The 115,343-nt window shown below is 40.3% G+C and carries 85 protein-coding genes, 4 tRNA genes and 1 pseudogene (2 of these 90 running past the window's edge); 31 read left to right on the forward strand and 59 right to left on the reverse strand.

Features of this window, described 5'->3' with window-relative positions; genetic code table 11:
- Positions 1 to 2,602, forward strand: the 3' portion of a protein-coding gene (locus ACRWQL_RS01740; protein WP_434926053.1) for an efflux RND transporter permease subunit. 575 nt of this gene lie to the left of the window's left edge; 2,602 of the gene's 3,177 nt are visible here — the last part of the coding sequence; the start codon falls outside the window, past its left edge; the stop codon is at positions 2,600 to 2,602.
- A 177-nt stretch (positions 2,603 to 2,779) separates the two neighbouring features.
- Here the strand turns inward: ACRWQL_RS01740 and ACRWQL_RS01745 are convergent, their stop codons facing one another.
- The gene (locus ACRWQL_RS01745) at positions 2,780 to 3,466 is read right to left on the reverse strand and encodes an IS4 family transposase (RefSeq protein WP_434953443.1); all 687 of its coding nucleotides are present in this window, start codon (positions 3,464 to 3,466) and stop codon (positions 2,780 to 2,782) included.
- A 434-nt stretch (positions 3,467 to 3,900) separates the two neighbouring features.
- Here ACRWQL_RS01745 and ACRWQL_RS01750 point away from each other — a divergent pair, with 434 nt between their 5' ends.
- From ACRWQL_RS01750 to ACRWQL_RS01760, 3 genes are all read left to right on the forward strand, one after another.
- On the forward strand, positions 3,901 to 6,615 hold the full coding sequence (locus tag ACRWQL_RS01750; RefSeq protein ID WP_434951975.1) for a bifunctional acetate--CoA ligase family protein/GNAT family N-acetyltransferase: 2,715 nt from the start codon (positions 3,901 to 3,903) through the stop codon (positions 6,613 to 6,615).
- Positions 6,608 to 7,207 (forward strand): pentapeptide repeat-containing protein, encoded by a 600-nt coding sequence (locus ACRWQL_RS01755; RefSeq protein WP_434951978.1) that lies wholly within the window; start codon positions 6,608 to 6,610, stop codon positions 7,205 to 7,207. The genes ACRWQL_RS01750 and ACRWQL_RS01755 overlap by 8 nt, the downstream gene beginning before the upstream one ends.
- A gap of 111 nt (positions 7,208 to 7,318) precedes the next feature.
- On the forward strand, positions 7,319 to 7,840 hold the full coding sequence (locus tag ACRWQL_RS01760; protein ID WP_434951980.1) for a DUF1993 domain-containing protein: 522 nt from the start codon (positions 7,319 to 7,321) through the stop codon (positions 7,838 to 7,840).
- A 77-nt stretch (positions 7,841 to 7,917) separates the two neighbouring features.
- On the opposite strand, the gene ACRWQL_RS01765 is transcribed toward ACRWQL_RS01760, so the two are convergent.
- The 5 genes from ACRWQL_RS01765 to ACRWQL_RS01785 all read right to left on the reverse strand — a co-directional run bounded on the left by ACRWQL_RS01765 (position 7,918) and on the right by ACRWQL_RS01785 (position 12,401).
- Positions 7,918 to 8,199: a YeaC family protein gene (locus tag ACRWQL_RS01765; RefSeq protein ID WP_226409982.1), complete on the reverse strand. Its 282-nt coding sequence runs from the start codon at positions 8,197 to 8,199 to the stop codon at positions 7,918 to 7,920.
- Positions 8,196 to 8,513, reverse strand: a complete 318-nt coding sequence (locus tag ACRWQL_RS01770; protein ID WP_226409983.1) for a zinc ribbon domain-containing protein — start codon at positions 8,511 to 8,513, stop codon at positions 8,196 to 8,198. Before ACRWQL_RS01770 ends, ACRWQL_RS01765 begins: the two co-directional genes overlap by 4 nt.
- Before the next feature lie 24 nt (positions 8,514 to 8,537).
- On the reverse strand, positions 8,538 to 9,662 hold the full coding sequence (locus ACRWQL_RS01775) for a M14 family metallopeptidase (RefSeq protein WP_434951982.1): 1,125 nt from the start codon (positions 9,660 to 9,662) through the stop codon (positions 8,538 to 8,540).
- Between the two features lie 118 nt (positions 9,663 to 9,780).
- Positions 9,781 to 10,428, reverse strand: a complete 648-nt coding sequence (locus ACRWQL_RS01780; RefSeq protein ID WP_434951983.1) for a response regulator transcription factor — start codon at positions 10,426 to 10,428, stop codon at positions 9,781 to 9,783.
- 182 nt (positions 10,429 to 10,610) lie between these two features.
- Positions 10,611 to 12,401 carry a DUF885 domain-containing protein gene (locus tag ACRWQL_RS01785; protein ID WP_434951985.1) on the reverse strand — a complete coding sequence of 597 codons (1,791 nt, stop codon included), beginning with the start codon at positions 12,399 to 12,401 and terminating at the stop codon, positions 10,611 to 10,613.
- Between the two features lie 414 nt (positions 12,402 to 12,815).
- Here ACRWQL_RS01785 and ACRWQL_RS01790 point away from each other — a divergent pair, with 414 nt between their 5' ends.
- Entirely contained in the window at positions 12,816 to 13,046 is a 231-nt protein-coding gene (locus tag ACRWQL_RS01790) for a hypothetical protein (RefSeq protein WP_434926045.1), read from the forward strand.
- Positions 13,047 to 13,120: 74 nt separating this feature from the next.
- On the opposite strand, the gene ACRWQL_RS01795 is transcribed toward ACRWQL_RS01790, so the two are convergent.
- The 5 genes from ACRWQL_RS01795 to ACRWQL_RS01815 all read right to left on the reverse strand — a co-directional run bounded on the left by ACRWQL_RS01795 (position 13,121) and on the right by ACRWQL_RS01815 (position 19,740).
- The gene (locus ACRWQL_RS01795) at positions 13,121 to 14,512 is read right to left on the reverse strand and encodes a DEAD/DEAH box helicase (protein ID WP_434951988.1); all 1,392 of its coding nucleotides are present in this window, start codon (positions 14,510 to 14,512) and stop codon (positions 13,121 to 13,123) included.
- 87 nt (positions 14,513 to 14,599) lie between these two features.
- Positions 14,600 to 14,687: transfer RNA gene (locus ACRWQL_RS01800), tRNA-Ser, on the reverse strand.
- Between the two features lie 121 nt (positions 14,688 to 14,808).
- The gene (locus tag ACRWQL_RS01805) at positions 14,809 to 15,432 is read right to left on the reverse strand and encodes a YchE family NAAT transporter (protein WP_434951990.1); all 624 of its coding nucleotides are present in this window, start codon (positions 15,430 to 15,432) and stop codon (positions 14,809 to 14,811) included.
- Positions 15,433 to 16,025: 593 nt separating this feature from the next.
- Positions 16,026 to 18,071: a prolyl oligopeptidase family serine peptidase gene (locus tag ACRWQL_RS01810; protein ID WP_434951993.1), complete on the reverse strand. Its 2,046-nt coding sequence runs from the start codon at positions 18,069 to 18,071 to the stop codon at positions 16,026 to 16,028.
- Between the two features lie 127 nt (positions 18,072 to 18,198).
- Positions 18,199 to 19,740, reverse strand: coding sequence for a fumarate hydratase (locus tag ACRWQL_RS01815; protein WP_434953444.1), 1,542 nt, complete (start codon positions 19,738 to 19,740; stop codon positions 18,199 to 18,201).
- Positions 19,741 to 19,909: 169 nt separating this feature from the next.
- On the opposite strand from ACRWQL_RS01815, the gene pabB reads away from it, so the two are divergent.
- Entirely contained in the window at positions 19,910 to 21,349 is a 1,440-nt protein-coding gene (gene pabB, locus ACRWQL_RS01820; RefSeq protein ID WP_434951996.1) for an aminodeoxychorismate synthase component I, read from the forward strand.
- A 79-nt stretch (positions 21,350 to 21,428) separates the two neighbouring features.
- On the opposite strand, the gene ACRWQL_RS01825 is transcribed toward pabB, so the two are convergent.
- The 4 genes from ACRWQL_RS01825 to zwf are packed head-to-tail and all read right to left on the reverse strand — an operon-like array spanning position 21,429 to position 26,105.
- Positions 21,429 to 22,070: a bifunctional 4-hydroxy-2-oxoglutarate aldolase/2-dehydro-3-deoxy-phosphogluconate aldolase gene (locus tag ACRWQL_RS01825; RefSeq protein ID WP_226409992.1), complete on the reverse strand. Its 642-nt coding sequence runs from the start codon at positions 22,068 to 22,070 to the stop codon at positions 21,429 to 21,431.
- A 17-nt stretch (positions 22,071 to 22,087) separates the two neighbouring features.
- Complete coding sequence (edd, locus tag ACRWQL_RS01830; RefSeq protein WP_434951998.1) at positions 22,088 to 23,914, reverse strand: phosphogluconate dehydratase; 1,827 nt, start codon at positions 23,912 to 23,914, stop codon at positions 22,088 to 22,090.
- 12 nt (positions 23,915 to 23,926) lie between these two features.
- A complete protein-coding gene (pgl, locus tag ACRWQL_RS01835; protein ID WP_434926038.1) occupies positions 23,927 to 24,625 on the reverse strand; it encodes a 6-phosphogluconolactonase in 699 nt (232 codons plus the stop codon).
- Positions 24,626 to 24,635: 10 nt separating this feature from the next.
- Positions 24,636 to 26,105: a glucose-6-phosphate dehydrogenase gene (gene zwf, locus ACRWQL_RS01840; protein WP_434926037.1), complete on the reverse strand. Its 1,470-nt coding sequence runs from the start codon at positions 26,103 to 26,105 to the stop codon at positions 24,636 to 24,638.
- 323 nt (positions 26,106 to 26,428) lie between these two features.
- On the opposite strand from zwf, the gene ACRWQL_RS01845 reads away from it, so the two are divergent.
- Both ACRWQL_RS01845 and pyk read left to right on the forward strand, forming a co-directional pair.
- A complete protein-coding gene (locus ACRWQL_RS01845) occupies positions 26,429 to 27,283 on the forward strand; it encodes a MurR/RpiR family transcriptional regulator (RefSeq protein WP_226415929.1) in 855 nt (284 codons plus the stop codon).
- Between the two features lie 320 nt (positions 27,284 to 27,603).
- Positions 27,604 to 29,043: a pyruvate kinase gene (gene pyk, locus ACRWQL_RS01850; protein WP_434952001.1), complete on the forward strand. Its 1,440-nt coding sequence runs from the start codon at positions 27,604 to 27,606 to the stop codon at positions 29,041 to 29,043.
- Between the two features lie 281 nt (positions 29,044 to 29,324).
- Here the strand turns inward: pyk and ACRWQL_RS01855 are convergent, their stop codons facing one another.
- The 3 genes from ACRWQL_RS01855 to ACRWQL_RS01865 form a co-directional block, all read right to left on the reverse strand.
- Positions 29,325 to 31,601, reverse strand: a complete 2,277-nt coding sequence (locus tag ACRWQL_RS01855; protein WP_434952004.1) for an acyl-CoA dehydrogenase — start codon at positions 31,599 to 31,601, stop codon at positions 29,325 to 29,327.
- A gap of 23 nt (positions 31,602 to 31,624) precedes the next feature.
- A complete protein-coding gene (locus tag ACRWQL_RS01860; RefSeq protein ID WP_226409998.1) occupies positions 31,625 to 32,266 on the reverse strand; it encodes a TetR/AcrR family transcriptional regulator in 642 nt (213 codons plus the stop codon).
- A gap of 419 nt (positions 32,267 to 32,685) precedes the next feature.
- Positions 32,686 to 33,285, reverse strand: coding sequence for a Smr/MutS family protein (locus ACRWQL_RS01865; protein ID WP_434952007.1), 600 nt, complete (start codon positions 33,283 to 33,285; stop codon positions 32,686 to 32,688).
- A gap of 261 nt (positions 33,286 to 33,546) precedes the next feature.
- Between ACRWQL_RS01865 and ACRWQL_RS01870 the strand changes: the two genes are divergently transcribed.
- Both ACRWQL_RS01870 and ACRWQL_RS01875 read left to right on the forward strand, forming a co-directional pair.
- Complete coding sequence (locus ACRWQL_RS01870; RefSeq protein WP_434929808.1) at positions 33,547 to 33,975, forward strand: YybH family protein; 429 nt, start codon at positions 33,547 to 33,549, stop codon at positions 33,973 to 33,975.
- On the forward strand, positions 33,975 to 34,490 hold the full coding sequence (locus ACRWQL_RS01875; RefSeq protein WP_434952009.1) for a YchJ family protein: 516 nt from the start codon (positions 33,975 to 33,977) through the stop codon (positions 34,488 to 34,490). Before ACRWQL_RS01870 ends, ACRWQL_RS01875 begins: the two co-directional genes overlap by 1 nt.
- 43 nt (positions 34,491 to 34,533) lie before the next feature.
- Here the strand turns inward: ACRWQL_RS01875 and ACRWQL_RS01880 are convergent, their stop codons facing one another.
- From ACRWQL_RS01880 to ACRWQL_RS01890, 3 genes are all read right to left on the reverse strand, one after another.
- Positions 34,534 to 36,750 carry a sensor domain-containing phosphodiesterase gene (locus tag ACRWQL_RS01880; RefSeq protein WP_434952012.1) on the reverse strand — a complete coding sequence of 739 codons (2,217 nt, stop codon included), beginning with the start codon at positions 36,748 to 36,750 and terminating at the stop codon, positions 34,534 to 34,536.
- A gap of 195 nt (positions 36,751 to 36,945) precedes the next feature.
- A complete protein-coding gene (locus ACRWQL_RS01885; protein WP_434952015.1) occupies positions 36,946 to 37,233 on the reverse strand; it encodes a DUF406 family protein in 288 nt (95 codons plus the stop codon).
- A gap of 144 nt (positions 37,234 to 37,377) precedes the next feature.
- A complete protein-coding gene (locus tag ACRWQL_RS01890; protein ID WP_434952018.1) occupies positions 37,378 to 37,875 on the reverse strand; it encodes a VC2046/SO_2500 family protein in 498 nt (165 codons plus the stop codon).
- A gap of 125 nt (positions 37,876 to 38,000) precedes the next feature.
- Between ACRWQL_RS01890 and ACRWQL_RS01895 the strand changes: the two genes are divergently transcribed.
- From ACRWQL_RS01895 to ACRWQL_RS01910, 4 genes are all read left to right on the forward strand, one after another.
- A tRNA-Tyr gene (locus tag ACRWQL_RS01895) sits at positions 38,001 to 38,085 on the forward strand.
- Positions 38,086 to 38,123: 38 nt separating this feature from the next.
- Positions 38,124 to 38,208 (forward strand) — tRNA-Tyr (locus ACRWQL_RS01900).
- Positions 38,209 to 38,237: 29 nt separating this feature from the next.
- Positions 38,238 to 38,322, forward strand: a tRNA-Tyr gene (locus ACRWQL_RS01905).
- Between the two features lie 171 nt (positions 38,323 to 38,493).
- Positions 38,494 to 39,567: a PLP-dependent cysteine synthase family protein gene (locus ACRWQL_RS01910; RefSeq protein WP_434952021.1), complete on the forward strand. Its 1,074-nt coding sequence runs from the start codon at positions 38,494 to 38,496 to the stop codon at positions 39,565 to 39,567.
- Between the two features lie 42 nt (positions 39,568 to 39,609).
- Here the strand turns inward: ACRWQL_RS01910 and queE are convergent, their stop codons facing one another.
- Positions 39,610 to 40,278: a 7-carboxy-7-deazaguanine synthase QueE gene (gene queE / locus ACRWQL_RS01915; RefSeq protein WP_434952024.1), complete on the reverse strand. Its 669-nt coding sequence runs from the start codon at positions 40,276 to 40,278 to the stop codon at positions 39,610 to 39,612.
- Between the two features lie 185 nt (positions 40,279 to 40,463).
- On the opposite strand from queE, the gene queC reads away from it, so the two are divergent.
- Both queC and rrtA read left to right on the forward strand, forming a co-directional pair.
- Positions 40,464 to 41,177, forward strand: coding sequence for a 7-cyano-7-deazaguanine synthase QueC (queC, locus tag ACRWQL_RS01920; protein ID WP_434926026.1), 714 nt, complete (start codon positions 40,464 to 40,466; stop codon positions 41,175 to 41,177).
- Between the two features lie 8 nt (positions 41,178 to 41,185).
- Positions 41,186 to 41,809, forward strand: coding sequence for a rhombosortase (gene rrtA / locus ACRWQL_RS01925; protein ID WP_434952026.1), 624 nt, complete (start codon positions 41,186 to 41,188; stop codon positions 41,807 to 41,809).
- Positions 41,810 to 41,861: 52 nt separating this feature from the next.
- Here rrtA and ACRWQL_RS01930 read toward each other — a convergent pair whose 3' ends face one another.
- Complete coding sequence (locus tag ACRWQL_RS01930) at positions 41,862 to 42,857, reverse strand: hypothetical protein (protein ID WP_434952029.1); 996 nt, start codon at positions 42,855 to 42,857, stop codon at positions 41,862 to 41,864.
- Positions 42,858 to 43,058: 201 nt separating this feature from the next.
- On the opposite strand from ACRWQL_RS01930, the gene trhA reads away from it, so the two are divergent.
- The 3 genes from trhA to ACRWQL_RS01945 all read left to right on the forward strand — a co-directional run bounded on the left by trhA (position 43,059) and on the right by ACRWQL_RS01945 (position 45,274).
- Positions 43,059 to 43,739, forward strand: a complete 681-nt coding sequence (gene trhA, locus ACRWQL_RS01935) for a PAQR family membrane homeostasis protein TrhA (protein WP_434952031.1) — start codon at positions 43,059 to 43,061, stop codon at positions 43,737 to 43,739.
- Between the two features lie 123 nt (positions 43,740 to 43,862).
- Complete coding sequence (locus ACRWQL_RS01940; protein WP_434952033.1) at positions 43,863 to 44,225, forward strand: MGMT family protein; 363 nt, start codon at positions 43,863 to 43,865, stop codon at positions 44,223 to 44,225.
- A gap of 92 nt (positions 44,226 to 44,317) precedes the next feature.
- Entirely contained in the window at positions 44,318 to 45,274 is a 957-nt protein-coding gene (locus ACRWQL_RS01945) for a DUF3108 domain-containing protein (RefSeq protein WP_434952036.1), read from the forward strand.
- An 83-nt stretch (positions 45,275 to 45,357) separates the two neighbouring features.
- On the opposite strand, the gene ACRWQL_RS01950 is transcribed toward ACRWQL_RS01945, so the two are convergent.
- Complete coding sequence (locus ACRWQL_RS01950) at positions 45,358 to 46,146, reverse strand: class II glutamine amidotransferase (protein ID WP_434952039.1); 789 nt, start codon at positions 46,144 to 46,146, stop codon at positions 45,358 to 45,360.
- Between the two features lie 247 nt (positions 46,147 to 46,393).
- Here ACRWQL_RS01950 and fadE point away from each other — a divergent pair, with 247 nt between their 5' ends.
- Together fadE and ACRWQL_RS01960 are read left to right on the forward strand one after the other, a co-directional pair.
- On the forward strand, positions 46,394 to 48,841 hold the full coding sequence (gene fadE / locus ACRWQL_RS01955) for an acyl-CoA dehydrogenase FadE (protein WP_434952042.1): 2,448 nt from the start codon (positions 46,394 to 46,396) through the stop codon (positions 48,839 to 48,841).
- Between the two features lie 69 nt (positions 48,842 to 48,910).
- The gene (locus ACRWQL_RS01960; RefSeq protein ID WP_434926018.1) at positions 48,911 to 49,342 is read left to right on the forward strand and encodes a PaaI family thioesterase; all 432 of its coding nucleotides are present in this window, start codon (positions 48,911 to 48,913) and stop codon (positions 49,340 to 49,342) included.
- A 102-nt stretch (positions 49,343 to 49,444) separates the two neighbouring features.
- Here the strand turns inward: ACRWQL_RS01960 and ACRWQL_RS01965 are convergent, their stop codons facing one another.
- The 4 genes from ACRWQL_RS01965 to dapA all read right to left on the reverse strand — a co-directional run bounded on the left by ACRWQL_RS01965 (position 49,445) and on the right by dapA (position 55,978).
- Positions 49,445 to 52,537: an efflux RND transporter permease subunit gene (locus ACRWQL_RS01965; RefSeq protein ID WP_434952045.1), complete on the reverse strand. Its 3,093-nt coding sequence runs from the start codon at positions 52,535 to 52,537 to the stop codon at positions 49,445 to 49,447.
- Positions 52,534 to 53,616: an efflux RND transporter periplasmic adaptor subunit gene (locus tag ACRWQL_RS01970; RefSeq protein WP_434952048.1), complete on the reverse strand. Its 1,083-nt coding sequence runs from the start codon at positions 53,614 to 53,616 to the stop codon at positions 52,534 to 52,536. The genes ACRWQL_RS01965 and ACRWQL_RS01970 overlap by 4 nt, the downstream gene beginning before the upstream one ends.
- Before the next feature lie 373 nt (positions 53,617 to 53,989).
- On the reverse strand, positions 53,990 to 55,090 hold the full coding sequence (gene bamC, locus ACRWQL_RS01975) for an outer membrane protein assembly factor BamC (RefSeq protein WP_434952051.1): 1,101 nt from the start codon (positions 55,088 to 55,090) through the stop codon (positions 53,990 to 53,992).
- A 3-nt stretch (positions 55,091 to 55,093) separates the two neighbouring features.
- The gene (dapA, locus tag ACRWQL_RS01980; RefSeq protein WP_434952054.1) at positions 55,094 to 55,978 is read right to left on the reverse strand and encodes a 4-hydroxy-tetrahydrodipicolinate synthase; all 885 of its coding nucleotides are present in this window, start codon (positions 55,976 to 55,978) and stop codon (positions 55,094 to 55,096) included.
- 349 nt (positions 55,979 to 56,327) lie between these two features.
- On the opposite strand from dapA, the gene ACRWQL_RS01985 reads away from it, so the two are divergent.
- Both ACRWQL_RS01985 and bcp read left to right on the forward strand, forming a co-directional pair.
- Positions 56,328 to 56,867, forward strand: a complete 540-nt coding sequence (locus tag ACRWQL_RS01985; protein ID WP_434926013.1) for a glycine cleavage system protein R — start codon at positions 56,328 to 56,330, stop codon at positions 56,865 to 56,867.
- Positions 56,868 to 56,959: 92 nt separating this feature from the next.
- On the forward strand, positions 56,960 to 57,424 hold the full coding sequence (gene bcp / locus ACRWQL_RS01990) for a thioredoxin-dependent thiol peroxidase (protein ID WP_434952057.1): 465 nt from the start codon (positions 56,960 to 56,962) through the stop codon (positions 57,422 to 57,424).
- A gap of 106 nt (positions 57,425 to 57,530) precedes the next feature.
- Here bcp and ACRWQL_RS01995 read toward each other — a convergent pair whose 3' ends face one another.
- The 6 genes from ACRWQL_RS01995 to ACRWQL_RS02020 form a co-directional block, all read right to left on the reverse strand.
- Positions 57,531 to 59,678 (reverse strand): cation:proton antiporter domain-containing protein, encoded by a 2,148-nt coding sequence (locus ACRWQL_RS01995; protein ID WP_434952060.1) that lies wholly within the window; start codon positions 59,676 to 59,678, stop codon positions 57,531 to 57,533.
- A gap of 443 nt (positions 59,679 to 60,121) precedes the next feature.
- Entirely contained in the window at positions 60,122 to 61,294 is a 1,173-nt protein-coding gene (prpF, locus tag ACRWQL_RS02000; protein ID WP_434952063.1) for a 2-methylaconitate cis-trans isomerase PrpF, read from the reverse strand.
- Between the two features lie 80 nt (positions 61,295 to 61,374).
- Positions 61,375 to 63,969 (reverse strand): Fe/S-dependent 2-methylisocitrate dehydratase AcnD, encoded by a 2,595-nt coding sequence (gene acnD, locus ACRWQL_RS02005; RefSeq protein ID WP_434952066.1) that lies wholly within the window; start codon positions 63,967 to 63,969, stop codon positions 61,375 to 61,377.
- A gap of 90 nt (positions 63,970 to 64,059) precedes the next feature.
- The gene (gene prpC, locus ACRWQL_RS02010) at positions 64,060 to 65,184 is read right to left on the reverse strand and encodes a bifunctional 2-methylcitrate synthase/citrate synthase (RefSeq protein ID WP_434952069.1); all 1,125 of its coding nucleotides are present in this window, start codon (positions 65,182 to 65,184) and stop codon (positions 64,060 to 64,062) included.
- A gap of 107 nt (positions 65,185 to 65,291) precedes the next feature.
- Positions 65,292 to 66,170 (reverse strand): methylisocitrate lyase, encoded by an 879-nt coding sequence (gene prpB, locus ACRWQL_RS02015; RefSeq protein ID WP_226410024.1) that lies wholly within the window; start codon positions 66,168 to 66,170, stop codon positions 65,292 to 65,294.
- Between the two features lie 62 nt (positions 66,171 to 66,232).
- Positions 66,233 to 66,889 carry a GntR family transcriptional regulator gene (locus ACRWQL_RS02020; RefSeq protein WP_434952072.1) on the reverse strand — a complete coding sequence of 219 codons (657 nt, stop codon included), beginning with the start codon at positions 66,887 to 66,889 and terminating at the stop codon, positions 66,233 to 66,235.
- 279 nt (positions 66,890 to 67,168) lie between these two features.
- Here ACRWQL_RS02020 and ACRWQL_RS02025 point away from each other — a divergent pair.
- Positions 67,169 to 67,916, forward strand: a pseudogene (locus tag ACRWQL_RS02025) ((Fe-S)-binding protein).
- Between the two features lie 168 nt (positions 67,917 to 68,084).
- Here ACRWQL_RS02025 and ACRWQL_RS02030 read toward each other — a convergent pair.
- On the reverse strand, positions 68,085 to 69,731 hold the full coding sequence (locus tag ACRWQL_RS02030; protein WP_434952074.1) for a methyl-accepting chemotaxis protein: 1,647 nt from the start codon (positions 69,729 to 69,731) through the stop codon (positions 68,085 to 68,087).
- Between the two features lie 287 nt (positions 69,732 to 70,018).
- Between ACRWQL_RS02030 and ACRWQL_RS02035 the strand changes: the two genes are divergently transcribed.
- Positions 70,019 to 70,768 carry an SDR family oxidoreductase gene (locus ACRWQL_RS02035; RefSeq protein WP_434952075.1) on the forward strand — a complete coding sequence of 250 codons (750 nt, stop codon included), beginning with the start codon at positions 70,019 to 70,021 and terminating at the stop codon, positions 70,766 to 70,768.
- 111 nt (positions 70,769 to 70,879) lie between these two features.
- Here ACRWQL_RS02035 and ACRWQL_RS02040 read toward each other — a convergent pair whose 3' ends face one another.
- The 13 genes from ACRWQL_RS02040 to ACRWQL_RS02100 all read right to left on the reverse strand — a co-directional run bounded on the left by ACRWQL_RS02040 (position 70,880) and on the right by ACRWQL_RS02100 (position 91,683).
- Positions 70,880 to 71,413 (reverse strand): cell division protein ZapC, encoded by a 534-nt coding sequence (locus tag ACRWQL_RS02040; protein WP_434952077.1) that lies wholly within the window; start codon positions 71,411 to 71,413, stop codon positions 70,880 to 70,882.
- Positions 71,414 to 71,583: 170 nt separating this feature from the next.
- Positions 71,584 to 72,603, reverse strand: coding sequence for a quinone-dependent dihydroorotate dehydrogenase (pyrD, locus tag ACRWQL_RS02045; protein ID WP_434952079.1), 1,020 nt, complete (start codon positions 72,601 to 72,603; stop codon positions 71,584 to 71,586).
- A gap of 62 nt (positions 72,604 to 72,665) precedes the next feature.
- Positions 72,666 to 77,510 (reverse strand): NAD-glutamate dehydrogenase, encoded by a 4,845-nt coding sequence (locus tag ACRWQL_RS02050; protein WP_434952081.1) that lies wholly within the window; start codon positions 77,508 to 77,510, stop codon positions 72,666 to 72,668.
- 270 nt (positions 77,511 to 77,780) lie between these two features.
- Positions 77,781 to 80,090, reverse strand: coding sequence for an efflux RND transporter permease subunit (locus ACRWQL_RS02055; RefSeq protein ID WP_434952082.1), 2,310 nt, complete (start codon positions 80,088 to 80,090; stop codon positions 77,781 to 77,783).
- 40 nt (positions 80,091 to 80,130) lie between these two features.
- Positions 80,131 to 81,138: a YCF48-related protein gene (locus tag ACRWQL_RS02060; protein ID WP_434952084.1), complete on the reverse strand. Its 1,008-nt coding sequence runs from the start codon at positions 81,136 to 81,138 to the stop codon at positions 80,131 to 80,133.
- A gap of 102 nt (positions 81,139 to 81,240) precedes the next feature.
- Entirely contained in the window at positions 81,241 to 82,605 is a 1,365-nt protein-coding gene (locus tag ACRWQL_RS02065) for a DUF1329 domain-containing protein (protein WP_434925999.1), read from the reverse strand.
- A gap of 13 nt (positions 82,606 to 82,618) precedes the next feature.
- Positions 82,619 to 84,655: a DUF1302 domain-containing protein gene (locus ACRWQL_RS02070; RefSeq protein WP_434952086.1), complete on the reverse strand. Its 2,037-nt coding sequence runs from the start codon at positions 84,653 to 84,655 to the stop codon at positions 82,619 to 82,621.
- Positions 84,656 to 84,966: 311 nt separating this feature from the next.
- Positions 84,967 to 85,185, reverse strand: a complete 219-nt coding sequence (locus ACRWQL_RS02075; protein ID WP_434952088.1) for a DUF2835 family protein — start codon at positions 85,183 to 85,185, stop codon at positions 84,967 to 84,969.
- A 73-nt stretch (positions 85,186 to 85,258) separates the two neighbouring features.
- Positions 85,259 to 87,817, reverse strand: a complete 2,559-nt coding sequence (pepN, locus tag ACRWQL_RS02080) for an aminopeptidase N (protein ID WP_434952089.1) — start codon at positions 87,815 to 87,817, stop codon at positions 85,259 to 85,261.
- A 73-nt stretch (positions 87,818 to 87,890) separates the two neighbouring features.
- Entirely contained in the window at positions 87,891 to 89,942 is a 2,052-nt protein-coding gene (prc, locus tag ACRWQL_RS02085; protein ID WP_434952091.1) for a carboxy terminal-processing peptidase, read from the reverse strand.
- A gap of 22 nt (positions 89,943 to 89,964) precedes the next feature.
- On the reverse strand, positions 89,965 to 90,588 hold the full coding sequence (proQ, locus tag ACRWQL_RS02090) for an RNA chaperone ProQ (RefSeq protein ID WP_434952093.1): 624 nt from the start codon (positions 90,586 to 90,588) through the stop codon (positions 89,965 to 89,967).
- 276 nt (positions 90,589 to 90,864) lie between these two features.
- Positions 90,865 to 91,323 (reverse strand): GAF domain-containing protein, encoded by a 459-nt coding sequence (locus ACRWQL_RS02095; protein ID WP_434925994.1) that lies wholly within the window; start codon positions 91,321 to 91,323, stop codon positions 90,865 to 90,867.
- A 75-nt stretch (positions 91,324 to 91,398) separates the two neighbouring features.
- Positions 91,399 to 91,683, reverse strand: a complete 285-nt coding sequence (locus ACRWQL_RS02100; protein WP_434937551.1) for a YebG family protein — start codon at positions 91,681 to 91,683, stop codon at positions 91,399 to 91,401.
- A gap of 183 nt (positions 91,684 to 91,866) precedes the next feature.
- Between ACRWQL_RS02100 and ACRWQL_RS02105 the strand changes: the two genes are divergently transcribed.
- From ACRWQL_RS02105 to can, 4 genes are all read left to right on the forward strand, one after another.
- Positions 91,867 to 92,493 carry a paraquat-inducible protein A gene (locus ACRWQL_RS02105; protein WP_434929837.1) on the forward strand — a complete coding sequence of 209 codons (627 nt, stop codon included), beginning with the start codon at positions 91,867 to 91,869 and terminating at the stop codon, positions 92,491 to 92,493.
- Positions 92,494 to 92,581: 88 nt separating this feature from the next.
- Positions 92,582 to 93,178 carry a paraquat-inducible protein A gene (locus ACRWQL_RS02110; protein ID WP_434953445.1) on the forward strand — a complete coding sequence of 199 codons (597 nt, stop codon included), beginning with the start codon at positions 92,582 to 92,584 and terminating at the stop codon, positions 93,176 to 93,178.
- Entirely contained in the window at positions 93,165 to 95,840 is a 2,676-nt protein-coding gene (locus ACRWQL_RS02115; RefSeq protein WP_434929838.1) for an MlaD family protein, read from the forward strand. The genes ACRWQL_RS02110 and ACRWQL_RS02115 overlap by 14 nt, the downstream gene beginning before the upstream one ends.
- A 195-nt stretch (positions 95,841 to 96,035) precedes the next feature.
- Positions 96,036 to 96,647, forward strand: coding sequence for a carbonate dehydratase (gene can / locus ACRWQL_RS02120; RefSeq protein ID WP_226410045.1), 612 nt, complete (start codon positions 96,036 to 96,038; stop codon positions 96,645 to 96,647).
- A gap of 240 nt (positions 96,648 to 96,887) precedes the next feature.
- Here can and ACRWQL_RS02125 read toward each other — a convergent pair whose 3' ends face one another.
- The 7 genes from ACRWQL_RS02125 to lrp form a co-directional block, all read right to left on the reverse strand.
- Positions 96,888 to 97,061, reverse strand: coding sequence for a hypothetical protein (locus ACRWQL_RS02125; protein WP_434952095.1), 174 nt, complete (start codon positions 97,059 to 97,061; stop codon positions 96,888 to 96,890).
- A 29-nt stretch (positions 97,062 to 97,090) separates the two neighbouring features.
- A complete protein-coding gene (gene serS, locus ACRWQL_RS02130; RefSeq protein ID WP_434937546.1) occupies positions 97,091 to 98,377 on the reverse strand; it encodes a serine--tRNA ligase in 1,287 nt (428 codons plus the stop codon).
- An 18-nt stretch (positions 98,378 to 98,395) separates the two neighbouring features.
- On the reverse strand, positions 98,396 to 98,770 hold the full coding sequence (gene crcB, locus ACRWQL_RS02135) for a fluoride efflux transporter CrcB (RefSeq protein ID WP_226410047.1): 375 nt from the start codon (positions 98,768 to 98,770) through the stop codon (positions 98,396 to 98,398).
- Positions 98,763 to 100,040 carry a replication-associated recombination protein A gene (locus ACRWQL_RS02140; protein WP_434953446.1) on the reverse strand — a complete coding sequence of 426 codons (1,278 nt, stop codon included), beginning with the start codon at positions 100,038 to 100,040 and terminating at the stop codon, positions 98,763 to 98,765. Before ACRWQL_RS02140 ends, crcB begins: the two co-directional genes overlap by 8 nt.
- A 60-nt stretch (positions 100,041 to 100,100) precedes the next feature.
- On the reverse strand, positions 100,101 to 100,733 hold the full coding sequence (gene lolA / locus ACRWQL_RS02145; protein WP_434953447.1) for an outer membrane lipoprotein chaperone LolA: 633 nt from the start codon (positions 100,731 to 100,733) through the stop codon (positions 100,101 to 100,103).
- 20 nt (positions 100,734 to 100,753) lie between these two features.
- Complete coding sequence (locus ACRWQL_RS02150; protein WP_434952097.1) at positions 100,754 to 103,492, reverse strand: DNA translocase FtsK 4TM domain-containing protein; 2,739 nt, start codon at positions 103,490 to 103,492, stop codon at positions 100,754 to 100,756.
- A gap of 258 nt (positions 103,493 to 103,750) precedes the next feature.
- A complete protein-coding gene (lrp, locus tag ACRWQL_RS02155; RefSeq protein ID WP_226410050.1) occupies positions 103,751 to 104,251 on the reverse strand; it encodes a leucine-responsive transcriptional regulator Lrp in 501 nt (166 codons plus the stop codon).
- A gap of 182 nt (positions 104,252 to 104,433) precedes the next feature.
- Between lrp and ald the strand changes: the two genes are divergently transcribed.
- Positions 104,434 to 105,549: an alanine dehydrogenase gene (ald, locus tag ACRWQL_RS02160; protein WP_434929840.1), complete on the forward strand. Its 1,116-nt coding sequence runs from the start codon at positions 104,434 to 104,436 to the stop codon at positions 105,547 to 105,549.
- Between the two features lie 161 nt (positions 105,550 to 105,710).
- Here the strand turns inward: ald and ACRWQL_RS02165 are convergent, their stop codons facing one another.
- The 4 genes from ACRWQL_RS02165 to ACRWQL_RS02180 all read right to left on the reverse strand — a co-directional run bounded on the left by ACRWQL_RS02165 (position 105,711) and on the right by ACRWQL_RS02180 (position 112,474).
- A complete protein-coding gene (locus tag ACRWQL_RS02165; RefSeq protein WP_434952099.1) occupies positions 105,711 to 107,954 on the reverse strand; it encodes a bifunctional diguanylate cyclase/phosphodiesterase in 2,244 nt (747 codons plus the stop codon).
- Positions 107,955 to 108,096: 142 nt separating this feature from the next.
- A complete protein-coding gene (locus tag ACRWQL_RS02170; protein ID WP_434952101.1) occupies positions 108,097 to 109,311 on the reverse strand; it encodes an RsmB/NOP family class I SAM-dependent RNA methyltransferase in 1,215 nt (404 codons plus the stop codon).
- Between the two features lie 146 nt (positions 109,312 to 109,457).
- Positions 109,458 to 110,726, reverse strand: coding sequence for a sugar MFS transporter (locus ACRWQL_RS02175; protein ID WP_434952103.1), 1,269 nt, complete (start codon positions 110,724 to 110,726; stop codon positions 109,458 to 109,460).
- Positions 110,727 to 110,833: 107 nt separating this feature from the next.
- The gene (locus ACRWQL_RS02180; protein WP_434952105.1) at positions 110,834 to 112,474 is read right to left on the reverse strand and encodes an alpha-glucosidase; all 1,641 of its coding nucleotides are present in this window, start codon (positions 112,472 to 112,474) and stop codon (positions 110,834 to 110,836) included.
- Between the two features lie 500 nt (positions 112,475 to 112,974).
- Here ACRWQL_RS02180 and ACRWQL_RS02185 point away from each other — a divergent pair, with 500 nt between their 5' ends.
- Positions 112,975 to 115,343, forward strand: the 5' portion of a protein-coding gene (locus tag ACRWQL_RS02185) for a TonB-dependent receptor (protein WP_434952107.1). Its footprint extends 355 nt past the window's final position; the window shows 2,369 of its 2,724 coding nt (coding positions 1-2,369); the start codon lies at positions 112,975 to 112,977; the stop codon falls past the right edge of the window.

A 115,343-nucleotide genomic window follows, 5' to 3' on the forward strand; every position in this document is an offset into this window, starting at 1 on the left:
TCGTTTGCGTGAATTCGGTCTAAGCTTTAATGATGTAGCAGAAGCGGTACGCGGCTATTCTCGCAATATGTCAGCGGGACAAATCAAAGCGGAAAACGGCTATATTAATCTACGAGTAGAAAACCAGGCGTATGTCGGTTATGAGTTTGAAGATTTACCACTGCTCACACTAGAGGATGGCACTACCGTATTAGTTGGTGATGTCGCAACCGTCACCGATGGTTTTGAAGATGGTATTCAGTACTCTAAGTTTAATGGTAAAAACTCAGTCACTTTCTTTATTGGTGCTGCGCGTAATCAAAGTATTACCGATGTCGCTGAAACTATCCGTACCTATGTAGAAAAGAAACAGAAATCTCTTCCCGCCGGTGTCAATTTTGAGCCTTGGGTAGATATGACCTATTACTTAGAAGGTCGTTTAGACTTGATGCTAGACAGCATGAAAACCGGTGCAGTGCTGGTGTTTTTAATGTTAGCGTTATTTTTACGTGTGCGTCTCGCCTTTTGGGTCATGATGGGCTTACCTGTTTGTTTCTTAGGTACGCTGCTCTTTATGCCGCTGTCGTTTATCGACGTCACCATTAACGTGATCAGCTTATTTGCCTTTATTTTAGTGCTAGGGATAGTCGTCGACGATGCCATTGTAATGGGTGAAAGTGCCCACACAGAGTGCCAAGAAAATGGTCAAAATGTAGAGAACGTTATTCGCGGTGTACAGCGTGTAGCTATGCCTGCCACATTTGGCGTATTAACCACAATTGCCGCATTTTTACCGATAACCTTAGACAATGGTCCTTCAAGTGCCTTTGGTCAAGCTATTGGTTATGTCGTAATTTTATGTTTGTTTTTCTCTCTGGTTGAATCAAAACTGATTTTACCTTCGCATTTAGCCCATATGAAAAAGCCTAAAGTGGTTCAGCCAGGGTCTAAAAATCCATTGGATTGGTTACGCAATGGGGTTAACTATGTGCAATCGCACGTTGATACTGGCCTAAGCTGGTTTATTGAAACCGTTTACCGCCCGAGCTTAGAAGTAGCGGTTAAGTACCGCTATACCGTGATAATGGTGTTTATTAGCTTAATCCTGATCTGTGTTGGCTTATATGCTGGTGGCTTAGTCCGCTTTATCGGTCAACCTAAAATTCCTCACGATTTTCCACGTGTTAAAGTGGAAATGAATGTCGATGCATCCGAAAAAGCCACTCTTGAAGCCGCATTAGCCATTGAATCTACCTTGTATAATGTCGATAAAGAACTGGTTAAAACCTATGGTCAAGGCATGATTGCAGAAATGCAGATAGATCTTCGCGGTCGTACTAGCGCAGAAATTATGACTAAATTAGTCGACCCAAGTATACGTCCTATCAATACCTTTGAAGTGGCTGAGCTATGGCGTCAAGCCATGCCGCTTATTCCTGGGGTCAAATCCTTCACTATACAAGACAGTTTATTTGGCGGTGGCCGAGAAGATGGCGATATTAGTTTCCGCCTAGAAGGTAAAGATGAATCACAACTAGTGGCAGCCTCCCTCGCACTAAGAGACAAGCTTGCCTCACTAAAAGGTGTAAGCGACATCAATGACAGCCGACAATCAAGTGCTAAAGAAGTGCAATTTGAACTAAAGCCACTGGCCCATAGTTTAGGACTGAGCTTAGCCAATATTGCGGGTCAGGTCGGTAACAGTTTTTATGGATTAGAAGCACAACGTATTATTCGCAACGGCGAAGAAATTAAAGTCATGCTTCGTTACCCTGAAGAGCAACGTAACTCTATTGCGTTAGTGCAGGATGTATTAATTAAAACCAGCCAAGGTGCAGAGCTTCCACTATCGGAAGTCGCTGAAATTTCAGTGGTACAAGGTGTGAACAGTATTCGACGTGAAAACGGTAACCGGACTATTAACGTTTGGGCTTCTGTGGACGCAGAGCAAGCTGAGCCATTCAAGTTAGCCAAAGATATACGGGATAATTTTATCCCTGAACTATTGGCTAAATATCCACGAGTAAAAAGTGAAGTCTCTGGCAGTATTCAAGAGCAATTAGACAGTGCAGACACGCAAACCCGTGACTTTATTATCTCTTTGCTGGTGATTTACAGCTTACTTGCTATTCCACTGCGCTCGTATTTACAACCTATCATGATCATGTCGGTGATCCCATTTGGTGTGATTGGCTCGGTTTTAGGACATATCATCTTAGATATAGACTTAAGTGCCCTGTCAGTATTTGGTATTATTGCCGCAGCAGGGGTTGTAGTTAACGACAGTCTGGTGATGGTGGATTATGTCAATAAATCGCGAATACAAGGGGTGCCAATGAAGTTGGCAGTATTAAATGCGGGCTGTAGACGCTTTAGAGCCATTATGCTGACATCATTGACCACTTTCATTGGCTTGGTGCCTATTATGGCTGAAACCAGTATGCAGGCTCAAATGGTAATACCAATGGCGGTGTCACTGGCATTTGGTGTCTTGTTTGCGACCGTGGTCACTTTATGTTTAATACCTTGTTTGTATATTGCGATTGAAGACAGTAAAAGCATGATGCGCAAACTAATTGGTATTTATGTACCGGAGAAAAACACTCATCAGGCATCCACATAACGTGTAGGTTTGAGTGGTTTATTAAAATAAAAATGCCAGCATATGCTTAACACCATTCAGTTAAGAGTTTCTTCTCTTAACTGGATAGCGGATTTTGTTAATTCGAACGGTCCTACTTTTGGGCCGTTTTCGTTTTTTGGGCAAGATAAATTGCTTAACGTTTTCCCTCATTTTCCCTCATAGCTTTGAGCTTTTTAGGAAGCGTGTAATACTTTTGAGTGGTGTAAGCCAATGGCTATTCTGGTTGGCTCCCCACCAACTTGTCATAAGATCTGCACTAAAGTAACAACTATCAAAAATAGTGAGAGAATTAGCTGGAACTGATCCAATTAGCTCTCGAGCATAACTAATTTCCCCTTTACTACACGGACCAAATTTTACATTTCTTATCATATGACTTCGTAATGACATGAGTGCGCATAAGCGGGCTATTGGGTATACGGACTGCTTCCTATGCTGATTACTGATATAGCCAAAATGCTCTGAATTCTCGGTATTTTGTGCACATCGAAATGTCGTTCCATCAACAGAAAATAACTGAAGACCATGCCATGTATCTTGGCTGTCTTCCCTATGACACCAGTGTTTAGAGGTGATATCAAAAAGGGCTTTAAGGGGAGCGGCTGTCAGTCGCTGTCTGGCTTGCGGGATAGCACTTGGTGCAACGGTTTCTCCCAACTTATCAACTAACGTTAAGTCGAGCTTGGAGACGACTTCAGCGATGGAACGATTTCGGTAGAGGCCAATTCCAACGATGAGCCAAACGACTAATTCTGCTGGAAGTTTTCTGCGCCTAATACTTGCTTTGTTGGTTAGCTCCAAAGCTTGTTCAATCCATTCCAACGGCAATTCTTTTTGAAAGATAGATAGTTCTTAGGGGGCGACAAGTAATTCAGTATCAATAAGCCAGTTAGACAACATAAAAAATGACTCCGTTCAAAAGAAGGAGCCATTTTCGTAGGATCATTTTTGCTGTCAACCGATCAGTTTCTTAACTGATCGGTGTTAAGCATATGCTGGCATTTTTATAGCTCAATGTTACGCCTATAATGATTAGCATAAAAATAACTACAAATAGAATATGATTTGTGCATGTTATAAGATTAACTCACATAATGACTGCGATTGAAGTGTTATTCTAGGTTGTGGGTTTTATACGACAAAACAACAAAGATTAATTAATGTCCCAGCCTATCTTAATATGGTAGATAGGTGGACATACATCACTAGTTAACAGCTTATCTCATCACGATATATGCTTACAAAGCTAACGCGTTGGATTTTAAAGGGAGCATTAAATGAGTCAACGAAGTATTCTTGCATTGTTCAAGCCAACATCAGTGGCTGTAATTGGCGCTTCAGATAATCCTAGCCGAGCAGGCAGAGCTGTAATGCGTAATTTATTATCCGGGGGCTTTTCTGGCCCAATAATGCCTGTCACCCCAAAATATACCGCCGTGATGGGTGTATTAGCTTACCCCAGTATTGAAGCCTTGCCAGTAAAACCCGATTTAGCGATCATCTGTACAGCGGCGCACCGTGTGCCAGCCATTGTTGAACGTTTAGCTCAATTTGGCTGTCAAGCCGCCATCATTATGGCCAGTGGCATGGCTGATACCTTTGATGAACAAGGCCAAAATTTATTACATCTTACCCTGCAACATGCAAAACGTTACGGCATGCGTATACTTGGCCCCAATAGTCTAGGTATGATCTTACCCACTATTGGCCTAAATGCCAGTTTAGCCCACGCCAGTGCCAAACAAGGTAAAGTGGCTTTTGTATCGCAATCATCGGCAATTTGTACCACAGTTTTAGACTGGGCAAATAACAAAGACATTGGATTTTCATCGTTTATTTCTCTCGGTGATGGCTCAGATATTGATTTTGATGAATTACTGGATTACCTCGGCCGAGACAGTAAAACCTCAGCGATCATGCTTTATATCGACTCCATTAATGATAAACGCCGATTCTTATCTGCCGCTCGGGCAGCATCACGTAATAAACCTATATTCGTGATTAAATCAGGCAGAACCCATGAAGGTTCAAAAGCCGCCATGATCCACACAGGTGGTGTACAGGGCAATGATGCTGTATTTGAAGCCGCATTTAAGCGTGCAGGTATGCTCCGTGTTAATGATCTTATAGAACTATTTGCCGCAGTGGAAAGTTTAGCGCATGCCAGTGTGTTAAAAGGCGAACGCCTTGCAATTATGAGTAATGGCGGCGGCCCTGCGGTACTTGCCGCTGATGAACTGATTATTAAAGGCGGTAAATTAGCACAACTGTCACCAGAGTTGATTAACGATTTGCATCAGCAACTGCCTAGCACCTGGTCGAAACAAAACCCTATTGATATGGTCGGTGACGCTAATGCAAATCGTTATGGTGATACCCTTAAACGGCTAATGGGTGAAGATAATATTGATGCTATTTTAATCCTGCATTCACCGTCGGTTTTACAACAAAGTGAATTAATTGCACAAAATGTTATTGATACTTATCAGCAGCATCCACGTAAAAATAGAGTCAACATTTTAACCAACTGGAGCGGTGAAGATTCAGCATATCTTGCGAGGAAAAAATTCAACAAAGCCAGTATTCCAACCTATCGCACACCTGAAGGTGCTGTGCGCGCCTTTATGCATATGGTGGAATATCGCCGTAATCAAAAATTACTCCAGGAAGTGCCACAATCTATCCCCGACAATATTCCAACCGACAGCGTAACAGCCAGAAAGCTATTACAAGCAGCACAACAGCGTAACCAGTTAGTGCTCGGTACCTATCAAGTCAGTAATATATTAAAAGCCTATGGCCTGAATACTATCGATACCTGGTTTGTCAGTGATATTGAAGATGCAGTTGCTACGGCAGATGCTGCTGGTTACCCGGTTGCCTTAAAAGTGCAATCACCTGATTTACAATATAAGTCAGATGTTCACGGGGTTATGCTTAATTTAACCAGCGCAGAGGAAGTGAGTCAGGCTGCTCATTCAATAATCGACCGGGTTCATCAGATTAATCCTAGCGCACATATTGAAGGATTAGTCATCCAGAAAATGGCCTTAACCTCAGGGGCACAGGAAATTCGCGTATCAGTGATCAACGACCCTGTATTTGGGCCAGCCATTTGCTTAGGAGAAAGTGGCACACTGTGGGACCCAACCCAAGATGCTGCGGTAGCATTACCACCGTTAAATATGGCGTTAGCCCGCTATATGGTGATCCAAGCGTTAAAAGCCAACAAACTACGCGATAGACACCTACCGCTTGGGCTGAATATGAATGCGCTATGTGTGATGCTAACCCAAATATCACACTTAATTATCGACTGCCCTGAAATTGCCGAACTGGATCTCAATCCTGTGCTAGCCGCGGGTGACAATATTACTTTACTCGATGTAGATATGCGTTTACATCCGCTGGGTTATGACACAAGTAATCGCCTGGCTATTTTGCCCTACCCTAAAGAATTAGAAGAAACCCTGATCCTAAAAAATGGTTTGAAAGTCATGTTGAGACCTATTCTACCTGAGGATGAACCTAAACATATGGACTTTGATAATTCATTATCTGAAGAAGATCGCTATAAACGCTACTTTGGTGTGCGCTCTAAAATGACCCATGAAGAAATGGCTGTACTCACTCAAATAGACTACTCCCGTGAAATGGCCTTTATTGCCACCACAATATTGGCCGATGGCCAGGAGTTAACCTTAGGCGCGGTAAGAGCCTCTACCGACCCCGACAACACAGAAGCTGAATTTGCTATGGCCGTTCGCAGTGACTACCAAGGTATTGGTTTAGGTAAGCGGTTATTGGAAAAATTAATCCACTATTATCGCAATAATAACACTCCGGTATTGACCGGGTTTACCATGTTTGAAAACCGTAACATGGCCAATTTAGCCAAATCTTTAGGCTTTCAAGTCTCGTTTGATATGGAAGAACATTTAATAAAAATGCATATGCCTTTCGAGCCAAAAAGTAGAGATAAAAGTGATTAAAATCCAGGATAATCAACAATACTATAATCAAGCTTTTAATGAGTTAGTTATCGGATCCCGACTTATCACTGGGGCAGAGTTTGAACAATGTAAATTTAGCGCTTGCGATTTTGCTTCTACCACCTTTGCCCATTGTAAATTTATTAACTGTCATTTTAATCACTGTAACTTCAGTTTGGCAAAAGTCGATTACTCGCAATTTCTAGAAGTGAGTTTTATAGAATGTAAAATGATCGGCATTAATTGGACAAAAGCCAATTGGCCCAAATTTACTGTTAATCCTGAGTTATCTTTTATTCGCTGTATTATCAATGACAGCTCCTTTTTTGGATTAACCCTACATGGCCTTAACTTAGAAGAATGTAAAGTCCATGACGTTGACTTTAGAGGGGGCGACTTTTCCCACGCATGCATGACCTATTGTGATTTTAACCACAGTTTATTTATGCGTACCAATCTACAAAAAGCTGACTTTGCTGAGTCTACCAACTTCAATATTAATGTACTTGAAAATACCCTTAAACAGGCCAAGTTTTCACGATATGAGGCCTTAAGTTTATTAGACAGTTTGGGAATTGAATTAGTCGACTAATGATTTGAAATATTGATTTTAAATGAAAAACTATAACGGCTTTACCTGCTTTTGTGTTATCACTAACAACCTATATGCTGCCAGTTTGCAGCTTTCATTGAGGATGCCTCCATGCTATACGATTTAACCGTTGTACAATTTAGTAAAATGCTTAACAACTTAAACCATGTTCTTGATAAAGGTGAAGCATTTGCCGCACTTAAACGTGTTGATATCGCGGTGTTACTAAACTCTCGTTTAGCTGCCGATCAGTTTAACTTGATCCGCCAAGTACAAATCGCCTGCGACACTGCTAAAATTGGCGTCGCTAGATTAACAGGTAAATTAGACTCTGCGCCAAAACATGACGACAGCGAAACGACACTATCAGAACTACGCTTACGCATTGCTTCAGTACTTGAATATCTGGATGGTTTTAGTGAGGCTGATTTTGCACACGCTGCTACCATTCATATCTCTCAACCGCGCTGGGAAGGTAAATATCTTACCGGTTATGAATTTGCCATTGAACACGCTATCCCTAATCTGTACTTTCACATCACCACGGCTTACGCCATATTGCGTCATAACGGTGTAGAAGTGGGTAAGAAAGACTATTTAGGCGCCATGCCTTACAAAGCACCAATACTTTAAGTCGGTAGTTATCTCAATCGATAAAAAATGCGAGCTTATTGCTCGCATTTTTTATAACAGACAAATCGCAAACACGACTACATTTCTGGTTCTTTAAACTCAGCGATGGCTTCGCCTTTAAACTGCTTTTTCAATTCAGTTTTTGACAATTCATTAATCGCCCCACCAGCACCAATAGTGAAGTGGTCAGTCTGCTTCAGCTTGCGCGCTTGATAAAGCATAACGACTTGTAGTGTTGACTCACGTTGAGCTTCAGACAAAACCGTACCATCTTCCCACTTACCCAGTTCAGTGGCTGATACTAATCTGTGGTAAACTTCTTCTGGCATTTCATCAATGACTTTATTGATATCATTCATACTGATTTCCGTTTATGTAACACGAGTCTCACTCGGGTAATAAAATAACCTACAAAACCAACAACAAAACAAGAAACAGCTACAATAGCTTGTACTCCTTGTGCTTGCTCCCCTCCCCAAAACCAAGCTACTGCCCCAGCAATGAACAGTGATAAAAAAATCAAACTGTGATTCATCAATTTATTCGATTGCTGAATATGGCTGATTTTAGTTAATGACTCAGTACTTCCTGCCAAACTCACTTTACAGTGCTGACATTCCTTAGCCTTGCTAGAAATGCGTTTCTGACACTTAGGACATTCAATTAAGGCCATGAATAAAAACCCTTATGTTACTATTTACAGTTCATCTACTACTGCTAACATTGCTATTAGTGACGCTTCACCTAGATAAATACTACGCTCTGGCGACCAACCCACAAATGGATCAGATAAGTTAGCATTGTCTTTAAATGGCATTTCTAAGGTGTTGGATAAACACTTAAACGTATTCGCAACCCAATTTGAACCTACGGTTAAATTCGCTTTACCGGGTTCATCTTTTGCATAACCATATTGTGTTTGGAAATCCGCGCTAGCAAGTTGCAGCGAAGACACAAACTTACTTTGAAGTTGCGCCATTTTATCTGTGTAGTGAGGCACACCTTCACAGCCCGCGACAAACACATAAGGTAGACCTTCGTCACCATGGACATCATAAAAGAGATCAACACCGGTTTCTTTCATCTTATTGACGACATAAAACACTTCAGGGCTTTTTTCTAAGCTAGGCGTTTGCCATTCACGGTTTAGGTTAGTGCCAACGGCGTTGGTGCGTAAATGACCACGTACGCTTCCATCTGGATTCATATTTGGCACAATATAGAAATTAGCTTTATCTAGTAGAGACTTGGAATTAGGATTGTCGCCATCTAATAACTGACTCACCAAACCTTCAACGAGCCATTCTGCCATAGTTTCGCCGGGATGTTGTCTTGCGGTAATCCAAATGCTTTTCTTGTCTTCGTCATCATCACCAATTTTTAACAAGGTCATATCACGACCATCAAGGGTCAGCCCTAAGTGTTCTAGACTCAATGAAGGGTGCAACTGTACTTCACTTATAAAGTCTAAATGACGTTCATAGCTATAGGGTGCAAAGTAAGCAATTTGAATAGCCTCACAATCTAAATCGACTGTAATGGTTAATTTACCATCTTGATACGATGTGGGCAGGCGGAACCAATGTTGACGATCATAACTTGCCACTGCTTGGTAATCTTCCCAGCCTTTAGAGTAAGATGCTGTGCCGGCATTATTGATGTGCATGGTGTAAGTTTGACCAACAGAACCTTCTAAACGAAAGTTAAACCACTGGTAAAACTCACCACCGAAATCTGGTCTTATAGCAAGCTGGATATCATCGTGATTATCGATGTTAATCACTTCAATATTACCGCCATCAAAATTTGCACTGATCCGCATTAGGGTATCCTTTAGTAAGTTGCTGTCTCATTTTGTCTACAAGTAAAAGATATTATTGATGTAAGTAGACTCATTTTTATCGACACAGTTTACCAAATACCGCTATTAGTGGGAACCGTTAAAAGCTAAAGCTATAGCCTTGACCTCTGACTGTATTGATTAAATCACGGGGTAAATTGCGACTCGCTAGTTTTCTGCGGGTATTACTAATATGCATATCTAAATTACGATCAAATTTACCTAATGGTTTATGCAACACACGCAACTGCAACTCTTGTTTGGTTACTACCTCACCTTGGCGCTCATAAAGATATTTAAATAGTCGATATTCTGTATTGGTTAAGGTGATTTTATTACCATTACAGTTTAATGAGTAACTTGGATCATCAAAATGGATCATTGTTTGCTTTTCAGCATTATTGCCAAGATTACTTCGCCGCTTTATAACGTTGAGCCTTAATTGTAACTCACGCAGATTAAAAGGTTTTGATAAGTAATCATCTGCACCCAGCTCTAGTGCGTTAATTCTTTCAAAATCATCATTATCACTTGCAAGTGTAATGATAGGTGTAGAACATTTTCTAGCCATAAGTAGCCAAAATGATTCCATTTTAGGCACTGACAAATCAACTAATACAACATCAAATAGCTGAGTTTCTATATTAACTAGCGCTTGGAATGCATTATTAACCACAATGACCTGATAACCAATTTCAGTTAATTGCGCGCCTAGATCAAAACCTATTTCGAGTTGTTGATCGATCAATAATATTCTTTTCACAACACACAACAAATGATAATTATTTGCATTAAGATTAGCATGCCGAGTGTCGTTAATCTACTTTTTACGTGAAAATGGATTGAAAATGAGATCTTTATTACTTTTTTGAAAAACAAAAAAGCCTGATCACTCAGGCTTTTGTCGTTGATTGCTGGTTTGGTTATCAGTTATTTCATCAACTGGCGTATGTACTTCACCGGTGCGCTACCGTAGCTTAAAAACTGTTCATGGAACTGTTTTAAATCAAAATCAGCCCCTTTTTCAGCTTTTAACTCTTCTCTGAAGTCATAAATTTCACGGTAACCTGAATAATAACTGGTTAACTGCACCTGGCTTAATGTCGCACGACGCCACTTCCCTTCCGCTTCAGCGCGCTGCTGGAAAGCTTCATTCTCCATTAGCGCAATAGCATCTTGCTCGCCCATGCCTTTAACTTGAATGCTGTAATCTAAAATAGTGTTAGCAATAACGCGTAAATTCCACTTGTAGTACATTAACCACATTTCAGGCTCAAAATTACCATACCCCTCTTCAAGCATCATACGTTCAGTGTAAACCGCCCAACCTTCAACCATTGCACCATTACCAAATAAGCTTTTAACTAAACTAGGTGATTGATTTGAATATACAAGCTGGGTGTAATGACCAGGGATCGCTTCGTGGATATTAAGCACCTGTAAAATCCAGTGATTATATTCACGTAAATAACTTTCGGCAGACTCATCAGTCATATCATCAAGGGGGGTAACGTTATAATAAGTATTACTGCCCTTTTCATATGGCCCAGGCGCACTAATTGACGCGCCAGCAAAGCCACGCATATATTCAGGCGTTTCACGTACGACTAATGGCTTTTTAGGATCGAGGGTAATGAGTTGCTTATCATTAACAAACTTAACTAACTCTGGAATTTGTTTGCGGACATCATCGACAAAGTCTTCACGTTTCACATGCTTTGATGACAACACATCAATAAGTTGTCTGATGGCCAATTTGTCATCCGCAGGCTTTGCAGTATCAATATGTTTTGCCCAAATATCAGTAGTGATTTTGGCCATTTCTGCTTGAACACGATTCTTATCTTCAACGGCTTTATCATACAGTTGTTTCGCTGTCATACCGGCTTGAATATCTAAGGCAAACTTTTGTTCATACAAGTCTTCACCAATTCTAAAGTCACGGCTGCCATTGGCTTGTAAGTCTGTTTCTAGAACGGTTAACCAATCGATGTAAGTATTTATAGCTTGTTTTGCGCTATTGAAGCGACTGGTAAACATGGCTTTTTGTTCAGCATTTAAGCCTGACTGGGCAACCTTGTTAGCTAAATCGTCATTAAGTACTGAAAAAGCGCCACGGTTTTGTTGAATCGCTAATTGAGTGTGTGCCAATGTGGGGTTGTTGATATTATCTTTAGCAGCTTGATAATAAGCCGGCACACTTTCTAAACGCGCAATAACAGATATCAGGCGCTCATCTAATGGGGCAAAATCTTCATTAATGATTTGTGCAAAGCCACCAGCAACATTATAACTGGATGGATCCCATTGCCATGATTTGAATGTGTTTACTTCCCACTCAAACTTATTCACTAGATTTTCAAGTAATTTATAATCAATCAGTTCATTGGCAGATAAAGTGTCTTGATTAAAGGTATTTAATAAACCTTTTTGTTTTACTACAAATGCGAGGGTTTTGTCACGACTTGCTTGGTTAGGCACATCAAGATAGCCATCGTTAATATGCTTACCGTTGTACATTGCCCAGGTTGGTGCTAAAAGCCATAAATCGTCAATAAAGCTCTGTGAAAAATCAGCAAACGATAATTGAGTAGCTTGTTGAGATGATACTGAATTCTGCGCTGCCTCAGCTGACGCATTACTGGAAGTGACTGGGTCTTGGCAGCCAACAAGTCCGGTAAGCACTGCCGCTACTGAAAGTGAAATTAACGCCTTTTTCATATAATGCCTTTATTGTGTAATTATTGTTTAATTAACCTAAATACGATTAATGCCACTAGTTTGTACTCATTAGTACTCAGGTGCATTTTTGTGCTCGTTTAAGGTTAGAATATTTTGCAAATAGTTAACCATTTTTCAATGTTATTTGCAGTACAATTTGTACTTTTGACACTTCTTGTCACACAATTATTGATTGAATTACAAAGCCAATAGACTTACATGTGACTTATTCATTTAACATTAACCGCGGACCGATTTGAGGCTATAGTGCCTAAACAAAAGCCGTAAGCTGAGATTTAGCCATTTTATCACTGTGATAGGCTTATGAGTCGCATTTTGGTGACAAATGTCACTGGTTTAAACGGTTGAATAGAATCAATATAAGAATACAAACAACATCAGTTAGGAAGCATTATGAACCCAGCTACTTTAGCGTTACTTATTCCGATCCTCGCAATTCTAGGCAGCTTTATTGTCAGTATAATGAAACTCAGAGAGCAACAAATACGTGCTGCCAGTGAAAATGACAGCCATAATAAGTCGTTACAGAAGGAAGTGAGTGCACTGCGGGATCGTGTTGAAATTCTAGAGCGGCTTGTCACAGACGATTCATATGACTTAAAACAAAAGATCAATAACGCTTAACTAAGGCTCACGCAATAACAACCCATATCTGTTATTGCGCGGTCTTGAATATTTAAACGTTTTCGTTGTTAAGCTTAACCTTTTGGTAAACCCCATGGATTTAACGGTAACGGCTTATCAGCGCGACTTGAAGTGTCAGTTCTTGATGACGATGAATGTTGATGTTTAGCCGTTTGCTCACCGCTTCGAGTCTCGCCACTAAAATTAGGTGCAGAGCGGCCTCTTGCAGTCTCCTTACCTTTATTTAAAGATAAGCTCACTTGAGGTTCTTTATCTTTGTTTGCTTGATGTCGAGCTTGGGGAACAAAGTTTAAGACTGAAATAGGTATAGGCCTTTTCGGCTCAAAACCTTCTATTACTCTACGTTCAATTAGCTCACCCATTCGGCTTTCAATCATACACAGATTTTTAAAGTCATCGTTCGATACTAACGAAATCGCTAAGCCACTTGCGCCGGCTCGGCCTGTTCGCCCAATACGATGAATATAATCGTCAGCAGGAAAAGGTAAATCATAGTTCACTACAACCGGTAAATCATCAATATCAATACCGCGCGCAGCGACTCCCGTAGCGACAAGATATTGAATATTGCCTTGTTTAAAGTCAGCAAGCAGTTGTTCGCGCACAACTTGACTGCGTCCGCCGTGAATACATTCAGCAACTATGTCACGCTTAGCAAGTTGACTTACAAGCTTTGCTGCACCTTGTTTAGTTTCAATAAAGATCAGCGCTTGTGGCCATTGCTGTTGTTGTATCAAGTAACTTAATAATGCCGACTTTTTATCTTTATCAACCGTGGTCAACCATTGCTCAATTTTAGGCTTAGTTGCCACTTGTTTATTCAAGGTTATTTCAACGGCATTACGTACCGCAGTTTTTGCTAGTACTCTGACTTGATTTGACAGTGTGGCTGAAAATAATAAGTTTTGTCTGTCCTCTGGCAGCTTCGCCAGAATCTTATTAATGTCTTCAATAAAGCCCATATCGAGCATACGATCAGCTTCATCAAGCACTAACACTTCGATTTCATCAAAGTGTAATGCGCGTTGAGTATACAAGTCTAATAATCGACCAGGTGTAGCCACCACAATGTCAACACCGTCTAACAATGCTGCTTTCTGCTCTTTACTGTCAATGCCACCATACATTGCCATAGAACGTAGCGACAAACCTTGCGCATAACGTTCAATATTTTGATGCACTTGGGATACTAGCTCACGGGTTGGCGCTAATATCAGCGCACGCATTCTTTTTTTGCGCCCTGTTTCGCCTTTGGCCAATTTATCTAAAATTGGCAATACGAAACTGGCGGTTTTACCCGTACCGGTTTGTGCCGCCGCAATAACATTTTTTCCATTTAGGATTTCAGGGATCGCTTTTTGTTGAATCGCGGTCGGTGTCTCATAACCTAATGTAGCTAGGTTATCGATAATAGTGGGATGTAACCCAAGGGATAAAAATGTCATAGAAAAGTGCTCAAACAAGTTGATTGGCAAGGATTAGAAGTCATTATAAACAAAAAAGACGTCCGAAGACGTCTTTCTTTTAGAATATGGCGGTGACGGAGAGATTCGAACTCTCGAAAGGTTGCCCTTTACACACTTTCCAGGCGTGCTCCTTCAGCCACTCGGACACGTCACCTTAAGATTGTTTAAAGAGTCAATCACTCTGCGGGCGCTACTTTACGCAAATGGGGATGGTGGGTCAAGCTAAAAAGCCGACCCGGTTAGCGTTTGCGCAATTGCTGTGCAACATTAAGCATTTAGCCCATAAGTTGAGGGAACAAACCTTTAACACCCGCAGCGATGACTTCGATACCTAAAGATAACATTAATAAACCCATCAAACGCGTGATCACATTAATACCGGTTTTGCCCAATAGTTTAAAAATGGCCGGAGCCATGTTAAACAAAGACCAACTGAGTAGGCCAAATAACAACACGGTACTAAACATACCGACAAAGTCGATTAAGGTGTTATGTTCTGCGGCAAATACAATAACCGAACTAATCGCACCTGGGCCGGCCATTAAAGGCAGTGCTAATGGCACAACCGCAACCGACTCCATACCTGAAGATTCACGATCTTCCTCCTGGTTTCGTTTAACCTCACTGATTTTACCTTGCAGCATCGACATCGCGATAATACAGATCAAACTACCGCCAGCAATCCTAAACGCTGACAGTGAAATACTGAACATGTTCAAAATATGCTGACCTGCGATAATAGTGACAAATAAGATAACCACTACGGCAAAGTTAGCCACTCTGTTAGTGTGTTTTCGCTCTAGGTCTGTCTGATGGCTGGTTAAACTGACAAAAACTGGCAGTAAACCAACAGGGTTAATAATCGCTAAAAGCCCTAAAAAGAACTTTATGTAAAGCATGTAATCCAATGAGATACCCTCTAAATAGATTGTTTTTAAAGCACATAAAAAAGGAGCGCTACTCTAATGTAAGTTGTCAGTTTATAAAAGTGATATTTCTATAAAATAACAAGTTTTTCATTAGTTTTATTGATATCAATTAATAATCATTAATTAAGCACGTTGTTGTAACTAAGCAACCACATATGAAAAATAAGCACTATTTAAACAATAGCAATGTTCTTTTATAGGCTTATTTAGTTATAAAATGACACTTTAATGTAATTTACCCTAAATACCCTCACTAGCAATGTGCTTTGAAATCGACATTAATGTACAATGTTTTACATTAAAAAGATTTCTGCTCAATAGCAATATTCATAAGGATTTTTATGGCGCTGCGCAATAAAGTTTGCCAAAAGAATAATAGTCGTAAATTCAGTAGTTCGCGAAGAAGAATGACCTATTTTTTATGGATAATAAAGCCACACCAAGACAGAGAATCTGACGCCGCTGAGTTGGCGAATGCTCAGAAAAAATCTGCTTCATTTTTTAAAGCATAAAAAAATGTGGTGCCACTGCTGACACCACATCTTATTTCAAATCATCTCAATTTATTTTGCTGTCCAGCGATCCATCCAGCTGAAAACATTCTTATACCATTGCTGTAAATTATCTTGATTTAAGATCCAATGATTTTCATCTGGGAACATTAACAATTCAGATGGAATGCCTTTACGTTGCATAAAGCTAAATGCAGCTAAACCTTGGCCATAAGGCACACGGAAGTCTTTTTCACCGTGAATAACTAACATAGGTGTTTTCCAGTTTTCAACGTAGTTAACTGGGTTAAACTTCTCATACAGATCTTTGTTATCGTGATAGGTTCCACCAAATTCATATTCTGGGAACCACAGCTCTTCTGTCACATAATACATTGAGCGCATATCAAATAAACCAGCGTGGTTTATCAAACACTTAAAGCCGTCATTCCAATGCCCTTGGAACCAGTTCATCATATAACCACCATATGAACCACCTAACGCACAGGCATTGTTTGCATCTAACCAAGGTTGTTGCTCAGTCACTGCAGCCATACCTTTTTTCAAATCTTCTAACGGCTTTCCGCCCCAGTCTTGACTAATTGAGTCGGTAAAACCTTGGCCATAACCAGTAGAACCATGGAAATCAACCATAACAACACCATAACCCGCGCCAGCCCATAGCTGAGCGTTCCAACGACCACTGAATGAATTGCCAAATGATCCCTGTGGGCCGCCGTGGACTAAATATGCTATTGGATATTTTTCACCTTCTTTATAATTTGAAGGTTTTATCCAGTAACCATGAACGGTTTCATCATTCCAGCCTTTAAACTTAAACTGTTCAAACTCACCAAACTTAATATTAGCCAGCTTATCTTTGTTAATTTGAGTTAAACGCTTTAAATTCTCACCTTCTAAACTGATGGTGTACAAATCGCCTGGTTCAACTAATGATGCATTTTTAAAAATAATTTTGTTACTTGTGACCGCAACAATACTATTGCTGCCATCGTTATATATTGGACGTACATCGCCAAACTGCGGATTAACTTCAAATATTGAGACCTGACCAACATCTTGGGCAGTGACATAAAGCGTACGACCATCTTGACTGAAGTTGATTGAACTTGGACTTCTATCCCATAACGGGGCGACTTCTTTTTCTTGCCCTGTTACCGTATCCAGTAACATTAATCGATAGCGATCAGCTTCAAAGCCAGGTTTGGTCATCGCTAGATACGCCATATAACGGCCATCAGCGGAATAAGTCGGTTGAGCATCCCAAGCCTTATTGGCTTCAGTTAAATTAACTGTTTCACCGCCCGCTACAGGGACTTGCCATAAATCGTAGTTAGTTGTCCAAGATTGATCCTTACTCGGCGCCTTGGCACTGTATACGATAAATTTGCCATCAGGTGTAAATGTCACTTCTTCCATACCTGAAAATGGCTTTGGTGGTGTTTCAGTGTCACGTCCTTGGGTCACGTTAATAGCATCAGTAATTTTAGTGCCGTTAAGGTTGGCTACAAATAAGTGATTGCGCGCATGATCTTCCCATGTATCCCAATGACGCACCATAAGCTGCTTGTATTCACGACCGGTAGTTTTTCGTTCTTTCTCCGCGGCAAATTTTTCTTTCGAGCACACTAGGTCTTTACAGTCTGGAAAAACACGCAGGGTCATGACGACTTGCTGGCCGTCTTGAGACAATTTATATCCGTTTACATCAAGGGGTAAATCACTCACCTGCAAAGCTTCGCCGCCATTAAGCGGTAAATGATATAGCTGACTAGTGCCATTTCGGTCGGCTAAAAAATAAATACTTTTACTGTCAGCAGAAAAACTCACGTCATGTTCAGTACCTGACGCAGACGTGAGTTGCTTTGGTGTCGCCGTTTTATTGCTTAAATCCAATGAATAAAGATCTGAACTTGCTTCACCTTGATCATCAATCACTTTAACGCCATAAACTAAGGTGTTACCGTCATTTGATACCGCATATGAATGAAGTTTATTCATATTAACTAAGTGCTGAACTGTAAAAGCTTCCGCTGAATACACTGATGTTGCCATTCCTGCGGCAACCAATGCCAAAAGCACTGAAGAAGTTTTCATATTATTGATTATCTCTTGTTATGGTTATTTATTGGCAGATTACCGAAAGCAAAACGCTCAAGCAAGCCTTAAACAATAAAGACTCTTGAGCGTTTAAGTCACATTACTTTACAGTGACAAGCTTAAATTAAGCTTTACTATTGGCAATATTAATTTTCCAAATAGCAGGGCCGGTTTCATGGGCATTCACCCCATTAGAATCAACTGCTACCGTTACAGGCATATCTTGCACTTCAAACTCGTATATTGCTTCCATGCCAAGTTCTTCAAAGGCAACCACTCGAGATTTTTTAATCGCTTTTGACACTAAGTAAGCCGCACCGCCCACAGCCATCAAATAAACGGCTTTATGCTTCTTAATCGAGGCAACGGTTTCTGGTCCACGTTCAGATTTACCAATCATGCCCATTAATCCGGTTTTTTCAAGCATCATGTCGGTGAATTTGTCCATGCGCGTTGCGGTTGTTGGTCCTGCTGGGCCAACCACTTCATCGCCAACAGGGTCTACTGGGCCAACGTAGTAAATAAACTTACCTTTAAAGTCGACTCCAGCCGGTAAGCCTTCGCCTGAATCTAATAGGGTTTGAATACGCTTGTGCGCCGCATCACGACCTGTGAGCATTTTACCGTTAAGTAATAAAGTATCACCGCTCTTCCAGGTTTCAATTTCAGCTTGAGTGATATTGTCTAGATTAACTCTATGGGTATTCTCACCCGCTTCACGGGTAATTTCTGGCCAATCTGCAAGTGATGGAGGCACTAAATCAGCAGGACCAGTACCATCTAAATGAAAATGCACATGGCGCGTTGCCGCACAATTGGGGATCATCACAACAGGCTTAGACGCTGCATGGGTTGGCGCTGATTTAATTTTGATGTCTAAAACGGTAGTGAGTCCGCCTAAACCTTGCGCACCTATACCTAGGTTGTTAGCACGTTCAAAAATATCTAAACGCAGTTTTTCTTCAGTTGTTTCAGCGCCTTTAGCGATCAACTCATGAATATCAACTGGATCCATTAATGACTCTTTTGCCATTACCGCTGCTTTTTCAGCGGTGCCGCCAATACCTATTCCTAACATACCCGGTGGACACCATCCCGCGCCCATTGTAGGCAAGGTTTTCTCTACCCAAGCTGCTATATCATCAGATGGGTTTAACATCGCCATTTTAGATTTATTTTCTGATCCGCCGCCTTTAGCCGCAATCATTACTTCTACATGATTGCCCGCAACCATATCAATATGCACAACGGATGGCGTGTTGTCTTTGGTATTTTTACGCGCACCTGCTGGGTCTGCCACAATTGAGGCACGTAATGGATTGTCAGGATTGGTGTAGGCACGGCGTACACCTTCATCGACCATTTCCTGTACTGTCATGTCAGTTTTATCCCAACTCACATTCATACCAATTTTAACAAATGTAGTCACAATGCCGGTATCTTGACAAAGTGGACGTTTACCCTCTGCTGACATACGTGAGTTAATTAGAATTTGTGCGATAGCATCTTTTGCCGCAACACTTTGTTCGCGCTGATAAGCAGCATACATAGCATCAACAAAATCTTTAGGATGGTAGTAAGAAATATACTGTAGAGAATCTTCAATACTTTCAATAAAATCAGCCTGTTTAATGGTAACAGGTGAAGAGGAAGTGTGGGTGTTCATAGACATAATGGGGCGCTCCAGCAGCCATGCGGCCTAACTTATTTATCGTTTTTATGTAAAGTTGATTAAATCAACGTTATTTTAGGGTGTTGGTGTAATGCTTTGATGGCCAATATGATACTCTTTCCATCCTTTTTGAGCTACAGCACATTTTATTTAAGGGTAATTGATGAAACCGCGTGGTGACGATGCATTAACGATTATGCCATTAACTTGGACTTATTCTAGCCAGTCTTTATTTGAATTAGTCAGTCATCTACCTTGGTCAATGTTTCTCGATTCTGCAAATGCTACGCATCAGGACGCCCGTTTCGATATTATCGTATTCAACCCGATTGCAACGCTTACCAGTAATAATAACGTACTTTGTTTTGAGCCCAAATTAACAGTTGAAAATGAACACTCTTCATCGACTCTATTTGACGATATACAAGAGTATTTGTTGTCACCTACCCTCAGCCCATTTGACGCCTTAAAATATTGCTTAGCGCATTTATATCCGATAAAACACTCTAGTATTTATCCATTCAGTGGTGGCGCTATGGGGGCATTGAGCTATGATCTTGGCCGCTCAGTGGAACACATCATTAAAAAAGCCGCTAAAGATATCGATTTTAGTGAGCTCAGTATTGGCTTTTATGATCAGTGTTTAATTTATGATTACGCCAAAAAATCTTGGCTGCATATAAGCTATGATGGCACAACCCAATTAAACTCAATTGTTAATACCATTGAAAATCTGATGCTGGCTAAATCATCAACTTCATCAGCCCCAACATTTTCACTAACCTCTGATTGGCATAATCAAACAAGTAAACAAACCTATTTGAGCCACTTTAATCGAGTACAGGAGTATTTATTAAGTGGTGATTGCTATCAAATTAATTTGACCCAAAGATTTGAAGCTGACTATAAAGGTAATGAATGGCAAGCATATTGCCTGTTAACTCAGGCGAATAAAGCGCCCTTCTCGGCATTTATACGTTTACCTAACCATACCATATTGTCTATTTCACCAGAGCGATTCATACAATTGCATGGTAATAGCATTCAAACTAAGCCCATTAAAGGCACATTACCCAGAATAAATGATGATGTTTTAGATAAACAACAGGCCGTTAAATTACAGTTGTCTGAGAAAGATCGCGCCGAAAATGTCATGATAGTCGATTTACTGCGTAATGATATTGGTAAAGTGGCTGCCCCTGGCAGTGTTGCAGTACCGCAGCTATTTGCTATTGAAAGCTTTCCAGCAGTGCATCATTTAGTCAGCACGGTTACAGCAACGTTATCATCAGCTTACAGCGCAACAGATTTATTAAAGGCATGTTTCCCTGGTGGGTCGATTACCGGTGCACCCAAAATACGTGCAATGGAAATTATTGAGGAATTAGAGCCCTCAAGACGCAGTATGTATTGCGGCAGTATTGGTTATATTAGTCAAGACGGCACTATGGACACCAGCATTAGCATTAGAACATTAGTCACTGAAAATAATCGTATTTACTGTTGGGCTGGGGGCGGCGTGGTGGCAGACTCAAATGCCGAAGCGGAATATCAAGAGTGTTTTGATAAAGTCAGCAAAATATTGCCTTTACTTAAAGTTTAAAAATAACTAAAACAGGGTTCTACACTTAACGTTGACCACAAAAAAGCCAGCAAATGATTGCTGGCTTTTAATCTACCGTTTATAGACCGTTTAATGCTTCTTTACAAAGCTGGGTAATACGCGCCCAATCTTCAGAGTCAACCGCATCTGTTGGTGCGATCCAACTGCCACCAATACAGTCAACATTACTTAATGCTAAGTAATCTTTATAGGTGGCAAGACTAATTCCGCCCGTAGGACAAAAACGAATATTGGCTAAAGGGCCAGAGAATGACTTAAGTGCATTCACCCCGCCTGAAGCTTCAGCTGGAAAGAATTTAAAATGAGTGTATCCCAATTCCATCCCCACCATCACCTCAGAAATACTCGCCACACCAGGAATTAATGGCACGTTGCCTTTTTTAGCCGCTTTAAGTAAATCAACTGTTGCACCAGGGGTAATAATAAACTGAGACCCAGCATCAACCGCTTGCTTTAATTGGGCTTCATTTAAAATAGTGCCAGCACCGATTAAGGCTTCAGGGACTTCTTTAGCAATTTTAGCTATCGCTTCAAGTGCACAAGGGGTGCGTAAAGTCACTTCTAAAACACTAATACCACCTGCTACAAGCGCTCTTGCTAAAGGCACAGCATGTTCAATTTTATTGATAACCATCACAGGTACAATAGGGCTACGCTTAAAAACATCTTGTGGTTGAAGTGACCAGTTATTATCAGACATTCGTTACTTTTCCTTAATTAGTAAATTTCGTCAATCGCACTGGTGCTTCTTGCACCGGTTTCAGGGCTGCTTAATGTGCGGCGTAACGCGCCAAACAATTCGCGACCCATGCCATAACTTGAATGGTGTAAATCAACCACGCTTGATTCACGTGCATTAAGCACTGCTTCATCAACCAATAATGTCAGCTCACCAGTATTGGCATTAACACGGATCAAATCACCATCTTGAACTTTGGCAATCATGCCGCCATCAAGGGCTTCTGGTGTTAAATGAATCGCGGCAGGCACTTTGCCTGATGCTCCAGACATACGACCGTCAGTGACTAATGCCACTTTAAAGCCTTTATCTTGCAAGCTGCCTAAAAATGGTGTCAGCTTATGTAGCTCAGGCATACCATTGGCTTTAGGGCCTTGACCTTTGACTACCACTACACAATCTCGGTCTAACGCACCGGCTTTGAATAAGGCATCTATGTCATTTTGATCGTTAATCACAATCGCAGGACCTTCAATAATACGATTATTGTCTGGTACAGCAGAGACTTTGATCACAGCACGACCCAAATTACCTTTGAGTAATTTAAGACCACCATTTGGCTGGAAAGGTGTTGCTAAGTGAGTTAATACTTCTTTATCTAATGATTCAGAAATACCATCAACCCAAAGCAATTGACCGTCAATAAGTTTTGGCTCTTGGGTGTATTTACGTAAGCCAAAACCCGCAACAGTATTGACATCTTCATGTAATAATCCGCCGTCCAGTAATTCTTTTACTAGTAGGGCCATTCCGCCTGCAGCATGGAAGTGGTTGATATCAGCGTGACCATTTGGATAAACACGTGCCAATAGAGGTACTGCATCAGATAAATCTGAGAAGTCATCCCAGTTAACAATAATGCCGGCAGCGCGAGCCGCGGCAACAATGTGCATGGTCAAGTTAGTTGAACCACCAGTTGCAAGAATGCCAACGATACCGTTCACTACAGATTTTTCACAAACCACTTCACCAATTGGGGTGTACTGGGTACCCATTTCTGTTAAACGACATACTTGCTTAGCCGCCATTTTGTTTAGTGCTTCGCGAAGCGGATCATCTGGGTTAACAAACGACGAACCAGGTAACTGTAAGCCCATAATTTCAAGCATTAACTGGTTAGAATTAGCAGTACCATAGAAAGTACAAGTTCCCGCACTATGGTACGATGCTGATTCAGCGGCTAATAACTCTTCACGGCCAATCAGACCTTGGGCAAACTTTTGGCGAATTCGAGCTTTCTCTTTGTTCGGAATACCAGACTTCATTGGGCCTGCTGGCACAAACATCATCGGCAAGTGACCAAAACTTAGTGCACCAATAAGCAAGCCTGGGACAATTTTGTCACAAATACCCAGTAATAAAGCACCATCAAACATGTTGTGTGACAAGCCTACCGCTGTTGCCATCGCTATCACTTCACGACTCAACAAACTTAATTCCATGCCAGGCTGACCTTGGGTCACGCCATCACACATTGCAGGAACGCCCGCAGCAACCTGCGCAACACTGCCAACCTCTTCACACGCTTGCTTTAACAGCTTTGGGTAATCTTCATAGGGCTGATGTGCGGAAAGCATGTCGTTAAACGAGGTAACAATACCAATGTTAGCCTTCGTTAATTGACGTAATGCATCTTTATCTGCAGGCTTACAAGCCGCAAAGCCATGGGCTAAGTTGCCACAGCTTAACGCGCTCCGGTGAACCCCTTTGGCTTTAGCATCTTCAAGGGCTGCTAAATAGCCTTTGCGTGAATTTTTACTACGTTCAATAATTCTGTCAGTAACCGACTGGACAACTGAGTGCATGTGACAACTCCTTTATGCGCTGTAGAACACGTCAACGGGCGTTTTATGCTGCGCTAAAACGGCTCTAATGGGCATTTTTGTTACATCATCATTCTCAAGAGCCTGATGATAAACGGTTAATTTTGCTTCACCAACCAGATGTAAATAAATCTGACGGCTGTTTAAAATGGCATCTTTAGATAAGGTAATTCTGGCATGAGGCGCCGTAGTCGGATTAACCGCGGCGCACACCTCTTTGGTAGTTAATGCGTTATCTAATTCTTTACTACACGGGAACCATGAACAGGTATGTCCATCAGTGCCCATACCTAAAATGACGACGTCAAATGGACGCGGGAAATTCGCTAATGACTCCCCCGCCATTGCCGCACCAGCTTCAGGACTAGCAAACATATTCTTTAAGCCACGAAATTTAGCGCTAGCGGCGCGATTTTGCAGTAAATGCTCACGCACTAAACGCTCATTTGAATCTTTTTCATCAGCTTCTACCCAACGCTCATCAGCAAGAGTGATATAAACTTCACTCCACTCTAAGGTTTTATGGCTAAGCAGTTGAAATAATTTTAATGGCGTAGAGCCACCGGATACAACCAAGCTAGCTTTACCGCGATTATCAATCGCATCTTGCAATTGATTGGCAATTTTATCTGCTAAGGCCGATTCAAGGCTGGCAGGTGTATCGAATGATTTAAATACGCTTTCTTTAATCATGTTAGTTTCCTTATTCATCCCAAGAACGACCGTCTTTAGTGATCAAGGCAACCGATGCAACAGGCCCCCATGTGCCAGCTGGATAGGATTTAGGACGCTCCCCGCTTTGTTCCCAAGATTGAATAATACCGTCTACCCACTTCCAAGCTTGCTCCACTTCATCACGGCGCACAAATAGCGCTTGATTGCCTAACATTGCTTCAAGTAATAAACGCTCATAAGCATCGGCAATACGGTCATTTTTAAAGGTGTCTGAGAAACTCAAATCTAACTTAGTCGTTTGCAAACGTTGCTTTTGTTCTAGACCTGGGACTTTATTCATCATTTGAATCTCAACCCCTTCATGGGGTTGTAAACGAATAGTCAGTTTGTTAGGTGGTAGGTTGCGGTAGCTTGCACGGTACAGGTTATGCGGCGGGTTTTTGAAATAAACTACAATTTCACTGCTTTTGAACGGCATACGCTTACCACTACGTAAATAGAACGGCACGCCAGCCCAACGCCAGTTATCAATATCAACACGTAATGCCACAAATGTTTCTGTGTTAGATTTCTGATTAGCATCTTCTTCTTCCAAATAACCCGGAACTGGAGATCCTTTCAAAAAGCCTGCACTGTATTGACCACGTACGGTATTTTCATAAACGTTGTCTTGATTAATTGGTCGCAGAGATTTAAGCACTTTCACTTTTTCATCGCGAATGCTGTCAGCATCTAAGTTTACTGGTGGGTCCATTGCCACAAGCGTTAACACCTGCAATAAATGGTTTTGGATCATATCGCGCATTTGCCCTGCGCCATCAAAATATCCCCAACGCCCCTCAATACCCACTTCTTCAGCCACGGTGATCTGTACATGATCAATGGTACGGTTGTCCCACTTAGACGAAAATAATGAATTCGCAAAACGCAGGGCAATCAAATTTTGCACCGTCTCTTTGCCTAAATAATGGTCTATACGGTAAACCTGGTTTTCATTAAAAAACTCGGCAACTTGATCATTAATAACATGAGATGATTCTAAGTCAGTGCCAATCGGTTTCTCTAACACCACTCGGGTATCTGAATGGATCAATTTTTGCTCATTAAGGCAACGACAAATAGCACCGAATATGGAAGGCGGTGTGGCAAAGTAATTTACCATCACTCGTTTTGTCGGCTCTAATAAATCATGGAATGCCGCATAACCTTCAGGCTCGGTAAAGTTAGTGCCAATGTAATGACAACGGGCTAAGAAACGCTCAAGTGTCTCAGGACAAATCTCATCCTTTACAAAAGTATTTAACGCCTTGGTGACAAGCTCGACGAATTGTTCCTGAGTAAAGGCATCTTTAGCAACACCGATAACTTTGGTGTCCTTGTCTAATAACTCAGCTTTATCTAATTGGTACAGAGAAGGTAATAGTTTACGTCTTGCTAGGTCCCCTTTGGTTCCAAACAATACAAAATCACACGCCTTCGCACTTGATGATTTGCCCATTGCTGACAGCTCTCCTTTATTATTTTGTGTTTGAATCGTTCTAAACGATGAATAAAAACACACTTTTGTTGTAATATAACAACAGAATTTGATTTATGCATCTATATTTTGCAATTAATCTCTTGATAGCTATATAGTCATTTTGATACGTTATCTGCTATGATTTTCTTCACTCACAGACAGTAACAGAAGTTTTGTCAATTCCTGAACAATTGAAAATTTACTACAATTGACTTTCAGAGGTAAAAAAATAACTTAATTTCCTCTATAAAAAGAACTTCTGATTTAAAATTACATTACCCAATATCGGCGGATGCATGATTATGAATACACTTGAAAAGGTTCAAAACAACCTTGCGAAATTTAGTAAGTCAGAGCGCAAGGTCGCCGAAGTCATTTTGGCTTCGCCGCAAACCGCTATCCATTCCAGCATTGCTACTTTAGCAAAGATGGCCGATGTCAGCGAACCTACGGTTAATCGCTTCTGCCGCCGTTTAGACACTAAAGGCTTCCCTGATTTTAAGTTACATTTGGCTCAAAGTCTTGCTAATGGCACACCTTATGTTAGCCGCCATGTTGAAGAAGATGACACGCCTGAATCTTATACAACAAAAATATTCGAATCTTCAATGGCATCGCTTGATACCGCCCGTCAAAGCTTAGACATAGCAGCAATAAATAAAGCCGTTGATATCTTAACTCAAGCTAAAACAATCTCATTTTTTGGCTTAGGCGCATCAGCATCGGTAGCGCATGACGCCCAAAATAAGTTCTTCCGTTTTAATGTGCCTGTTATCTGCTTTGATGATGTGCTTATGCAACGCATGAGCTGCATCAACTGCAATGAAGGCGATGTAGTGGTACTTATTTCACATACTGGACGCACCAAATCACTAATAGAAATAGCCCGTATTGCCCGAGAAAATGGCGCTGCGGTTATTGGTATTACTGCCCGTAACTCGCCTCTTTCTCTGGAATGCACGCTTCCCGTAACCATGGAAGTACCAGAAGACACTGATTTATACTTACCCATGGCTTCTCGCTTAGCTCAGTTGGTCACTATAGACGTACTTGCCACAGGCTTTACATTGCGCCGTGGCCCTCGTTTTCGCGATAACTTAAAACGTGTAAAAGAAGTACTAAAAGAGTCTCGTGTGAACCGAGATATGACCATTTAAGCCGTGTTTACGCTTATTGTGAATGTGACTTACGACAAAATCATTGATTAACAATATCTAACTTTAGCTGTGATGATATTGATTAAAAGGCTAAAGACTGGTGTCTTTTAGCCTTTTTTTTGCTAAAAATGATTTATCTGTCACAAAAAACACGCATTAAACACTAACTATTTGTTGGTAACTTTACTACATTTTAAAAGAATGTCTGTTACTATATATACATCATTTTTAGTACCCAGTTTTAGCGTACTTTTAATAACCAAATTTTTTACAACAACTTTAAAATTTTAAAACTTTCCTTTTATATAACGGAGTATGTCATGTTCCGCAGAACAAAAATCGTTACAACTTTAGGCCCAGCAACTGATCGCGATGATAATTTACGTAAAATTATTATAGCGGGTGCCAATGTGGTTCGGATGAACTTTTCACACGGTTCAGCTGAAGACCACCTAAAACGCGCCAATGATGTTCGCGCAATTGCCAAAGAGTTAGGTTTACACGTGGCAATTTTAGGCGACTTACAAGGCCCAAAAATTCGTGTTTCTACCTTTAAAGACAACATGAAGATTAAGCTGAACTTAGCCGACAAGTTTATTCTTGATGCTGATTTAGGCAAAGGTGAAGGCGATCATAACCAAGTAGGTATCGACTATAAAGAGTTACCAAGAGATGTGGTGATTGGCGATATCTTAATGCTGGACGATGGTCGTGTTCAGTTACGTGTAGACAGCGTTGAAGGCAATAAAGTTTTCACCACTGTTACCGTAGCGGGTCCTTTATCAAACAATAAAGGTATCAACAAAAAAGGCGGTGGCTTAACTGCGCCAGCATTGACAGAAAAGGATATGGCTGACATCAAAACAGCTGCTTTAATCAATGTTGACTATTTAGCTGTGTCCTTCCCACGTACTGGTGCAGATTTAGATCTAGCCCGTAAACTGGCTGTTGAAGCCGGTAGTCATGCGCTTATTGTTGCTAAAGTTGAGCGTGCAGAAGCCGTTGCAACTGACGAAGCAATGGATGATGTGATTAGAGCATCAGATGTTGTCATGGTTGCCCGTGGTGACTTAGGTGTTGAAATTGGTGATGCTGCACTAGTTGCGGTTCAAAAACGCTTAATTCAGCGTTCACGTCAATTGAATAAAGCGGTTATTACTGCAACTCAAATGATGGAATCAATGATTTCTAGCCCAATGCCTACCCGTGCAGAAGTGATGGACGTAGCAAACGCTGTGCTTGATGGTACTGATGCTGTGATGTTGTCAGCTGAAACTGCTGCAGGTGACTTCCCAGAAGAAACCGTTAGAGCCATGGCCAATGTATGTATTGGTGCAGAATCACACCCCAGTGTGATGGTGTCTAAGCATCGCTTAGAGCAAAACTTTACCTCTATTGAAGAAACAATTGCACTGTCTACTATGTATGCAGCAAACCACCTTGAAGGTGTAAAAGCGATTATTTCATTAACAGAGTCTGGTGCAACTGCAAAATTAATGTCTCGCATTAGCTCTGCATTGCCAATATTTGCCCTTTCTCGTCATCAGAAAACCTTAGCAACAATGGCATTATACCGTGGTGTACAACCTATGTATTTTGATTCAACGGCTTACAGCGCTGATGAATTAGCCCGTGAAGCATTAAACACTATGGTTGCAGCGGGTTATTTAAATAGCGGCGACATGGTATTAATGACTAAAGGCGATGCTATGGAAACAATAGGCGGCACTAACACGTGTAAAGTGTTAGTCGTAGCTTAATAGCTAAACTTAAGTAAAAGTTAGCAAGGTTATTCAAACGCCAATCCTATGATTGGCGTTTTTACATCTGTGGTTTATTGAACAGCATTTGCACCCTCAAAACGCGTTTAATCAATATAATGAACCTGGTCATTGCTAGACTCTATACAGTTTTAGTCATATCTTATTTTGAGCCTTCTTGGCTACAGTCACACTTATAGCCGCCCTCATCTACCATTAAAAGATACCAAAAAAAACGCTGAACAATGTCAGCGTTTTTCATTTTAAGCTAGGTTAAGTCATTATAACTTTTCAAAGTCATTTACATTAATGGCAGCTAGACGTTTTTTATCCGCTTCACGTAACTGCTCGAACTCAGCTTCAGTAATAATATCTTTCTCTAACGCTACATCGAATAACTCAAGCATAGGTAGCTTAGATTTAATATGACCACTACGTTGGGCTTTTTTAAGTTTCTTATAAAGATCTCTTGCTGCATATTTGGCAAGAAACGCATCTTCAACTTCAGCCACTCCGCTGGTATCACCGTCAAACTCGCCACATAGGAATGTAATGCGGTCACGCGCAGGACTAGGTTTAAGCATAGCTTTTACCAGTTCAACAGCAGCTTTATCACTTGGTGCATTGAAGTGGTTGCCTAATGGGAAGATAAGTACCCGTAATAGCACGCCAGCAATTTTGCTAGGGAAGTTACGGATAGCATCTTCTAATGCTTTTGCTGCTAGTTGTAAACGCTCGGTCATTACATAATGAACACTTGGTAAATCGTCTTGTTGACGGCCATTGTCCTCATAGAACTTTAATGTTGCAGAAGCTAAATAAAGCTGACTTAACACATCCCCCATACGGGCGGAAATCATTTCCTTACGCTTAAGATCACCGCCCATTATTAACATAGATAAATCAGTCATAATTGCTAAAGAAGACGATATACGATTCATATCACGATAATACTTCTGGGTTGGTCCACTCACAGGTGAAGATGAGAATCTGCTGCCCGTGAGTGCATTAGCAAATGAACTCAGTGCATTACGAGTGGCATAACCAATGTGGCCTAAAAGTAGTTGATCGAAACGATCAACTGCTGCGGTTTCATCTTCCATTCCTGCCGCTTCCATTTCTGCAAGCACATAAGGATGACATCGGGTCGCACCTTGTCCAAAAATCATCAATGAGCGAGTTAAAATATTAGCGCCCTCAACGGTAATTGAAATAGGATTTGCCATAAACGCATGACCTAAATAGTTTTTAGGCCCTAGCTGGATACCTTTACCTGACTGAATATCCATTGCATCTTCTAATACATCACGGCCAAGCTCTGTCATGTGATATTTTGCAATAGCGGTGACAACTGACGGCTTAACATTAGCATCAATACCCGTAGTGGTTAATTGACGCGCGGCTTCTAGTTGGTATGTATTAGCAATAATTCGGGCTAAAGCTTCTTGAACACCTTCAAAGTTACCAATTGGCATACCAAATTGCTGACGAACATAACTATAAGCAGTGGTAGTTTTTGTGGCGATGTGACCAGAGGCTGTTGCCAGTGCAGGTAAGGAAATGCCACGACCAGCAGACAGGCATTCAACTAACATTCTCCAACCTTTACCCGCATATTGTGGACCACCAATAATCCAATCTAATGGGATAAATACATCTTTACCACTTGTGGTACCGTTCATAAAGGCCATCATTAATGGATTATGACGACGTCCAATTTCAACACCTGGATGGTTAGTTGGAATAAGAGCACAGGTAATACCAAGGTTTTTCTTGTCGCCCAATAATTTATCAGGATCGTGCATTTGGAATGCTAGACCTAATACTGTAGCAACAGGCGCTAGGGTAATATAACGCTTGTTCCAGGTTAAACTAAGACCTAAAGTTTCTTCGCCTTCAAACTCTTGACGACACACCACACCGATATCGGGAATAGCACCTGCATCACTGCCTGCCTCTGGACCCGTTAAAGCAAAACACGGAATATCTTTACCTACAGCTAAAGACGGTAACCAACGGTCTTTCTGTTCTTGAGTACCATAATGGGTTAATAGCTCACCAGGACCTAATGAGTTAGGCACCATCACAGTCACCGCGGCGCTAACACTGCGTGTGGCAATTTTCGCTACTATGGTGGAGTTAGCAAAAGCAGAAAATTCACGACCGCCATATTTTTTAGGAATAATTAGCGCGAAAAAGCCTTCTTCTTTAAAGTACTGCCATAATTCAGGAGGCAAATCTTTACGATTATGAACAATGTCATAGTCGTCAATCATAGTTAGTGCTGTTTGAACTTGGTTATCTAAAAAGCTCTGTTCATCAGCAGTTAAGGTCGGTTTAGCGTACCCATGTAATTTATTCCAATCAGGTTTACCGCGAAATAGCTCACCTTCCCACCATACATCACCCGCTTCCATAGCTTCTTTCTCAGTGCTAGATAACGGAGGAAGTACTTTTTTGAAAAACGCAAATGCTGGACGCGTAATAAATTGCATCCTGATATTTCGTACTCCGAAGAGCACTATGATTGCGATAACAAGCAATATGATGATACTCATTTTTTAACCTTCTTAAGTTTTAACTAGTTGGACATTACTGGTACGGCAACACCCGCAGCCATGTAGGGAATAACTTTTCTAATAATTGCTTCAATATTGTTATGTTCGCCGTAATCTGAGGCGGCAATTTCATTTAGTGCATCGGCAGATGCCATAGTGAATACCATAGTGCCAAGCGTAAAGTGCAAACGCCAAAACATTTCAACCGGAGGAATGTGCGGTACGCTTGCTGTGACAGCTTGTACAAAAGTAGTCAAATATTGGCCATAATGCGTAGTGATAAACCAGCGTAAATGTCCTTGGCTTTCAATATACCCCCGACCGAGTAATTGCAGGAATATTATTGTGCCACCATTTCTAACCTTGTTAAGTTCTAATAATGGTTTGATCAAACATGAAAAAATGTCATTAAGTGGCGCATGTTCCGGAGCTAAATGTAAACGCTTTATTTCATTTGCCGCTGCAGGCATAAACACATCAAGGTAACGCGCCAATACCGCTCTAATTAACTCTTTTTTTGAACCAAAATGATAATTAACTGAGGCTAAGTTAACCTCAGCTTTGCTGGTGATTAAACGCAATGACGTTTCTGAAAATCCTCTCTCAGCAAACAGTTTTTCTGCTGAATCTAGAATTCTTGTTTTCGTATCAGTACGACTTGCCATCCTCTAACCCACTCTCAATTTAAACACCCGTTTAAATTAATCATTGAGCGCACAGATGTCAATTTAAATTTGGCTTATTTTCGCAGCAAAATAGCTCACACTTAGCATAAACAGTCACAAAGGTAACAAGCACAAATTTTTTTAAAATAGTCTAGGTTCTCTACAGATAAACTTTTGTATAAAAATAGTTGATGAGCATGATTTTTAAACGAGTGTATATTTATGTGAAAGTAATCGCGATTATTTTTAAACAACTTCATGTTAAGTGGGTAAACTCAGCGCTTAAACTGCAGGTAACAAAGGATGCATACGGCTGAAATGGGTCTTTGTTAATCTTAGCAAAAAGCACTCATTGATATGCTCGCCTACCACAATGAACGATTCGCCATGGCAATCTGGGCATATTTTTTAGTCCTACTTTATCTAAAACCACTGCCTTTGCGATTTAATTCACTGTTTTCAATCTTTTTTTGTTGCGACTTTTTAAGCATCACAAACATGGCACCGGTACTACCTTGGTCTCGGGTTGCACTATGAAACGCTGCAACATGGTCAATTCTGAAAAGCCAATCACATATAGCACTTTTCATTAAACCTGGGTAAGGCTTACTGTTATAGCCTTTACCATGAATAACCAGAATATTGCGTTCTCCGCGTTCAAACGCACCAAAAATACAATTTATTAAACTTAGTCTAGCTTGGACCAAGCTATATTCGTGCACATCTAAAATCGTTTTAATATCATATTTACCCAAACGTAATTGTTTGAAGACAGCATCCTGCATACCATCATGCTGATGACTGACTATTTCGTCTGGGCTGATCCTCGAAAATTGATACGGCATGAGCGGTAAAACAGTAAGTAGATCATGCTCATTTAAGGCGCTTTGTTTAGCTAATTGCCCCGCAGTAGGTGAAGACGAGCTAGCCAAGTTTACAGATTGTGTTTTATTAATATCCTTGAGCGGTATGACATCAGCCATCTCTTCAAAAAACAGCACTTTATCATCTTTAAGCACATTACCTCCCTACACACTTTGTAATGATTATGTTCTATGGCGACGGTAAAGAATAATTTATAGTACCTACCATATTGTAAAATAGATCAATTTGATGAGAAACTCGGTTTAATGAAGCTTTTGAAACCCGTAATAATAATGATGCTAGTCAGTCTGCTTGCCACTATGGCTTCAATGCCTTGTTACAGTAATACAAAATCAGATAATGACATGCTAAATGAAAATTATAGTCATCTAACAAAGGGATTTTATAACCTTAACATGGAGGTTATAAATGATATATACATTGACGATGCTGTGTATATTTCTGAAACACAAGATAAAGATATTGTTTACGGCAAAAACAATATCATTGATTTATATCATAAGTTTTTTGCTAAAATTAAACGAAAAAACGCTAAAATTGAAATTGATTTTCGCGTAGCAATTCGTCAGTCATCAGCTGACCAATCGACCGACATTGGTTATTACCTGGTAAGGTTTCACCCTGGTAAAGAATCAGGCGAACCTGTAAGTGAATTTGCCGGAAAATTTGTTACTGTCTCCAGACGTACAGCGGAAGGTAAATGGAAAATAAGTGTCGATTCTAATACTCGCTCAAAACCTGAGTTTTATTACCGCGCCAAACCTATGCCAAATTGGTATTACGGTAAGCAATTTATTCAACAATCTACAGAACAACCTAAATAATGCAATTTGCTACCTTTGACCAAAATCAACCTTGCCCATGTCATAGCGGTATAGCCTACCAAGCCTGTTGCTCTGTTTATCACACACATAAAATAGTTGCTGACAGTGCCGACATATTAATGCGCTCTCGTTATTGTGCATTTGTCGTTGGTGAGTTTAATTATTTAATCGATACCCATCACCAGCAATATTTGGATGGCTTAACAGCTGAACAATTATCTCAAGGTAATACACAATGGTTAGGCTTGCAGGTATTAGCACATCAATTGATAGATAAAAGTCATCCGGCTTTCGAACTGACATTTATCGATACAGAACAAGCGATTGTGACATTTAAAGCTTGGTATAAGCTTGATAAAGGCGTTGATGCTATTTTTGAAGAATCACATTTTGTTCGACTGGATGGTCAATGGTTTTATACCCAAGGTGTGCAAATGGAAGCAGATTTACCGCGCAGGAATGATCAGTGCGTATGCCAAAGTGGTAAGAAGTTCAAACAATGCTGTATCAGCTAAACAAATTATTATGACACAATATTAATAAAAGCGTTCATACGGGCTAATATAGTGAGTTTAGGACTAAATCATTAAAATCATTCACTCGAATAGCTGGGCTATATAAGTAACCTTGCGCTTGATCACACAGCATTTTTTCTAAAAAAGCAGCTTGCTCAATGGTCTCAACTCCTTCAGCGGTAATTGACATATTCAGCGCTTTAGCCATCGCAATTATCGCACTCACAATTTCACGGCTCTGCTTACTGGATGATATATCCATAATAAATGAACGATCTATTTTCAACTTGGTGATAGGAAACTGTTTAAGGTACTTCATTGAACTGTAACCTGTGCCAAAGTCATCAATAGCAATTCCCACACCTAGATCGGCAAGTTCATGGCAAAGGTTAATGGCATAGCGAATATCGCCCATTAGTTCGGTTTCAGTGATTTCAAGAATAAGGCTTCTTGGTTTAATGCGATAACGCGTTAACAGATCCCACACCTGTTCAAATAAATCACCACTAAAAAACTGTCTAGCAGCGACATTGACATGCATGGTAATGTCCACATTTTTATGCTGCCACAAATTTAATTGTTTACATGCTGTTTCTAATACCCAAGATCCAACGGCATTAATCATGCCCGACTGTTCAGCTATTTCAATAAATGCACCGGGATATAGCACCCCTTTTCTAGGGTGATTCCATCTAATTAACGCTTCAGCTCCGACGTACTGGTGATTCTGATAATCCATTAACGGTTGATAGTACAACTCAAATTGACGACCTTTAATAGCAGACTGTAAGTCTTTTTCGATTTCGGCATTATTTTTAAATTGTTGAAGTAATTCTTCATTAAAGAATTGGTAATAACCGTTTGACTGTTTTTTTGCGTATTGCAACGCAATATCTGCACAGGATAAAGGTGCAAATAAATCAATTACTGAACCAATGTCAACGATAGCAATAGCCGGTTTAGGTACAACTTTCTCTCTATTAATAATCATAGAAGCGGATAAATTGGTGATGAGTTTACTGACCAACTCGTCTAAGTCTTGTGCTGACATCATGTGGGGCAACAAAATACAAAACTCATCACTGCCAATTCGAGCCACATCTATTGCTTTGTAGTTCGCGGCAAAGTGCTTTAAACGTCTCGCAACCTCAATTAATAACGAGTCACCCTGTTCATGGCCGTGGGTATCGTTAAATCGCTTAAAGCCCAATAGGTCAACCAATAATAATATGCCATCTTGGGATTTATCCAGCAGTGGAGTAAAGAAAGATCGATTATGTAGGCCAGTTAAACTACAGTGCCATGCTAAATATTCCAAATCTGCTTGGTGTTCAAATTCAGATGAGATGTCATAACTTGAAACCAAGGCATAGTGATGACCTTGCTCTGTCATAAAACCGGTAATGTGATAGTGTAGCCAATATTGTTTACCATCGACTCGTTTAAGTTTAATGTCTCCTATTACACTTTCATTATTCGCAAGCTTTGCCAATATATGTTGAAGTACATCGGGTTTATTTCGAAAAATATCTAAATTCATCACACTTTGATGTTCAATATCACTGCGTAATAAGCCTGTCATTCTTTGATGGGCATAATTGACATAATCGACAACTAAAGTATCTGTATTGACAATCATAACCACATGTTCTGAATGTTCTGCAGCATTGCGCAACAAATGGATTTGTTCTGATTTATCGTAGGAGTATCGAGTTGCCAAAGTTAACGCAAGCTGATCCGCACACTGAATCACAATTTGAATTTGTTCAAGTTGCCATTCAAATGATGATTTAAAATCAATCGCTAACACCCCCTCAATATGGCCATTAATCCGTATAGCAACATTAAGTGTGCTGACAATATGGTTAATACCATAATAATCAAAAGAATGAATTAAGTGGTTATCATGGGAGATGTTATTAGTGGCTATATAACGGTGGTTTTTTAATTCATCAAAATAACAAATGTTTATGCCCGACTGCACAGCGGCTAGGGTGGGTATCGGCCTATTGTTATCGCAGCCTGAATAATGAGAAATCAGTCTTTTTGAGCAGGATAAAGAAGGATTTTGTTGTGCATCATATGATGGCTCTGCACTGTCCAACTTTTCGTCAAATAGCCAAACAGATACCGAAGAATCAACAAAATGTTGCTGCAACAGCCGACTAACTAACTCAGAGGTTTTTGTAAAGTTCCCCTGCTGTTTCGCACTAGAGTTTACAATTAACTCTAAAAGGTGCTGATTTTGTTCTTGTGTCATTAGTTTCCCGAAAAGACATCATGTATTCTCATTCTGCTGAATTATAATTAGTTCGCTCTGTGAGCAATGTGCAGAAACTCAATACATACCATTGGGAGCTTAATAATAAGCTGTTTGTTAACTCTTGATAATCAAAGGCTGTTATAAAATTTAATCGCTGACGATACACCCGCAATTAACAAACAGCAACCCTATTTATACGCCATTTTCTAATTGAAATAGCATTTTCTCCACCGTCACTGAAAAATACAATATAAGCTTAACATCATCGCCTACATGAACAATTTTAACATCGACCTTGTCGAAACGATTCTGCGCGGTATTGGCAAGCTTATGTGCGTCGATTTCAGCAGCCTCCCCCTTAAAAACTAATATTAACTCGGTATCGTGCTCATCAATTACGGCGCCGATATCAACAAAACTACCGCAATCACTGCATGAGTCGTTTACGTTCTGCTGTTGTTGTTTAATTGTGTTAACCATAGTGAACCACCCAAAGCTGAAGAATGAAGATCGGTTTATATGTGATTATCATAAAATAACTGAATAACAATTTCCCTTACTTGGCTCACATATCGAGTTGGCACCATGTTTTTCTGCAAATGATATAGCCTCAAGCGGAGGACTTTATGCGGTGAGTTGGATCATCGTTTGACTAATCTGTCGTTGACGCTCTAACTGCTCAACAAAATGCATGTCTTCAGTAGGCTCATAATGGGTTTCTAACCCTTCATATTTTGATCGCACTAAATGGCTGCTATTACTTAATGCTTGGGTCATTGCATCATCATGTTTACCTCGTATTACAATGGCTTCAGGACATAAGCTTTGTTGTAAATGAAATTGACATAACCCTTGGGAGTGAAAAACAGCACCATTATTTGTATGCTCAGCAGTAGCAGATAAATCATCAACTAATTTTTGTGGTTGTTGCAGTTGAAACTGTTTATACAGTTTCTGGTCAATCGTTAGGTGTTTATCAAATTGAAATTGAGCCATATAATTACTGTCTGCTGACAACATGGCTAACAGTAAACCAAATTCACCACGACGCTGGTTTTCGACAGCCGCATTTAAACGACTGCCTAATTGTAATTCATTGACCAGTAGTGATTCAATTTGCATATAAAAACAACACTATTATGACTCGATGCTATTTTATCGACCAAACACACCTAAACTTTAGAAAAATATTCATTTTTAGCCTTTACATATTTTGGGTTTATGACTACTATGGCGGCCGCAATTGAGGAGGGGTTCCCGAGTGGCCAAAGGGATCAGACTGTAAATCTGACGGCTCAGCCTTCGAAGGTTCGAATCCTTCTCCCTCCACCATTTGCGATGTAATTTAGATAGACGAAAAAGAAATATGTGGAGGGGTTCCCGAGTGGCCAAAGGGATCAGACTGTAAATCTGACGGCTCAGCCTTCGAAGGTTCGAATCCTTCTCCCTCCACCATCTTTCTTGCTCATTTATCTCTATTCAGTGGAGGGGTTCCCGAGTGGCCAAAGGGATCAGACTGTAAATCTGACGGCTCAGCCTTCGAAGGTTCGAATCCTTCTCCCTCCACCATTTTACATCTTAATCTTCATACTATATCACTCAAAATCTGTAATATATCCTTCATTAGTTAATCACATTCGTATTAATTCTCTCTATTATCTCAACCAGTTTATTTTTGCTAGGTTTAACACCTTTTTTTCTTTAAGATTAAGTCATTAATAATCACGATGAGAAAATACTATGCCATCGAATTGGGTAAACCAGGCCATTGCTAAGATTGATGCAGACTATCAACGTTCTGCTGATACTCACCTTATAAAACTCGATTTACCACAACTTAACGGTGTTGATATTTATCTTAAAGATGAAAGTACTCATCCTACGGGCAGCCTAAAGCATCGTTTAGCCCGTTCGTTATTTTTATATTCTTTATGTAATGGTTGGATTACACAAACTACCACCATTATTGAATCATCGTCTGGTAGCACTGCGGTGTCTGAAGCGTATTTTGCCCGTTTAATTGGTTTGCCTTTTATCGCGGTAATGCCTTCGACTACGGCTAAAATGAAAATTCAACAAATCGAGTTCTACGGCGGGCAATGTCACTTCGTTGATAATAGTAATCAGATGTATGCTGAGTCTGAACGCCTTGCTAAAGAGTTAAATGGCCATTACATGGATCAGTTCACTTTTGCAGAGCGCGCCACAGATTGGCGGGGAAATAACAATATTGCTGACTCAATATTCATTCAAATGCAACGTGAGCCACACCCTATTCCCCACTGGATCGTAATGAGCCCCGGCACAGGTGGCACCTCTGCTACCATTGGGCGTTATATTCGCTATCAGCAGTTATCTACCCAACTGTGTGTGGTAGACCCTGAGAACTCAGTTTTTTATGATTATTTCCACAGTGGTGATAAAACATTAACAGGTCAAAAAGGCAGTAAAATTGAGGGCATTGGACGGCCTAGAGTCGAACCCTCCTTTATTGCTGGTGTTGTTGATGAAATGCATAAAATTCCTGATGGAGCATCAATTGCTACCATGCAATGGTTAGAAACCTTGATAGGCCGAAAAACGGGCGCATCGACAGGAACCAACTTGTATGGTGCATTACTGTTAGCCACGCGAATGCAACAACAAGGACAAGCAGGTTCGATTGTGACATTGATTTGTGATGCGGGGGAAAGATACTTAGATACTTATTATAATCCCCAATGGATTGAGGACAATATTGGTTGCTTTAAACAATTTGAACAGCAACTAAGTGATTTTAACCAAAGTGGATTACTCAGTCCATTGGACTGCTAAATCGAGTTGCCCCAACACACATTTTGGGGCAACCTTTATCGCTTAATCAATATTCAAATACTTATGCATTTGAATCGAGAGACGCCAGTTACGCTCAATACAGACTTTCATCGCCAATGCTGTAGCGCGAGGCTTCTGGCTAATAGGTTGTAAGCAGATAGTTTTACCTTCAATATCAATATCCTTGAGTAAATCATCCAGCTCTTCAATATGTTTATCTGTGGCTATTGGGTGTTTAATTTCATTGGCACGCGTTAAAGCTTGGCTTAATACCTTATATCCACCCTTCATATTGATTTTAGGTGATACTGTTACCCAGGCATCTTGATGACATAGCACCTCAAAAGTGCCCGAAGTCTCAATTTGGACACTGTAGCCAGAGTCGATTAATTGGTTGGTCAACTCAGTTAAATCATACAAGCAAGGTTCACCGCCTGTAATCACTACGTGTTTTGCACTAAAGCCTTCACGATTAAATGCGGCGATAAGACTGGTACCATCATGGTTAGCCCAGCGACCAATGGTGCCATCAACCGCAATCACTTGTTCAGGCGACACTTTGTTTTCAACCAGTACATCCCAAGTTTGTTTGGTGTCACACCAAGAGCAGCCCACAGGGCAACCTTGTAAACGGACAAAGAGTGCTGGCACACCGGTAAAAGTCCCTTCACCTTGGATAGTTTCAAACACTTCGTTAACTGGATAGCTCATTTGTCACCTGCTTTATTCGTTTGGGCGGCATTTATAGTTTATTTCTACCTCAGTATCAAGGTTAGCAGCATGACAATTGGCATAAATGAGCCATTAACTTTGCTATTGCAGGAAACTGTAAGATAAAATGCTATCAATTAACATATTATCACCCTCTTATACTATTTAGCATTAGGTCATTATTCATGTCTCAAACTTCATTGCCAAGCAAAGCATTAGTCGTATTCAGTGGTGGTCAAGACTCAACCACCTGTCTTATTCAAGCGTTAACTGAATATGATGAAGTACACGGTATTACTTTCGATTATGGCCAGCGCCACAGACAGGAAATTGATGTTGCAAAAGCTCTGGCTAAGCAACTGAATTTAATCAGTCATAAAGTATTAGACACTACACTGCTAAACGAATTGGCCATTTCAGCATTGACCCGTGATTCTATTCCTGTTTCCCACGAATTAATGAATAATGGTTTACCCAATACTTTTGTCCCTGGACGAAATATCTTATTTCTGACTCTTGCGGGCGTATACGCTTACCAACTCGGTTGTGATGCCATTATCACCGGTGTGTGTGAAACTGACTTTTCAGGCTATCCAGATTGTAGAAATGAGTTTGTTAAATCAATGGAGCACACTTTAGCCCTCGGCATGGATAAGCCATTAAAAATCATTACTCCTCTGATGTGGCTTAACAAAGCAGAAACATGGGCTTTAGCAGACAAATATCAGCAATTAGAACTGGTTAAACAACAAACGCTGACCTGCTATAACGGTATCATTGGCGACGGTTGTGGTGATTGCCCGTCGTGTTTATTACGTCAACGCGGCTTAGATGATTATCTGCAAAATCAACAACAAGTCATGTCGTCATTGCACGCTAAAATACAGCCATCGACATAGAGGTGAATATGGGTAAAACAACTTCATCATTAATCAAGCCATATCAATTTACCTTGGTTATCAGTGTCATTTGTATTGTTTTATTTGCCCTAAGTATCACTAACCCCATCATTGTCGATACCAACAGCTTATTCAAATTTCAACATGATGCTATTGCTAATGGACAAATTTGGCGCCTACTTACCGGTAATTTGTTACACACCAACATCTGGCATTTAGTGATGAATTTGGCTGGATTTTGGGTCATTGTTTTTTTACATGAATTACATTACCAAAGACATACAGGTAAATTGACGCTGCTTTTTTTGTGCCTTTGTGTCTTGGAAGGTGTGGGTTTATATATTTTCTATCCTGAACTCAGAGCCTATGTAGGATTAAGTGGGTTGCTACATGGTTTATTTACTTTTGGCGCGGTAATGGATATTCGCAAAGGTTTACGGTCGGGGTATTTACTCCTAATAGGCGTAATAGCAAAGGTCAGTTATGAGCAATATTTTGGTGCAAGTGCGGATATATCTGCATTAATTAATGCTAGGGTGGCAACTGAGTCTCATTTAGTTGGGTTAGTGGCTGGGTTAATATGCGCCATAGTTTGGCTGGCTGTCGCTAACAAATTCCGATACAAAAAGTAGTGATAAAAAGTAGCGATTAAAAGTCGTTATTAAAAACAGTGACTAAAAAAGGTTATTTAATTTTGCTCAGTCGATTACTAATAGCGTTTGTTAAAGCGGTCTTTTGATCATCAACACCACAAAACTCTGCATACCCTAACCCTTCACCATAGGGGTTAACCTGAGTGGCTAGATTGACCACACGATAACAATAGTCACCTTGCTTCACAATTCTATTAGGGTCAAGGCGATGATTGTATGTATGGGGTTGACTGGTATCAATTTGGGGGATTAATTCAATAAAGACTAAGTCAGGGTCCATTTCACTCATCGTCCCAGCAGGCTTGCTTGTTAATGCAGATTGCGTCCCTACTAAGGTGTCGAGCTCATTTATATTCATCTGCTGTAAATACTGGGTTGATGCTTGGGTAATAGCATGGGTTGAAAGTACTGCCACGCTATCACTAACAGCTTCATTTACAGTTTCATCGTTAATCGCTGAGGTCCTACTATTACTACTGCTATCTGGTTGCCTTGGTATGATTATATCTGGAGGAACTGACGGAACCTGTGGTTGAATATGAGAAACTGACTGATGTTCTACACTGGGTGTAATTGGCTGTATCGATTCTTCAACCTCAGTATTTGTATCCTGCTTATCAACCTCTTGTTCATTAATTTCTTCTTTATTAATTTCTTGCTTATCTGCATCTATCTTCATTTCACCTTCAAGTGGCTTAACTAATTCACTCGCTTTAACCATAGCTTCATATTGCTCGGTGGTAATAATGTAGCTATTAATTTTTATCGGTTCAGGGCTCACGATTAAGCTTTGCTGTTTCTGCTCGCTTGCTTGCTGCCAAAACCAAGCTATGATGCCAAAAAAGACAAAATGTATAATAAGTGCAATAGCAATAGACTTAACCAATCCACTACGATTTTGGATGGCGATGGGTGAACTGGCAAGCTCATTGTCAGGACCAATATCAGCGTCAATATGAGTATCAATGCCATCACCATTTAATGATTTATTTTTTCTATCCATCTTAGTTGCTGTCTTTAAAAACATATCCATATCATTAACTCTGCTGATTTGAATGTAAATCCTTGATAAAGTTCACTAGCTACCTACAAAATAGTGTCTAGTATAATGAGGAAAGCTAAGATCAAAAAAATTGGGAGTACACGTGTACGCTATTTGTGGTTTTTACTATCAAGCCCTGTTAGACTGAAACATAATTTTCGACTCTTATATTGAGTAATAAGCACCATGCCCGAAACATCAGACATTATTACTGCAGAACAAATACTTAATAGCGCTCCCGATTATAGCATTAAAGAAGAATTAGCTAATGGGTTATCTCATGGATTCGGTGTTATTGCAGGTTTAGTGGGTCTGGTGTTAATGATAACCAATGCCAGAGAGAATTTGTCTACAACTCAGCTAGCGGGTGTTATTATTTATGGTATCAGTATCATAGCATTATTTTTATCTTCTACTCTGTATCACACTAGCCGTACACCTGTATGGCGAAAACGATTTAAAATGGCAGACCACTGCACTATATATACACTCATTGCAGGTACTTACACCCCGCTAATGCTCATTGCATTACAGGATGATAGCGCATTAATCATCTTAACGATCATCTGGAGTATTGCATTCGGTGGCATTATTTTTAAAACTTTGTTTATTGGTCGTTTCAAAGCACTTAGTCTATTTTTATATTTATTAATGGGTTGGCTCTGTGTCACAGTCATGAAGGACCTTATCGCTAACATGACAGATTTAACATTTAATTTATTAATTATCGGGGGGATATTTTACAGTTTGGGAGTCATCTTCTATGCAAACAAAAAAATCCCTTATAATCACGCCATTTGGCATATGTTCGTACTTGGCGGTGCTTTTTCACATTTTTTCTGCGTTTATTTCATGGTAACCGTTTAAGGTAAGAGTGTATTTTTAATCATAATCGAATGTTCATGCTACAAGTAATGTGCTGAATACTATTATGTTGCTGTTCAATGCCACCTTTTTCATGCAGAATTGATCATAAATCAATTAATCTTTATGTGTATGTATTCTGATCATCACCAGTGGGAAGCTAAAGACAAAATTGCTTTTGTCGTTAAACTAATACCTGAAGGTAAAGTCCTTCCTTATGGCAAAGTGGCTGATCTTGCAGGCTTACCAGGGCGAGCTAGATATGTATCACGCGCACTAAAGCTTGCTCCTTCAACAGCTAACCTACCTTGGCATAGGGTAATTAACGCTGCGGGACGAATTTCGTATCCGAAAAGCACCCTTTTATTTCAACAGCAAACGGAATTATTGCGATTAGAGAATATTGAAGTGAACAATGGCAAGATTCCATTGTCCAAACATTTATGGCAACCTGATCTAGTAACATTAGTCATGACACTTCCGTTTTAGTCGGCATCTCTTTTAGGATTAAAAACTTGCAAACTACTCTTTTAAAATCACAGTCAACTCATCTACTTCTGTCACCATTAATAGCTTATTTTATGATGGTATCTTTTAGTGCGACCAGTAGCATGCTTAGCGCTGATTTAGTTTCAACGCCACACAATTCAGTACAAGATGACACTTCTGTTAAACAGGCTGTTTCAAAAAGTACCACTTTATTACCATTAACTCCTCATACAGCGCAGTACAAGGCTTATTATGGCAGTATTGAGTTAGGTGATGCTAAATATACTCTGCCAGCTACTGATAGTGGCTATTATAATTATCTATTCGAAAGTGAAGTCGGACTACTAATGTTGTCTGATGAACGTAAACTACAAAGTGATTTCACCCTTGAAAACGGTAAATTAGTGCCTTTTAGGTATGTGCATTACAGAACAGGAACAGGTAGTGATTACACCGAGCAAACCGCTTTTGCTAAATCACAAAATTTTATCCATACCATCTACAAACAAGAAGCTCTAAAATTAGATTATCAAGAGTTAATATTTGACCCACTGATGGTGCAATTACAATTTAGAATGGACGTGATAAGCAATAAAAGACCCCTTAATTATAAGATGGTCAAAGAAAAAGAGGTGGATGAGTACGACTTTAAAATCATTGGTAATGAAACCATTACAGTGGCAGGCGGTACTTTTGAAACCGTAAAATTTGAAGTTGTTCGCGAGAGCACAAAAAGGCAAACATTTTTTTGGATGGCACCTAAACTTGCTTATTTACCGATTAGGCTAAGTCATTTTTCTAAAGGCAGTAAACAACTTGATATTCAACTTGCTCAATATCATTTCGATAAGCCATTAACTGATATTCCGAGTCTTGATATCAATCATGAAAAGCGAATATTCGATGCTTACATGGCAGAAAAGTCGTTAATAAAACAAGCTGGTACAATAGAAGAAGATACATCAGACGATGAAAATTTACCTGAAGTCAGCCATGATGAAATCAGCGAAAAAGAAATGTTAGATATTAAAAAAATGGTAGTTGATTAGCACCATTGATTTTAATAATGCCAGCACTGCTGGCATTATTTTATAATCTACTAATTTAAATATAATATTTTTACGACCGTATGTTAAACAGCACTATGCTCGATCCGAATATCACCCAGTCTAAATAATCGCCAGTCACCGGCTGAAAGCACCTGCCATTGTTCATTGTTAGTTAACGGTCTAGTCGCAATAACGGTAACAACATCATTAGGGGTGGTTTCTTTTTGAAAATCAATCACCACATCGGTATCAATAAGGGTGGCTTTACCAAAGGGCGCTCGACGAGTGATGTGGCATAAATTATTGGTACAATATGCCATTAAATCAATGCCATCGCTTAAGATCATATTAAATATACCTAGAGTGCGGATCTCATCTGCAAGTTTAGCTATGTACTCAAACACCACATTCATATTTTCTGGTGCAGTGTCGCCAAACTGCTGTACCACTTGCTCAAGTATCCAACAAAATGCCATTTCACTGTCCGTATCGCCAACGGCTTGAAAACGACTTGAAATAAATTTTTTCTCATACTCACTTAGCTGACCATTATGGGCATAGGTCCAATAACGGCCCCATAATTCTCGGGTAAAAGGATGTGTGTTTTCCAGTGACACACACCCTCTATTAGCTTGTCGAATATGACTCACAACAATTTCACTTTTTATAGGATATGACTTTATTAATTGAGCGATATGCGATTGACTACTGGGACAAGCATCTTTAAATGTACGACTGCCTTTACCTTCATAAAAAGTAATTCCCCAGCCATCAACATGTGGTCCAGTAACGCCTCCACGCTCGGCAAGACCTGTAAAACTAAACACGATGTCAGTGGGAACATTGGCACTCATAGCAAGCAATTCGCACATTTATTAAGCCTTTTTTGTTACGTTTTGATCAATTTTACCTTGTGAGACATATTGTATCTTGTGTGGTATGTGAGTGAAACAAGATTGAGATATATAAATTTAAACAATTGTTTGAATAATACTTGTATTCATTGCTACATAAGGTTAAATTTTATGTTGCACAGGTCAGACCACGGTCTATACTTGTGATTAAGATCAATAAAAAATTAGCCATTCAGACTGAATTTGGCTTTAAGGAGAGAGTAAAGTGACCACCCTACTTTTGATCATCGCGATGATCTTTGTGCTCGGCACAATGTCTTACCTAAGGGTATCGCTTGTCACCACCACGATAGCAGCAGCTGTTGTTTTAGGTGTTGGTAGCGCAATGGACATCGTTGGTACTATTACATGGGCTGTATTCCTTGTAATAGCATTACCTTTTAACATTAAATCATTTAGACAAAATTTTATCAGCCGTCCGCTGCTTAAAGTGTACCGTGGTATCATGCCTGAAATGTCTTCGACTGAAAAAGAAGCAATTGAAGCAGGTACGACCTGGTGGGAAGCGGATTTGTTCGCTGGTAATCCTAACTGGAGTAAACTACACAACTACCCACAATCTCGCCTTACCGCTGACGAACAAGCCTTCCTAGACGGCCCTGTTGAAGAAGTGTGTAAAATGGTTAATCACCACATGGTGTCGCATGAACTCGGTGATTTACCTCAAGATGTGTGGCAATACCTAAAAGACCATGGTTTCTTTGCGATGATCATCAAAAAGAAATATGGCGGTTTAGAATATTCTGCTTATGCTCAATCACAGGTTTTACAAAAGCTTGCTGGTGTTAGCAGTGAACTTGCATCAACTGTCGGTGTACCAAACTCTTTAGGCCCTGGTGAATTGTTACAGCACTATGGCACTGCTGCGCAGCAAGATCATTACCTACCTCGCTTAGCCAAAGGATTAGAAGTCCCTTGTTTCGCATTAACCAGCCCAGAAGCTGGCAGTGATGCAGGCTCAATTCCAGATTTTGGTATTGTCTGTAAAGGCGAATTTGAAGGTGAAGAAGTATTAGGTATGAAGCTAACATGGAACAAGCGTTATATTACGCTTGCACCTGTCGCGACCGTACTTGGTTTAGCTTTCAAGCTACGCGACCCTGATGGATTACTAGGCGATAAAGAAGAGCTAGGTATTACCTGTGCTTTAATCCCAACTAATATCCCAGGTGTAGAAACTGGTCGCCGCCACTTCCCACTTAACTGTATGTTCCAAAACGGTCCTACCCGTGGTGAAGAAGTGTTTGTACCATTAAGCTTTATTATTGGTGGACCAGAAATGGCTGGCCAAGGCTGGCGTATGCTGGTTGAGTGTTTATCGGTTGGCCGTGGTATTACCCTGCCATCTAACTCTGCTGGTGGTGTAAAAACTGCTGCAATAGCTACTGGTGCCTACGCACGCATTCGTCGTCAGTTCAAACTACCGATTGGTAAGTTAGAAGGGATTGAAGAACCAATGGCACGTATAGGCGGTAATGCATACTTAATGGATGCAGTCACTAGCTTAACAACCACTGCAATTGATTTAGGTGAAAAACCATCTGTTATATCAGCGATTGTTAAATTTCACTTAACCGACAGAATGCAGAAATGTATTATCGATGCCATGGATATCCACGGCGGTAAAGGTGTATGTTTAGGTCCAAACAACTACTTAGGCCGTGGCTACCAAGCCGCTCCTATTGCTATTACTGTTGAAGGCGCAAATATTTTAACTCGTACTATGATCATTTATGGTCAAGGTGCAATTCGCTGCCATCCTTATGTATTAACAGAAATGGAATCGGCGTTTGATACTGATGCAGCCCGTGGGTTAGCCACCTTTGATGATGCGATATTTGGTCATATTGGTTTTGCTACCTCTAACTTTATTCGCAGTTTCTGGATGGGATTAACGGGTGCTCGTTTCTCTAACGCACCTTACTCAGATAAGACTAAACGTTACTACCAACAGATGAACCGTTTCAGTGCTAACTTAGCGTTATTGTCTGATTTAGCAATGGCGACCTTAGGTGGAAATCTTAAGCGTAAAGAGCGTATTTCAGCTCGTCTAGGTGACTTATTAAGCCAGCTATATCTTGTGTCAGCAACATTGAAACGTTATCAAGATGAAGGCCGTTTAACTGAAGATTTACCTTTAGTTCAGTGGGCTGTTGAAGATTCATTGTATAAATTACAAGATTCTTTAGATGACTTACTTAACAACTTCCCTATGGGATTAGGTCATGTATTACGTTGGGTTATTTTCCCATTCGGTCGTCCAGTTAAGCGTCCTACAGATGTAATGGATCATAAAGTCGCTAAGATAATGCAAACACCATGTGCAAGCCGTGACCGTTTAGGTAAAGGTCAGTTCTTTACTAACTGCGAGAACAATCCCGTAGGTATTCAAGAACAAACCTTTATCGATATTCTAGCTTGTGAGCCTTTATACGACAAAGTGTGTAAAGCCGCTGGCAAACGACTCCCTTTCATGTGGCTTGATAAGATTGCTGCTGAAGGTAAAGCACTGGGTGTTCTAAGTGAAGCTGAAATTGCTTTATTAGAACGTGCAGAGATTGGTCGCTTGAAATCTATCAACGTTGACGATTTTGATACTGAAGAGCTACGTGCCAATATCAAGTTACCCGCTAAGCAAGAAAAAGCTGCTTAACAGATAGATTAGTAAAAGTAATATTAAGGGTAAAGCTATGCTTTACCCTTTTTTATTGAGGAAATTTCAATGAATATACGTCAAATGACAGGCCTGCAAATTATGCAGGCTATGTTAGCAGGTGAACTCCCTGCCCCTTCAATCACACAAACGATGCCAATGAAGGCTGTCTCAGTTAGCGAAGGAGAAATTACCTTTGAAGCAGCCGCAGATGAAAGACACCTAAACCCTATGGGTGGAGTGCATGGCGGCTTTGCAGCTACAGTACTTGATTCAGCCACTGCCTGCGCGGTTCATTCCGCATTACCAGCTGGCGCTAGCTACGCCACTATCGACTTGAATGTAAAAATGGTTCGGCCTGTACCTAAAAATCAACCGGTATTTGCGATAGGCAAGCTAGTTAACTTAAGCACCAGTTTAGCAATATCCGAAGCAAGGCTAACCGACAAACAGGGTCGATTACTTGCAACTGCAACCGCAAGTTGTATGGTAAGCCGCTAGGATCTGCATATAAAAAAAGAGCCCGTCAAATGACGGGCTCTTTTTTTATATCTTAAACAGGACAATAGTGGATTAACAACCCTGTATTATCCGATTATCTGTTTACTCTCGTAACTCTTGTTCTAATTGTTTGGCAACCGTATCTGGAGAGTGACTATTTTTAGCAAACAAATTATAAGCCACAGGCACAACAACCAAGGTAAAAAATGTTGCCAAAGTAATACCAGATAAGACCACAACACCAATTACATAGCGGGTTTCTGAACCAGCACCAACCGCCATCACTAAAGGTAATGCTCCAGCAGCGGTTGTAATACCTGTCATCAAAATAGGCCTTAAACGTTGGGTAGAAGCTTGTAATATTGCTTCGTTAAATTCCACGCCTCTATCTCGCAACTGATTAGCGAACTCAACAATAAGTATGCCATTTTTAGCAGCTAAACCTACCAGCATGATAATACCAATTTGACTATAAATATTGATACTCTGTCCGGTAAACCATAATCCCAGCAAAGCACCTAAGGTGGCTAATGGCACTGTTAACATGATAATCATTGGATGAATAAAGCTTTCAAACTGAGCCGCTAACACTAAGAATACAATTCCTAAAGCTAGCAAGAAGACAAAATTCATCGAACTGCCTGACTCTTGATAATCTAATGAAGGCCCTTTGTAACTTACCACCGTCTCAGCAGGTAAATAAGTTGAGGTTAAGTCATTTAGATAAGCAAGTGCTTCTCCCAGACTGTAATCTTCGGCTAGGTTAGCCTCAAGAGTAATTGACCTCATACGATTATAACGATTAAGTGAGCTAGCATCAGCAAACTCTTCAATAGTGACCAGGTTAGATAGTGGAATTAATTCATTGGTGCGCGCAGAACGCACATAAAGGTTTTCCATATCACTGGCTGTGCTTTGACTTTCTCGATTACCTTCAATGATGACATCATACTCTTCACCATCACGCATAAAGGTGGTCACTAGTTTTGAACCTAACATGGCTTCAAGTGTGCGGCCAATATGCGAAACAGACACGCCTAAATCGGCTGCTCTAACCCGATCAATGATCACACGTAACTGAGGTTTTGTTTCTTGGTAGTCATGATCTAAACCAATTAATTTGGGATTATCTTTGGCTTTTTCAAGAATAATATCACGCCATTCTGCTAACTCTTCATAGCTAGGGCCGCCCAGTACAAATTGAACTGGTTTACCGACTCCGCGACCAAATGCCTGTCGCATAATTGGGAACGCACGAATACCCGCTAAATCTGATAATCGGCTACGAATATCGCCAATAATAGCATTAGCACTTCTACGTTGTCCCCAATCCTCAAGTACGATAATCGCCATACCATTAGAAAAATCTGTTGCGGTGCCAAATCCCCGCGGTGCACGGATAAGCAAACGCTTAATATCACCACTTTCGACTAATGGCATTAAACGCCCTTCAACTTCATCCATATATTCTTCAATATATTCGAAGCTAGCACCTTGAGGACCATTAACCATTAAGAACATAGAACCACGATCTTCTTGTGGGGCAAATTCCTGAGGCACTTTTTGCAATAAATAACCACTAATAACAAAGGAGATAAGTACTAAGGCACTGACGATTAATGGCTTTTTAAATGCCTTAGCAAGGCTAGATTTATACATTGATGATAAGCGATCCATCAATTTATCAATCTGACGCACTAGCCATGAACCTTCGCTGGAAGGTTTTAGCAGCTTAGAACACATCATGGGGCTAAGGGTTAATGCAACGATACTTGAGAAAATAACCGCGGCGCTCATTGTCACGGCAAACTCTTTAAATAACTTACCTAAGTCCCCTTCAAGGAAAGTGATTGGCATAAATACCGCAACCAATACAAGGGTGGTCGCTACAACAGCAAAAGCCACTTCTCGGCTGCCTAAATATGCCGCTTTTAGCGGTGAATCACCCTGCTCAATTCTTCGGTGAATATTTTCTAACATCACAATGGCGTCATCAACCACCATACCAATAGCTAGAATCATCGCTAACAAAGTCAATAAGTTAATTGTGTAATCAAGTGCATATAACACTGTAAATGTGGCGAGTAATGATACCGGAACGGTAATAGCAGGGATCAACATCGCTCTGACACTACCCAAAAACAAATAAATCACAATGATGACTAATATCATCGCGATAAATAAAGTTTGGTAGACCTCATCAATTGAGCGTTCAATAAATACTGAGCTGTCATAGGACCGCTTAATTTCCATACCCGCAGGTAGAGTAGGATTGAGTTGATCAACCAGTGCATTTGCAGCTCGAGCTACTTCTAGGGTATTTGCCGTTGATTGTTTACTGACTCCAAGACCAATCATTGCCTCTGTGTTACCACGGAACACAATCCGCTCTTCTTCACTGCCAATCTCAACTCTGGCAACATCACCTAACTTAACTAAATAGCCATCTTCGCCTTGGGTAAGCACTAAATTAGAAAAGTCTTCTGGGGTACGATAAGCACGCTCTAATCGAACAGTAAAATGACGATCTTCAGATTCTATAGATCCTGCAGGAAACTCCACGTTTTCCGTTCTCAATGCGTTTTCTATATCAGTAACGGTCAAGTTACGTGCCGCTAAAGCTTGGCGGTCTATCCATATGCGCATTGCATACACTTTTCCGCCGCCTAAACGCAGCGTAGACACACCGTCAATGACTGAAAATCGGTCAACTAAATACCGATTGGCATAATCTGTCAGCTGCAATATGTCCATTTGATCTGAGACCAAGTTAAGCCACATTATCACTTCATCGCTGCCGTTGGCCTTATAAATGGATGGTGCGTCAGCTTCTTCAGGTAATTGATCTAGTAGACCAGATATTCTATCTCGAACATCATTAGTTGCTGCTTCGATATCTCGGTCAATATCAAACTCGATTGTGACACTCGAGCGGCCATCGGAGCTGGATGAATTAATGTTGCGAATGCCTTCTACACCACTTATTCTGTCCTCTATCAACTGAGTTATGCGGCTTTCAACAACTGAACTGCTTGCCCCGCGATAGCTGGTTTCAACAGATACAATCGGGGGGTCGATGTTAGGATATTCGCGCAAAGGTAATTTATCAAATGACACTAAACCCAAGACAATCAATAGAATACTGATTACTGAGGCGAAAACAGGACGTTTGACCGATAAATCCGTTAAGATCATGCTGCTGTCTCCGTCGAGTTAACATTGACGAAATTAAAGTTTTCAGCTTCCTGTAATGTAACTTTGTCACCTGGACGTACTTTTAAAATACCCCGTATAATAACATGTTGGTTTTCAGCTAATCCTTCAGTAATTTCAACCCAACCCCGCATCCTGACGCCTAATTTCACCTGAATTTGAATCACTTCATCTTGCTCATTGGTGCTATAGACATAATGCTTGTCTTGGATAGGGATAATTGCTGATTCAGGCAGTAACAGTCCTTGTCGGCTTTGTTTAATCAATTTCACCTTCATTAACATCCCCGGCAATAGAGCATAATCATCATTGGATAATACAGCCCTCACCACAACAGCACGGGTATCTGGGTTAACTCGGCTATCAATAGATGTCACTGTCCCTAAAAAGATACGGTCTGGGAAAGCAACCGCTTGCGCTTCTACTTGCTTTCCAGGCTTTAATTCTTGAATAAATCGCTCTGGAATAGAAAAATCGAGTTTAATTTTACTGACATCATCCAGCGTTGTAATTTGCTCGCCGGTTGACACTAAGCTACCAAGGCTAACCTGACGTAATCCTAAGCGGCCTGAAAATGGAGCGGTAATTTTTCTATCAATTAATGCGGATGTCGCCAGCTCAATGTCTGCACGAGATAAATCAATTAAACTTTGTAATCTGTCACGCTCAAGCTCTGCAATAGTTTTACTGGTAACCAAAGTACTTATCCGGTCAAACTCTCTAAGGTGCTCAGTTAGCTTGACCTTAGCGACGTTAACTTTAGCTTGCTGCTCAGCATCTTGAAGCTGGATCAATAAGTCGTTTTTCTTGACTAAATCTCCATCTTCAAAATTTACACTTGTGACCACTTCAGTAATTTTTGAGGTCACAATTATCGATTCAAATGCTTTACCAGTTCCTATTGCCTCCACTTCATCGCGAATATCCATCAGTTTAGTAGTAGCAAATACCACATTGGGAATAGGTTTTTCGTGCTGAACTTTATTTTGTTTAGGCTGCATGGCTTGGTAGCCATATGCTGCAATGCCAACAACTGCGATTATTAATATTATTTTTTTCATCAGTTAACCATTCTTTATCGGGATATTGTAATCATGCAACGAACTAACACTGGATAATATTTTTATACTGTGTCAGATAAGTGTTTAGTGGAGTAATAGTGCAAACTAGTAAAAATAGATCACTCATCACTGCAATTATTTAATTAATTTTTCAGATATAAGTTTTTACAAAGCTCAATGAGGTAAATTACTTGATGTTGATTCTACTCAGTCAGTTATTAGCTGCAAGGCGTTTTACCTTTCCTTACAAATTACATACATTAGACACATGTATTAAATTGGTTATCTGGCTAACGTTAAAAGTTTGAATCCAAAAAAAAGAGATGCCAGTCGGCATCTCTTTTTTCAGATAAAAGTAACTAAATAATAGTCATCAAAGCACTTTACGCTGTTCTTTCATCGCTTGATAGAGACGTTGGTAAACTTCTGCAATAGCTTCGTTTTTAAGCGGTTCATCTGTTATGTCATGGAATAGAATTTTAGTTTCATCTTTGTTATCTGTAGTACGCAGCAACAGTCGATAACTACCTTTCTCAAGTGTTAATTTCTCATCGCCCCATAATGAGCTCCAAAAACCACCACTTTCTTGTAAATTAAGATAAAATAGACCTTTACTGGTATCCATGTCGATAACATCTAAGCCTAACTCAGGTAATACGATACGTAGGCGATCCCATGTTTTGCTAAAGCTAGCTTTTGCAAGCCAGTATGATTCAGCATCTGCTCCTGGTTCAACAAGATCAATATCTATCCCTAAGCTTTGCTCAATACGTGCCGCTTTAAGCGCACGCTCGCGCTCAACACCCATATACGACACTGTGTTATTAAGCATATCAATGGTATAACGACGTTTATCATCACCGGTTAAGAATATATCTTGCAGGTCTTCATCGTAATACTCTTCATGCTCGACTAGGGTAATCGCCACATCACCCGTTCTACCATGTGGTTTAACATTGATATCAAACTGATAACGTTGGCGCAGTAAATACACTTTATCATTACCGAACCAACTCGTTTCTAATACATCCTGGCTTTCTATCCAGTCTGTCTCAACAACACCAGTTTCAAAATTATCCGTACGCTTAGCAATGTTATTATTAGCTAAATAACTATTGATAACATTAAATATCTCTTGCTTTAAGTCGGTTGAATTATCAACGGATTCAATAATAATTTTAATATTGTTGCTACTTTCTTCAACATGAGTACCCTCTGCCATTGCAATAATTTGCAGTGGTGGACGAATATCTAATCGTTTGCCAACAATAGTCGTATCAACTTTGTTACTGACATTTGGAATATCGAACTCTTTGCTGTAGTTAGGTTGTTTTAATCCAGATGGAATCTTCAATAAAGCAGCCGACTGAGTTTGAACATACTCTTCATTACCATTAGCCTGGCGACGATCTATAGGCGTACTACAGGCTGCAAGCGTGGTTATCAGTAATAGAGGGGTGACTTTTTTAAACATGTATTATTGCACCTTAATTTGCGCTTTTTTCATAGACTCTAGTAACAGACCATGAAACTGCTCAGAAAGTTCAGTTAATGGCAAACGAATATGCCCATGGGTAATTAGTCCCATACGATGAACAGCCCATTTAACTGGAATAGGGTTTGCTTCACAAAATAATGAACTGTATAAACCACGCAGTGGTTCATCAATTTCAGCAGCCAGTTGTGCATTTCCCGCAAGCGCGGCATCACACATAGCTTTAAACGCATGAGGAACGATGTTATTCGCAACTGAAATAACGCCATTACCGCCAGCAAGTAAAAACTCGCGAGCAGTAGCATCATCACCGCTGTATAAAATAAAGTCATCACCACATAACTGACGTAGTAAAGCAACACGGCTGACATCACCAGTGGCTTCTTTCACGCCAATGATATTGCTAACAGAGCATAACTCAGCAACGGTTTCCGGCTTCATATCTACTGCTGTGCGGCCTGGTACGTTATACAAAATTTGTGGAATATCTGTACTCGCTGCAATAGCTTTATAATGTGCGATCAGGCCTTTAGGTGTTGGCTTGTTATAATAAGGTGTGACACCTAACATGGCACTAATGCCTGAATTTTGCATGCCTTTAGTCAGCTCTATTGCCTCAGCTGTAGCATTTGCGCCATTGCCACCAATAATGGGGACTCGTCCGGCGGCAAATTTTACGGTTTGATTAACAACCGCGATATGTTCTTTCATCGGTAAGGTGGCAGATTCGCCAGTTGTACCCACAGCAACAATGGCATCGGTGCCTTGATTGATATGAAAATCTACCAGTCTTTCAAGACTTGCATAATCTATTGTGCCATCACGATTCATTGGTGTGATTAAGGCTACGATGCTTCCGTTTTTCATCTATATTCCCCAAGTTTTCAGGATTTGCTATGTTACTGATGCTACCCACTAATGACAAGCATTAGCAGTGCTCAAATCAAAATTACCCGAAAAAGCCATTTCACCTTGATTCGGCATAAAGTAGTAGTATTTTATGCTTTATAGCGAAGAGATTACACATTCTTAATTGTTTTTTTAGATATCCCTCTTTCAGCTGATTAAAATTACACCAATTACGCCAAGTATTATTTTTATTCTATCGTTTTAAGGAGGTTTGTTACGATGATATGATAATATTACTGGTTGCATAGGCGTATAGTATGTTTAAAGACGTCAATCGATATTTCATTCGAACAAATGAGGAAAATCCATGACCAACTACCTGGTCGTTACCGCAATGGGTGCCGATCGCCCTGGTTTAGTCAGTCGCTTAGCACGCTTAGCCAGTGATTGTGATTGTGATATCGTTGATAGCCGTATGGCGCTATTTGGTAATGAATTTACTCTAATAATGATGATTTCGGGCTCATGGCCAGCAATTACAAAAATTGAAACCATGCTGCCCAGTCTCAGTGTTGAATTAGAGCTGATGACCGTGATGAAACGGACATCAAAACATGTGCCGAAAAATTATGTATCACGCGTTGAAGTGACCATTAGTGGTGAAGACCAACGTGGCACGATGAAAACAATTACCCAATTCCTAGCTGAGCGCTCACTTGATTTGGCCGCAGTACGCTCCCATGCCGATGATAATGAAGGTCTACAAACGCAGTCGATATTCTTAGCGATTAATATTCCTGATAAAGTCGATTTAGCCAAGCTAGAAACATCCATTCATCAATTGGCTGAAGAAATGAATTTAGAGTGCAGTATTAAATTAATGCAAGGCACTACGTCACCACAGTAACTATTAGCTGAACTATATTCCATTACCTATCGTATTTTGGTGTAAATCAGGGCCTAGACATACCCCTTCTGATATCTGACAAAGGAATAAATATGAACACCTTAAAAACGGGTGATACCGCCCCACTATTTACGCTACAAAACCAATTTAATGAAACTATTTCATTACAAGGCTGTCTGGATAAAGGCCCTGTATTAGTTTACTTTTACCCAAAGGCATCGACCCCTGGTTGTACTGTACAAGCTCAAGGCTTACGTGATATCAAGCAGCAACTGGATAATCTAAACATTACTGTTCTAGGCATAAGCCCAGATCCAGTTGCTAAGCTACAAAAGTTCTCAGATAAACAAGCATTAAATTTTCACTTACTCAGTGATGAAGGTCATGCTGTTGCTGATGCATTTGGCGTTTGGGGTGAAAAGAAATTTATGGGTAAAACTTTTGACGGGATACATCGATTAAGTTTTATTGTGGGTACTGAAGGTAAAGTCACTCAGTTCATCAATAAATTCAAAACTAAAGATCATCATGAAGTTGTACTTGAACTCTTTAAATAGCTTGGCTACTAGATCTATTTAACGACTTTAAATTCCAAAAATGATACAAATAAAAAAAGGCTTAGTATTAACTAAGCCTTTTTTAACAACTATTGTATCGTTAATATTAGGATTTTAACGGTGGTTCTTTTTTATCCAAAGACTCAGTCTCATCTGTAACAAGCGAATCATTAAGCACTTCATCATTCGATAATTGAATATCTAAAGTCTCAGACTCTTTCTCAAGTCTAGCCTCTTCAATCAAAGCTGCCTGCTCTTCCTCGAGTAACTTAGCTTTTTCTTGTGCCTCGAACAGAGCTAGCTCTTCCTCTTTACGGCGAGCTTTCTCAATTGCACGTTGCTCAGCTTCCTCTGCTTCACGGATAGCACGTGCTTCAGCAGCCGCTTTTGCTTCTTCTTCTGCTTTAATCTTAGCTAAACGAGCAGCTTCTTCATCTAACGCGCGTTGAATAATTGCTTGTTCCTGTGCTTCTTGAGGTAACAAACTAATTAACTCAATCCCTACGGGTAACTTTTGAGTTTCCGCGGTAATGACTTTTAACTTAGCCTCTTTGGTTATATAAACCAAAGGCATAGCTGTATCACCATAACGCTCACGAAACTTTTCATAACTGAAGTTTTCGGTAATATTAGTGACTTTAAGAACAGCACCTTTAGCCATTAAACTGGCTATTTTGGCATAGCTTATCCCTTCACCAAATAAGCATAACCGCTGTAAATAAGACTCAGACAGTTGATGACGGCCACTGCCAACATTTGTTTCACTATTATTTAGACCGAACACTTTCTCCGAACCAAACAAATCTTGAAAATGGAAACTGACCAAAGGATTCAATTGACGATAAGGAGACATAACTAACACTCTGCCTATACCGCTTAAGTCCATGTAGTTAGTAGCATGTTCAGATGCTGGGTTACCGAAGTAAACAGGAATATTTTCCATACGGGCTTGACGAATACTGTCCCAGTTACTGTCTGCTAACACAACTTTAATGTTTTTAGCTAATAGTTGGGTGGCTAATTCTCGAGCAAATTTTGAGGCTCCGAAAATAAGTAAACCTTGGTTTGAACCTTCTTTAACCCCTAAAAATTTTGCCCAGGGGCCTGCGGTTAAACTTTGAATAACTACGGTACCAATAATGATAAAAAATACTAATGGCACGATAGAGCTTGCACCGTGAACACCAAGCTCTTCTAATTTAATCGCAAACAGTGATGAAATTGCCGCAGCAACAATACCCCGTGGTGCAACCCAACTCAAAAACCACTTATCTTTTGAGGTTAAATTAGTACCCAATGCTGAGGTCCAAATACTTAATGGACGAGCAATAAGCATAACCACAAACAGCACTCCGAAAGCACCAATACCAAGCCCTAACATAGCGTTAGAATCTAAACGTGCGGCAAGCAAAATAAACAATGCTGAAATAAGCAGTACTGTTAAGGTTTCTTTAAATTCTAGAATATCGGCTATGTCTACACCACGCATGTTGGCAAGCCAGATACCCATTACAGTAACCGTTAAGAGTCCTGATTCATGTTGTAATAAGTTAGAGCCGACGAATACACCCAACATTATCGTTAACACCGCTGTATTACGCAGATAATGTGGGAAGACGTTATTTCTTAGTGCTACACCAATGAAGTAACCCGCGGCTGCACCTATGCCAAAACCAATCACTAAAGTGAGGCCCAATGCATACAATACGTGTGTTGTAGGATCTGCGGTAACGGCAACATATTCGTAAACTAACACCGCGAATAATGCACCGATGGGATCAATAACAATACCTTCCCAACGTAATATACTGGCTAATTTAGCTTTAGGTTGAACCGTACGCAACATGGGTACAATTACCGTTGGCCCTGTGACAACAACTAACGCGCCAAATAGAAATGCGACAGGCCAATCAAATCCCATAAAATAGTGCGCGGCAGGGGTAATACATGCCCAAGTAATTACTGCGCCTATGGTCACAAGATTAGTCACCATGCGGCTGTGATCTTTAATCTCTTTGAAATTGAGCGTTAATGCTCCCTCAAAAAGGATCACAGCTACACCCAATGAAATGATAGGGAACAATAGATCACCAAAAATTTCATCGGGATTAAGAATATTCAATCCAGGTCCGAGTAACAATCCACATAACAGTAGTGGTAAAATGGCAGGTAATCTTAATTTCCAGCCTGCCCATTGACACAAAAGCGACAATACACCGATTAATGCCAGCATACCCGTGATGTGTTCAACCATAATATTTTCCTTTTCTTATTCTCAATACAAGTTTTCAAGTACTGACTAATTTTTATTTGCATAACAGCTAATCCGCTAAGGATTCACTTATAGTGGCAATAAAAGTCTGGTTTAACCCAATCAATCTGTTGCTAAAGTAACATGACAGTAATTAAGACGCATAAAAAACCATCACTTACAAGTGAGGTTGCTATCAAATTAAATCACTAAGCCAATGATATTAAACTAATAAAAATTACTATTCTGACAAAATGTCGCCATGTGAAATTATGCATATAAAATACTAATTTCTATCTGTGTTCAAGTCATTTTTAGATCTAAACTATATTTTCTTTTTACTTAATAAAAACAAAATAACATTTTGATTATTAATTGTTTTAAAATAACAAAGCCTAAGACAGTGCTTAGGCTTTTAAATTATACAATGATCAAAACTGGATACGTTAGTCTTGAGGTATACGCACACTACCTTCCATTAATACTCTAGCACTGCGACTCATTATAGCTTTAGTTACCTGCCAGTGACCATCAATCAACTTAGCTTCTGCACCTACACGTAAAGTGCCTGAGGGATGACCAAAGGTAACAGATTGGCGCTCGATGCCGCCAGCCGCAAGATTAACTAATGTCCCCGGTATAGCTGCTGCAGTGCCAATAGCAACCGCTGCAGTACCCATCATGGCATGATGCAATTTACCCATTGATAGTGCTCTCACCGATAAATCAATTTCTGAAGCACTAATCGCTTTACCACTTGAACTAATGTAATCGGCTGCAGGTGCAACAAAGGCTACTTTAGGTGTATGTTGGCGAACTTTGGCTTCTTCTAAATGAGTGATTAGTCCCATTTTTAGTGCACCATAGGCTCGAATAGTTTCAAATTTTGTTAGTGCGGTATTATCGTTATTAATCGCGTCTTGCAATTCTGCTCCAGTATAACCAATATCAGCCGCATTCAAAAAAATAGTTGGAATACCGGCATTAATCATAGTTACGTTAAATGTACCTATATTTGGCACAACTAACTCATCTACGATATTACCTGTAGGAAACATCGCCCCTTCACCATCGGCAGGGTCTAAAAACTCAACTTGTACTTCAGCGGCTTTAAACGTCACGCCATCAAGTTCAAAATCACCCGTTTCTTGTACTTCGCCGTTTGTTATCGGTACATGAGCAATAATGGTTTTGTTAATATTTGCCTGCCATATACGCACGATTACGGTGCCATTTTGAGGAACTCGTCTTGGATCAATTAATCCATTACTAATCGCAAATGAGCCTACAGCAGCGGTTAAGTTGCCGCAATTACCACTCCAGTCTATAAAGGGTTTATCTATCGCTACTTGGCCAAATAAGTAATCCACATCATGATCAGGCTGGGTGCTTTTTGATAAAAGAACCACTTTACTGGTACTTGAGGTCGCACCGCCCATACCGTCAGTATGCTTACCATAGGGATCAGGACTGCCAATGACTCTGAGTAATATCTCATCACGTTCAGCGACAGCCACTTGAGCTGCTACCGGTAAATCAGAAATATTAAAAAAGACTCCTTTACTGGTTCCGCCACGCATATAGGTAGCGGGTATTTTTATCTGTGGTTTAAACGTCATGTTTTATCCTTAAAAAAAGCGGTGATGGTAACCCCATACACCGCCTCTTTCTGATGATTGATTATTTCTTCATGCAAAAATTACTGCGCAGCGCTTGACTCTAGAAAGTCTTGCGCAAAACGTTGTAATACACCGCCAGCTTCATAAATAGACAGCTCTTCAGCCGTGTCGACACGACACTTCACCGCAATCGTCACTTGCTCACCGTTTTTACGCGTCATGATCACATCTAACATCGCACCAGGCTTACGCTCGCCAACCACATCATAGGTTTCTGTGCCATCAATCTGATAAGTATGACGATTATGACCTGCTGTGAATTCAAGCGGTAACACGCCCATACCGACTAAGTTGGTACGGTGAATACGCTCAAAGCCTTCGGCAACAATCACTTCAACGCCAGCAAGTCGCACGCCTTTTGCCGCCCAGTCACGTGACGAGCCTTGACCATAATCCGCACCAGCGATAATAATCAGTGGCTGCTTGCGTTCCATGTAGGTTTCTATCGCTTCCCACATGCGAGTAACTTGGCCTTCTGGCTCAAGGCGCGCAAGTGATCCTTGCTTAACCTTGCCGTTTTCCTGCACCATTTCGTTAAACAGTTTAGGGTTAGCAAATGTAGCTCGCTGGGCAGTTAAGTGATCGCCTCTGTGAGTGGCATAAGAGTTAAAGTCTTCTTCTGGCAAGCCCATTTTGTGTAAATAAGCGCCTGCTGCACTGTCTAGCATAATCGCATTGGATGGCGATAAATGATCCGTAGTGATGTTGTCACCCAACACCGCTAATGCACGCATACCTTTCATGGTGCGCTCACCCGCTAAGGCTCCGTCCCAATAAGGTGGACGACGAATATAAGTGCTCTGCGGGCGCCAATCATACTGTGGGTTTACATGTGTGCCATATTCAACTTTAATGTCAAACATCGGCTCGTAAACTTTGCGGAACTGCTCGGGCTTAACGCTAGCTTTAACAACCGCATCGATTTCTTCATCGGTAGGCCAAATGTCTTTCAACGTCACAGCTTGACCTTGGTTATCAATACCTAAGATATCTTTTTCAATATCAAAACGAATCGTACCGGCAATGGCATAAGCAATGACCAATGGCGGCGAAGCTAAAAATGCTTGTTTAGCGTAAGGGTGAATACGTCCATCGAAGTTGCGATTACCCGATAGCACAGCCGTTGCGTACAAATCGCGATCAATCACTTCTTGTTGAATAACCGGATCAAGCGCGCCGCTCATGCCGTTACAGGTGGTACAGGCAAACCCAACAATACCAAAACCTAAATTTTCAAGCTCAGGTAACAAGCCTGCTTCTTCTAAATACAATTGCACTGCTTTAGAGCCTGGCGCAAGTGATGATTTAACCCAAGGTTTACGTAATAAACCACGTGCATTGGCATTTCGTGCTAATAGTCCCGCTGCAATCATGTTGCGAGGGTTGCTGGTGTTAGTACAACTAGTAATGGCGGCAATAATCACGGCACCATCGGGCATTTTACCAGGCTCGTTTTCAACTACACCACTAATGCCGCGAGCAGCAAGCTCAGAGGTTGGAACCCGAGAATGCGGATTTGAAGGACCGGCAATGTTACGTCCAACCGAAGACAAATCAAAGTGCAGAACACGCTCATATACAGCATTCGTTAACGTATCAGCCCATAAACCAGCTTGTTTGGCATAGGTTTCAACTAATTTAACTTGCGCGTCTTCACGACCAGTTAATGTTAAATAATCAATAGTTTGCTTATCGATATAAAACATCGCTGCTGTGGCGCCGTATTCAGGCGTCATGTTGGTAATGGTGGCGCGATCGCCAAGGGTTAAATGGGTGGTACCTTCACCATAAAACTCAAGATACGATGACACTACTTTTTGCGCACGTAAGTATTCGGTTAATGCTAATACAATATCGGTAGCGGTAATGCCAGGTTGTGGCTTACCCGTTACTTCAACACCCACAATTTCCGGTAAACGCATGTAAGATGCGCGGCCCAGCATCACGCTTTCCGCTTCTAAACCACCTACCCCAATGGCAATAACACCTAACGCATCTACATGTGGTGTATGGCTATCGGTGCCCACTAAGGTGTCAGGAAACGCCACACCATTTTGAGCATGTACCACTGGCGACATACGTTCTAAGTTAATTTGATGCATGATGCCGTTACCAGGTTGGATAACATCAACATTTTTAAACGCAGTTTTGGTCCAATTGATAAAATGAAAACGGTCTTCATTACGACGGTCTTCAATAGCGCGGTTTTTATCAAACGCGTCTTTGTCAAAACCGGCATGTTCTACAGCCAGTGAGTGATCGACAATCAATTGAGTCGGTACTACTGGGTTTACTTTAGATGGATCGCCCCCTTTTTCAGCAATCGCATCACGCAGACCCGCTAAATCAACTAAAGCGGTTTGACCTAAAATATCATGACATACCACACGAGCGGGATACCACGGAAAGTCGAGATCACTTTTACGTTCAATCAACTGCTTTAACGAATCAGTGAGCATATCTGGCGCACAACGACGCACTAGGTTCTCGGCAAATACACGAGAACAATAAGGCAATTTGGCATAAGCGCCAGGTTCAATTGCGTCGACAGCCTCTTGGGTGTCAAAATAATCAAATTGGGTGCCCGGCAAGGCTTTACGGTATTGAGTATTCATAACTTCATCCACAATAAACATCAAACTAATAAGCGCTAATCTACAACGAAAAAAACCGAGTCATCATCATTATCAGACTCGGCAAGTTAATTAGCGTTGACTAATTGGTATCACTTTACGTGGCTCACTGCCGACATAATCTGCACTTGGACGAATAATGCGGTTGTTAGAGCGTTGTTCCATCACATGTGCAGCCCAGCCTGTTAAACGTGAACACACAAAAATTGGTGTGAATAACTTAGTTGGAATGCCCATAAAATGATAAGCAGAGGCATGGAAGAAGTCTGCATTACAAAATAGCTTTTTGCTGTCCCACATAAACTCTTCACAGGCGACAGAAATGTCATATAACGAGGTGTCACCATTTTCGTGAGCCAACTTTTCAGACCAGGCTTTAATGATCACATTACGAGGATCTGACACACTATAAATAGCATGGCCAAAGCCCATAATTTTTTCTTTACGTTCTAACATACCCGCCATTTTCAATTTAGCATCTGCTGGTGAGCTAAACTTTTGGATCATATCCATTGCAGCTTCGTTTGCGCCACCATGAAGTGGACCCCGTAATGAACCAATCGCACCAGTCACACACGAATACATATCCGATAATGTTGAAGCACATACGCGCGCGGTAAAGGTCGATGCGTTAAACTCATGCTCAGCATAAAGGATCAAAGACACGTCCATTACCTTACGATGTTGTGCAGAAGGCGTTTCACCGCGTAATAATTTAAGGAAATGACCGCCAAGTGATTCTTCATCACTAGTACAGTCAATTTCTACACCTTCATGACTATAGCGATACCAGTAACACATAATCGCAGGAAACGCTGCGAGCAAGCGATTAGAGGCTTTATGCTGCTGAGTAAAATCAACTTCTGGCTCAAGGTTTCCTAAAAACGAGCAGCCCGTTCGCATAACATCCATTGGATGAGCATCAGCAGGAATAAGCTTCAATACCGCTTTAAGGGCGTCAGGTAAATCACGTTGCGCGGTTAACTCTGTTTTGTAAGCACTTAATTGTGCTTGAGTTGGTAACTCACCGTTAAACAGTAAATAAGCCACTTCTTCAAAGGTGGCGTTGTCGGCTAAATCCGCGACATCATAACCACAATAAGTCAGTCCAGAACCTGATTTACCGACTGTACATAATTTTGTTTCGCCAGCACTTTGACCACGTAATCCTGCGCCCGATAATTTCTTGTCTACCATGATATCTTCCTTCTTATGCTTGTCGCGATTAAGCCAAGCTTAATCGCGATTGTAGGGTATTTTTTATTCTAGTCGTAAAAATGGTTCACACTTTTATTACCGGGTGATTATTTATTTTTGCCTTCGGCAAATAGACTATCTAGCTTTTGCTCATAATCGTGATAGCCCAAGTAATCATATAAATCCATCCGCGTTTGCATGGTGTCCACCACCGCTTTTTGGTCGCCATCGGTTAAAATAGCACTGTAGACATTTTCAGCCGCTTTGTTCATCGCACGGAATGCACTTAATGGATATAGCACCATAGATGCACCCCACTCGCCTAATTGCTGTTTATTCCATAATTCAGTTTGGCCAAACTCAGTAATGTTAGCCAAAATAGGCACATCTAATGCTTCAGCAAAGGCGCGATAATGTGCTTCAGTTTTAATTGCTTCAGCAAAAATACCGTCTGCACCTGCTGCTACATAGGCTTTAGCACGTTCGATAGCGGCTTCTAACCCTTCTTGAGCAAACGAGTCTGTGCGCGCCATAATGAAAAAATCAGGATCTGTGCGGGCATCAACCGCCGCTTTAATGCGGTCGACCATTTCTTCTACAGGCACGATTTCTTTATTTGGGCGATGACCACAACGCTTTTGCGCTACTTGATCTTCCATGTGCACAGCGGCTGCACCCGCTTTTTCCATATCGCGAATGGTTTTGGCAATATTAAATGCACCGCCCCAACCCGTGTCGATATCCACCAATAAAGGTAAGTCACACGCTGATGTAATACGTTGCACATCCACTAACACATCATTCAAAGAAGTCATGCCAAGATCAGGCAAACCATAAGAGGCGTTTGCCACGCCACCACCTGACAAATAAATGGCTTGATGGCCAATTTGTTTTGCCATCATGGCTGAATAGGCATTGATCGTACCGACTATTTGCAATGGTTTATTGGCCATTAGTGCCTGGCGAAATTTTTTACCTGCGCTCATATTCTTTCCTTGTGTGTATTAACAATCTTGATTCGATTATCGGTCATCATAATTATCGATAACTAACTTAACTTGGCTTCAATACTATTTTTTGAATACATGATATGGCGACGCATTAACATCTCAGCGAGTTCTGCATCACGATTAGCAATGGCTTTTACAATATGTTTATGCTCATCATAGGCGGTGGTTACTCTAGGTCCCGCCATACCAAGCTGCACACGATACATGCGCACTAAATGATAAATACCATCAAATAACATACTGATTAAATGCTTATTTTTGCTACCCAGTATGATTCGATAATGAAAGTCGACATCGCCCGCTTCCTGATAATAAGACTGCCCGTCTTTGACTTCATCAAAATGGCATTGCAGTAGTCCCATCAAATCATCAATTTCTTCATGGGTCATATTCAAAGCCGCTAACCTTGCGGCCATGCCTTCTAATGACTCGCGCACTTGATAAAGCTCTATCAACCCTTGAGGACTCAGTGCGACCACTCTCGCCCCGATATTTGCCTTGCGCTCCACTATGTGACAAGCCTCAAGGCGATTGATTGCTTCACGGATAATCGCACGACTAACCGCATATTTTGTCGACAATTCTGTCTCACTGAGCTTTGAACCCGCCGCAATTCTGCCTTCAACAATATCGTCTCTAAGCAAAATAAAGGTTTTATCTGCTGCTGTTACTGGCTTTTCATTAGCGAGGAGCATGCTTTTAACTCAATTAACAATTCGTATGTCGACAATATAGCAGCAAATGAGTGATAAACAACCCCAAAAACCATACATTGTCGACATAGTGGTATTTTTATTGCTAATTACGACTAATTGATGAGGTTATAAACCCATCTTTTAATATTTAGTCGACAATCCTAAGGTTAAGTTTCAAAAATGAAAATATCCTGACGGTTGATTACTGTTTTGTCTGTATGACTCAATAGTATTGGCAAAGTAGATTAATAGTATCCGTGATTATTGAAGTCAATGAATATGAAAATTGCACTGTTTATTCCCTGTTTGGTTAATCAAATGATGCCTGATGTAGCGATTGCCACTTTGTCATTATTTGAAAAATTGGGGCATCAAGTGATATTCCCTCAAGGCCAGACCTGTTGTGGCCAACCTATAACAAACTCAGGCTGTTTTAACGAAGCACGCAACACCACACCCAAATGACTAAATGCGTTTAAAGGCGAGGAATGCGATGCCATTGTCTGCCCAGCGGCATCTTGTTTCGTCGCCGCTAAAGAAAACTTGCATGAGTTTGATAAAAGCCAAGCGACACAAGATGTGATCGATAAACAGTATGAACTTACGGAATTCTTACACGATATAGCACCAATAGCGTCATTTAAGCATAAATTTGAGCATACCATTAGCTTACAGATGAGTTGTCATAGACTGCGTATGCTTAACTTAGCGACGCCAAGTGAATCAATGGGACTAAAATTCAATAAAGTGGAAGCCATACTGCAAAACATTCCAGGTATCAATATTGCTTATCCCGCACCACGCGATGAATGTTGCGGTTTCGGCGGTACCTTTGCGGTTGATGAAGGCGCTGTGTCAGCCAAAATAGAAAGATAAAGCCCATGCTGCCATCCGTGCACAATATGTTATTGGGTTCGACCCTTCTTGTTTACTGCATATTGATGGCATGATCAATCGGGTATTCAGACGGGTTTCTAGTTTGGCAATTTTACGGCTAACCGTTGACACTGGAATATTTTGTAACTGACTATAACCTGCGAAAAGCCGCCAGCACTGACCAAATGGACAAAACACAGTTAACCGAACATGTTAACCTGGGGCTGTTAAGCTTGATTCATTCCACTACAAATCTTTGTCAGATATAAATGGTCAACATCAAGCAGCAAAACAACCTTAAAATAAACAGGCCGAAATATTACACTTTAAAATGAGCGACTAATTCAGCTAGTTTTTCAGACCCTTGCTCAATTTGGCTACTACTTTGATTAATGTCCTGATTATATTCTCTGTTCTCGACGGACATGTCGTTTATGCGAGTAATATTCATATTTAGCTCTGCAATAACCGCACTTTGCTCTTCTGTTGCCGCAGCTATTTGAATATTCATTTGTGAAATCTGTTCAATTGAATTTTTAATCACATCAAGCGCGCCAACCACTTGGCCAGTTTCTGAAACCGTTTCATTTGATTTAATTTTCGCTCTTTCAACTGAAGCATTAACACTGTCGATAGCGTCACGAATGGCATCAATGATGCCGTTAATTTCTCGGGTTGAATCTTGCGTTCTGCTTGCTAGAGTGCGTACTTCATCTGCCACAACCGCAAATCCCCGTCCTGCCTCACCGGCACGGGCTGCCTCAATAGCTGCATTTAATGCTAACAAATTGGTTTGCTCTGCAATACCAACAATCACATCTAATATTTGACCGATTTTACTCGAACTAATTTGTAGTCCTTTAGCCACTTCCTCGGTATGAATAAGCTCACTTGAAAGCTCATTAATTTTGCCCATGGCATTATCAACTACTTTAGCGGTTTTATCCGCTTCTTCATCTGCAGAATGCGCGCTTTGTGCGGCCAGTTGTGCATTAGAAGCCACTTCTGAAGCAGTCATCGACATCTGGTTGATAGCAGTTGCTACGTTTTCGGTTTCCATCTGCACGTTAGTTGAAACTTGATTCGCTTTTGCTGCAATCGCTGACATGCCGCCTGCTAATTCACTGCTGTGTTGAATCGACTCTCCCACAGAAGTAATAACATTCTGAATTTTAGAGGTAAACATATTAAAGTGAGTTGCAATCTCTTTTAACTCATCAGCCCCTTGTTCTGATAATCGCAAGGTTAAATCACCCTCTCCTTTAGCCACATTTTCAAAAGCAGTGATGGTAGAGCGCATTGGTACCGAGACACTCTGAATAATAATATAAAGAAAAATAAGAACCGGTAGCCAAACTAACGCGAGCAAAAAGATGTAACTGTAAATAAATTCTCGATTTTGGGCATCAATATCATCAACATAAATACCTGTACCAATAATCCAGTTCCATGGGGTAAATTTTTTCACCACCGACATTTTTGGGCTTGGGTCTTCTTGATTGGGCTTATTCCACATGTAATCGACTCTAGCAGACTCTTGAGTTTGCGTTCTATCAATCATCAATTGGAACAATGTAATCCCGTCAGGATCTTTCATTCCTATCACACTGGTATTCACTAGCTTTTTGGCAAAAGCATGCTGAATCATCACGCCTTGGGTATTGATACTGAAATAGTATTCTTGCCCTGCGTAGCGCAAATGATCAAGTGCGGCGATGGCTGACATTTGTGCCTGCGCCTCAGTTAACTCTCCTTGCTCACTGCGTTGATAGTATTGATCGACAACAGCAACAGCCGCATCAACTAAAGCATGTAATTTGGCTTCTTTTTCGGCAATGAGTACATTATCAATACGGTTAAGCGCAAATAAAAACATTAAAATGGTGGCGACAATGCTTAACACTAACATTCCGAGTAATCGTTTCGAAATGCTCATTTTTCTTAATAGAAGGTTGATAGCGTTCATATAACCACCTGAGAATATTAAAAATAAAAATATTTTTAAATCTTAAAAAGTTATGACACTCTAGAGACTATATCGTCAAAACAACACTCTCCTTTAGTATGATGTGATGTTTTTATAATCATTATTGTCAATCTAAACTTGGATCAATAACTGCTGTTTGTCAAATTTAAGACACAATAAATCAGTAAGTTAGTTATTTCTAAAGTGGTATAGTTAGTGTTCAAGTAATACCGTCTACAAGATGTATCTGCTCTTACATTAAAAATAAAAATAATAAAGGAATATTCATGCATAGAAGCAACATCCTCATTACAGGCGCAAGCTCAGGTCTTGGCCTTGGAATGGCGAAACAATTTGCCAAGAAAAACCATAACCTGGCTTTATGTGCACGTCGAATTGAGCTGTTAACCCGACTAAAAGAAGAGCTATTAACAATTAATCCAAATGTCACAGTGTTTATTTACGCGCTAGATGTGAACGATCATGAAGCAGTTTTTACTGTATTCAAACAATGCCAAATGGATATGGGGGCAATTGACAGGATCATCGTCAACGCTGGAATGGGTAAAGGGGCTTCGATTGGAACAGGTTTTTTCAAAGCCAATCTAGAAACCGCACAAACTAATTTTATTGCTGCCATTGCCCAATGCGAAGCAGCGATGGAAATATTTAGACAACAAAATAATGGCCATTTAGTGACAATCTCTTCAATCAGTGCAGTTAGGGGATTCAGACGAGCAATGACTGTTTATGCAGCAACCAAAGCTGGATTAACCTCTTTATCGGAAGGGATCCGAATTGATGTGATGCACACACCAATTAAAGTGACCTGTGTTCATCCTGGTTTTATTCGTACTGAAATAAACGAAAAAGTAAAAACAGTGCCCTTCAGAGTAGATTTAGAAACTGGCTGTAAAGCGATGGTTAAGGCTATAGAGAAAGAAAAGGATAACGTTTATGTACCAAGCTACCCTTGGGCTTTTTTACACTGGCTACTTCGTGTTGCGCCTTTAAGCCTTATTAGAAAAATGAGTTAACATTATTATTAGAGTCTACAATAGCAAAAAGCCAAACATCATTGTTTGGCTTTTTTGTAGTGACTGAGCGGATTTTAAGGCAATATCTATTTCTTATTGGAATGATTTATCCTAAGCTGCAACCACTTGCTTAGCTTTTCGCAATGGATGCAAGCGATTGTGCATTACTTTAATGGTATCAAATTGATTAAGTGACTTAGTGTCAGATAAAGCACAAGAGTTAGACAAAAGCATCACTGTAGCAGCCTGAAGACTGTCCTCAACCACTAAAACTAACACCATGACACCATTACAACTAAGTTGAAACAACTTACCTGCGCCGCAAAAAACACATTCATCACTTGCCATGAAAAACCAGGATTTTGGCATTTGAGGTTTAAGTAAGAAATGTGCTGCAGTTGCGTTGAGTGCTGTTTGAACTATCCCAGCATCGGAAATATGTAAAACCTTAGGTAAAATTTCAAGCAAGCGAATGTAATACTTAGCGTGTTCAACACTAAATTCTGTCATTCCTAGCGCATCAGGAATAAGTAGCTTTGTCTTATATGGGGTTAAGAACTCCATCTCGGAACCTAAAGATATGCTTAGTTGCTGATATCTTGTGCTAAATTCCCAATGCCAGTCCTTATTTGGCATTAATAACATGATGCAATTTCACCTAAAAATTGAATACTGGTCGATAATAGATTATTTTTCAAACAATATCCAAATTTATTTAAAAAATATTACTGATATTTCATTATCTTAGAACAAAGTGCGATCGCATAGATGCGATCGCGGCATGATTTTTGATCTTATTAATTGATCGTTTGTGGTTATTTTGTGCGATAAGCAGAACAGATTTCTGATACTAGCTGAGGCCCTTGATAGATAAAACCACTGTATATCTGAACTAAAGTGGCACCTGCTAAGAATTTGTCATTTGCATCCTTTGCAGAATTTATCCCGCCGACACCAATGATCGGGATCTGGCCGTTTAAATAACCAGCAAGAGTCTTAATTACTTGAGTAGAAAGATCGGTTAACGGCTTTCCACTTAAGCCCCCCATTTCCTCTGAGTGCTCTAGACCAGCTACCGTATCTCGCCCTAAAGTCGTATTAGTGGCAATAACGCCATCAAATTTATTTTTAATCAAGGAATCAGCAATTGATTTAATTTCATCATCGGTTAAATCTGGCGCTATTTTTAATGCAACCGGGACATATTTACCGTGTTTTTGGGTTAATTCAGTTTGTTTGGCTTTAATCGAACTTAATAAATCATCCAGCAGCTCACCATATTGTAATGTGCGTAAACCTGGGGTATTGGGGGATGAAATGTTGACAGTGATATAAGCACTATACTGATAAACCTTATCCATACAAATCAGGTAATCATCTTTACCCTGCTCTACCGGAGTGTCTTTATTTTTACCTATATTTACACCGACTAAAACATCAGATTTTTTGGCCATTAGGTTACGGACAAGGTTATCTACACCTTTATTGTTGAAGCCCATACGGTTAATAATCCCCTTTGCCGGTTTAAGGCGAAACAAACGCGGTTTATCATTACCCGATTGTGGACGAGGTGTTACTGTACCGACTTCTACATGGCCAAAACCCATAGCATAAAATGCATCAATCGACTCGCCGTCTTTATCTAATCCAGCCGCTAATCCCACAGGATTTGGAAAAGTAATCCCCATACATTCAACGGGTGTTTTTGCGATATTTTGACGATAAAAGCAATTAAGCGGTGTGTTACCGGTTATTTTCAAACTGCCTATGGCAACATTATGAGCCAACTCAGGGTCTATCTGAAACATTACTTTTTGTGCGAGTTTATAAAACATGTTTTCTCCTAGGCCTAAAAAAAGCCCCGGCAATCGCCAGGGCTAGTTCACATTATAAAGAATTACTTCTGACCTTCACAATGCAAAATAAGCAAATTAAGTTCACGTAGGGCGACTGAGAACTTAGCAAACTCATGTGTTTGCGATACTTTAAAGTCAGCTAACATGTGATACCAACGTTGAAGCAAGGTTTTATTACTCTTGATCCATTGATTAATCACAATATCTGCATCACAAGTATCACTACAAGTACGAAGTACCGCTGAGCTTAATGCACGTTGCTGCCAGTCCAATTCTTCACGGAAAGCTGCACGAGCTAATGCTTGCCAATGGTTTGCCACTGGTTGCGCACTAATTTGCTCTAAGAACCAATGCAGCTCAACTTTTGCACCTAGTTTAAAGTAGGTTGCAGACACTAAGTCGAGTGATTTATTTTCAATTTCAGCAATTTGTGCGATATCAAGCGCCGAGAATAATGTGCTCATTTTAGCAACCACTGTTGCAACTGACATTGGCACATTTTCTTTTGTAAGCGAATTAATCTCTGCAGATATCGCTTTAACTTCGGCAGCTATCATATATTGATCTACATTGTCTTTAAGCTTTTCAAATACTGGCTTAAAGAACTCAACTGTTTGTTCAATATTATGACTACGATTACGATGACGGATAAACCAGCGACAAGCACGACGCATATTACGACGTAACTGGTGCAACATCTCACCCTGTACAACTGCTGGAATTACACCGTTTAAATCAGTAATTGATTTAGTTAATTCATCTAAACCGAACACTTCACGGGCCATAGTGTAACAAATGGCCGCTTCAGCTACTGTGGCACCAGTCTCATCTTGCATACGTTGTACAAAATTGAAGCCCATATCATTAACTAGCTCATTTGCTAATGATGTGGCAATAATTTCACCACGTAGAGGATGCTGTACCATCTTATGGGCGTATTTAGCTTGAAGTTTTTTCGGAAAGTAAGCCACTAGCAATTTACTTAAGAAACTGTCTTCAGTAATTTCAGGGGTCACTAACTGCTCTTTAAGCACCATTTTTGCGTAAGCGACTAAAACAGATAGTTCTGGACGGGTTAAAGCACGGCCATTAGCTAAACGCTCGGCCAAATCATCATCAGTTGGTAAGAATTCAAGGGCACGATCTAACTTGCCTTCTTTTTCTAAATACTGAATGAAACGAATTTGTTCTTTAAGCTGAGAAACACCATGAACTTGAGTCACAGAAATGGTACGTGTTTGATCTTTACAATCCTGAAGTACAATTTCACCGACCTCATCGGTCATTTCTTCAAGGATACGGTTACGTTGCTTAACGGTTAACTCACCTTCGGCAACTAAAGTATTCAAGAAAATTTTAATGTTGACTTCGTTATCAGAACAATCAACACCGCCTACGTTATCGACGAAATCGGTATTAATACGACCGCCATTCGCTGCGTATTCGATTCGCCCAAGTTGAGTACAACCTAAGTTGCCACCCTCACCGACGATTTTAACCCGCATTTCATTACCATTAACACGCAATGTATCGTTTGCGCGGTCACCGACTTCAACATGGGTTTCTTTGCTTGATTTAACGTAAGTCCCAATACCACCGTTCCACATCAAATCAACTGGCATTTTAAGCAGTTCTTTTAATAATTCGACTGGATTCATGCTGTCTTTATCGGTAGACAACATGGTTTTCATTTCTGAGGTCAATTTTAATGATTTGGCAGAACGTAAGAAAATACCGCCGCCCTTAGAAATTAACTTAGCGTTGTAGTCTTCCCAACTTGAACGTGGTAGTGCGAATAAACGCTGACGTTCAATATAACTTTCAGCCACATTTGGGTTAGGATCAATAAAGATGTGCATATGGTTAAATGCAGCAACTAACTTGGTGTGCTCAGATAACAACATACCGTTGCCAAACACGTCACCAGCCATATCACCTATACCTAAACAGGTAAAATCTGTGGTTTGGCAATCAATGCCTATTTCACGGAAGTGACGCTTAACAGATTCCCAGCCACCTTTTGCAGTAATGCCCATTTTTTTATGGTCATAACCATTACTGCCACCAGAGGCAAATGCATCGCCTAACCAGAAATCGTATTCAATTGCGATTGAGTTGGCAATATCTGAGAATGTCGCTGTACCTTTATCAGCAGCAACAACCAAATATGAATCATCTTCATCGTGACGAACAACATCAACTGGCGGAATAACCTCACCATTTTTGATATTGTCGGTAATGTCCAACAAACCGCGAATAAATAAACGGTAACACTCTTGCCCTTCGGTAAAGAATGCTTCACGTCCACCTTCAGTAGGAAGTTGTTTACACACAAAACCACCTTTTGCACCAACGGGTACAATAACGGTGTTTTTGACTTGCTGTGCTTTTACAAGGCCTAATACTTCTGTACGGAAGTCTTCACGTCTATCAGACCAACGCAAACCACCACGGGCTACTTTACCACCACGTAAATGCACACCTTCGATTCTTGGTGAATATACAAAGATTTCGAATTTCGGTAATGGCTTTGGCATTTCCGGAATTAAGTTAGGTGCAAATTTAAACGAGGTATAGGCTTTATTATCGCCATTAGCATCCGTTTGATAGAAGTTAGTCCGTAAAGTCGCGTTAATTAAATCTAAGTAACGGCGAATGATACGGTCATCATCTAAGCTTGATACATCATCTAATTGCTTATCAATTTGCTCTAGGAATTTGCTTAATGTGCGTGTTTTAAGTTTAGGGTTAAACTTACGAATAAACATTTTAACAAGCAAATCAGCAAGTTTTGGATAACGGCTGAAAGTTTCTTCAATGTAAGACTGGCTGAAAGTGGCATCAATCTGGCGCATATATTTTGCATATGCACGTAAAATAGACACTTCACGACCGTTCAAACCAGTCGACAGTACCATACGGTTAAAACCGTCATCTTCTAGCTTTTTCTGCCATACAAATGACAAAGCATTTTGGAAACGTTCCTGGCTATCGGCAAGATTATCAATTGCAGCACCTTGAACTGTCATTAAGAAGTCAAGGATCCAGAATGTATTACCATCATTGGTTTTAACTTCGTAAGGGCGCTCATTGATCACACGTAAACCAAAGTTTTCAAGCATTGGTAGCACATCTGATAAATGGATAGGTTCATCTTTATGGAACAGCTTTAAACGCACTTTGTTGTCATTCAATGCTGTTTCTTGTGGCTGATAGAATAACATGCCTAACTTATGTTCATCATCCAAGGCTTCAAGGTGTTGAAGATCAACAACCGCAGAACTCGGTAATACATCATCTTTATAACTTTGTGGGAAAGCATTGATGTAACGTTTAGTTAATCCAGTTCCCGCTTGTTCACCTAAAGCATTATTAAGTGCTGAGTGTAATTTATCATCCCATGAGCGCGCAGCTTCAATAAGATTGTGTTCAATCGCTGCCACATCCACATCCATATTATTGTTATCGACTTTAATAATGTAATGAGTACGCGCTAACGTTGACTCAGAGAAGTAAGTCGTAAATTCAACATCTTCATTACTATTAAAGTGTTGAGCAAGAATGCGTTGGGTATCTTGGCGGAATTTAGTGTTATAACGGTCTTTAGACACATAAACTAAACACGATAAAAATCGACCAAAACCATCTTTGCGCACAAATAGCTTCAACTTGTCACGGTCTTGCATTTGCAATACACCGTGTGCCATATGTGAAAGCTCTTCCACTTTCGCTTGAATAAGCTCATCGCGAGGCAAGTTCTCAAGAATATTCATTAAAGCTTTATAGTCATGTGAACGTGGTGCTAGACCTGATTGATCTAATATACGTTGGACTTTTTCAGCCAATAATGGAATTTCACGCGGACTACGGTTATAGAGATTAGAGGCATATAGGCCGATGTAACGATCTTCACCAATCACATTGCCTTTCTTATCGAATCTTTTTACACCGACATAATCGACATAAGCTGGACGGTGAACACGACTTTTAGCAGAGCTTTTAGTCAACACAAGTAAACTTGAATCTAACGCTTCACGGCGCGCACTTTCAGACAAGGTCGACAACAATAAACCTCGATCACTTGTCGCTGTTTTTGAGCGGCTCATTAAACCCAAACTACTTTCTAAGTCAGGGACTAATTCAACATCACCTTCAACACGCTTTAGATCGTAATAACGATAGCCTAAAAGTGTAAAATGATGGTTATTTAAATAAGTAAGGTAATTAACGGCCTCTTCTAACTCAGATTTATCTCCAGGAAAAGGGCGCTGTGGTAATTGTTTAATTGTGTCAGAAAGCTTTGCAGACATTTCTTCCCAATCAACAACAGAGGCGACAACATCAGCAAGTACGGATTGAATTTCTTTTTCTATTGCTTTGATGTCTGCATCGCTATTTTGCTTATCAATCTCGATTAAGAATACGGCGATATTATCACTGGCTTTAGGCGCATTATTAACAAACGTTACTTGGGTAACGGCTTTACTGTCACGCACCACAGCTAATGGGGTATGTAACATCACATGAGCGGTAATTCCCATGCGGTTAAGTGCCATAGATAATGAATCAACTAAGAATGGCATATCTGGTTGAATGACTTCAATCACACTATGGGTTGACTGCCAGCCATGTTTTGATTGAGTCGGATTGAACACCCGAATATGGGTATCCCCTGTCGCAGTTTTGTTAAGCGCATTCCAAAGACTCACTACAGCACCATATAAATCACTGTCATTTCGGACATTGAGGTCGTCTCTTGACATATGGGCGTAGAGGCATTGGGCAAATTGCTCAACTTGTTTTGCTTGTGAATTAGGAATTTTTGAATGAATCAAATTAACTACATTCTCTAATAGTACAGAAGGCATTACATCTTTAAAGGCCATGTTGCAGATTCCTTAAGCGTCTATGGCAGCGCTTTTATCATTTTATGGATGCTTCAGCTTATTTAACTCAGAAACAAAATTTCTGAGATCTGATGCAGAGCTTAGTACTAAATTGCTGCTATATCGAGGAAAATTTTAGTGGTACATCCTCTCGATATACAGTTTCGTAAGTCTTTTGTTGTTTAATATGCAATTAAACTCGATGTTTTAGATTAACTATGCAAAAAAAAATGGAGGGCTAAGCCCTCCATTTAATTCAAGTTATTGTTTTTATTTCTTTTTAGGCCAAAATAGCGCTGAGAGTGCTGGCAGAATAATAATTGCACCTAACATATTTACTAAAAACATAAAGGTTAACAAAATACCCATGTCCATCTGGAATTTAAGTGCAGAAAAGAACCAAGTGCTTACACCTATGGCTAGAGTTAAGCCAGTAAAGATAACCGCACTGCCACGCTCAACCAATGCTTCAAAATAAGCCTGTTGTACTGGCATGCCATTGCTAAGTTTATTTGACATAGTGGAAAGAATATAAATTCCGTAGTCCACCCCAATACCGACACCTAACGCGATTACCGGTAGAGTACTTACGGCAAGGCCAATATCCAGTAATGTCATCAAGGCTTGTGCAAGGGTTGACACCACATAAAGTGGAATAATCACAGCAATCGTCGCTTTAAGTGACTTAAAGCTAATTAAACACAGGAAGAACACCGCACCATAAACATAAATCATCATAGGGAGCTGTGCTTCGCTAACGGCTTCATTAGTCGCGGCCATAACGCCAACTGGGCCAGAAGCTAATTTAAACTGCAATTTATCGCTATTAAGCTCAGCTGCAACCTGTTTAACTTTATCAACAACGACTTCAATCGTTTCTGCTTTGTGATCTTTTAAGAAAAGATAAACCGGCATCACAGAGCAATCACCATTTAGTAGCCCCGATGTTGTAGGCACTTGCCCAACCGCTTGCACTAAGCTCGCAGTGGTGCGAGGCAATATCTGCCATTTAGGGTTACCTTCGTTGAAACCTGAGTTAACCGCTTTAGCAATCGATGCCAAACTCGCTGTAGACTCAACGCCAGGAGTGTTAGCAACCATCCATTCAAATTGATCAATTTGATTAAGCAATGAATGATAAGTACAGGCTTCTGGTGCAGCTTCAACAATAATGGTCATTACATCGGTAGTAATAGAAAAGTGATCTGTAATGAAAAAGGTATCAAGGTTATAGCGCGAATCTTGATGCAGCGCTGGAGCGCCACCTTTTAAGTCACCAATTTTCATTTGAGTCGCTTGCATATAGCCAACACCATAAAGCACAGCAGTAAAACTTAACACGACAACCGCATATTTTGGTGTTGCAAACTTAGACAAACTACGCCAAAGGTTTTCGACTTTAGCCTTGTGCTCTGGGTTTTCCTGGGCATTAGACAAGTTGGTATAGGAAATAACCAAAGGCAACAAAATTAAGTTTGTTAAGATAATCACTGCCACACCTAAAGAGGCAGAAATAGCTAACTCACGAATGATACCAATATCGATGGCTAATAATGTTAAAAAACCTACCGTATCAGACAATAATGCGATACCACCTGGCACTAATAGGCTTCTAAATGCTGATGCGGCGGCGGCTTTTGTTGCTTGTCCATCCAGTACTCTGCGACGCACGGCGTTAATCATTTGAACACCATGACTAACACCAATAGCAAACACTAAAAAAGGCACCAGGATCGACATAGGGTCTAAACCAAACCCCACAACAGTAAGCAACCCTAACTGCCAAATAACGGCCATTAAACTACATAGCAATGGCAACACAGTTAACGTGATTGATTTAGAAAACAGATAAACCATAACAGCAGTAATTGCGATAGCAATTAAGAAAAACAGCAAAACCCCTTTGGCACCATCGGCCACATCACCAGCCATTTTGGCAAAGCCGATAATGTGAATTTTAATCTTTTCGTTTTCAAACTGACCGCGCAGTTGCGTTTCTAACTGCTGTGCAAAGGCGATAGTATCAAGCGGTTTACCTGTATCAGGGTCAAAATCCATTAATTGAGCTGAAACAATTGCTGCTGAATAATCATTTGCAATTAAACGACCAACAATGCCCGCTTTTTCAATATTGTCGCGGACAGTATTAAGGCCGTACTCATCGGTTTGAAAGTCAGCCGGAATAACTGGACCGCCCGCAAAACCATCTTCAACCACTTCAGTAAAGCGTGTTGAAGGAGAATAAAGTGATTTAACTTGTGAACGCTCGACACCGTTGATAAAAAACAGCTCATCGTGCACCTTTTTAAGTGCATCAAAAAATTCGGGGTTAAATATATTACCGCTGGTATCTTCTACCGCAACCATAATCCCATTCGCACCACCAAAATCTTTTTGGTGTTTGGTATAGGTTTGCATATAGGTATGCTGAAGCGGAATATTCTTACTAAAAGCCGCATCCATTTTAAGCTGGCTAGCTTGGTACCCTAAAAATATCGTAATAAAAATAAATGAAATAATAACCCACATCCGATTACGGAATAAGTGAGTTTCAAAACTATTGACCAGTTTTTCTAACATCTTGTCGGCCCTATTATTGTTGTTTTTGTCTTAGTAAATGTTATTTAGGCAGCTGAAACAGCCCTTTTGAACCCGCAAACCAAATATCGCCTTGCTTGCTTTTCGCTACTGATACAATGTTTTCACCTTGACGACGCGTAACAATTGCAGCTTTACCTTCGTCAACTTTTAAAATAATACCTGCATTTCCTACGAGGTATAAATCCCCGTCATTAACTAAAGCACCGTTAATCGATGATTCAACAGGCAATTCAATTTGTTGCCAAACGTCTAAATCAGATGAAGCTTGGAACACATGGCCACGCAAGCCCATTACATAAACATTATTATCGACAGTGATGGCATTAAACATTGACCCATCATAATCAAAATCAACACGTTCAAAAGAACGTCCCATGTCACTAGACACTGCAACTAAGCCTAATTCGCCAACCAACAACAACCGTTGATCATCTAAGTTAATGATTCGATTAAAATGAGGCAACAAAGCCGCTCTTTCAGACAAGTAAAGCTGCTGGTCTTGTTGTTTTAAATCATTCAAATAAGACACGTCTTCTTCAAACAATAATTCTTGATGGAACTCATCTTGCCAAGTTTTACCGCCATCTTCTGTACGATAAAATAAACCATATGCCCCAATAGCTATGCCATGTTGCTCAGAGAAAAAACGAACGTCTAGAAAAGGCTTTTCTAACTCGGTCGATTGCATCTGTAAAGACCAGGTCATGCCGCCATCATTAGTGTGAATAATAGTCGCATCGTGACCTACTGCCCAGCCTAATGTATCGTTCAGAAAAAAAGCTTTCGTCAATTGGGTGACAACAGGCGTAGAAACTTGCTGCCATTGCTTATCAAATACTAAGACATGACCACGTTGGCCAACAGCGACTAACTTATCGCCTGCATTGACAACATCCGTTATTAAAGATGTTTGAGCAAGTGGTTGAATTTGAACTGTTAAAGGATCAAGTTGAGCATTGACCGAAGCAGTATATAAACATGCACTTAATCCTATCGCGACAGCACTGCGAAGCATGCTAACCTTCATACAAACTTCCTTAAGTTTAGGGGCGCAAAGCGCCCCTTTTATATAAAAACTAATATTTAACATCTAGAATTTAACTAACTAATATTGAACAATCTTAGCAAATTAACGAATACCTGCACGACGAAGTGCATCAGGGGTAAAGTTAGACTCTGATAAGTTTGCATCAAAATTATACATACGACCTTCGTTGTCTAAACCCATTGCAAGATAACGACGAGATTGAAGGTCATGGAATATTTCTAAAGTACTCCACATTGTAGGCACTTCATAATAGTTAATAGTATGGGCCGTACCAACACGGTATAACTCGTCACGGTTATCATACATATCTGTTAATGAAACCTGCCAAGAATCTTCATCAATATAGAAAACACGGGTTTTATAAATATGACGCATACCTTCTTTCAAGGTCGCTTTTACTTCCCAAACACGGTGTTTTTCCCAACGCGCATATTCAGGATTAATATGACCAGGCTTTAAAATTTGGTCGTATTTAAGCTCATTTGAATGAAGCTTATAATCGTTATAAGGAATAAATATTTCCTTTTTACCGACTAGTTCCCAGTTATAGCGAACTGGTGAGCCGTTAAACATGTCGAAATCGTCCGTGGTTCTTAGACCATCAGACACTGTACCAGGCGTATCAAAAGCAACGTTAGGAGCCTTACGCACGCGACGTTGTCCTGTGTTATAAGTCCACGCCTGACGCGGTAATGCTTCTTGATCCATGGTTTCTTTTACAAGTAATGCCGTTCCAGCTAAACGTGCTGGCTGTGTTACCACTTGCTTGAAATAGAACAAAGTATTGGTTTCTTTTAACTTATCTAAAGTAATTTCTGGACGCGTATATTCAAAACGTATTTCTTCAGCATTTTCTACAAGCGTGTATGAACCACTTGAGGTTGGTGCTGCTTGACTACGGTAAGTTTCTACATCGACACCACGATAGCGTAATATATGGTTCCAAATGACCTCTAAACCATCCTTTGGTAACGGGAATGGAACACCTATCGTCGCACCAGAAATACCATTTCCTTGAGCAACTAATTCAGCTGAAGTGGCATTCACTTTAATCGCATCATAAACATACTGTGGAACAGATGCCGTACGACGAGTTTCATACACATTCATTTGATAGGTATCTGGATACAAATCAAATAGTTTATTCTGACCCGGCGTTAAAAAATCTTTGTACTGTGCTTTATTTGCATTGGTAACAGTAAATAAGATTTTATCATTTGGAAAAGGGTTTAAATGATGCATTCCTTTTTCATATCCAGCAACTGGCTTAGTAATTCCGCCATCCCATGCTGGAATAGAACCATCTGCATTACCCGCTTTTTCAGCACCCATCGGCGTTAAGCTTGCACCTAACTTAGCAGCATCAGCTTCTGATACTTTAGCTATGGCAACTGGAGCACCTAGTGCAAAAATAACTGCTGCCGATAATATCGTCAGTTTTTTCATTGTTATTATCCTTTTAAATCGAATACTTGACGTTAAACGAGATATAATCTCTATCTTCCATCGCGTTAGTTGTCCCTACACCACCGAAGAAACTGTTGTAAGAGAAATCTACGCCCCAACGATTCTGATATTCAAAATTTAACCCTAATGCAACGGACTTTTTACCTTCGGTGAATAAAAACATTGGATCAGGTGTAATCCCATCAACATCATGTGAGAAAATCATACGTGGTGCCATGTTAACACCGGCAAAAACGTTATTAAAATCGGCTTTAGCTACTAAACGATATCCCCAAGCAAAATCAGTTGGGAACGGATTAGTTTCTGGACCATTATGCAAGGCTTGAATAATACCTGGCATATCAGGATTACCACCAGAGCGACCTGTACCAGGGCCATTTAAACGTAGTTCATCAAAACCTGGCATATCGTGAACCCAAACACCACCGATTTCCGCTAACATAGTGAAGTTATCCATTCCTAATGTAGGACCAAATAAGTGTGTCAGTGTCATTTGTGCTTGAGTAGTATCTAGCTGAATAAAGCCATCAACGGTTGCACCCGGTGCGGCAACATCCATTTGAGAAACACCGTCTAGATCTGGGCGAAGACCTGCATTAGCCAATTGTTGAGGCATAGCAGCAAACAGTAATTCAACGTCATCAATCTGAAGTGGCTCATCAACACGGTGCGCAATTTCACCCGCGACCGAAGTATCACCCACTAAAGTATTAAAACTTAGACCATACAATTGGATATCTTCTGGATAAACAATCTGTGCTTTTGTAAAGGTTTCCATGCTGAGTAGCAATTCACGGTCAATATTACCTTGACTCGCAGCTAACTTAGCATAATCACCACCAATACCTGCAGCAGTAAAGTTAGACGCGGTACCACTAATAAGTGGACGGCGGCTATGGTAATTCATGTAATAGAAACCAAACTCTGTTTCCGCTAATTCTGGTGCATAATAACCAAGCTTTATACCATATTGACCATCATCACTTGGTGTCGCTTCATCTTGAATTAAAGCCGCTTTAGTTGAATAAGCTAACATTGACGAAGCCATTGCAGGATTAAAACCAGTAGCCGCTGCATTGGTATACAATTTCTTATATTCTGATATTAAAAAGTCTAAATTGATATCCGGGTTAGAGTTAAAACCTAACTGTGCATTTTGATTGTAGCCACCAAAACCGGCAAAATCATTAGTAGCAAAAATAGAACCTGGTGTAGGGACCCAAACTGGCTCCCACTGGTATTGATAAAACGCTTCAACGTTTAAGTTTTCAGTTAGCCCTAAAGAAGCCCAAACCATACCTTGTGGACGGAAAGCTTCTTTAAGCTCAGCACCTGGAGCATTTAAGATATTCAAATCAACAGGGTTAATTTCACCAATGCCATGGGCAATAAGAGTACTCTCACCCCAAGATACAACTTGGTTACCAACTCGAACTGTTAACGGGTTTTGGCCATCATTTAAATCCCAGTTCGCGTAAACAAAAGCATCTAATAAGCGCACATCTTTACATTGCACTTCTGATGCACGGTCATCGGCACATGGATCAAAACTATTACCCGTTAATGGATCATTAAAATCATAATCACCATCGTTTAGTTTACGGTCATAGAAATACATACCGCGGACAAACAAGCCATAATTTTCGTATTTGAGAGATAACTCGTGTAACCCCTTTACGATTTCAGAGGTAGTATCACCCTGAGAGTAAAGTAAATTACTTAAATCATTATTGCTTGAATAAGAGCCTGGTTCAGCCCAAATTTCAGCGGATGTGTATTTAGTGTTACTAAATGCAGAATAACCAGACCAATCAAATTGTGGTTGATTAACCTTACCAATTTGACCTTCCCAGTCACGTTCACCGACACGCCAGCTGGCGCCGACAGTCCAGGTGGAATCGAAGGTACCTTCTACATCGCCCCAGTCAAATGAGGCAGCAGAAGCATTTTGACTCATTCCAAAACACAAAGCCGACATTACCCCCAAAGTAATTGCCGACTTGTTAAATTTTTTCTTAACAATATTCATTTTAGCTTATCTCCGTAACCTGCTGGAATCGTTGTTATAGGAATTTAAACCAACATCTTGTTAGCCCACAGGCAACACCATTGTTACAGTATTTAACCTTGTTGAGCAAGGCCAAAATAAAGAAAATATATAATAAAATTAACGTGGTTAACGAGAATGCTACAACTAGAATGAGTGCTATATTTGAATTGAGTTTAGGGAAACGAAAATGAGTTGATGACAAATAATTAAATACATTTTATTTCAGTAGTTTATTCAAAATTAGTTTGATAGCTTAATATCAAAATCAATAAATCAAACGTTTGAAGTAATTACTCTAACTTGGTTAGTGACTTATATCTACCTTTGCTGTCTAACTCCAACTTAAATTGGCCCTTAATACCATTTAGCGTCAAAAAAGGTCTGAAATATTTAGCGTTAATTTGCAAGTGTCGACCTTTAACATCTGTTAAAGCAACAGAATCACTATAACCCTGATAGTATGAAGAAAACTTTATGTAGCTAATATAAATAGAAAAATAAAACTCCACAGGGCCTCCATATAATATTCAGAAATGAAATTAAAAAAAGGGAGAGTTAACCCCCTTCCGTTTTATCTAGTGTTTAACTGAGCGCTTTATTCACCTTCTCGTAAAGGTCTTTAGATAAGTTAGGCAGATTCTGCAGCGTCATTAATGACTGCTTCATCATTTGCTGCCTGCCGTCATCATACTTCGCAAATTGGATCAAAGGCGTAATCATTCTTGATGCTACCTGCGGATTAGTCTTATTTAGCTTAATCAAAATATCTGTTAAAAAAACATAACCTGCGCCATCTTTGCGGTGGAATTGATAAGTGTTACCAGAAGCAAAAGCACCGATTAATGATCTAATACGATTAGGATTACTAAAGCTGAAGCTATTGTGATGCGTTAACTGTTTAATAGCATCAATCACGTTATCGGTATTGGATAATGCCTGTAACATAAACCATTTATCCATCACTAATGGTGTTGTATGCCATGTAGATTCGAATTTTCCCAATAAATCAGCTAAACAATCAAACTGCCCAACAGTTGCAGCCTTTAGTGCAGCAAGACTGTCTGTCATATTAATTGAATGGTTAAATTGCTCAATTACTAATGGCTCATACTCTTGTGAAACACTCGCAAGCAATAATAAACTCACATTCTTAAATGCACGTTCTGCAGCGTTATCAATAACTGAGAGTTGTCTATATCTTGCTAGTAACTCATCTTGACAAGCTGATGCAATTTCTTCAACAACGAACTCTCTTGCCACTTGCAACGCATCTAAGTCAAGCTTATCAACCTGCTCGATCAGAGAGGATGCAGACGGTAGCTTCAATATTTCAGCAACCAAAGCATGATCGAGTGCGGGGTCTAAAATTACACCTCGAAATGCCTCAATAACGCCAGCGTCAACAGACATGACTTGCTTATCTGTTAACTGTGAAACATTGTCCCAAACCGATTGACTAAATAATTGAACTGAGGCTTCCCAGCGTGCCACCTCACTTGAAGCAAAGCGCATGATATGAACCAATTGTTCAACGTTAAATGCATACTGTAATTTCACAGGTGCTGAAAAGTCTTGCAAGAGAGAAGCAACTGGCTTCTCACTAAATCCTTCAAAGACAAATTGTTGAGAAGATTTTTTAACGTCCAGTACTTGATTGACAATTGAGCTACCGTCAAGATTAATTAACTCGATGCTAAAAGGAATATGTAGATTTTGACCTTTTATTCCCTGGCTTTCAACAGATTGTTTAATCGTTAAAGTGTATAAACCTGTTGTGTTATCAAATGTATCTTCAACCGCAACTACCGGGGTGCCTGCTTGGGTATACCAACGTCGGAACTGTTGTAAATCATTACCGCTGGCATCTTCCATTGCGTTGACAAAGTCATCACAAGTCACAGCTTGACCGTCATGACGGTCAAAATAACATTTCATTCCAGCTTGAAAACCTTGCTCGCCAAGAATGGTATGCATCATTCTAATTACTTCAGCACCTTTATTATAAACAGTCACTGTGTAGAAATTATTCATTTCTATCACAGATTCTGGTCGAATAGGATGAGACATAGGACCTGAGTCTTCAGCAAATTGCTGATTCTTCATAACCTTAATGGCCTGAATACGATTAACGGCACGTGAACCAATATCAGAGCTAAATTCTTGATCACGAAAAACAGTCAAGCCTTCTTTAAGGCTCAACTGAAACCAATCACGGCATGTCACACGGTTACCAGTCCAATTATGAAAATACTCATGGCCCACAACAGATTCTATGCCGTGATAATCCTCATCAGTAGCACTCGCTTTGTCGGCAAGCACATACTTTGTGTTGAATACATTGAGACCTTTATTTTCCATTGCGCCCATGTTGAAGAAATCAACAGCAACAATCATATAAATATCAAGGTCGTACTCTAATCCAAATCTGTCTTCATCCCACTTCATCGATTTTTTAAGTGATGCCATAGCGTGAGCAGATTTATGTAAATTACCTTTATCAACAAATACCTGTAACTTTACATCGCGGCCAGACTGAGTAATAAAGTGATCTTCAAGCATATCAAAATCACCTGCAACCAATGCAAACAAATAGCTTGGTTTTGGGAACGGGTCTTGCCAACGCACAAAGTGACGGCCAGAACGCGGCATTTCGCCAGTTTCAATTAGGTTGCCGTTACTTAATAAGTAAGGGAATTGGGCTTTATCGGCTTCGACTCGAACTGTGTAGGTAGCTAACACATCGGGGCGATCTAAGAAATAAGTGATACGTCTAAAGCCTTCCGCCTCACATTGTGTGCAATATGCGCCATCAGACATATATAAGCCTTCAAGGCTGCTGTTTGCTTCAGGATCTAACGCGGTAGTAATTTCTAATTCAAACTCTGTCTCATCTGTAACAACCACTAATTGACTTTCAGTTTGACGATATTCGCATGCTTTACCATTTAATTTCACCGAAACCAAGTTGAGCTGTTCACCGTCTAATATCAAATCTAATTGGTGTGAGTGAGAACGAGTTATCTTACTCAGTGCTATCACCTTAGTATTCTCACCGTCTAAAATCACATTCAGATCAATATGACTAATAGTAAAAGTTGGTGCGGTATAATCTTTTAAATGCTTAACCTGAGCTTCAGACATTATATTTCCTTGCATAATTTATATTTTTATAACAAAAAACGCGCAAATGCGCGTTTTTAATATATTTTTTTAGCTAGAGACTTGGTGCTTTAGCTAACTTTTTTGCGTCTACCATATCCAGCATAATTAAGGCTGTTTCATCTAAGAATGGATCAGGGACTTTAGCATCTTTGTCATCTTCAATATCATCTAAAGACTTAACCACCTCTAGCCCATCGCTGACACGACGTTTGTTAGTTCTGTCTAAAGCACGTTTTTCATCGTCTTCACGAGATTTTATCCGTGTACTTTCCACTAAAGATATTGTTTTATCATTATGATGCTTTTTGAATTCTGCAATATCTTCATAGATGTAACCAAACTCTACGTCAGCACTTATACGCTGCTTATGCTTGGTATCAAGTTGAGTGACTAATTCAGGGAATATACTACCAAGTGTCCCGTATTGAGCTACAGGAACCTTGTCCCAAGGCAACGCATTTTTCTCTTCTGACTCACCATATTCACCAGCATCTAAGGCACTTGGGAACAAAATATCCGGAGTCACGCCCTTAAGTTGGGTACTGCCGCCATTAATACGATAAAACTTAGCTATGGTGTACTGAACATGGCCAATTGGCTTGTCATACATATCATAAATACGACCTAGGCTTTTATGTTGCTGAACCGTTCCCTTACCAAATGTTGATTCACCTACAATCAGTGCACGTTCGTAATCTTGTAAAGCTGCAGCAAAAATCTCTGATGCTGATGCACTGTAGCGGTCAACCATCACTGATAGTGGGCCGTCATAAGTACTTCTACCATCATTATCGCTATTTTGGTTTACGCGACCATTTGCATCACGAATTTGCACAACCGGTCCTGCATCGATAAACAAACCAGTGAGTAATGTCGCTTCAGTGAGGGCTCCACCGCCATTGCCACGCAAGTCAATAACCACGCCTTCGACTTCAGCTTCTTTCAACTTCGCCAATTCTTTAGCTACATCTTCAGATAGGTTCATATAAAAGCCAGGAATTTGAATAACGCCGACTTTACGATGAGCAAATTCACCTGTGGTAGGCTCAATCACTTTAGAATTGGCTGCACGATCTTCTAGACGAATTTTGTCTCGAATAATAGTAACATCAAAAGGTTTAGCATTGGCGCCACCTTTTTTAGGCAAAATCTGCAGCACAACTTCACTGCCTTTAGGGCCTTTAATCAGTTCAACAACATCATCTAAACGCCAACCGATAACATCAACAATATCTTTACCTTTTTGGCCAACACCAACGATTTTATCTTCCGGTGATAGCTTTTCACTTAATGCAGCTGGGCCACCTGCAACCAAACTTTTAATGACAGTGTAGTCATCGTCCATTTGTAAAACAGCTCCGATCCCCTCAAGGCTTAGGTTCATTTCCATTTGGAAGCGTTCAGCATTGCGTGGTGATAAATAACTGGTGTGCGGCTCAACAGTTCTAGCAAAGGCGTTCATCACAGTTTGGAATACATCTTCGCTATTAGTTTGACTTAGGCGTTTAATCGCATTGTCATATCGCTTGGTTAAAATCTCAACAATTTCATCCCATTTTTTGCCAGTTAACTTAAGATTTAACGCATCATATTTAACACGTTGACGCCATAACTCATTAAGCTCAGCATCATCTTTTGGCCATGCAGAATCCTTACGATCGAATTCATAAGCGTCATCTTCTTTTGCAAAATCGAATTCTGTTTGTAGAAGTGTCAATGCATAGGCAAAACGTTCATAACGACGAGTCTGTAGTAAATCAAACATTTTATATGCAGGTGATATATCACCTGCTTTTACCATGTCATCAAACTGACTTTTATATTGGTCAAAGTTATTAATATCTGCTTGAGTCAATACATTGCGGCGATAATCGAGTTGCTCTAAAAATCGTGCGTATATCTGCTCTGAAAAAGCATCATCAAGGTCGAAACGATGATAATGCGCACGAGTAAACAAATTTGTTACTCGTTTACTCGCAGCCTGATGTTGAGGCTCTTGGGCTAGTTTGGGTAACTCGCTGATTTGAACCGTTGGTGAAATTGCCCATGCAGAAAATCCGACGAATGCACAAGCAATTGACGCGGCCAATGTAAGTTTTCGCATCAACAAGTTACTCCTTTAATTTTTATAATAGTATGTGGGCTACACGTACTTTGATGCTCAAGCCAGAATCTAACTGAACATGGACATCTTCTTTCTTAATGTCGGTAATCGTTCCAGCAACTGGCGATGCACCTAACTTAACGTTTACACGTTGGTTGGTAGATAGGTCTTCCATTTTTGCAGGCACTAGATTAACAACAGGCGCAGCTACTTTAACTGGACGCTCTTTTTTAGCTTCTGGTCGAGCTTTAGGAGCCACTTTCTTAGCAGGCTTTTTAGCAGCAGGCTTAGGCGCTTGAGCTTGACGTTTAGCTTTGGCTTTGTCTTGGCTCTCTTTCAACGTGGCTTGAGCATGATCAATATGCTCTTGCTCTAAAGCGCCACATTCATTGCCGTCTAAATCAACACGCTGCACGCCAACTTTAACACCTTTAAGGTATCTCCAGCTGCTAGTGTAACGACGCAAAGCAACACGAAGTTGTGTTTTACTAACCCTAGAATCATCAGCTAACCGTTCAGCCAAATCTTGAAATAAACCAATTTTTAATGGCTTTGTGTCGCCATCTGCAATAAAGCATGCAGGAAAGGTTTCATATAAAAACGCTAAAATTGCGTTGGTGTCGGTCAACTTGTCTGTTGATTCCATTTTTACTTCCACGTTAAATAAGGGGACTAAATCGGCAGATATAAATAAGCCTGTAGTCGTTCATCTTTTGCTAAGATTTTCAGTTTACTGACACTTAGCCTACAAATTAGCATTTACAGCCGTTCTGCTAAAGCCTCTGAAACAAACTCTAACAAATTTTCAGCTATTTACACTAGCATCTATTTGGCTTTTCACAGATATGTGAATGCTCAAGCAGGCTATTATAAAGCTCACAGCAGCGATTGCGACAATCATTTACTATTTTTTGCCTGCAATTTAATCAAATAGGCAAGTTTCAAACTGTTTTACCAGTAATTCAATCCCATCTTGATCATCTTGGTCAAAACGATTGAGTGATGGGCTGTCTATATCAAGTACCGCAATGACCTTACCATTTTGGCGAACGGGTACAACGATTTCTGAATTACTGGCCGAGTCACAGGCAATATGTCCTTCAAACTGATGTACATCGGCTACTCTTTGGGTCTGATTTAGTGCAGCGGCGGTGCCGCAAACACCTTTACCCCAGGGTATTCGGGTACAAGCAACTTTACCTTGAAACGGACCAAGTACAAGTTGCTCATCTTTAGTGATATAAAAACCGGCCCAGTTTAAATCATCAAGATTGTCGTTTATTAATGCTGAAAAATTTGCCATTGCAGCAACAATATCGTCCTCACCTGCCATTAAGGCTTCCACTTGACGAGTTAACGTGCGATAAAACTCAACTTTCATTGTAATTCCTTGATCCCAAAATATTACTTTAACTAATTTAACCCATAGGTTAACAGTAGTTTTTATTATTTGAAATTAATCTTGTTTAACGGTCTTTTTCTTTGGCTTTGTTTCTGCTGGTGTAGCCGTTTTAACAACACCACGAAGTACATTAGATAATTCGTCTTTATTATTTGCTAAATAGAAAGCAAGTTGTTCGCAGGTAGCGTCATCTAAATTAGCATCAGAAGCAGCTAGAAATGGTACTAAATTATCGACTATATCGAGCATTTTGTCGTAGGCATCGGCTTCTTTCTTCGATGTGAAAGTCATTTTCTCAACCCCTTCTCTTACCACGACAAATTGAGTTATCACTGCCATGAACATATCTCCACTGTTTTTATATACAGTGCCAAGGTTGACATAGTTAAAGGGTAATACGCAATAGTCATCAACATAATAATTGACTTGTTTTATGATTTTGTTCGATATTGCTCATTAAATTTTTAAATGTCGTATAATATAAGCAGCTTAATGATAAGGAAAATTTAAATAATAAACATAATGCCAGAGCCTAAGCTATTTAAAGCAGTCATTCTTTGTCGCTCATGCGATTTAGTTATTCGAAAACGCGCATTGCCTTCTAATGTCAGGGCGCTGTGTCCGCGATGCGATACAGCTCTGTATGACACACCCTATTGCTCTATAAACGGCCTTTTAGCTTTATGTATCACCTCACTTATTTTATTTTTACCTGCTAATTTGTTACCTGTACTTGAAATTAACTTTTTAGGCAGTATTCGTACTACCACCGTTTTTGAATCTGCTGTAGCGGTATGGGGACAGGGATACTGGATTGTAGGTTTGGCCGTGATAGCCTCTGCAGTTGCCGCTCCTGCGTTGTTAGTCTTATCTATTCTATTTCAAGTATTAATTATAAAGTTTAATTTAACCTCTTCTTTTTGGCAGCAAACGTTCCGCGGCCTACTCAAAAATCATGGTTTACTTTCTCAATTAACAATGCTCGAAATTTATGTGATTAGTTTTTTAGTCTCGGCATTCCAGCTATCTGACTTTTCTGATGTTTATTTCGGCATGGGAACATTAAGCTTTTGTTTATTATTCTTATCAATTCTATTTTTACAGCGTGAATATAATCTTGAGCATATGTGGAGTTTTGTGAATGACTGATAATAACGAAGTCACTCATTCGACTTTGTCACAAGCAGAAGTTGAAAAAGGTAATCAATTAACCTCATTAGCGCCTCAGGGTCAGAAGATGGGGGTGTGTTTATGTCTGGTGTGCAAAAAAGTTAATCCGACAACCGAGCAAAATTGTAGTCGCTGTCATTCACGCCTGAGCACCCGAAATTATGCTAGTATTCAACAAAGTTGGGCTTTATTAGTCACGGCAACCGTTTTGCTGGTCCTAGCGAACATTTATCCAATTACTTTACTTACCAATCGTGGTGTAGTGACTAACGACACAATATTTAGCGGCATTGCACACCTTGTCCATTTAGGCCTTTACCCGATTGCCATCATTGTGTTTACTGCCAGTATTCTTGTACCTTGGCTTAAAATTTTCGGACTGGGGCTGTATTTAAGTGCCATCAGCTTTAATATCCCTATTTCTAAACGAAAAATGATGATCGGCTTTCACATTATTGAATGGATTGGGCGCTGGTCAATGTTAGATCTATTTGTTATTTCACTCACTGTGGCATTAGTGAATATGGGGCAACTATTAGATGCAAAACCCGCTCCTGCGGCAACCGCCTTCGCATTAGTAATATTATTAACACAACTCGCAGCAAAAGTGCTGGACACTCGCTTACTTTGGGACCGCTTGGAAACTCATAATGACGCAAATTGAATCGCCAAAAGTTGTAAAGAAAAAACTATTTTCTCCTATCTGGTTACTCCCTATTGTTGCTTTGGTACTTGGCGCTTGGCTAGGCATAAAAAGCATTAAAGAATCAGGCGTTGAAATAAACATTCACTTCCCGAGTGCTGCAGGCATTGATATCGGTAAAACCTTAGTAAAATATCAAGGGTTAGCTGTGGGTAAAGTCACGGATGTCAGCATTGATGAAGATCTTAATGGCGTAAATGTAAAAGTCGTTATGGACTATCGTGCAGATCCTTTTTTGAACAAAAACACTCAGTTTTGGTTAGTTAAACCAAAAGCCAGCATTACTGGTGTTGAAGGACTTGAAACGCTATTTTCGGGTAATTATATTGCCATTCAACCGGGAGATGGTAAATCACGCACTAATTTTGAAGCACAACGAGAGGCACCAGCTATTACTCCTGGTAGTGAAGGCATGGTTATTGAACTTCATACCGATAAGCTTGGCTCTATTGACGTAGGTTCATCTATCTTTTATCGACAAATACCTGTTGGTAGTATTGTAGGTTATCGATTATCAGGTAGCTCAAATGTTATTATTAGCGCCTTTATCCAGGAGCAATATTCGCATTTAGTGCACTCTGACTCTCGTTTTTGGAATGCATCAGGCCTCAGTATTGATGCCTCACTATCCGGGGTCAAAATCAATACCGAAAGTCTTGCTTCAATTTTAGCAGGTGGCATTAGTTTTAATACCGGCAGTGAAACCACTCAAGCTGAGAATGGGGATATTTTTAGTTTATTTGAAGACGAAGAGCATGCTAACGGCGGCTTAGTATTTAATCTGCACTTACAGAATGCCGAGGATATTAGCGAAAACGCGAGCTTGGTTTATAGAGGCGTTACTGTCGGTAAAGTTGAAAAACTTGCTTTAACTGACACAGGAGTAACGTTACAAGCTGCAATTGAATTGCAATATCGCTCATTATTAGCAGCGGATTCTCGATTTTGGATTGCCGGTGCGGATATTTCTTTTGCTGGTGTGAAGAATCTATCACGCTTAGTGACAGGCAATGTGATTAATATTTTACCAGGCACTTCCACTGCAGCAATACCGTCAAGTTACCCGCTTGAAACCCAGGCTCCAGATCTACTTAAACAGCAGAAGTTATTAATAAACTTAACATCAGACTCACACACTGGTATGAGTATTGGAGCCCAGGTCAGGTATAAACAACTACCAATAGGAAAAATTATTTCGACCCAATTGACGGAAGATTTTAGTGCGGTTAAGTATCAGGCTGAGATTTATCCCGAATTTAAATCACTTATCACTCAGGGCAGTTTTTTTGTAAGTGAACAGGCAATCAAATTAGACGCATCCTTAGATGGAGTTAAATTTGAAACACGTGATTTAACAACATTAATTGAAGGAGCGATAACATTAGTTCCCAGTCGAGCTAAGGAGACCGTCAAGTCAGGTAGCGCATTTACCATTTATAATAGTATCGATTCTGCACAGCAGTTATTTGCTGAACAACAAAAACTTAAATTGACTGTTATTAGCCAAGATGGTGCAGGCTTAAGTGAAGGCGCACCCATTTATTATAAAAAAATGCCTATTGGTCACATTACAAAAATTGAGTGGCAAGCTAAAGAAGATTTATTTGCACTGCATTTATCTATTGAACAGCAGTTTAAGCAGTTACTGCAACCTAAAACGGTATTCTGGCGTAATGATGCTGTAACAGTGAATGCAAGTTTGGCGGGAGTGCAAATTGATGTAGCACCGCTTGCAGGGGCAATTAAAGGCAGTATTTCACTCGGTTTTATTGATGATGAGCTGTTTGAATCAGTTGATACTAAAACGTTATCGACACAAACCAAGATAGTATTTAATAATCAACTTTTTGACAATCAACATTTAGCCTTAACCCAGGCAAAGCCAATTGCTATTGTTTTACCCGCCAATGCTAAAATTGAACCTAACTCCCCTATCCGTTTCCGTGGCCATCAAATAGGTGAAGTGAAACAAGTTAAGTTAACTAAGGATTTATCTCAACAGCATGCTACTGCTTATTTATATGGAGAATATGCTAAGCACTTTAGTAAACAAGACTCTGAATATTTTGTTGTTGAAGCACAAATCTCGCTTGCTGGTATAAAAAATGTTGATACGCTAATCACGGGTGCGTACATTGGTGTATTGCCGGGGACATCTAATATTACTAGCGACCAGTTTGAAGCAAAAATGGCTGTTCGCTATGATGCTAACCGCCCTAAAGATGCCGTTAGCTTTACCTTAATCGATAATCAATTGGGATCAATCAAAGTCGGCACACCTCTATTTTTCAGAGGCATAGCCATCGGCCAAATCGATGCTTACGAGCTATCAAGTACAGGCCAACAAGTCACTATGTTTGCTCATATCCGTCAAGAGTATGCTCATCTTGTTAATACCAGCAGCCAGTTTTGGGATGCATCAGGAATTAAGCTTGAAGTTGGTATTTTTTCTGGGGCACAAATAGAAACGGGTTCACTTGAAACGCTACTGTCAGGAGGAATTTCAGTGGTGACTAAAGATATCACAACAGCTGTAAATAAGATTTCACCCTCAACTGAGTTTTTGCTACAAAACAGCATGGATAAAGAATGGCAAGAGTGGAGCCCAGCTCAAGATAAGTAAATCAGGCTTGTTACATTTTTTAAAGGCGAAGTAATTATTTTACTTCGCCTTTTTTTAAAATTAACAATTCTATCAATCAAACAGATTATTGGTTAATTGGATAGACCAGATCAGCATGTTTTACTGATATAATCGTTATAAAATTACACCTAGGCATTAAGCATATCTATGATAAACACGGATATGTGACACTTTATGAAACTGCTAAAACCTTTATTTGATAATAACCGCCGCTGGGCTGAGCGTATTAATCAAGAAGATCCAACCTTTTTCCAAAAACTGGCCAATCAACAGAATCCTGAATACCTTTGGATTGGGTGTTCCGACAGCCGTGTTCCATCCAATCAAATTATTGATTTAATGCCGGGTGAAGTCTTCGTCCATCGTAATATTGCCAATATGGTAATCCATACTGATCTTAACTGTTTATCCGTCTTACAATATGCGGTAGACGTTTTAAAAGTTAAGCATATTATGGTCGTTGGGCATTATGGTTGTGGTGGCGTAAAGGCGGCTATGCAAAATCAACGTCTTGGTTTAATTGATAACTGGTTAGGCCATTTACGCGACATCCATCGCATTCATCAAGATGAGTTAACCGGTTTAAATGAAACCGCGCGTTTTGACCGTCTTTGTGAGCTAAACGTCATCGAGCAAGTGGCTAACGTCACCACATCCACAATAGTCCAGGAAGCTTGGGATAGAGGTCAAAATGTGTCTGTTCATGGCTGGATTTATGGTATTAATAATGGATTATTAACCGATTTAGGTGTAACGGCCGATCATGATACTGCATTAAGAACCTAGTTTACATTATTCTATTTGCAATGCGCATTTGATACAAGCACACTTTATATTCTTAATAAGTTACTCTTCACTGAATGTAACTTTAACAGAGTAACTTTCTAAAAAAGTCGATGCATAGGATACAAAATCTTGTAATTAAATGCCGCTTTATAGTTTCTTACCTTTTTACTTCAGTTGAATATGTTAAAAAATAACAAAAAAGCCTCATTGATTTATCAAAGAGGCTTTTATATTTTGGCTTTAAAGTTTGAAGCCATTTTCAATAACAATGAACAGTGCTTGAGCAAATTGAAACATGACTAACGCACCGAAGAACAACATCACTAACGAGTAGATTCTACTTTTATTATTATCATTACGCCTAGGCGCCATAGTCGTACTTTCCCAAGCACTTACCCTCAATAACCATGTCATTAATGATTACTGAGGATTAATTGTATCTGTTAACCAATAACGGCTAAACCACCCATATATGGACGCAATACTGCAGGCACTGTAATAGTACCATCTGCATTTTGATAGTTTTCTAATACTGCCACTAAAGTACGTCCAACCGCTAAGCCCGATCCATTTAACGTATGCAATAAAGCAGGTTTATTATCCACTTTATTACGATATCTAGCCTGCATGCGACGCGCTTGGAAGTCCTTCATGTTTGAACAAGAAGATATTTCACGGTAAGTATTTTGGGCAGGTAACCAGACTTCAATGTCGAATGTTTTACTTGCGCCAAAGCCCATGTCACCAGTACACAATATAACTGTACGGTAAGGTAGTTCGAGCGCTTCTAAAATGCTTTCAGCATGTTTAGTTAACTCATCTAATGCGGCCATTGAATGGTCTGGGTGAACAATTTGCACTAATTCAACTTTATCAAATTGGTGCTGACGAATTAAACCTCGGGTATCACGACCGTATGAGCCTGCTTCACTTCTGAAACACGCTGTTAAAGCCGTCATTTTTATCGGTAATTCGGCTTCATCAACAATCGTGTCACGCACCAAGTTAGTTAGCGGGACTTCGGCTGTTGGGATCAAAGATAAGCTTTGTGCTTCTTCAGTTGCTGGCTTGGTGTGGAATAAGTCTTCACCAAACTTAGGCAACTGACCTGTGCCCAGTAAGCTATCTTCATTCACTAATAACGGCACATAGGCTTCGGTATAACCATGTTTACTAGTATGGGTATCAAGCATGAATTGACCAAGAGCACGATTTAAACGCGCGATTTGACCTTTCATCACAATAAAGCGCGAACCAGTAATTTTGACCGCATTTTTAAAATCTAGACCTTGGAGTGCTTCGCCTAAATCAAGGTGATCTTTAACTTCAAAATCAAACGATTTAGGTGTACCCCAACGTCTCACTTCTACGTTGTCATTTTCATCTGCACCTTGTGGGACAGCATCGTCAGGTAAGTTAGGTAAACTCATTGCAATTAAGTTTAACTCTTGCAATAACGCGGTTAATTCGGTCTTTTTAGCATCTAACTGGGCACCTAAATCACCTACTTGCGCCATGATCGAACTGGTATCTTCACCACGAGCTTTTGCTTGGCCTATCGACTTAGAAATCGCGTTACGAGAAGCTTGTAACTCTTCTGTTTCGACTTGTAGCGTTTTGCGCTTGTCTTCTAATGTGGATAAGTGTTTTACATCCAAAGTAAAACCTCGGGCAGCTAAACGCTCAGCTGTGACTTCTAGTTCGTTACGCAAAAATTTTGGATCTAGCATGTTGTTAGTTCTTTTTAGTTAAACGCGTGAAAAAATCAGCTGCTGACCTAAATACACCATGAATAAACACAGTGATACATTCAGCAACACATTAAGCATACTTTTAAACCATAAACCCTGCTGCATCAGCAATAAGGTTTCATTGGAGAAAGTAGAAAAGGTAGTTAATGCCCCAAGTAAGCCAACACCAACAAGTGACTTTACTTCAGGGCTTAAATGGCTCAGTTGCCCTAAGGCATAAACTATCCCCATTAGAAACGATCCTAATACATTGACCAACAGTGTACCAAAAGGAAAACTGCTTCCAAATACTTGGATCATAAAAATTGAAATAAGGTAACGTAAAACAGCACCTATTGACCCACCTAACGCAACAAATAGAATATTAGTCATAGCGTTTGTGCTCACTTTGGCGATTACGTTGCTCAAGGTTGGCTAATTTATCTTGGATACGCTTTTCAAAACCACGGTCTGTTGGTTGATAAAAATGACTGTCGAGTAAAGATTCTGGGAAATAATTCTCTCCAGCAGCAAATGCGTCAGGTTCATCATGGGCGTAGCGGTATTCTTGACCATAGCCAATATCTTTCATTAATTTGGTAGGAGCATTACGTAAATGATTGGGCACAGGTTCATGCCCAGTTTGTTTTGCAAGCTCTCTGGCCTGTTTAAATGCAGTGTAAACAGCATTACTTTTAGGCGCGCTGGCTAAATAAAGTACCGCTTGGGCTATAGCACGCTCACCTTCAGCAGGACCTAAGCGATGAAAGCAATCCCAGGCATTTAACGCAACTGTCATTGCCATCGGGTCGGCATTACCAATATCTTCAGATGCAATAGCTAATAATCGCCTAGCAACATACAAAGGATCACCGCCACCCTCTAGAATACGGCAGAACCAGTATAAAGCAGCATCTGGGGCGGAGCCACGAACCGATTTATGAACCGCTGAGATTAAATCGTAAAACTGATCGCCATTTTTGTCATAACCTGCAACTTGATGGCCGGCAACTTGGGTGAGCATATCAAGAGTAAATTCGCCCTTATCTGCAACTAAATCACTCATTAACTCAATTAAGTTAAGCGCTTTTCGGGCATCGCCATCACATATTTGAGCCAGTGATTTAGCGACCTTATTAGATAATTGAAGCTGCCTTTTACCCAATCCACGCTCACTATCCATTAATGCTTGCTGAGCTATTTGAATAATCTCGTCATCGGCTAACCGATTAATAAGATAAACGCGCGCGCGTGATAATAAAGCATTATTGATTTCAAAAGAGGGATTTTCAGTGGTTGCCCCAATAAAAATCACCGTACCATCTTCAATAAAAGGTAAAAATGCATCTTGCTGACTTTTATTGAATCGATGTACTTCATCAACAAACAACAATGTGCGTTGACCACGACTTTGAGCAATTGCTTTGGCTTGCTCAATAGCAGCACGGATGTCTTTTACACCTGATGTTACCGCAGAAATACGCTCAACGTGAGCATTGGCATAATGGGCAATAATTTCGGCTAAGGTGGTTTTACCGGTCCCAGGTGGCCCCCACAACAACATAGAATGGGCACGATTTGCCTCTAAGGCTTTACGTAAGGGTTGCCCTTCACCTAATAGATGTTTTTGGCCTATGTATTCGCTAATTTCACGCGGCCGCATTCTTGCCGCAAGTGGGCGAAAATCAGGCGCGAAATCAAAACCGAGATTTGCCACCTTCAGTTATTGGATCTGCTTTAAACGTTGATCGTCAATATCAACATTTTCAGGAATGGCAAACTTAAATAACGTTTTTTCAGATGGCGAAACAGGACGTTGCTCTGTCAGCATAAACTGACTTAAATTGCCTTGCTCATCGGTTAAATCAAACGCCGACAGTTGCTTACCTTTAAAACACACAGCAACCGCGACAACATTACCACGGGCTTCTTTGGGGGAAATATCAAAACACTCAGCTTTGCCAGCCGTTTTGGTGACATTATATTGCGACCATGTTGCTTCATCACGATGAACTAACAGCGCTATAGGAGAAGCATCGACCGCCTGTGATACATCCATCACAGTGACTTCCTCTGCAAATGGGTTATATACCCATACACTAAGACCATCGGCTACAATCAATGATTCATCAGGCTCAGTTAAGTGCCAGTAAAATTTATTCGGGTACGACAAAGCAAATATTCCGCTACCTGACTGAATAAGTTTTTGATTTACATCGGTTACTTTTTGCTCAAAATTAGCATGTAAGTTGTCAATATTAGTGAGCTTGGCTCGCAATGCATTGGCATCGTCAGCCATTACACTGTGGCTGCTTAATAAAGCCATTACTGTCATTGAAATCATGGTCGTACGCATAAATAGCATAAAAATTCCTACTAATTTCTTGGTGGCGGTGGCGCCAAAACTTCACGGTTTCCGTTATGCCCTTGTGAGCTAACAATCCCTTGCGCTTCCATTGATTCAATAATTCGTGCTGCTCGGTTATAACCAATTTTGAATTTACGTTGCACACTTGAAATAGAGCCTCGTCGAGTTTCTGTGACAAACGCGACTGCATCATCATAAAGCGCATCTAACTCATCATCAGAGTCACCTGTCTCGCCGGGTAGCAATACTTGCTCTCCATCTGAGATACCGTTCAAAATTTCTTGAACATATTGAGGCTTACCGCGTTCGCACCAATCTGCAACCACTTTATGAACTTCATGGTCATCAATAAAAGCACCATGAACACGGTTTGGCACGCTAGTACCTGGTGGTAAATATAACATGTCGCCCATACCCAATAAGGTTTCAGCGCCTTGTTGATCTAAAATGGTTCTTGAGTCGATTCGAGACGATACTTGGAATGCGATTCGAGTGGGTATATTAGCTTTAATCAAACCAGTAATAACATCTACCGATGGGCGCTGGGTGGCCAAAATAAGATGAATACCGGCAGCTCGAGCTTTCTGGGCGATACGAGCAATCAGTTCTTCAACTTTTTTACCCACTATCATAATCATGTCAGCAAACTCATCTACCACAACGACAATTGCAGGTAATTTGTCTAATGGCGGTGCTTCATCTAACATGCTTTCAGACTGCTTCCAAAGCGGATCCGGAATATATTCCCCTCTGGCTGCGGCTTCTTTAATTTTGATGTTGTAACCTTTTAAATTACGCACCCCTAAAGCCGACATCAATTTATAACGACGTTCCATTTCGCCCACACACCAACGCAGTGCATTGGCGGCTTCTTTCATATCGGTTACCACTTCACACAGTAAGTGTGGGATGCCTTCATAAACTGACAATTCAAGCATCTTAGGGTCGATCATAATAAAGCGCACGTCATCAGGACCAGACTTATACAATAAGCTGGTGATCATCACGTTTACGCCTACTGATTTACCCGAGCCTGTGGTACCCGCTACCAATAAGTGTGGCATCTTACCTAAATCGACAATGACGGGCTCGCCGGAAATATCCTGGCCGAGCACCATAGATAAGGTTGATTTACTGTCTCTAAAAGCATCGCTGTCTAATACATCGCGCATGTACACAGTTTCACGGAACTTGTTAGGTAACTCTATACCGACATAGGCTTTACCTGGAATAACTTCCACAACACGGACATTTTCTGACAATAATGAGCGCGCTAAATCTTTTGACAAATTAGTGATTTTTGAGGCCTTCACTCCCGGTGCAAGTTCGAGTTCAAAACGTGTCACAACAGGGCCTGGATACACACCTACAACGTTAGCGATAATATTAAAATCGGCTAACTTCATTTCCACTAATCGCGCAACTTGCTCTAATTCTTCTTCACTAATCGGGTTTTTCTTTCTATCTGGCACATCTAATAAACTGATACTCGGCAATAAAGTCATCGGTTTTTTGGCTTGTTGAAGTGTTTGACCATCAATAAGCACAATACCATCTACAATTTTGGCTTCTTTTTTAGGTTGCTGTTGAGCGACTAACGCGCCAGTAGAATGTACTGGTGCAAATTCGATGTCATTATTAGATTCATCTAAATCATCGTCAAGATCATCATCCAAATCATCAATAGCCGAAAAACTCGGGGTTCTGACTTCATCGTCTTCAGACCAAGAGGTAAAAGACGGGTCTAAATCATTAATGTCCTGTTGGAACATTTTAGGTTCCAAGCGTTCATCATCGTCATCTTCATTTATTTCAGACTCAACTTTAGGCTCAAGCGGCTCAGGTTTTATTTTACGACTAAAAATACTGCGCTTTTTCTCTATTGTTGGTGTTGGACTATCTTCATCAGTTGATGACTCATCAGCATCAAATATATTAGAAGTTGTTTGCTTTAATTCAGAATGTGATTTATCTGCTTTAAGTAAGCTTTGGATATTTCGTGATGAAGCAGTTTTCTTTTCATCAATATTAGCGGTAAAAGAATGTGACAACTCATCGTCAAACCCACTGTCACGGCGTTGTTTAAACTTATCTACAACAGACATAAAACCACGTGTATCTTCGGTTTCACGTTCACGTTTGAACACTTGCGGTAATTGCCATATCTTCTTTGCTAACCAAATAACGCCACGGCCAAGCAATTCAATAATCGTTAGCCAGCTAATTCCTGTGGCGAGGGTAAATCCCGCACCAATAAAACACAGTAATAATAACGTGGTACCCAATATACTAAAATAAGGCAACATGGCTTGACTGATGACATCACCCGCTACACCACCAGCAGAAAATACATAGATATCATCGACATTCATGCTCACCATAGCAGCCAGCGCAAGTACCATTAACATGAAACCGATAATACGAAGACCTACAGAAAAATAATCGACTTCTAGCAATCGATGTGAGCGGTTAAAAAAGAACCAACCGGTAGCAGCAATAATGACGGGGATGGTGTAAGCGATAAAACCAAAAAAGTAAAATAAAACATCAGCGGTCCATGCGCCAACAGCACCGGTCCAATTATGTATTTCACCTTGAAAATGCGATTGGCTCCAACCCGGATCGTTAGGGCTAAAGCTAGATAACGCCAACAAAATGTAGGTGGCGACCATACAGCAAAGAATTAAACCGCCTTCAAGCAGTCGCTGTAGTCCACTGAGTGTTTTTAAATTGTTTCCCTGAGTCAAAGGAATCATCCATAAAAAATGAGAGAGATTAATATTACTGAATATAACAGAATTAGTCTGTGTTATCAGCGATTATGCACTGAGTACAACATAAGCTCAATTGAATGTGAATAGGATTTAATCGCTTGAATTAAGGAATGATTAAGAATGGATGAATAATAAACAGAATTAGCCGATTCAACGACTAATTCTGTCGCAGTTTCTTTTTTTGACTCACTAATGTAGTACGCCATGTTAATGTGAAATCAATAATTGCGATTAATCCACCAGTAAATTTAGGGCAACTTTATTGGTTTGCTTCACTTCTTCCATCACCACGTATGTACGTGTATCAGAAACTGAAGGTAATTTTAGCAGAGTTTCGCCAAGTAAACGACGATAAGCAGACATGTCGGGTACCCGCGTTTTAAGCAAATAGTCAAAATCGCCGGAGACTAAATGACACTCTTGAATATCATCGAGTAGTTGAACAGCACGATTAAAACGGTCAAAAATATCAGGGGTATCGCGATTTAAGGTGATTTCGACAAATACCAATAAAGATGCGCCTAAATAGTGTGGATTAACTAATGCCGTGTACCCATTTATATACCCTTGCTTTTCAAGACGCTTAACCCTTTCTAAACAAGGTGTTGGGCTAAGGCCGACACGTTTAGACAATTCGACATTTGAAATACGACCATCCACTTGGAGTTCATTCAAAATGTTTCTATCAATCCGGTCCAAATCTTTTATTGAATAGTTTTTATTGTTAGCCATATTTTAAACTCTAATTTAACACTTAAACGACATTTGTATCTTTTTATTATCAAACTTCAGCAGGATAAACTACTTAAGCAGTACTATACTAGAGTTCTCTGAAACAAGCACGTTCAGGGTAAATAATTAATAATAAAATTACTCGTCTATCCTACGAGTACAATTCTAATCGAGGCTCAAAAATGATTATTGGTGTTCCAACAGAAATCAAAAACCACGAATACCGTGTTGGCATGGTTCCTTCAAGTGTTCGCGAGTTGACTATTAAAGGTCATGATGTTTTTGTTCAATCTGATGCTGGTGTTGGTATTGGCTTTACCGATCAAGATTACATCGACGCAGGTGCTGTAATTTCAGCAACGGCTGCCGAAATTTTTGCTAAAGCTGACATGATCGTAAAAGTAAAAGAGCCACAAGCGATTGAGCGTGCCATGTTACGCCACGACCAAATTCTATTTACTTATTTACACCTTGCACCAGATCTAGCACAAACTGAAGATCTGGTTAAAAGTGGTGCTGTATGTATTGCTTACGAAACCGTTACAGATGACCGTGGCGGCTTGCCACTACTTGCTCCTATGTCTGAAGTTGCTGGTCGTATGTCTATACAAGCAGGTGCCCGTGCACTAGAGAAATCACTTGGTGGTCGAGGCATGTTACTAGGTGGTGTACCAGGTGTTGAGCCAGCTAAAGTTGTGATTATTGGTGGCGGTATGGTCGGCACTAATGCTGCACAAATGGCTGTTGGTATGGGTGCTGATGTGGTTGTTCTTGACCGCAGCATTGATGCTCTTCGTCGCTTAAATGTGCAATTTGGCTCAGCAGTCAAAGCGATTTACTCTACAGCTGATGCTATTGAGCGCCATGTACTTGAAGCTGACTTAGTGATTGGCGGTGTATTAGTGCCAGGCGCTGCAGCACCTAAACTTATCACCAAAGAAATGGTTAAGCGTATGAAGCCTGGCAGTGCCATTGTTGACGTTGCTATTGACCAAGGTGGCTGTGTAGAAACTTCTCACGCAACCACTCACCAAGACCCAACTTATATCGTTGATGATGTAGTTCATTACTGTGTCGCTAACATGCCAGGTGCTGTTGCACGCACGTCAACTTTTGCATTAAATAATGCCACCTTGCCTTATATCATTAAGTTAGCGAACCAAGGATATAAGCAAGCTTTATTGAATGACAAAAACTTCCTCAATGGTTTAAATGTCATGCATGGAAAGATCGTCTGTAAAGAAGTAGCTGAAGCACTTTCACTCACCTTTACCGATCCAAAGAGTTTACTTGCTTAATAAGCTTAAACATCAAATTTAAATACCGCTATTCAGCGGTATTTTTTTGCCCATAAAAAAGTGATGTTTAAAAGTTGCACTATTGAATATCAGCATCGCTAAATAACAACTTACTGAATACAACTTAAGAAGGGTATACCAAAGTTAACTCACTTTTTACGTTAGTTTAAGAACATCAAATTAAGAAAATCGGCTTTAGGCATAGGCTTATAGAAAAAATAGCCCTGTACTGCGGGAATATTCAATTGATTGACAAAGTCTAACTGGCTCTGAGTTTCAACCCCTTCGGCAACAACAGTCAGATCAAGTGCATTACTCATGCTCACAATGGCCTCGACCAAAGCATTATGCCGAGAGTCTGTCTCAAGCTTTTGGATAAAAGACTTATCTATTTTTATTTGGTCAACGGGGAAATTAACTAAATATGACAATGATGAATAGCCTGTACCGAAGTCATCTATGGAAATTTGTATGCCTCTTTTACGTAATAGCGACAAAACCTCGCACACTTCAGATTGCTGTTTCATCATAAGTGATTCAGTAATTTCTAGGGTAATCATCTCATAAGGAAATACATCAATACTTAGTGTTTCAAGGACTGTATCAAAATACTGTAAAAATCGCTTTTGAAGATCCCCGGACCAGAACTCTAATGTCGAGACATTAATCGATATTGGTATGATTAGATTACGTTTTTTTAGCTCTATCGCGGTCATTACAGCTTGAGTTTTAACCCACTCGCCTATTTCAACAATTAAGCCTGATTGTTCTGCAATAGGGATAAACAGATCTGGGGAAATGAACTTACCGTCATGGCTCCAGCGCAGTAAGGCTTCGGCCTTAATTATTTTGCCACTAATAGGGTCCACAATCGGCTGATAATATAATTCAAATTCATTTTGGCTTATTGCTTTTTTCAAATAAAAATGCAGTTGCGCTGTGCGCTCAGCTTCTAATTGTATGTCCTGATTAAAAAATTGATAACAATTACGTCCGCTGGCCTTAGCATTGTACATCGCTTGGCTAGCACAATTTAACATGAGTTCTGCACTCGAAGCATCATTGGGGTATGTGGCAAATCCACTGCTAATACTCAAGCTCAGAAGTTCATTACTAATAGCTATTTCTTTACCTATTACAGCTTTAACTTGCTCAGCAAACACAGATAATTTTTCAATGGTTTGATTTCCAGGTAGCACGATCGCAAATTCATCTGCAGCAATTCGGCAAGGCAAGCTATTTTCAGGAATAATCTCGAGCAGACGCTTGCCTACTCGGCACAAAACTTCATCACCATTATCAGCACCCAAGGAATCATTAATTTGCTTAAAATGATCTAAATCTAGAATCATCAAACTGAACTGTGATTGGCCGTGTACGGCTGTGCTTTGATTAATTAAAATTTGTAATTTTTTGAATAAATATCTTCGATTCGCTAAGCCGGTAAGTTGATCATAATTATTTTGGAAGTCGATTAATTTTTCTGCTGTTTTTCTAGCGGAAATATCGGTAATCATCCAGGCATAACAATTTTGCTGGGTTAACGAATCGCGAATAACTGTAACAACCAGCTCAATATCGATAATATCGTCAACTGTTTTTAAGCCTTTTAATTCCCCTACCCACGAATGTCCACGATGAATAAATGTGAATAACTCATCAATAAGGTCTTGATCTGAAGACTGCAAATAAGCCTTAATATCAAAGGTTTTATTATTACAGTCATAAAGTGTGGTTGATTTAATAAAGCTAGGATTAGCGGATAATACCGCATTTTGCTCGTTAGTAATGACTAATGCTATTGGTAAATTTTCAAAAATTTTACTGCTTAAACGTTGTAAATGTAATCCTCGACTACGCTCAATAGCTAAGCTGGCTAATCTTGCTGCTTCTTGAATTAAATGTAAATCTTGCTCAGTGGGTGATTTTATCGTGTCGTAATACATGGCAAATGTACCGAGTATTCGATTGTCAGTATCAAAAATAGGTTCGGACCAGCATGCCCTTAACCCCGCTTTAAGAGGTAGAGATTTATAATCAATCCAATTAGGATCAGTTTCAATATCTTCGACTATTACTCTTTGCTGCAAATGTGCCGCGGTACCACATGAACCCACGTTAGGGCCAATTGCTACACCATTGATGGCATCATTATATTCGCTTGGAAGGTTAGGCGCTGCACCGGATAATAATCTTTTCCCATCATCACTGAGTAATAAGACTGATGCCCGGGTACCCACTTTTTGAGCTTCGATTAACAACACTAAGGAGTGTAAAATCTCACCCAATGAAACGCCTTCAAGCACCATGTTAAGAATAGTGCTATAGCGTTCAATACTGGACTTGTATTGTGCGGTTAATAATAACTCGGACACAAGGTTGGTATCTGGTTGACCTAAATCCATGCAACTCCAAACAGACAATAATTACAAGATAAAACACTCAACATGAGTACCCTATCAAGGGTATGCATTATATTAAATATGATCAACATTTGTTTCGAATTTATTGTTTTTTAGTAAAAGAATTTTACATTTTTACCTAACACTATTCTGAATCTCGGCTCATTCTGGCGATATAAAAACCATCAAAACCATGCTCTGAAACCAAAATAGATTCATCATCAATTAAACTAAAATGAGGGTTGTCTGCTAAAAAACGATCAACTTGATTGCGGTTTTCATCGGGCATAATTGAACATGTCGCATAAACCAACATGCCACCGACTTTGACCATACGGCTGTAGCTATCAATGATTTGTTTTTGCAGCTCAATTAATATCGGTAGACGTTCCGCGGTATCACGCCATTTTGAATCAGGATTACGCTTTAGGACCCCTAAACCTGAACAAGGCACGTCAAGTAATACTCGGTCTGCGGTCAGCTTTAGTCGTTTAATGGTTTTAGAGCTGGCAATAATGCGGGTTTCAACATTATGGGCACCCGCTCTTTTAGCACGAGTTTTAAGGTTATCAAGTTTCCACTGCTCAATATCCATCGCTAATAAGCGCCCTTTTCCTTGCATTTGTGCTGCTATATGTAATGTTTTGCCGCCAGCACCTGCGCAGGCATCTACTACGCGCATCCCAGGTTTAGCATCTACAGCAGCGGCAACTAATTGCGAGCCAGCGTCCTGTTGCTCAAATAACCCTTTTTGAAAGCAATCTGTTCTAAATAAGGCAGAATTAGATGTGACTTCAAGGGCGCTATCGACAGATTCAACTATTTGAGTATCAACACCTTCTTTGGCTAGCTTTTCCATCAATGTTTCACGATCGCACTTTAAGCCATTAACGCGAATATAACGCTTAGGGGCTTGCATTAATGCTGCACGTTCAGCAGGCCATTTTTCGCCTAACTGCGCATCGCCTAAAATATCTAACCATTCTGGGCAACCATCCCATAATGTCGGTATCGCTTTAGCCGCTTCAATGTTTGCTCTCAATGCCGCTTCATCAACTTGCAATGAATATTGCATTTTGGGTAAGGCTAAATCATGGAAAAGATGCCAACCATTAAGCAGTTTAGACCCTAAACGTTCAAATTCATCCTGTTCAATATCAACAATAAAGCAGTACAGATTTAATCGACGTAAGATATCTCCGGCAACCACAGTAATACGCGCTTGTTCAGCAGGTTCAAGCTGTAAACCAGAGAAGTTATGTGAATAGGCACGATCTAATGGCTTGCCCTGGTTTAGTACCATGGTTAACACATTTAACACCAGCTCAGAAGAACTGCCAGATAAGGAATAAGTCAGCATAACACTCTCAATTTAGACACAATGAAAAAACAGAAACACAATTGCGCCGATCATAGGTATTTACGCCACTGATAGCAATAAAAAAGCGACCTAAATGGTCGCTTTGGATAGTCATATGGCTTGTTGCCCAATGAATATAACCTAAATTACATTTTTGAGCCTTTTGCACCATAAAACAAGATAAACCCATAACATATCACGGGTAAAATAAACGCAGGTTGTAAGCCCATGCTGTCTGCCATCACGCCTTGTAATAATGGAATGATTGCACCGCCAACAATAGCCAAACATAAGATGCCTGAGCCCTGTGAAGTATGTGGGCCTAAATCACGTAACGCTAAACTGAAAATAGTCGGAAACATGATAGAGTTAAATAAGCCAACCGCTAAAATGGCCCACATGGCAAGCATGCCTTGCGTATTCATTGCCACCAATACTAAAGCCGCGGCCATTAATGAATTAAACGCTAGCACGGTTCCAGCAGGAATTTTTTGCATTACAGCCGAGCCAATAAAGCGCCCTATCATTGCTCCGCCCCAATAATAAGCAATATAGTTAGCGGCATCGGCTTCTTTTAATCCTGCAATGTTTTCTTCACCTAAAAAGCTGACTAAAAAGCTGCCAATTGCAACTTCTGCACCCACATAAACAAAAATACCCACAGCACCTAAAACAAGGTGTAGCGACTGAACTGCACTGGTTTTGCCATTGTGACTAATTTTGCCTGCGGCATCTGCTGGTTCATTATGTTCCACAATTTTTGGTAAGGTAATTTTTGCAAAAATAGCCGCGAGTAATGCCAACATACCGGCTAAAATAAGATAAGGTAATTTCACCACTTCAGCTTCTGCCTGAGCATGGCTTAAGTCACCGGTTGCACCTGAAGCAACAGATAAAATTAATACCGCACCAAAAAAGGGAGCCACCGTGGTACCGAGTGCATTAAATGCTTGAGTTAAATTTAATCGACTTGATGCGGTTTCAGCACTGCCTAATGCATTTACATAAGGGTTAGCTGCAACTTGTAAAATAGTAATGCCAGAAGCAAGTACAAATAAAGCACCTAAAAAAAGTCCATATACAGCAAGTGCCGCAGCAGGATAAAACAATAAACAACCGATACTGGCAATCACTAACCCAGTAACAATCCCTTTTTGATAACCCAGTTTCTTAACCAGCATACCTGCAGGCAGTGACACTAAAAAATAGGCACCAAAGAAGCAGAATTGAATTAACATCGCTTCAGCATAAGTCAGCGAAAATACCGATTTAAGATGGGGAATAAGAATATCGTTTAAGCAAGTGATAAACCCCCACATAAAAAACAATGAAGTTAATGAAACAAGTGCAAAGCGGAAGTTACCCTCACCACCCGATGCAGAAGTATTCGTTGAACCTGATATTGTTGAAGCCATAATTAAGGTCTCTTATCTATTGTTGTTATTGTGACACTTAAAGCGTGTTAAGTGCTGTTGTAAAATAAAACGCCATTAACAAAAAGGTTAACGACGTAATCTTGTCTTTATGATAAATCAGCAAAGAAACTGGCAAACGGCGGGAGTTTTATCTGATCAGAATCATCTACTTCTCCAGCTAACAGTCCATGCTCACTGTGGATATAACTTATTGTCAAGGAACTTAGCGCCAATGTCCCTAGATCGAAATAGGCAATTTCAGCGGTTAAATTAAATAACACCAGCATTGTTTTATCATCAATTTGTCGTTTAAAACCTAAGACTGCCGGCAATGTATCAATAAACTCAATATCCCCTTCTATTAATACAGTTTGCTTTTTTCGCCACGCTAAAAAATGACGGTAACTGTTCAATACTGAATATGGATCCATTTCCTGCACATCAACAGCTTGGTTGGCATGCTCCGCAGGAATAGGTAACCAAGGTTGCCCTTGAGAAAATCCAGCCTGAGTTGCAGTTTTACTCCAAGGCATCGGCGTTCTGCACCCATCGCGGCCTTTAAACATCGGCCAAAATGCAATGCCAAATGGGTCTTGAAGCTGTTCAAACTCAATTGGCGCTTCGGTTAAACCTAATTCTTCACCTTGATAACTGCAAATACTGCCTCGCAGCGAAAACAGCATACCATTGAGCATTTTAACTAAATCAGTATTGCTCTCGCCTTTACCCCAACGAGATGCCACACGTTGTACATCGTGATTCCCAATTGCCCAACAAGGCCAGCCATCACCAATGCTTGCTTCTAACTCTTCAACAGTTTGACGAATGTAGGCGGCACTAAAATCATCGGTTAACAGCTCAAAACTGTATGCCATGTGTAAGCGATCGTCACCTTGAGTGTATTCAGCCATAGTGGCTAATGAGTCTTCAGAAGACACTTCACCTAAGGTCACTGCGCCTGGGTAGCGGTTGATTAATGCACGTAACTCTTCGATAAAACCAACCGTTTGCGGGCGGGTATTATTATAGTAGTGATATTGGTAAGCATATGGATTGTCTTCACTAAAACCACGTCCCTGGCGCTGATCTTTTGGTTTAGCTGGGTTGTCTCGCAACTGTTCATCGTGATAGCAAAAGGTAATTGCATCTAAACGGAAACCGTCCACGCCTTTTTTAAGCCAAAATTCAACATTATCTAATACCGCTTGGCGTAAGTCGTCACAATGAAAGTTCAAGTCAGGCTGACTTTTTAAGAAGTTATGTAAATAATATTGCTGACGACGGGGCTCCCATTCCCAGGCACAACCACCAAAAATAGCTAACCAGTTATTCGGTGCGCTGCCATCATCTTTAGGATCAGCCCATGCATACCAGTCAGCTTTAGGGTTAGTTCTGCTTTGGCGACTTTCCTCAAACCATGCATGTTGATCAGAAGTATGGCTGAGTACCTGATCAATAATAATCTTGATGTTTAACCGATGGGCTTTATTAATCAGTTCGTCAAAATCAGCCATAGTGCCGAACATGGGGTCGATATCACGATAATCACTAATGTCGTAACCAAAGTCTTTCATTGGTGATTTAAAAAATGGCGAAATCCAAATGGCATCTACATTTAGACTAGAAATGTAGTCAAGTTTAGCTATGATCCCCTGTAAGTCACCCACGCCATCATCGTTCGAATCCATCAAACTACGTGGATAAACTTGGTAAATTATTCCGCCACGCCACCAGGTTACTTGACCCATAACATTCCCTCTAAATGATGTTTATCATCGACCCACTTTTTTAATGATGTTAAACACATGTTGCGACGTTATAACACGCCATCGTTATATTGTTGTGGCATTGAGGATACGTGAATAGGGAAATGAGGTTCAATAGACCTGCATACGTATGCATAAAAATACTTTAAAAACAATCCATTCTAAAATTGCGATATCACAAATGTATACATACACTTAACTCATATTAGTGACATCAAATTCAGGTTAGTAAAATGTAAATTCTGTACAACTTTATCACGGCAAAGCTTTTGAATACGTATGCATAATATTGTCGGTCAAACAATCCTAGGAGTAGTATCGTCACTGTTGTGCAACAATTTGGTCATAACTTCAGCACTTACTGCAGTCAATTAAGTATGCTGATACAAAAACACAATAAAGACTGTAACCAAAATCAAAAAGATTGCTAATACTTGAACTCGATATATCAAGGTTAAGCCGTCGTAAAAGGGGAACGATAAATGTTGCTATTTAAACCAAGCCTACTCACATTAGCGTTAGTCGCTGCAGGAGCAAGCATCAGTGCTTATGCGGCTGACGACGTGAATGCCGCAACCACTGCAGATGAAAATATCGAAGTGGTAAAAGTCACAGGTATTCGCCGCAGTTTACAAGAATCACAATCACTTAAGATGTCTTCATCTTCCATCGTAGAAGCTATTTCTGCTGAAGACATTGGTAAATTACCGGATGTTTCAATCGCTGAGTCACTAGCGCGTTTACCAGGTGTATCTGCACAGCGTCTTGATGGTCGTGCAAACGTTATCTCTATTCGCGGTATGGGCCCAGATTTCACCACGGCAACATTAAACGGACGCGAACAAGCCTCTGTTAATGATAACCGTGGTGTCGAGTTTGACCAATATCCATCAGAATTATTAAACCGAGTCGTTGTATACAAAACACCTGACGCCTCTGTGATGGCTCAAGCCATTGGTGGCACGGTTGACATGCAAACTATTAGCCCATTAGCACACGGCGAGCAAACTTTTGCTATCGGCTTACGTGGCGAAATGAACGACCTGGGCGCACTGAACAGCGGCTCTGAAGACAAAGGTTATCGCGGCAGTATCTCTTATATCGACCAATTTGCTGATGATACTATTGGTATTGCTTTAGGCTATGCGCGCATGCAATCGCCTAACCAGGAAGAGCGCTGGCAAGCATGGGGTTACCCAGAAAATGCTGCTGGTGATAGCGTATTAGGCGGCGCTAAGCCATTTGTACGTTCAAGTGAACTTGAGCGTGATGGTGTGCTAGCCGTTTTTGAATATGCACCAAATGACTTTTTCCATTCTGTGGTAGATGTTTACTACTCTAAATTTACCGATGACCAACGTTTACGCGGTATTGAAATTCCTGCTGCTTGGGGCGCTAACGGCGGTGTTGAAGCGACTAAAACTGAAGACGGTTTAGTCACTGAAGGCGTTATTCGTGGCGCAGAAGTTGTGGTGCGTAACGATGTCAACAAGCGTGATGCTGAATCATTGTCAATTGGCTGGAATAACAAATTCCAAGTTAATAACAATTGGTCTGTTGAAGCCGACATTGGTTTGTCTAAAGCTGACCGTACCGACATTGGTATGGAAAGTTACAGTGGTACAGGCCGTGGCACTGGCGTTGGCGCAGTAGACGACTTAGGTTTTGTGAATAATGGCAATGGTGGTTATGAATTCAACCACAGCCTAAATTATGCTGATCCTAGCGTAATTAGACTGGGCGATTCACTTGGTTGGGGCAGCCCATTAGGCGCTAACACTCAAGATGGCTTTATTAACAAACCTGAAATTGAAGATGAGTTACAGTCTTTACGTCTAAGTGCTGAGTATGTTCTTGATGGCGGCGCTTTGCGCAGCATCGAATTTGGTGTGAACTACACTGAGCGTGACAAAACAAAATTAGACAAAGGTTACTACTTAACCCTTAAAGGTTATGACGGTACTGATCCTAATTATATGATGACAGTGCCAGATCAATACTTATTGTCACCAACATCACTTGGCTTCTTTGGTATGGGTGATGTACTCAGCTATGACTCATTAGCCTTCTATAATGACGGTAACTATACTGAAACTGACGTAGCAAATGTTGATTTATCACGTGCTACCAACTCTTGGGCAGTCAGTGAAGAAATTACCACTGCATACGTGATGGGTAATTTAGAAACTGAATTATTTGATATCCCAGTGACCGGTAACTTAGGTTTACAAGCGGTACAGTCTAAGCAAAGTTCTGACGGTACTGTGGCAACTGTTGCTGATGGCGAAGTCACCATGACGCCTCGAACTGCGGGCGATGATTATGTTGAATGGCTACCGAGTATCAACTTAGGTTTTGAAGTTGCTGATAGTCAGATGATCCGTTTTGCTGCTGCGCGTACACTAACTCGCTCTCGCATGGATCAAATGAATGCTAACGTTAACTTTAGCTACAATGAAAATCCAAATGACGGTATTAACTGGTCTGGTGGTGCAGGTAACCCTGAACTACGTCCATGGTTAGCCCGCCAGTTTGATATAAGTTACGAGAACTACTTTAGTGATCAAGGTTACTTTGCAGTAGCAGCATTCTACAAAGACTTAGAAAACTTCGTATACAATCAGCAAGCTGTATTTGATTTCAGTACAATTTTACCGCAAAACCCAGGCGACAACCCACTAGGCGTTGTATCGCAACCACAAAATGGTGACGGCGGTTATGTACAAGGTATCGAAGCTACATTCTCTTTAGATTTTGGCTTATTTGCTGATTCACTAACGGGTTTTGGTACAGTGCTTAGCGGTGCTTACAACGACTCTGAAGTAAAAGAAACCGCTGAAAGTGATCCAAC

The sequence above is a fragment of the Shewanella sp. HL-SH4 genome (assembly GCF_051164845.1).
Taxonomy (GTDB): Bacteria; Pseudomonadota; Gammaproteobacteria; order Enterobacterales; family Shewanellaceae; genus Shewanella; species Shewanella glacialimarina.

Bases quoted from the DNA above. Each gene is read 5' to 3' on its own strand.
- ACRWQL_RS01770 (WP_226409983.1), bottom strand. From the start codon at position 8,513: ATGGCCTTAATTGAATGTCCTAAGTGTCAGAAACGCATTTCTAGCAAG.
- queE (WP_434952024.1), bottom strand. From the start codon at position 40,278: ATGAGCTATCCAGTTAACGAAGTGTTTGAAACTATCCAAGGTGAAGGG.
- ACRWQL_RS02060 (WP_434952084.1), bottom strand. From the start codon at position 81,138: ATGAAGGTTAGCATGCTTCGCAGTGCTGTCGCGATAGGATTAAGTGCA.
- ACRWQL_RS01825 (WP_226409992.1), bottom strand. From the start codon at position 22,070: ATGTCTGATAATAACTGGTCACTTCAACCACAAGATGTTTTTAAGCGT.
- serS (WP_434937546.1), bottom strand. From the start codon at position 98,377: ATGCTAGATCCAAAATTTTTGCGTAACGAACTAGAAGTCACAGCTGAG.
- ACRWQL_RS02055 (WP_434952082.1), bottom strand. From the start codon at position 80,090: ATGTTAGAAAAACTGGTCAATAGTTTTGAAACTCACTTATTCCGTAAT.
- ACRWQL_RS02140 (WP_434953446.1), bottom strand. From the start codon at position 100,040: ATGCGGCCGCGTGAAATTAGCGAATACATAGGCCAAAAACATCTATTA.
- ACRWQL_RS02070 (WP_434952086.1), bottom strand. From the start codon at position 84,655: ATGAATATTGTTAAGAAAAAATTTAACAAGTCGGCAATTACTTTGGGG.
- ACRWQL_RS02100 (WP_434937551.1), bottom strand. From the start codon at position 91,683: ATGGCAGTGATAACTCAATTTGTCGTGGTAAGAGAAGGGGTTGAGAAA.
- ACRWQL_RS01985 (WP_434926013.1), top strand. From the start codon at position 56,328: ATGACCAACTACCTGGTCGTTACCGCAATGGGTGCCGATCGCCCTGGT.
- ACRWQL_RS02095 (WP_434925994.1), bottom strand. From the start codon at position 91,323: ATGAAAGTTGAGTTTTATCGCACGTTAACTCGTCAAGTGGAAGCCTTA.
- bamC (WP_434952051.1), bottom strand. From the start codon at position 55,090: ATGTTTAAAAAAGTCACCCCTCTATTACTGATAACCACGCTTGCAGCC.
- ACRWQL_RS01795 (WP_434951988.1), bottom strand. From the start codon at position 14,512: ATGACATTTTTATCCCTTGGGTTACATCCCACTATTATCGATAACCTA.
- ACRWQL_RS01815 (WP_434953444.1), bottom strand. From the start codon at position 19,740: ATGAACACCCACACTTCCTCTTCACCTGTTACCATTAAACAGGCTGAT.
- ACRWQL_RS02165 (WP_434952099.1), bottom strand. From the start codon at position 107,954: ATGGATTTAGGTCAACCAGATACCAACCTTGTGTCCGAGTTATTATTA.
- ACRWQL_RS02115 (WP_434929838.1), top strand. From the start codon at position 93,165: ATGACGCAAATTGAATCGCCAAAAGTTGTAAAGAAAAAACTATTTTCT.
- ACRWQL_RS01950 (WP_434952039.1), bottom strand. From the start codon at position 46,146: ATGTGCGAATTGCTTGCTATGAGTGCCAATGTTCCCACTGACATCGTG.
- proQ (WP_434952093.1), bottom strand. From the start codon at position 90,588: ATGGAATCAACAGACAAGTTGACCGACACCAACGCAATTTTAGCGTTT.
- ACRWQL_RS01870 (WP_434929808.1), top strand. From the start codon at position 33,547: ATGGAGGTTATAAATGATATATACATTGACGATGCTGTGTATATTTCT.
- ACRWQL_RS02175 (WP_434952103.1), bottom strand. From the start codon at position 110,726: ATGGCTTCAACAATATCAGGTTCAACGAATACTTCTGCATCGGGTGGT.
- ACRWQL_RS01775 (WP_434951982.1), bottom strand. From the start codon at position 9,662: ATGCGGATCAGTGCAAATTTTGATGGCGGTAATATTGAAGTGATTAAC.
- trhA (WP_434952031.1), top strand. From the start codon at position 43,059: ATGCCCGAAACATCAGACATTATTACTGCAGAACAAATACTTAATAGC.
- pabB (WP_434951996.1), top strand. From the start codon at position 19,910: ATGAAACCGCGTGGTGACGATGCATTAACGATTATGCCATTAACTTGG.
- bcp (WP_434952057.1), top strand. From the start codon at position 56,960: ATGAACACCTTAAAAACGGGTGATACCGCCCCACTATTTACGCTACAA.
- ACRWQL_RS02105 (WP_434929837.1), top strand. From the start codon at position 91,867: ATGCCAGAGCCTAAGCTATTTAAAGCAGTCATTCTTTGTCGCTCATGC.
- ACRWQL_RS01765 (WP_226409982.1), bottom strand. From the start codon at position 8,199: ATGAATGATATCAATAAAGTCATTGATGAAATGCCAGAAGAAGTTTAC.
- prpB (WP_226410024.1), bottom strand. From the start codon at position 66,170: ATGAGCGCAGGTAAAAAATTTCGCCAGGCACTAATGGCCAATAAACCA.
- ACRWQL_RS01940 (WP_434952033.1), top strand. From the start codon at position 43,863: ATGTGTATGTATTCTGATCATCACCAGTGGGAAGCTAAAGACAAAATT.
- ACRWQL_RS02030 (WP_434952074.1), bottom strand. From the start codon at position 69,731: ATGAACGCTATCAACCTTCTATTAAGAAAAATGAGCATTTCGAAACGA.
- lrp (WP_226410050.1), bottom strand. From the start codon at position 104,251: ATGGCTAACAATAAAAACTATTCAATAAAAGATTTGGACCGGATTGAT.
- ACRWQL_RS01805 (WP_434951990.1), bottom strand. From the start codon at position 15,432: ATGCTTTACATAAAGTTCTTTTTAGGGCTTTTAGCGATTATTAACCCT.
- ACRWQL_RS01965 (WP_434952045.1), bottom strand. From the start codon at position 52,537: ATGATCTTAACGGATTTATCGGTCAAACGTCCTGTTTTCGCCTCAGTA.
- prpC (WP_434952069.1), bottom strand. From the start codon at position 65,184: ATGGTAGACAAGAAATTATCGGGCGCAGGATTACGTGGTCAAAGTGCT.
- ACRWQL_RS01970 (WP_434952048.1), bottom strand. From the start codon at position 53,616: ATGAAAAAAATAATATTAATAATCGCAGTTGTTGGCATTGCAGCATAT.
- ACRWQL_RS02050 (WP_434952081.1), bottom strand. From the start codon at position 77,510: ATGGCCTTTAAAGATGTAATGCCTTCTGTACTATTAGAGAATGTAGTT.
- ACRWQL_RS01860 (WP_226409998.1), bottom strand. From the start codon at position 32,266: ATGGCAAGTCGTACTGATACGAAAACAAGAATTCTAGATTCAGCAGAA.
- pyk (WP_434952001.1), top strand. From the start codon at position 27,604: ATGTTCCGCAGAACAAAAATCGTTACAACTTTAGGCCCAGCAACTGAT.
- ACRWQL_RS02110 (WP_434953445.1), top strand. From the start codon at position 92,582: ATGGGGGTGTGTTTATGTCTGGTGTGCAAAAAAGTTAATCCGACAACC.
- zwf (WP_434926037.1), bottom strand. From the start codon at position 26,105: ATGGGCAAATCATCAAGTGCGAAGGCGTGTGATTTTGTATTGTTTGGA.
- pepN (WP_434952089.1), bottom strand. From the start codon at position 87,817: ATGTCTGAAGCTCAGGTTAAGCATTTAAAAGATTATACCGCACCAACT.
- ACRWQL_RS01760 (WP_434951980.1), top strand. From the start codon at position 7,319: ATGCTATACGATTTAACCGTTGTACAATTTAGTAAAATGCTTAACAAC.
- ACRWQL_RS01910 (WP_434952021.1), top strand. From the start codon at position 38,494: ATGCCATCGAATTGGGTAAACCAGGCCATTGCTAAGATTGATGCAGAC.
- pyrD (WP_434952079.1), bottom strand. From the start codon at position 72,603: ATGTTTTATAAACTCGCACAAAAAGTAATGTTTCAGATAGACCCTGAG.
- ACRWQL_RS01880 (WP_434952012.1), bottom strand. From the start codon at position 36,750: ATGACACAAGAACAAAATCAGCACCTTTTAGAGTTAATTGTAAACTCT.
- ald (WP_434929840.1), top strand. From the start codon at position 104,434: ATGATTATTGGTGTTCCAACAGAAATCAAAAACCACGAATACCGTGTT.
- ACRWQL_RS01790 (WP_434926045.1), top strand. From the start codon at position 12,816: ATGAACCCAGCTACTTTAGCGTTACTTATTCCGATCCTCGCAATTCTA.
- ACRWQL_RS01960 (WP_434926018.1), top strand. From the start codon at position 48,911: ATGAATATACGTCAAATGACAGGCCTGCAAATTATGCAGGCTATGTTA.
- ACRWQL_RS01810 (WP_434951993.1), bottom strand. From the start codon at position 18,071: ATGAAAACTTCTTCAGTGCTTTTGGCATTGGTTGCCGCAGGAATGGCA.
- ACRWQL_RS01750 (WP_434951975.1), top strand. From the start codon at position 3,901: ATGAGTCAACGAAGTATTCTTGCATTGTTCAAGCCAACATCAGTGGCT.
- dapA (WP_434952054.1), bottom strand. From the start codon at position 55,978: ATGAAAAACGGAAGCATCGTAGCCTTAATCACACCAATGAATCGTGAT.
- ACRWQL_RS01930 (WP_434952029.1), bottom strand. From the start codon at position 42,857: ATGTTTTTAAAGACAGCAACTAAGATGGATAGAAAAAATAAATCATTA.
- crcB (WP_226410047.1), bottom strand. From the start codon at position 98,770: ATGACTAATATTCTATTTGTTGCGTTAGGTGGGTCAATAGGTGCTGTT.
- edd (WP_434951998.1), bottom strand. From the start codon at position 23,914: ATGCACTCAGTTGTCCAGTCGGTTACTGACAGAATTATTGAACGTAGT.
- ACRWQL_RS02035 (WP_434952075.1), top strand. From the start codon at position 70,019: ATGCATAGAAGCAACATCCTCATTACAGGCGCAAGCTCAGGTCTTGGC.
- lolA (WP_434953447.1), bottom strand. From the start codon at position 100,733: ATGCGTACGACCATGATTTCAATGACAGTAATGGCTTTATTAAGCAGC.
- ACRWQL_RS02170 (WP_434952101.1), bottom strand. From the start codon at position 109,311: ATGCTGACTTATTCCTTATCTGGCAGTTCTTCTGAGCTGGTGTTAAAT.
- ACRWQL_RS01995 (WP_434952060.1), bottom strand. From the start codon at position 59,678: ATGGTTGAACACATCACGGGTATGCTGGCATTAATCGGTGTATTGTCG.
- ACRWQL_RS01855 (WP_434952004.1), bottom strand. From the start codon at position 31,601: ATGAGTATCATCATATTGCTTGTTATCGCAATCATAGTGCTCTTCGGA.
- ACRWQL_RS01875 (WP_434952009.1), top strand. From the start codon at position 33,975: ATGCAATTTGCTACCTTTGACCAAAATCAACCTTGCCCATGTCATAGC.
- prpF (WP_434952063.1), bottom strand. From the start codon at position 61,294: ATGACGTTTAAACCACAGATAAAAATACCCGCTACCTATATGCGTGGC.
- ACRWQL_RS01885 (WP_434952015.1), bottom strand. From the start codon at position 37,233: ATGGTTAACACAATTAAACAACAACAGCAGAACGTAAACGACTCATGC.
- acnD (WP_434952066.1), bottom strand. From the start codon at position 63,969: ATGAATACTCAATACCGTAAAGCCTTGCCGGGCACCCAATTTGATTAT.
- prc (WP_434952091.1), bottom strand. From the start codon at position 89,942: ATGCGAAAACTTACATTGGCCGCGTCAATTGCTTGTGCATTCGTCGGA.
- ACRWQL_RS02020 (WP_434952072.1), bottom strand. From the start codon at position 66,889: ATGCTCCTCGCTAATGAAAAGCCAGTAACAGCAGCAGATAAAACCTTT.
- ACRWQL_RS02040 (WP_434952077.1), bottom strand. From the start codon at position 71,413: ATGTTATTAATGCCAAATAAGGACTGGCATTGGGAATTTAGCACAAGA.
- ACRWQL_RS02125 (WP_434952095.1), bottom strand. From the start codon at position 97,061: ATGACATGGTTATTGAGGGTAAGTGCTTGGGAAAGTACGACTATGGCG.
- ACRWQL_RS01890 (WP_434952018.1), bottom strand. From the start codon at position 37,875: ATGCAAATTGAATCACTACTGGTCAATGAATTACAATTAGGCAGTCGT.
- ACRWQL_RS02180 (WP_434952105.1), bottom strand. From the start codon at position 112,474: ATGGGTCAAGTAACCTGGTGGCGTGGCGGAATAATTTACCAAGTTTAT.
- ACRWQL_RS01945 (WP_434952036.1), top strand. From the start codon at position 44,318: ATGATGGTATCTTTTAGTGCGACCAGTAGCATGCTTAGCGCTGATTTA.
- rrtA (WP_434952026.1), top strand. From the start codon at position 41,186: ATGGGTAAAACAACTTCATCATTAATCAAGCCATATCAATTTACCTTG.
- ACRWQL_RS02065 (WP_434925999.1), bottom strand. From the start codon at position 82,605: ATGAAAAAACTGACGATATTATCGGCAGCAGTTATTTTTGCACTAGGT.
- ACRWQL_RS01785 (WP_434951985.1), bottom strand. From the start codon at position 12,401: ATGAAAAAGGCGTTAATTTCACTTTCAGTAGCGGCAGTGCTTACCGGA.
- can (WP_226410045.1), top strand. From the start codon at position 96,036: ATGAAACTGCTAAAACCTTTATTTGATAATAACCGCCGCTGGGCTGAG.
- ACRWQL_RS01845 (WP_226415929.1), top strand. From the start codon at position 26,429: ATGAATACACTTGAAAAGGTTCAAAACAACCTTGCGAAATTTAGTAAG.
- pgl (WP_434926038.1), bottom strand. From the start codon at position 24,625: ATGATTAAAGAAAGCGTATTTAAATCATTCGATACACCTGCCAGCCTT.
- queC (WP_434926026.1), top strand. From the start codon at position 40,464: ATGTCTCAAACTTCATTGCCAAGCAAAGCATTAGTCGTATTCAGTGGT.